The sequence below is a fragment of the Nevskia ramosa DSM 11499 genome, from assembly GCF_000420645.1.
Lineage (GTDB): Bacteria > Pseudomonadota > Gammaproteobacteria > Nevskiales > Nevskiaceae > Nevskia > Nevskia ramosa.
Window position 1 is genome coordinate 287,946 of sequence record NZ_ATVI01000005.1, and the last position, 114,908, is coordinate 402,853.

Sequence of the window (114,908 nt, forward strand, 5' to 3'; positions counted from 1 at the left end):
TCCGGCTGTGTGGCCATCGCCTACGAGACGGTCAGCGATGGCCGTGGCGGCCTGCCGCTGCTGGCGCCGATGAGCGAAGTGGCCGGTCGCATGTCGATCCAGGCCGGCGCTCACGCGATGGAAAAGGCGCAGGGCGGCAACGGCGTGCTGCTCGGTGGCGTGCCCGGTGTGGCGCCGGGCGATGTCGTGGTGATCGGCGGCGGCGTGGTCGGCTACAACGCGGCGCGCATTGCCGTCGGCATGGGTGCGAAGGTGACGATCCTCGATCGCTCGCTGCCGCGTCTTGCCTGGCTCGATACCGCGTTCGACGGCCGGCTGACCACGCTGTATTCGACCGTCGATGCGCTCGAAACTGCCGTCACCCAGGCGGACCTGGTGATCGGCGCCGTGCTGGTGCCAGGCGCGGCGGCACCTAAGCTGGTGACCCGGGCGATGCTGAAAGAAATGAAGCCGGGCACGGTGATCGTCGATGTCGCGATCGACCAGGGCGGCTGCTTCGAAACCTCGCGGGCGACCACGCACCAGAACCCGACCTATGTCGAGGAAGGCATCGTCCATTACTGCGTCGCGAACATGCCGGGCGGCGTGGCGCGCACCTCGACGTTCGCGCTGACCAACGCGACCCTGCCGTTCGTGCTGGCACTGGCCGACAAGGGCTACAAGCGCGCGCTGCTCGATGATCCGAATCTGCGTGAAGGCCTGAACGTGCATCTGGGTCAGGTCACCTACAAGGCGGTGGCCGAAGCGCTGGGCTGCGAGTACCAGTCGACCAAGGACGCGCTGAAGCCCTGGTGGGCGGCGAGCGATCACTGAAGTCGTAGCTGACCCGCGCGGGGCAGCTCGTAGGGTGGGCAGGTTTCATCTGCCCACGCATTACAGAGGTCGGCGAATCGGTGGGCAGGTACGGCTTGCCCACCCTACGAAGCGGCGGCCTTCACCGCCGGCAGCCCGTTGATCAGCACCTCGGCGATCGCGGCGAACATCGCCGTCGAACGCTGGGCGCGGGCCATCGTTCGCATGCCGCTCAGGCTGGCCATGACCGTCGCCGCATAAGTGACTGCGGCTTCACGGGTCTCGAAGCGATCGGCGACGCCATCGGCGATCGCTTCCACCCAACTCTGCACCGCGCCATTCACGGCGTCGGCAATGGTGCGATTGCCTGACGACAGCTCGCCGCCGAGATTCGAGGCGACGCAGCCGGCGGTGTAATCGCTGGCTTCCAGTTCCCGCGCCGTGGCTTCGAACAGCGCTCGGACGAACGCCGGCTCATCGCCGGGCGAGGTTGCAGCCGCACGGCGCTGGATGCGGCCGCGCAGTTCGCTGCCGAATACCTGCAGGGCTTCGAGCGCCAGCTGTTCCTTGCCGCCGGGAAAGTGGAAGTAGAACGAGCCTTTCGGCGCGCCACTTTCCTCCAGCAACTGAGTCAGCCCGGTCGCCGAATAGCCCTGCGTCCGGAACAGCCGCACAGCGGCTTCGACGGCGTCCTGCCGGGCGTTACTGGTCTTGGCCATTGCCTGCTCCTCCTGCTTCAGCTGACGAACGGCGTTTGCATCGTCGCTGACGATTATGTAGGGTGGTCACCATATTATGGTGATTGCCATAGTGTACTGGCAACTCGCCGAAACGCGAAACCAGTAAACAGCGGAACGGGGCCGGCGATCCGGCTGATGCGGTTGAAGGGATGGGGGTTGGACGATGAAAACCACGACGCGGATTTCGTTTGCGGCCTTGTTGCTGTCGGGTCTGGTGCTGATGCTGCTGGGCGCGCGAATCTGGTCGGCGCCTGATGTGTTCGCCTTGGAAATCGGCCAGTCGCGTTTGCCGGCGGAGGCCGTCTCGACCTTGGCGCTGAAGCATGGTGCGGTGCTGCTCGGTCTCGGCGCGTTCGCGCTGGTCTCGGCATTCCTGTCACCAGTGATCCGCTGGCTGGCGCTGGGCCTGCTGATCGCCTCGGGACTCGCGGCCTGGTTCGGCCTGTGGCAGTTCGCAGGCACCAGCAGCAATGCTTACGCAGCGGCGCTGAAGACCTTGCTGGTGGCCGATGGGCTAAGCCTGATGGCGATCACCGCGTGGCTGGATGCCGATCGTCCCGGCCCGCAGCCGACCGACGCGGCCTTACACTTCCACTGGGGCTGAGTTTCAGCCCGTTCAGCAACCCTTCTTGTTCGCCTCGATCTGCTGCTTGATCTGGACGATCAGGCCGTCGAAGCCATTGGCCTTGTAGATCTTGTCGTACTGACTGGAGCGCAGGGCCAGATCGCTGACGCCATCGGCGACGACATTGACGATGCGCCAGGCGCCGTTGCTCTCGCGCAGCACGTAGTCGAAGTTCACCGGCGCGCCACGGCCCGGCGTCAGCTTGGCGTTGACCAGGCGGGTGCCGTCAGCCAGTTCCTTGGTGGTCAGCGTCTCGAACTTCTCGCCGCCAAACTGAGCGAACTGGCTGGTGTAGGTGGCCAGCACCAGATCACGGAAAGTGGTGACGAAGGTGGCGCGCTGTTCCTCGCTGAGATCCTTCCACTGCCGGCGCAATACGCGCTGGGCGAGGAACGGCAGATCGAAACCGGCATCGACGGCCGCGCCGATCTTTTCGCTGCGGCCGCTGCATTTCAGCGTCGCACCGTTCTTCATGTTGTCGATCAGCACCGCGTGGAACGTGGTGATGGTATCGGCCGGCGTGCCGGCAGCGAACGCGGGTCGACCCAACAGCAGGGACGGCAGCAGGCACAGCATCAATACGAGACGTTTCGGCATCGGCGACAATGTTGAGCTCATGGGAAATGGGGCGGGGCGTTGGTGTCCAAGTGCCTGATATCGACCCGGCTCCCCTCGGCAAGTTCAGTTCGAAGTCTAAAGTCTGGCACAGGGGTTTTTGGCGGATGAGTCGTTTTCTTGCAGCGCTGGTCGACGCGTCCCAGCGTCGTGCCGTCCTGGTAGTGATCGTGGCGCTGCTGGCCGGCGCCGGCTTCGCCGCGTATACGGCCAAGCACCTGAGCATCGATACCAATCTTCAGAATCTGCTCGCGCCCGAGCTGCCGTGGCGGCAGGCCGAGATCGAGATGGATCGGCAGTTCCCGAAGCTCAGTCACACGCTCGTCGTGGTGATCGAGGGCGGGATTCCTGAAGTGATGGATGCCGCGCAGGCGCAGCTGATCGAGAAACTGCGGCCGCGCACCGACGTGTTCTCCGAAGTGTTCGCCACCGAAACCGAAGCCTACTTCCGTCGCAACGGGCTGATGTTCTTCGAGGCCGACAAGCTTCAGAAGCTAGCCGACGACATCACCGCCGCCCAGCCGTTTCTCGGTGCGCTCGATCAGGACCCGAGCCTGCGAGGCCTGTTCACCCTGCTGGGTCGCGCGCTGACCGCGCCGGTGGGCACTGACTTCGATCTGTCGCCAGCCTTCAACGGCATCGCGACCAGCGTCGCCGGCAGCACCCAGGGTGTCGATGCGCCCTTGAGCTGGCAGGCGCTGGTCGGTGGCGGCGGCAGCGAGCTCGCGGGATCGCGGCGGTTCATCGAACTGGGGGCGAAGCTCGACTTCAAGCGCCTGCTGCCCGCTGAACTACCGGTGCAGGCGGTGCGTGATGCGGTGCGCGATCTGGGGCTGGCCGACAAGGGCCTCAAGGTGCGACTCACCGGCACCGTCGCCATGGAGCACGAGGAAATCCAGACCGCGTTCTCCGGTGCCGGCATTGCGCTGTTCCTGGCGCTGGCGGTCTCCGCGGTGCTGCTTTGGTTTGCGTTGCGTTCGCTGCGGCTGATGCTGGCGACGATCCTGTCGCTGGCCTATGGCCTGCTGCTGACCACGGCGTTCGCGGCGATCGCGGTCGGCCATCTGAACCTGATCTCGGTTGCCTTCGGGGTGCTCTATATCGGCCTCGGCCTCGATTACGCGCTGTATCTGTGCATGCAGTACCGCGAGCGGCTGGGGCAGGGACTGGCGGTGAAGGGCGCCCTGGGCGTCGCGGCGTCTGATGTCGGCGGCTACATGACGGTCTGCGCGATGACCTGCTCGCTCGGCTTCTTCGCCTTCATTCCGACCGATTTCCTCGGTATCGCCGAACTCGGTGTGATCTCCGGCGCCGGCATGATCATCAGCCTGGCAGTCACCGTCACCCTGCTGCCGGCACTGATCCAGCTGCTGGCGCCGGATCCGAAGAAGCTGGCCTGGACGCCGGCGATCGGCAGCACGCTTTCTAAGTTGCTGGCCTGGCCGTTCGCCCATGCCAAGCCGATCTGGATCGTCTCCGCCGTGCTGGTGGCCGGCTCGCTGTATCTGGTGCCGGGCGCGCGTTTCGACAGCGATCCGTTGAAGCTGCGCGATCCCAAGACCGAAGCGATCATGACCTTCCGCGACCTGCTCAAGGACCCGGAAATCCCGACCCTGACCCTGTCCGCACTGGTTCCCGATCAGGACACGGCGACTCGGCTTGCCGAGGCGCTGGGCAAGCTGCCCGAGGTCAAGCGGGCGATGAGCCTGAACAGCTTCGTGCCGGCCGATCAGGAAGAGAAACTGGCGATCATCGAAGACCTGCGCTTCGCGCTCGGTCCGCAGCTGACCGATGCGCCGGCGCCGAGCGAACCTGCGGTGCGCGAGGACGATTACGCGCTGATCGAGCAGATGCGCGTCGGGCTTCCGGCTTATGTCGCGGCCCAGACCGGCAAGCAGGCTGAAGCCGCAAAAACGCTGCAGGATGCGCTCGACGGCTTTGCCGCCGAGTACGGCAAGCGCGATGCGGCCGGTCAGGCGGCCTTGCTCGCATCCTTGCGCGCCAATCTGCTCGGCAGCCTGCCGGCGCGGCTTGCCGGCTTGAAGGACGCGTTGAAAGCGAGCGCAGTCACCGCCGCGGACCTGCCGCCATCGCTGGTCGATCGCTGGAAGAGCGCGGACGGCCTGTATCGCGTCCAGGCGATGCCGAGCGCCGTGCTCGACAACCCCAAGGACGAAGCCGCGTTCATCGCCGCCGTGCAATCGGTCGCGCCGACCGCAACCGGTGGCCCGTCAACGCAGGCTGAAGCCGGCAAGTCGGTGGTCGAAGCGTTCCAGAAAGCGTTCGCCTATTCGGCCATCGTCATCACCGTGTTGTTGCTGGTGCTGCTGCGCTCGGTGATCGACACCTTGCTGGTGCTGATCCCGCTGGTCATGGCCGGGCTGCTGACCGTCGCCGCGTCGGTGCTCGCCGGCGTGCCGTTCAACTTCGCGAACGTGATCGCGCTGCCGCTGATTCTCGGCGTCGGTGTCGACTACGGTGTCTATCTCGTCCAGCGTGGCCGCGCGGCTGCCGACGGTTCGCTGCTGAAGACCGGCACCGCGCGCGCCGTGCTGTTCGGCGCGCTGATCACCATGGTCAACTTCGGCAATCTGGCCTTCGCCAAGCATCCGGGCATGGTCAGCATGGGCCTGCTGCTGACGCTTGGTCTCGGCATGACCCTGCTCTGCGCGCTGGTGCTGCTGCCGAGCCTGCTGGCGCTTCGCTGGCGCCATCTGGCCAAGTGAAATCGAACAGAAGGAACTCCGCATGAGCCTCGGCATCGCTGTCCTGACCGTTTCCGACACCCGCACGCTCGCCGACGACAAGTCCGGCAATCTGCTGGTCGAGCGCATCGCTGCCGATGGTCATCGCCTCGCGGCGCGGTTGATCAAGAGCGATGACCGTTACGGCATCCGCGCGCAGCTCTCGAACTGGCTGATCGACGACACCGTCGACGTGATCATCATCACCGGCGGCACCGGCCTGACCGGCCGCGATCTGGTCCCGGAAGCAGTGCGGCCGCTGCTCGACCGCATCACCGATGGCTTCGGCGAATTGTTCCGGATGTTGTCGTATGCCGATGTCGGCACCTCGGCGATCCAGTCCCGCGCGTTTGCCGGCTCGGCGAATAGCCGGCTGGTGTTCTGCCTGCCAGGTTCGCGTGGCGCCTGCGAACTGGCCTGGGACAAGATCATCGGCCTGCAGCTGAACACGTCGACGCAGCCCTGCAATCTGGTCGACATCATTCCGCGGATGAAGGAATCGCCGGATCAGCCCGCGCCGAAGCGGCCGTCGAATCGGGATTGAAGTAGGGCGGCCCGTGGCCGCCAGCCCCGCGCGCTGAACCTAACCGAAGCGGCGGGCGTGGCCCGCCCTAAGCCGGCAGGCTGAGCTTCTGCATCGCTTCGATCACCAGCGGATGCACCTGCTCCTCGCCCTTGGCGATGCAGGCGCGCAACTGCTTCTGCATGCGCGGCTCCCAGAACTTGTCGATGTGATTGGCGACGCCGCTCACGGCTTCGACGTGATTCGGTTCGGCGGCGAAGAAGGCGGCGATGTTGTTCGCCATCTCGCTCAGGTTCTGGGGATTCATGCAGAGACGGTTTCGATGGAGGTGGGCAGCGGCGCGGTGTCGCTGAGACGGGCGGGGCAGGCGTAGATCACATGGTTGCCGCCACGTGCGTAGCCGATCAGGCTCAGACCGGCTTCCTCGGCCATGCGCACGGCGAGTGCGGTCGGGGCCGAGATCGCCGCCAGCAGCGGCATGCAGACGGTCGCCGCCTTCAGCACCATTTCGTAGCTGGCGCGTGAGGTGATGACGGCGAAGCCGCGTGCGCTGTCGATGTGGGCGCTGCTCATCGCGCCGATCAGCTTGTCGAGCGCGTTGTGGCGGCCCACGTCTTCGCGTACCAGCAGCAGCTTGCCGGCAGCATCGGCCCAAGCTGCCGCATGGGTGGCGCCGGTGACGGCGTTGATCGGCTGACGCTCGCGCAGTTCGTGCAGCGCGCGATGCAGCGCCGCGCTGCTGATCGGCAATCCGGCTGGTACGTGAGGCGCCGGGCGCATCGCTTCGGCAATGGTTTCCGAGCCGCACAGCCCGCAGCCACTGCGGCCGACCAGATTGCGGCGACGATCGGCGAGCAGCGCCGCACGCTCGGCGGGAATGCGCAGGCCGATCTCGTAGCCGTTGTCGAGTGCGTTCACGGTCAGCGATTCCACTTCGCCGGCGCTAGTGACGATCGCTTCGCTCAAACAGAAGCCGAGCGCGAAGTCTTCGAGATCGCCCGGTGTTGCCATCATCACCACATGCGGCTGGCCGTTGACGATCAACGCGACTGGCACTTCTTCGGCGACGTAGTCCTGCGTATCGCTGGCCGCGCCATCGCGCTGGACGTGCACCGGCAGCAGTGCATAGCCCGTCGCCGGATCGGGCGACGAGCCGGCTTCTGGCAAAGACTTATTTGGCGATCGCGGCATGACCGGCATCGCTGGCCTGCTTCAGCAGTTGCTGCTGGTTGTCGCTGAACTCGCGATAGCGACGCTGCCATTCGCTGGGCTGGCTGACGCGCGTCACCTGCACGGCGGTGACCTTGAACTCGGGGCAGTTGGTGGCCCAGTCCGAGTTATCGGTGGTGATCACGTTGGCGCCGCTGAACGGATGGTGGAAGGTCGTGTAGACGACACCCGGCTGCACGCGATCGGTGACTCTTGCGCGCAGCACGGTGTTGCCGGAACGGCTTTCGATGCCGACCCAGTCGCCGTTCTTGACGCCCCGCTCGTCGGCATCGTGCGGGTGGATCTCGAACACGTCTTCGCTATGCCATTCGCTGTTCGAGGTCCGCCGCGTCTGCGCGCCGACGTTGTACTGGCTGAGGATGCGGCCGGTGGTCAGGATCAGCGGGAACTTGCCGTTCACCTTCTCGTGTGTCGGCACGTATTCGGTCAGCAGGAAGCGGCCCTTGCCGCGGACGAACCCGTCGATGTGCATGGTCGGCGTGCCCAACGGCGCTTCGTCGTTGCATGGCCACTGGACGCTGCCGATCTCGTCGAGCTTCTTGAACGAGACGCCGTGGAAAGTCGGCGTCAGGCGCGCGATCTCGTCCATGATCTCGGCCGAGCTCTGGTAGTTCATCGGATAGCCAAGCGCATTGGCCAGCATCTGCGTCGCCTGCCATTCGCCGACGCCGCTCTTCGGCCGCATCACCTGCCTGACCGGCGAGATGCGCCGCTCGGCATTGGTGAAGGTGCCGTCCTTCTCGAGGAACGACGAACCCGGCAGGAAGACGTGAGCGAACTTCGCCGTCTCGTTCAGGAACAGATCCTGAACCACAACGCACTCCATCGCGCTCAAGGCTGCGGTGACGTGCTGGGTATTCGGATCGCTCTGCGCGATGTCCTCGCCATGCACGTACAGGCCGAGGAATTCGCCATCGAGCGAAGCCTCGAACATGTTCGGAATGCGCAGGCCCGGTTCGTTGGACAGCGACACCTTCCAGTCCTGCTCGAACAGCGTGCGTGCCGCCGTATCCGAGACATGCCGGTAGCCCGGCAGCTCGTGCGGGAAGCTGCCCATGTCGCAGGAGCCCTGGACGTTGTTCTGGCCACGCAGCGGGTTGATACCGACGCCTTCGCGGCCGACGTTGCCGGTGGCCATCGCCAGATTGGCGATGCCGATCACCATCGTCGAACCCTGGCTGTGCTCGGTGACGCCGAGGCCGTAATAGATCGCGCCATTGCCGCCGGTTGCGTACAGCCGCGCCGCGCCGCGAACCATCGCCGCCGGCACGCCGGTGATCGCTTCCATCGCTTCGGGCGAGTTGCGGCCTTCGGCAACGAACACGCGCCATTTGTTGAACGATTCGGTATCGCAGCGCTCGGCGACGAAATCTTCCTTGACCAGGCCTTCGGTGACGATCACGTGCGCCAGCGAGTTGATCAGCGCGACATTGGTGCCCGGCATCAGCTTCAGGTGGTAGTCGGCTTCGATGTGCGGCGTGCGCACCAGATCGATGCCGCGCGGGTCGGCGACGATCAGCCGCGCGCCTTCACGCAGGCGACGCTTCATCTGCGACGCGAACACCGGATGGCCGTCGGTCGGGTTGGCGCCGATGACGACGATGACGTCGCTCTGCATCACCGAATCGAAAGTCTGGGTGCCAGCCGATTCGCCGATGGTCTGCTTCAGGCCATAGCCGGTGGGCGAATGGCAGACGCGAGCGCAGGTATCGACATTGTTGTTGCCGAACGCCGCGCGGACCATCTTCTGGACCACGTACACCTCTTCGTTGGTGCAGCGGCTCGAAGTGATCGCGCCGACCGAATCCTTGCCGTACTTCGCCTGGATGCGCTTGAACTCGGCAGCTGCGTGAGCGATGGCTTCCTCCCAGCTGACTTCCTGCCAGGGATCGGAAATCTTCGCGCGGATCATCGGTTTGGTGATCCGGTCCTGGTGCGTCGCATAGCCGATCGCGAAGCGGCCCTTGACGCAGGAATGACCGTGATTCGCGTGGCCATCCTTGTTCGGCACCATGCGGACGATGTCCTCGCCCTTCATCTCGGCACGGAACGAGCAGCCAACGCCGCAGTAGGCGCAGGTGGTGATCACGCTGTGCTCGGCCTGGCCCTTGGCGATCAGCGACTTCTCGCTGAGGGTCGCGGTCGGACAGGCGGCCACGCAGGCCCCGCAGGACACGCATTCCGATTCCATGAAGCTGTCGCTCTGGCTCGGAGACACCATCGACTCGAAGCCGCGGCCGGAGATGGTCAGCGCCAGGGTGCCCTGCTGCTCGTCGCAGGCACGCACGCAGCGCGAGCAGACGATGCACTTCGATGGATCGAAGGTGAAGTACGGATTGCTTTCGTCCTTCGGCATGAAACGATCGTTGACCTTGCGCTTGCCGTCGGCGTGGACGTGCCCATGAACATGATTGGCGCCGTCATAGCCGTAGCGCACTTCGCGCAGGCCCACCGCACCGGCCATGTCCTGCAGCTCGCAGTGGCCGTTGGCGGGGCAGGTCAGGCAGTCCAGCGGGTGATCGGAGATGTACAGCTCCATCACGCCGAGGCGCAGCTTGGCGAGCTTGTCGTTCTGGGTGACCACCTTCATGCCGTCGGCGACCAGGGTCGTGCACGACGCCGGATAGCCGCGCATGCCTTCGATCTGCACCAGACACAGACGGCAGGAGCCGAAGGCTTCCAGCGTGTCGGTGGCGCAGAGCTTGGGGATGTTGATGTCGGCGAGCGCGGCGGCGCGCATCACCGAAGTGCCTTCCGGCACCGTGACTTCGCGGCCGTCGATGTTGAGCGTGACCTGCTTCGCGGCCACTTCGGCAAGCGCGGTCTTCTGGCCGACATTGCGCGGCGCGCGCGGAGCGGGGGTGCCGAGATCCTTGTCGATGATCGAGAACATGGTTGCGTACCTCTATCAGGACGCGACGCGAACGCGCGGCGTCTGCTGCTGGGATGATTTCTGGAAATCTTCGGGAAAATGATTCAAGGCGCTGAGCACCGGGAACGGCGCCATGCCGCCCAGCGCGCACAGGCTTCCGGCGAGCATCGTGTCGCAGAGATCGCGGAGCAGCGCTTCTTGCTTCACCGGTTGATCGCCGGCGACCAGCCGGTCGATCACTTCCATGCCGCGTGTCGAGCCGATGCGGCAGGGCGTGCACTTGCCGCAGGATTCGGTGGCGCAGAACTCCATCGAGAAGCGCGCCTGCTCGGCCATGTCGACGGTGTCGTCGAACACCGTGATGCCGCCGTGGCCGACCATGTTGTTGAGCTTGGCGTAGGCCTCGTAGTCGAGCGGCAGATCGAACTGCGAATCCGGGATATAGGCGCCAAGCGGACCGCCGACCTGCACGGTGCGGATCGGCCGGCCACTGAGCGCGCCGCCGCCGAAGGTATAGAGCAGATCGCGCAAGGACACGCCGAAGGCTTTCTCGACCAGACCGCCGTGCTTGATGTTGCCGGCGAGCTGCACCGGAAGCGTGCCGCGCGAGCGGCCGACGCCGAAGTTCTTGTAATGCTCCGAACCTTTGTCGAGGATGATCGGCACCGAGGCCAGCGTGATCACGTTGTTGATCACCGTCGGGCAACCGAACAGGCCCTTGATCGCCGGCAGCGGTGGCTTGAAGCGGACCATGCCGCGCTTGCCTTCCAGCGATTCCAGCAGCGAGGTTTCCTCGCCGCAGATGTAGGCGCCGGCGCCCATCCGCACTTCCAGATCGAAGTGCTTACCGGAGCCCTGGATGTTGGCGCCCAGCCAGTTGGCGGCGTACGCCGCCTTGATCGCTTCGTTCAGCGCCCGCTCGCCGTACGGATATTCGCAGCGCAGATAGATGTAGCCGCGCGTGGCGCCGACGGCGACACCGGCGATGGTCATGCCTTCGATCAGCACGAAGGGATCGCCTTCGCAGACCATGCGATCGGCGAAGGTGCCGGAATCACCTTCGTCACCATTGCAGACGATGTACTTCTGCTCGCCTTCCGCACCTGAAACCGTCTTCCACTTGATACCGGCCGGAAATGCCGCACCGCCGCGGCCGCGCAAGCCCGAGTCGGTCACTGCGGCGATGATCGCGGCCGGCTCCATTGCCAGCGCATTGCTCAGGCCCTTGTAGCCGTCATGGGCGCGGTAGTCGGCGAGGTTGACCGGATCGGTGATGCCGGCGCGAGCGAAGGTCAGGCGCTCCTGGTTCTTGAGATAGGAAATCTCCTCGACGAGATGGAGGCTCAGCGGATGTTCGCCACCGTGCGTCAGCCCTGTCGCAAACAGTGAAGCAACATCTTCCGGCTGCACCGGGCCGTAGCCGATGCGGCCGGCGTCGGTGGCGACTTCGACCAGCGGCTCCAGCCAGAACATCCCGCGCGAGCTGTTGCGGATGAGCTCAACGTCGATGCCGATGCGTGCGGCTTCGGCGGTGATCGCGGCAGCCACTTCGTCGGCGCCGAGCGAGACCGCGGTGGAATCACGCGGCACGTAGATGGTCACGGCTTTCTTCGTGGCGTTCATGCCGTCACTCCGGTCAGGCGATCGAAGCGGTCCGCCGTCACGCGGCCCTTGAGCGCACCATCGATCATCAGGCTGGGGCCGACGGCGCAGTTGCCGAGGCAGTACGCCGGTTCCAGCGTGTAGCGACCATCGGCCGTGGTTTCGTGAAAATCGATGCCGAGTGAGGCTTTCACATGTGCTTCCAGCGCCCGGCCACCGACTGCCTGGCAGGCTTCGGCGCGGCACAGATGCAGCACGTGTTCGCCGGGTTTCTCGGTGCGATACCAGTGATAGAAGCTGATCACGCCATGGACTTCGGCACGCGACAGGTTCAGTGACTTGGCGATGACCGGCACCGCGTCCTTCGGCACGTGGCCGAGCGCTTCCTGCACGCCATGCAGGATCGGCAGCAAGGCACCGGGCAGGTTCTTCAGCCTGGCCAGCACGGCATTGATCGCGGCGCTATCGGCGGCCGACAGCGATGACAGCTCGGCGAGCTTGATCGGCGGACTGCGGCGCTCGAAGGTGGAGGTGGCCATGATTGTTGGTGTCGGTTACTTGAACAGGATCGCGGCCTTGGCGACGGTCTGCGACACGCCCCAGGCCAGTGGAATGCCGACGGCGAGCCAGGCGAGCAGCACCGTGACCTTGAAGCCGCCAACGGTTTGAGCGGTTTGAGCGGAACTGATCGGCGCGCCAGTAGGGGCAATCTCGTGCGCCAGCCTTTTGGCTTCGGCCAGCTCGGCCTCGTTCATCTGCCATTTCGGCTCGACGGGGCGGATCAGCAGATTGCAGGCGAAACCGGCGACCAGGAGCGCTGCGAGGATCAGCATCGTGGTGTCGTAGACCTGCGCTTTCGCAACGCCTTGGGCGAGCTGGTACTCGCGCAGGTAGTTGACGATCACCGGGCCGAAGATGCCGGCGATCGACCAGGCCGTCAGCAACCTGCCGTGGATGGCGCCGACGAACTGGGTGCCGAACATGTCGGCGAGATAGGCGGGCACAGTCGCGAAGCCGCCGCCGTACATCGACAGGATGATGCACAGCGCGCCGACGAACAGTGCCACGCTGCCAGCGTGTCCGGCGCTGGGCACGGAGGCGTACAGCGCGGTGCCGAGCAGGAAGAAGATCGCATAGGTGATCTTGCGGCCCAGCTTGTCGGACATCGATGCCCAGAAGAAGCGTCCGGCGATGTTGAACAGGCTGAGAAGGCCGGTGAAGCCGGCAGCGATCGCGGCGATCTGCGCGGCCTGGCCGGCATCGAGCGAACCGATCGCGGCCTCGATGCCAATGAGCTTTCCGCCGAACACTTCCTGCAGCATCGGCGAGGCCATGCCGATGACGCCGATGCCGGCGGTGACGTTCAGGCACAGCACCGCCCAGATCAGCCAGAACTGCGGCGTCCGGTGCGCGTTGCGCAGATGCACGTGCTTCGCGCTGATCATCGCGTTGGCGGTGTTCGCCGCCGGCGGTGTCCAGCCTGCGGGCTTCCATCCGGCGGCGGGAACTCGGTAGCCGATCGCGCCGGCAGTCATGAACACGGCGTAGATCAGCGCCATGGTCACGAAGGTTTCGGCGACGCCGATCGAGCTTGCCGTGGCGTACTTGGACATCAGCAGCTGGGCGAGCGGCGAGCCGATCATCGCGCCGCCGCCGAAGCCCATGATCGCCATGCCGGTGGCCATGCCGCGGCGATCCGGGAACCACTTGATCAGGGTCGATACCGGCGAGATGTAGCCAAGTCCAAGGCCGATGCCGCCGATCACGCCGGAGCCGAGCAGCATCAGCCAGAATTGATGCAGGTGGATGCCGAGCGCCGACAGCAGCATGCCGCCGCACCAGCAGGCCATCGACACCAGCCCGGCCTTGCGCGGGCCGGCGCGTTCCAGCCAGCCGCCCCAGATCGCGGCGCTGGAACCGAGAAAGACGAAGAACAGCGTGTACATCCAGCCGAGCGTGGAAATCTTCCAGTCGCAATTGCTGACGAACAGCTCGGCGAAGAAGCTGGTGCCGGCCGGGCAGGCGACAGCCGTGTCGATACCCACGGCTTTCGACAGCGGCAGCCAGAACACGCTGAAGCCGTAGGCCATGCCGATGCAGAGGTGAATCGCGAGCGCAGCCGGCGGCACCAGCCAGCGGTTGAATCCCGGGCCGGCGATCGTCCGTTCCTTGGCCAGAAAATCGAGCAGGCTCGATGTTCCTGCCGTTGGCGCGATGCTCGACATCCATCCTCCGTTGCAGCAGTTTTTGCCGGTATGCGGCAAGCTGCTGTTTATGTGCCTGGAAACATATCTGCAGCCTTGAAAATGCTGCAATCAGGACACGGTAGTCGTACCGGAGAGCGATGAAAATATGTATCGTAAAGCCTAAAGCGCATTCCTCATTCCGATCTCCTTTCCGATCCTCAAGGCACTCCGATGTTCAAAGTTTCGATCAAGCCGCATTGGCAGCTCGAACAGGCCGATGGCAAGCAGTCGCTGCCGCGTCTGGTCGAGCTACTGGCCCGGGTCCGGGAAACCGGCACCTTGGCCGAAGCCTGCATTCAGGCCGGGCTGTCCTACCGGTACGCCTGGGGCCTGCTGCAGGACGGCACGCGTACTTTCGGCGCGCCGCTGGTGGCGATGCAGCGCGGTCGCGGCGCGGTGCTGACGCCGCTGGCGGAGAAATTGGTCTGGGCCGACAAGCGCATCAATGCGCGTCTCGCGCCGCTGCTCGACAGCCTGGCTTCAGAGCTGGAAGTGGAACTGGAACGCGCGCTCAGCGATACCGGCGCCATCCTCCGCGTGCAGGCCAGCCATGGTTTCGCGGTGGAAACCCTGCGCGACTGGTTCGTGCGCAGCCGGATTCCGATCGATCTGAAATACCGCTCCAGCTTCGAAGCGCTCGGCGCGTTCAAGAGCGGCGCCTGCGATCTGGCCGGCTTCCACGTGCCGCTGGGCGAGTTCGAAGCACCGGCGCTGCAGCAGTACGCCGCCTGGCTGAAGCCGCAGACCCATCGGCTGATCATGCTGGCAACGCGGCGCCAGGGCCTGATCGTGTCGCCCGGCAATCCGAAGGGCATCCAGTCGCTGGCCGATTTGTCGCGCGCGGAAGTTCGCTTCGTCAATCGCCAGCCCGGTTCAGGCACCCGGATGCTGCTTGACCTGATGCTCGACAAGGCCGGGATCGACGGCGCCCGGATCACCGGTTACGAAAGCGGCGAATTCACTCATGCGGCAGTGGCGGCTTACGTCGCCAGCGGCATGGCCGATGCCGGCGTCGGTGTCGAAGCCGCGGCCAAGCGCTTCGATTTGGGCTTCGTGCCGCTGGCCGGCGAGCGCTATTTCTTCCTGTGCGCGAAAACCGCGCTGAAGACCCCGGCGCTGCAGAGCGTGATCGACACCTTGTGCAATCCGGACTTCCGCAATCTGGTCAACGCCCTGCCGGGCTACGACGCGCTGCGCTGCGGCGAAGTGATGGCGATCGAGGAAGCCTTCCCGGATTTCGGTCGTCTGCCGAAAGGCCGGGCAGCGAAAGCCGCCCGATCCTGACTACTGGCCGCCCGCGCGGTTGCGGGCTGCGACCAGCGTGTTTTCCATCAGCATCGCCACGGTCATCGGGCCAACGCCGCCTGGAACCGGCGTGATGAACGCGGCCCGCTCACGCGCCGTCGCGAATTCGACATCACCGCAGAGCTTGCCGCTGGGCAGGCGGTTGATGCCGACGTCGATGACGATCGCGCCCGGCCGCACCCAGTCACCCTTGACCATCTCCGGGATGCCGGTGCCGACCACCAGGATTTCGGCGCGGCCGACTTCCTCGGGCAGATCGCGGGTGCGGCTGTGGGCGATGGTCACCGTGCAGCCGAGCAGCAGCAGTTCCAGCGCCATCGGCCGGCCGACGATGTTCGACTGACCGATTACCAGCGCGCGCTTGCCGGCGAGCGGCACGCCTGTGGATTTCAGCAACTCGACGCAGCCGAACGGCGTGCACGGCCGCAGGGTCGGCGTTTTCTGCGCGAGACGGCCGAAGTTGTAGGGATGAAAGCCGTCGACATCCTTGTCCGGCCGAATGCGCTCGATGACCTTGTCGGCATTGATGTGCTTCGGCAGCGGCAACTGGACGAGGATGCCGTCGATGGCATCGTCGGCGTTGAGGCCGTCGATCACGGCGAGCAGGTCGGTCTCGCTGATGTCAGCGTCGAGATGGTTCGGCGCCGAGCGGATGCCGACCTTCTCGCAGGTCAGGCGCTTGTTGCGGACATAGATTTCCGAGGCCGGATCGGCACCGACCAGCACCGTGGCCAGCGCTGGTGCCCGGTGTCCCGCCGCAAGCCACTCCGCCACCGCCAGCCGCACGCGCTCATGAACCTGTGCCGCAACGGCTTTGCCGTCAATCAGGACGGCTGAGCCGTCGGTTAACTGTGCCGTCACGCCTGGATTCGCTCTCGCCGGGGAAGACGCGAATTGTCTCACGAGGGCAGTCAGCATCGGTGATGGGTCCTTCACGTAAACTTTCGCGACGACTTCCGTGTTCACTTCCCAGCCTCGCGTCAATGCCCAGCCTGCAGGTCCGACAGCTCGTCGTCACGCGCGGTGACCGCACCGTCATCGACGGGCTCAGCTTCAGTCTGGCGCCCGGCGAGGTGCTGCATCTGCTTGGCCGCAACGGCGCCGGCAAGACCTCGCTGCTCGAAGTGCTCAGCGGCCTGCGGCGTGCCGAGGCCGGCAGCATCGAAGCCGGCGTGGAGCAATCCCAGCGGCACTGGATCGGCCACAAGAACGCGCTCAATCCGGTGCTGTCGGCGCTCGAGAATCTCGACTTCTGGGCCGGGCTGAACGGCCTGAAGCTGGCGAATCCGAAAGCCGCGATGGAAGCGGTCGGGCTCAATGCTCGTCATGCCAACCGGCCCAGCGGCCAGTTGTCGACCGGCCAGAAGCGCCGCGCCGCATTAGCCCGTCTGGTCGCAGCACCCCGGCCGTGGTGGCTGCTCGACGAGCCGCTGGCCGGGCTCGACGTGCAAGGTCTTGCGCTGTTCGCCGGCCTGCTGAAAGCGCATGTCGACGGCGGCGGGGCCGCGATCGTCACCAGCCATCAACCGCTGCCGGGCGATCTGCCGAGCTTGCGCAGCTTGAGTCTCGACGCATGAGTGCGATTTCGGCCGTCTTCCGCCGCGAGCTGAGCATCGCGCTGCGCCGGCCTGCCGAGTGGGCGCAGCCACTGGTCTTCTACGGCATCGTCGCGCTGCTGTTTCCGCTGGGCATCGCACCCGACGATCCGGCGCTGAAAACCTTCGCACCGGCGATCGTCTGGGTCGGGGCGCTGCTGTCGGCACTGCTTGGCGTCGAGCGCCTGTTCCGCAGCGATCTCGATGACGGCAGCCTGGAGCAGATGCTGATCGTCGACACCCCGCTGGCGATGCTGCTGGCTGCCAAGCTCGCCGCGCAGTGGCTGCTGACGGCCGCGCCGCTGGTGGTCGCTTCGCCGCTGATCGGCTACGGCCTTGGCATGGATTCCGCAGCGGTTGGCGTGCTGGTGCTCAGCCTGCTGCTCGGCACGCCGACCCTGGTGTTCACCGGTGGTTTCGCGGCGGCGCTGACCGTCGGCGCGCCGCGCGCCGGCCTGCTGCTGCCGATCCTGGTGCTGCCGCTGATGACGCCGGCGGTGATTTTCGGCGGCGGTGCGGTGCGGGCTGCGGCAGCTGGACTGTCGCCGGAAGCGCCGCTCTATTTTCTTGGCGCGCTGCTGGCGCTGAGTCTCACTTTGCTGCCGGTGGCAGCGGCGGGTGCGGTCCGCAACGCGTTAGGGTAGGCCTTCGAAAGGAGAACGGCCGTGGCAGATCAGGCTTCGGGAAACAAGGGCCCGCGCACAGGCAAGGCCGCTTCATTGAGCACGCCGAGCCTCGATCGTCTGTGCCGCGATCCGGGCTATCCATCGTTGCTGGCGATCTCCCGCAACCGGCAGTTGGCGCGCCATCGCGTGGTCATCGAAGCCGGTGCGCGGCCCACCTGTCTGTATCTGCTGGTCAGCGGCCTGTGCGCGGTGCGCCACACCGGTTCGCAGGGTCAGGACCTGTTGCTGGCCTACTTCTGCCCAGGTGATTTCTTCGGTGAGATGGGCATGCTGCCCGGCGTTCAGGCGCGCAGTGCGCGCATCGATGTCGCGGCCGACGCCACCTTGCTGGAAATTCCCTACGACGAGTTCCTGACGTTGACCGAACGTCATCCGAGCTTCTGGCTGGAACTGGCCGGCCAGCTCGCCAGCCGGTTGCGGACCACCAATCGCCGCCTTGCGGAAATGCCGGCGCTGCATGCGGCGGAAAGAGTCTGGCAAGCGCTGTCCGCGGTGGTTGCCGATGGTGGCGGCAAGCGAGTGCCGGGCGGGCAGGCGCTGCGCATCACCCGTCAAGACCTCGGCAAGCTGGCCGGCTGCTCGCGCGAACTGGCCGGCACCATCATTCGTGATCTGGCGATTGCCGGCCGGCTGGAACTGCGTGGCCAGACCATTGTGCTGCTCGATCAGCCAGCGCCGTCGCAGGCCGAACTGGAGCCCTGAAACACCGCCAGGTGGCCCTGCTGTGACCGGGGTCGCAGCAGGGCTCCGCAGCTGAAGCCGGATTTTGCGAGCCGGCCCGCAAGTCGCCGTTGTTGCCGTGCAGCCATTCCGTTTTCCTAGTCGCACAGGGCAAAAGCCCATGCTGGCAACGTGAAAATCAGGGGAAATGGCATGAACAGAAAGTTCGGGATGATGGGTTACGCAGGCGTGCTGCTGCTGGCCGGCATCAGCGCAGGGACGGCCTGGTATCTGCCAGGCAGCACGACGGAAAACACCGACAACGCCTATCTGCGCGCCGACATCACCTCGGTCTCGGCGCGGGTTGGTGGCGCCGTGCGCGGTGTTCACGTCAGCGCCAACCAGACGGTGGCGGCCGGCGATCTGCTGCTGGAACTCGATCCGCTCGACTACCAGCTTCGCCTCGATACCGCCCACGCCAACGTCATTCAGGCCGAGGCGGCACTCGCCGTCAATGCCCGCCAACGCACGCTCGGCAGCGGTGATCGCCAGTTGCTCGATGCCGAGCGCCAGGGTTTGCTGGCCAAGCTCAGCGCGGCACTGGCGCAGGAAAATCTTGCTCGTCACGATCTCGATTCCACCCAGGTGCTGGCACCGCATGACGGCGTGGTCGGTGATCTGGTGGCGATGGCTGGCGCCCGCATCGCACCGGGGCAAAGGCTGTTATCGCTGGTTGCGGTCGATCAGCCCTGGGTCGAAGCGAATTTCAAGGAAACCCAGCTGCGGCATCTCGCAGTCGGACAACTGGCGACGGTGCGGCTCGATGCGCTGCCCGGTCAGCTGCTGCATGGCCGGGTCGAAAGCCTGGCGCCGGCCGCCGGCTCGGAATTCGCGCTGCTGCCGGCCGAGAACGCCAGCGGCAATTTCACTCGCGTGGTTCAGCGGGTCAGCGTGCGGATTGCGCTCAACGAGCTGGTGACGGCCGATGTCGTGCTGCGGCCTGGGCTGTCGGCGAAAGTCGGCATCGACACGGTTGCGCAGCCATGAGCGCGCTCGCGCTGCCATTGCCCGGTCGCAACGCACGCAGCTTCAGCATCAGCCCGGCGGCGCGCGCCTGGATCGGCTTCACGGCGATGCTGTTCGGCAACTTCATCGCCATTCTCGATGTGCAGATCGTCGCCAGTTCGGTCAACGAGATCCGCGCCGGCTTGTCGGCCAGCCTCGACGAGATCGGCTGGGTGCAGACCAGTTATCTGATCGCCGAAGTGATCGGCATTCCGCTGTCGGCCTTTTTGTCCCGGGCGTTCTCGACGCGGGTCTACTTCGCCGCCTGCGCACTCGGCTTCACGATCGCCAGCCTGGCCTGCGCGATGGCCTGGAATCTGCCGTCGATGATCGTCTTCCGCGCGATCCAAGGCTTTCTCGCCGGTGGCCTGATCCCGACGACGATGGCAGCACTGTTTCTGATGTTTCCGGAATCACGTCGCGCCACGCCTTACGTGCTGATCGGCATGGTGTCGCTGCTGGCGCCAGCGGTTGGTGCCGGCACCGGCGGCTATGTCACCTCGGTGCTGTCCTGGCACTGGCTTTTCCTGATCAACCTGCTGCCCGGCGTGCTGGTGGCCAGCATCGTCTGGCGCTGTGTCGATATCGATGAGCCGCAGCCGGCGCTGCTGCGGAGAGTCGATCTGCCGGGGCTGCTCGGCCTGGCGCTGGCGCTCGGCAGCCTGCAGTTCGTGCTCGAAGAAGGCATGCGTCGCGACTGGTTCGACGATGCGCTGATCACCGGCTTCACGATTGTCAGTGTCGCCGGAGCACTGCTGTTCGCGGCAAGAGCGCGCATCGCCGCCGAGCCGATCCTCGATCTGCGCTGCCTCGCCAATCGCAATTTCTCGGTCGGCTGCGCGATCTCCTTCGTGGTCGGCACCATGCTCTACGGCGTGGTGTTCCTGATCCCGACCTTCCTCGGCCACGTGCGCGGTTACGACAGCCTGCAGATCGGCCAGATCACCATGCTGTCCGGCATCACCATGTTCCTGTCCGCTCCGATTGCCGGTCGGCTGCAGCACAAGCTCGACCCGCGCTGGATGATGGCCTGGGGGCTGGCGATGGTCGCGCTCGGCAACTGGCTCGATGCTTCGCTGACCGCCGGTTCCGGCTTCGATGCCTTCCTGCTGCCGCAGCTGGTGCGCGGTCATGGCTTCACCTTCTGCCTGGTGCCGGCGACCCGGATCGCGCTCGGCACCTTGCCGGACGCGCTGCTGAAAAGCGGCAGTGGTTTGTTCAATCTGATGCGCAATCTCGGCGGCGCCTTCGGCATCGCCGGCATCCAGATCGCGCTGCGCCACTTCCGCAGCCTCAACGAGCAGGGCCTGCACGCCAGTCTCGATATTGCCCGCGTGCCGGTACAGGACACGTTGGCTGCCGCGGGCCGTATTGCGCCGGACGCGATGGGCGAAGTGATAAGTGGGCAGGGCGTCCGGATCGCTACGCGGCTCGCTGGTGCACTGGTCGAGCGCGAAGCCGCGGTGATCGCCTTCAACAACGTCTTCCTCTTGTTGTCCGGCGTGGTCATCGCCGCACTGTTCCTGTTGCTGCTGGCGAACAAGCCGCAGCTCGATCCCCTGGCGATGTCGCCGACCGGAGCTTCGAAATGAGCCTGATCTTCCGCCTGCTGTGGGTGTTCCTGAGCCAGACGCTCGGCCGTCGCAGCCGGGATGTCTTCACCGTGCAACGCGTTCACAGCCGCGCGCTGCCGAACGATCTGGACCTGAACCTGCACGTCAACAACGGGAGATTGATGACGTTCATCGACTTCGGCCGCATCGACTGGCTGTGGCAGATCGGTGCGCTGCAGCAGGCCTACCGGCAGCGCTTCATTCCGGTGATCGGCGATATCTCGGTGCGTTACCTGAAACCGCTGAAAGTATTCGAGCGCTTCACGATCGAATCGCGGGTGCTGGGCTGGGACGCCAAGTGGGGCTATTTCGAACATCGCTTGCTGAAGGACAACGGCGATCTCGTGCTGCTGCTGGTCAATCGCGGCCTATTCTGGAAGCGCGGTACCGGCGCCATGCCGATCGCTGAAGTGATCGCCAGTTGCGGCTTCGTCGGCATCGTGTCCCCAGCACTGCCGGCCTGGGTGCAGACCTGGTCGCGCAGTCTCGACGAGGCGCGGGCTGCCCAGAAGGCGGAGCTTGCGGCGACCTCAGAACCGGTAATTCAGCAGCAGGCCGGTGATCAGCGGATTGAGCACCAGGTTGGCGCGGCTCTGCGCGAGGATGCTGCCGTCGGCCGCCTTCAGGTCGATGCGGGAGTTGGTTGACAGCAGGCCGTAGGACACCGAGCCGGTCAGCGCCCAGTGCTTGCCAATGAGGTAGGACGCACCGCCGTTGAAGGCCAGCGCGACGCTCGATGAGGCATGGGCGCTGGCACTGGTCGGGCCGGGCTTCAGCGCCAGCGCGGCGAGTGGCGTGCCGAACTGGCTGTTGAGATCGGCCTCGGTGCCTTTGCCGAGCTTCACATTGGTGAAGAACGTGTAGCCGACGCCGAGACCGATGTAGGGCTGGATGCGACTGGCCGGCGACAGCGGCCGGTACTGCAACAGGGTGATCGGGCTCCACTGCCGGGCCGTGGCCAGCGGCTGATTGGCGGAATTGCCGAGATCGACGCTGAACAGCGCGCCGGCCGGGCCGGGCGCGGTGACGATGCCGCTGCCATTGAGCTTGAAGCGCGGCGGGATGCCGCCCTCGAACTTGACCAGGAAATGATCGCCGAAGGTCTGCACGAAAGTGGCGACCAGGGTCGTCGCGTCGCTGGGGCTGAACGAGGTGCCGGGCGAGTCGAAGCTGGTCAGCCCGAGGGCGGTGCCGAGCAGGTTCGGGTTCAGCTCGGTGCGCAGGATGGTGCTCTTGCTCTGCGGCATGATCCGGATCGCGCCGATCTCCACCCCATAACTGACGGCGAATGCCGGTGCTGCGGCCAGGGCCGTGCTGGCGATCACGACCCCGGCTAGGTTTCGGGCAGACGGGCAGCGGCGAGGGCTGCTCATGTGGTGGGAGGGCACGGTGGAAATCCGGAAGAGCAGTGGTTGAGCCCGGACGCTAGCAGCCCAGGCCGGCAAACCCAATCAGATCGGCGAGAAACCGGTGCGAATTGCGAGCCGGCCGACACGATTGCTCAGGCGGCATCAGGATTTATGGTGATGAAACGCCGACTTTCTTGAATAACGAAGGCCCTGAAGGAACGGGCATAATGCGCCGCCGGCCCGGCTCCAGCTGTGTCGGAATGATCCTGATTCGTCCGCGTTTTCTACCGCTTCTGGAGTACTGCGCGACCCCATGTGGACCTGGTTTCATCGACTGGCGTCGCCGCCGACGTTCTACCGTTTCGCCGATCGCCTTGCGCCCTGGCTGCTGATCGCGGGCGTGGCGCTGCTCGGCGTCGGCATCTGGCGGGGCCTGTTCATTGCGCCGGCCGATTACCTGCAGGGCGACTCGTTCCGGATCATCTACATCCACGTGCCGGCGGCGGCCCTGAGCCTGTCGATCTACACGGCGATGGCAGTGGCGGGCGCGATCGCGCTGATCTGGCGGATGAAGCTCGCCGAGGTCGCGGTGATCACTGCCGCCCCGATCGGCGCCAGCTTCACCGCGTTGGCCCTGGTCACCGGCATGCTCTGGGGCAAGCCGACCTGGGGCGCTTACTGGGTCTGGGACGCGCGCCTGACCGCTGAACTGGTGCTGCTGTTCCTGTACCTCGGCGTGCTGGGCTTGAACTCCGCCTATTCCGATCCCCGTACTGCGGCCCGGGCCTGCGCCTGGCTGGCGCTGGTCGGCGTGGTCAACGTGCCGATCGTGCATTTCTCGGTGGAGTGGTGGAATTCGCTGCACCAGGGCTCGTCGATTCTCAGCGTCAAGGGCATCGCCCAGCCGAAGATTGCCGGCGACATGCTGAAGCCGCTGCTGATGACCCTGTCCGGCAGCTATCTGTTTTTCGGTGCGGTCTGGCTGCGGCGGATGCAGAACGAAGTGCTGCGTCGAGAGCGTAAAGCCAGTTGGGTGAGAGCCTTCGCTGGGCAAGCACTGCTTGCCGAAGGCTCAAACGACCGGCCAGGGATGGCCGGGCCGGGGGCCGTCGATGCCGCGACGTCGCGCCAGGGACGGCAGGATGATGTTGCCGGACGAGGACGCGGCGCGTGAACGAAAAGCACGCCGTCTTCATCTGGTCCAGCTACGCCTTGAGCGCCGTGGTGCTGCTGTGGAATTGGCTGGCGCCGCGCTTCAAGCGCAACGAACTCCGCCGCCGGTTGTCCGAGGACACGGCAGAACAGGATCAATCGGAATGACCAAACGTAATCAGAGGCTGCTGGGCGTCGTCGCGCTGGTGATCGGCGTCGGTGTCGCGGCCGCCTTGGGCTTCACGGCGTTCCGCAAGAACATGATGTATTTCTACACGCCGAGCGATCTGCTCGCCGGCACCGTGCCGGTCGGCGCGTCGATGCAACTCGGCGGGCTGGTCGAGAAGGGCAGCCTGGTCCGCGCCGGTGGCCTGCGGGTGGAATTCCGCGTCGCCGACTGCGCCAAGAACATTCCGGTGCGCTACGACGGTGTGCTGCCCGATCTGTTCCGTGAAGGGCAGGGCGTGGTCGCTGATGGTCATCTCGATGCCGATCACGTGTTCGTGGCCACCCGCATCCTGGCCAAGCACGACGAGAACTACATGCCGCCGCAGGTCGCCGATGCCCTGAAGGGCGATCCGGACACTGGCAAGCATTCCTGCATGCCCTTCAAGGCTGTCGAGTCGGCTGCCAAATCGTGATTCCGGAAATCGGTCACTACGCGCTGATCCTCGCGCTCGGCATCGCCATCCTGCAGACCGTGGCGCCGATGATCGGCTGGCGCCGTCGCGATGCCCGCCTGCTGGCTTCGGCGGCTTCGGCGGCGCAGGCGCAGTTCTTCTGCATCGCCATCGCCTACTTGTGTCTGACGGTGTCGTTCATCAACACCGATTTTTCGGTGGCCTACGTCGCGAGCAACGCTCATACCGACCTGCCGCTGATCTATCGCATCTCGGCGGTCTGGGGCGCGCATGAAGGTTCGCTGCTGCTGTGGATGCTGATGCTGTCCGGCTGGACCTTCGCGGTGTCGGTGTTCAACCGGCGGATTCCTGCCGAACTCAGCGCGCTGGTGATCGCCGTGCTCGGCGTCATCAGCACCGGCCTGCTGCTGTTCATGCTGCTGACCTCGAATCCCTTCGAGCGTCTGTTCCCGGTGCCCTTGCAGGGCCGTGATCTCAATCCGCTGCTGCAGGATTTCGGCTTGGCGATCCATCCGCCGACCTTGTACATGGGCTACGTCGGCTTCAGCGTCGCCTTCGCATTTGCCGTCGCTGCACTGATCACCGGCAAGCTCGACGCCGCCTGGGCGCGCTGGACCCGGCCGTGGACGACCACAGCCTGGATGTTCCTGACCTTGGGCATCACCCTCGGTTCCTGGTGGGCCTACAACGAACTCGGCTGGGGCGGCTGGTGGTTCTGGGATCCAGTCGAGAACGCTTCGTTCATGCCGTGGCTGGCCGGCACTGCGCTGATCCATTCGCTGGCGGTGACCGAGAAGCGCGGTCTGCTGAAAAGCTGGACCGTGCTGCTGGCGATCCTGACCTTTTCGCTGTCGCTGCTCGGCACTTTCCTGGTCCGCTCCGGCGTGCTGGTGTCGGTGCACGCCTTCGCCAGCGATCCGGCGCGCGGCCTGTTCATCCTGATCTTCATGGCGGTGGTCACCGGCAGCGCGTTGACGCTCTACGCCTGGCGCGCACCGAAGCTGGCGAGTGTCGGCGAGCTGAACCTGTTTTCCCGCGAAGGCCTGCTGCTTCTGAACAACGTGTTCCTGGTCGTCGCCTGCGCGGCGATCCTGATCGGCACCTTGTATCCGCTGGTGCTCGATGCCCTGAACCTCGGCAAGATTTCGGTCGGCCCGCCGTACTTCAACGCAGTGTTCCTGCCGCTGATGGTGCCGCTGTTCGTGCTGGTCGGCTTCGGTGCCGTGGTGCCCTGGAAGAAGGGCCGGGCCGGTGAAACCTGGAATCGCCTGAAGCTGCCGGCGCTGTTCGCGGTGGCGTTCGCGATCGTCGTGCCGCTGGCGCTGCATGGCCGCGCGACCTTGCTGGCGGTGACCGGCGGTCTGCTCGGTTCGTGGACGATCGTCGCAGCCTCGCAGGATGTCTGGCGGCGCATCCGTTCCAAGCCTTCGTTCCTGACCGGACTCGCGTCAGTGCCGCGCGCGACCTGGGGCATGACCCTGGCGCACATGGGTCTCGGTGTCTGGGCGCTCGGCGTGGCCTTCGTGATCAGCTACGGCTTCGAGAAGGACGTGCGTCTGGCGCCGAAGGAAACCGTCGAGATCGGCGACTTCACCTTCGCTTTCATCGGTGCGCAGGAAGCGCGGGGCCCGAACTTCATCGCCCAGCAGGGCGAGGTGACGATCGAGCGGCCGGACCACCGCTCCGTGCAGCTTTATCCGCAGAAGCGCTTCTACCCCTCGCAGCGCAATGTCATGACCGAATCGGCAGTCGACGCGACCCTGATGCGCGATCTGTACGTGTCGCTCGGCGAAGGTTTCGAGGATGGTTCCTGGTCCTTGCGCATCTACGTCAAGCCGATGATCCGGCTGATCTGGCTCGGTGGCGTGCTGATGTTCCTCGGCGGCTGCCTGGCGGCGAGTGATCGCCGCTACCGCCTGGCAACGGTGGCTGACCGCAAGGCCGCCATCGACGGCGGAGTTCGAGCCGCCTGATGCGCTACATGATTCCGTTGCTGGTGCTCGGCGTGCTGCTGGCCTTCTTCGCGGTCGGCCTGCGCCACGATCCGCGCATCCTGCCGAGCCCGCTGATTGGCAAGGCCGCGCCGGCTTTCTCGCTGCCGGTGCTCGAATTTCCGCAGCCGGAAGCCACGGCCACGCCGCCGCTGAAGAGCAATGCCGATTTCCTCGGCAAGCCGCTGCTGGTCAATTTCTTCGCCAGCTGGTGTGCCGGCTGCCAGGTCGAGCATCCGTTCCTGATGAGCCTCGCCAAGGCCGGCGCGGTGACCATCGTCGGCGTCGACTACAAGGACGCCGATGCCGATGTCCGCCAGTGGCTCGGCGCCCGAGGCAATCCCTACGGCCCGGTGCTGGCCGATCTCGATGGCCGCACCGGCATCGACTGGGGCGTCTATGGCGTGCCGGAAACCTTCGTCATCAGCGCCAGCGGCCAGGTGCTGCACAAGCATGTCGGCGCGCTGACGCCGGAAGCCTGGGAGCGCGAGATCAAGCCGCTGCTGGCGGCCGCGCCATGAGCCTGCTGCGGAATATCTGCCTGCTGTTGCTGGCGGCCGCGCTTGGCACGGCGTTCAACGTGCGGGCCCAGGTCACGGTCGAGAAGCCGGCAATCGAGCTGACGGTCGAGCAGGAAGCGCGGCTCGCCGAGCTGCTGCCGGATCTGCGCTGCCTGGTCTGCCAGAACGAATCGCTGGCCGAGTCCCGCGCGCCGCTGGCGCTGGATCTGAAATACGAAGTGCGCAGCCTTGTGGCGCAGGGCAAGTCGGCGACCGAGATCAAGCATTACCTGACTGATCGCTACGGCGATTTCGTGCTGTTCCGGCCGCCGTTCGATCCGCGCACCTGGCTGCTCTGGATCGGCCCGTTCGCGCTGGTGCTGCTCGGGCTGCTGGTGCTGGTCCGGCAGATTCGCAGTACCCGCCGTGCGGCAGCTCGTGCCGCCACCACCGCGAAACCGGCTGATCCTGCAGCCCTGAAGAAGCTGCTCGACGAATGAATCCGACTGTGTGGTCCGGCCTCGCAATGGCCGCGTTGCTGCTGCTGGTGGTCCTGCTGGCCACCCGTCCCTGGTGGCGCCGCCAGGTGGGCGATCGCCAGAACCGGCGTGCCGCGAACGTCGTCGCCTACCGCCTGCGTCTGGCCGAGATCGACAACGAGACCGCGTCCGGTCTGATCCCGGCTGATGAAGCCGTGGCGCTGCGCAGCGAACTCGATGCCCGCGTGCTCGACGATGCCGATGCCAGCGAGCCTGAAGTGAGCATCCGGACCGCGCGCCGTCCATTGGCGATCGTGCTGGTCACAGTGCTGCTCGCAGTGTTCTCCGGCGGCTGGTACGTGCTCGGCGGCAGCTGGAAGGCGCAAGCGCAGATCGCTGCGGGCGCGGTACCGCCAGCGCCGGTCGATCCGCAGATCGCAGCGATGGTCGAGACTTTGGCGCAGCGCTTGAAAGCCACGCCCGATGATCCCGAAGGCTGGACGATGCTGGGCCGCTCCTACGCGGTGATGTCGCGCTATCCGGAAGCGGCATTGGCTTTCGGCGAAGCTAATCGCCGGGCGCCGAAGCCGACCGCTGAAGGACTGTCCGACGAAGGTGAAGCCCTGGCGTTCGCCAGCGGACAGGATGTCTCCGGCCATTCTGCGGAGCTGTTCGAGCAGGCGCTGCAACTCGATCCCGGCAACGGCAAGGCGCTGTGGTACGGCGGCCTGGCCTCGGCGCTGACCGGTGATTACCCGACGGCCCGCGCGCGCTGGCAACGGCTGCTCGACCAGCCCGGCCTCGCCGAGGAGATGCGCGCTGCGCTGGGCGACCGGATTGCCAGGCTCGATCAGGTGATCGCCGCCAATGCCGGAGCCGCGGGTGTGCCAGCTGCCGACAAGGGCGCAGCAGAGCCAGCAGCGGCGGCTACGGCGCCAGTCAGCCTGAAGGTGCAGGTATCGCTGGCGCCGGCGTTGGCCGGCAAGGTACCGGCGGGAGCGACCTTGTTCGTGTTCGCCAAGGCGGCGAGTGGCCCGCCAATGCCGCTGGCGGTGCAGAAACTCGGCGATGCCAAGCTGCCACTGGAAATCACCCTCGACGAGTCGATGGCGATGGCGCCGGGGCTGAGCCTGTCGAAATTCGATCAGTACGTGATCACCGCGCGCTACAGCGCCGCCGGCAGCGTGCAGGCGCAGCCGGGCGATCTCGAAGGAAGGATCGAGGCGACGCGGGCGCAGTCGGGTGGCGCGCCGCTCGCCGTGGTCATCGATCGCGTGCTGCCGTGAGCAGGTTTGCCAAGCGCACTGACTGCGTTTCGGCAGTGACGCAGCGGAGCATTTCTGACACGCAAATTGCATCGCAATCTGTGCAAAGCGACCAATTCCGATGCCAAGGCGCGTAAGATTCGCGCTTCGGCGGCATGGGCCGCCGAATCCGTGAGTCCGATGAGTACGACCTCAGCCCGCGTCTTTGATTTGCCGGCCCTGCCGCCGGTGCTTCCCGCGTTCGCCCGCGCCGCCTGGTCCGCCACCCGCTCGGTGCGCACGCCGGTGACCATGCCGGACTGGACAGTCCGCGTCGCCGGCCTCTCGTTCGATCGCTCGCAGGTCGCCGCCTACAACGCGCTGTGCGGCTTCGCGAATGCAGAGCAGGTCGCGATGACCTATCCGCAGGTGCTGGCGACACCGCTCTACCTGAACCTGATGACCCGGCCGGGCTTCCCGCTGCCGCTGATGGGGCTGGTTCATGTCCGCAACAGCATCGAATGCCGCCGCGAGCTGGCCATCGGTGAGCACTTCGATATCTCGGTCGGCCTAGGCGCGACGCGCGAAGTTCGCGCCGGGCTCGAACTGGACCTGGGCATCGCGCTGTCCGAAGTCGGCGGCGATGTGCTGTGGCAGGCGACGATGACCGTGCTCAAGCGCGGCGTCCGCTCGGACGACAGCACGCTGGCGCTGTCCGGCCCGAAGCCTACCCAGTTGGACGGTGCGATGGCTGAAGCCACCGTGGCCCAATACCTGAGAATCCAGGCGCCGGAGGACACCGGCCGCCGTTATGCCCGCATCTCTCAGGACTACAACCCGATCCATCTGCACGCGGCCACCGCCAAGCTGTTCGGCTTCAAGCGGGCGATCGCGCACGGTCTGTGGTCGAAGGCGCGGGTGCTGGCGGAACTGCAGCCGAAGCTGGCCTGCGCGCCGCGGCGCTTCGATGTCAGCTTCCGGCAACCACTGCTGCTGCCGGGCCGCGCGACCCTGCGCTATGTGCAGGAACGGAACGGTATCGAGTTCGCGCTGCTGGAAGCTTCTGGTGCCAAGGTCCATCTGTCCGGAACCCTGCGATAGATTTCTGGTCCTTTCCCATGTCCGTTCTTGCCCTTTCCGAGCCGGTGACTCTCGTCGCCGTCATCCATTTTTAGCCTGTTGATCTGAGGCCCCGCCATGCGCATCAGAAAAGCCGTATTCCCCGTCGCCGGTCTCGGCACCCGCTTTCTGCCAGCCACCAAGGCCAGCGCCAAGGAAATGCTGCCGGTGGTCGACAAACCGCTGATCCAGTACGCGGTGCAGGAAGCGATTTCCGCCGGTGCCGAAGAGCTGATCTTCATCACCGGCCGCTCGAAGAATTCGATCATGGATCACTTCGACAAGGCCTACGAGCTGGAGGCCGAACTGGCTTCGCGCGGCAAGGGCAAGCTGCTGGAAACGGTGCAGGAAATCCTGCCGCCGGGCATCACCTGCATCTTCATCCGCCAGGCCGAAGCGCTTGGCCTCGGCCACGCCGTGCTCTGCGCCTGGCCGGCGGTAGGCGATGAAGACTTCTCGGTGATCCTCGCCGACGATCTCATCGATGGCCGCCTGCGACCTTGCCTGGCGCAGATGCAGCGCGTCTATCAGGAGTACGGCACCAGCGTCATCGCCACCCAGCGGGTGCCGATGGATGAAGTCTCCAGCTACGGCGTGGTCGAGACTCAACCGGTTGGCCCGGGCCTTGGCGAGATCCGCCGCATCGTCGAAAAGCCGAAGCCGGAAGACGCCCCGTCGAACCTCGCGGTGGTCGGTCGCTACATCCTGACGCCGCGCATCTTCAAGCTGCTCGAGCGCACCCCACGCGGCGCCGGCGGCGAGATCCAGCTGACCGATGCGATCAGCATGATGATCCAGGAGCAGACGGTGCTGGCTTACGAGTTCGAAGGCACGCGCTATGACTGCGGCTCCAAGCTCGGCTATCTGAAGGCCAACGTCGAGTACGCGCTCAAGCATCCGGAACTGGCCGACGAGTTCCGTCAGTACCTGTCCGATTACACCGCCGACTGGCATACCGCCGGCAGCAACCCCGACGCCGCCCCCAAGACGGCCAGCAAGTAGTAAGTGCAGGCGCCGCGAGGCGCGAGGACCCCATGACTGGAAGCAAGTATCAAAGCCTGATCGAAAGTTCATCGATCCACGGCGCCAACGCCGCCTACATCGAAGACCTGTACGAGCAGTACCTCGACGATCCAGGCCAGGTCGACGCCGCATGGCGTGCCTATTTCCGTGGCGTGCAGGGGCCGGGCGGCGGTACCGAAACGGCGCATGGTCCGATCCGCGCACAGTTCGAGAAACTGGCTCGCGAGCCGAGAGTGGCGGTCGCCGCCGCATCGAACAACGGCGAGGTGATCGTTGCTGAAAAGCAGGCTGCAGTGCTGCGCCTGATCAACTATTACCGGGTGCGCGGCCATCAGGCGGCGAAGCTCGATCCGCTCGGCCTGACCGTGGTGCCGGCGATTCCGGATCTCGATCCGGCCTTCCACGGCCTGACGCCGGACGACATGGATACGGTGTTCAACACCGGCACCCTGGCCGCCGCCGATCGCCTGCCGCTGCGCGAGATCCTGCGCATCGTCAAGGCCGTGTACACCGACACCATCGGTTCGGAATACATGTACGTGACGGAAACGGCGCAGAAGCGCTGGATCCAGGCCCGTCTCGAATCGCGCGCCTTCCAGCCGCGGCTGAAGGCCGAGCGCCGCCGCGAAGTGCTGACCCAGCTGGTCGCCGCCGAAGGTATCGAACGTTATCTCCACAACAAGTACGTCGGCCAGAAGCGCTTCTCGGTTGAGGGCGGCGAATCGCTGATTCCGGCGCTCGATGAGGTGATGCGCACCGCTGCCGAAGCGGATGCCGAAGAGATCGTCATCGGCATGGCCCATCGCGGTCGCCTGAACGTGCTGATCAACGTCCTCGGCAAGTCGCCGAAGGATCTGTTCGCCGAGTTCGAAGGCAAGTACTCCGCCGAGTCGCTGTCCCGCGCTGGCGACGTCAAGTACCACATGGGCTTCTCGACGGACGTCGAAGTGGCCGGCAAGCGCCTGCATCTGGTGCTGGCCTTCAATCCCTCGCATCTGGAAATCGTCAACCCGGTGGTCGAGGGTTCGGTGAAGGCGCGGCAGACCCGCCGCAAGGACGAGCGTGGCGACCAGGTGCTCGCCGTGCTGATCCACGGCGATGCCGCGTTTGCCGGCCAGGGCGTGGTCATGGAAACCATGCAGCTGTCGCAGTCGAAAGGCTATGCGACCGGCGGCACCATGCACATCATCGTCAACAACCAGATCGGCTTCACCACACCGAACCCGATCGAGGCTCGCGAAGGTCACGAAAGCCGCACCAGCCGCTACTGCACCGATCTCGCCAAGATGTCGGAAGCGCCGGTGTTCCACGTCAACGGCGATGACCCGGATGCCGTGGTGTTCGTCACCCGTCTGGCGATGGATTTCCGCAACGCCTTCCACAAGGACGTGATCGTCGATATCTGCTGCTATCGCCGCCTCGGCCATAACGAGGCCGATGAGCCGTCGGTCACCAGCCCGGTGATGTACGAAGCGATCCGCAAGCTGCCGACCACCCTGGCGCTGTACTCGCAGCGCCTGGTGCAGGACGGCACCGTGCAGGCCGGCGAGCCGGAAGCGCTGGTCCGCGCCTATCGCGATGCGCTGGATCGCGGCGAGAACATCGCCCGGACCACGCTGGGTCTGGTCGGCAACAAGCACACGGTCAACTGGGCGAACTACTCGAAGGGCGACTGGGCAACCCCGTCGGAAACGGCGATGAGCCGCGACATGGTCCAGAGCCTGTCGGCGCGCATGCTGAAGCTGCCGGAAGGCTTCACGCCGCATGCTCGCGTCGCCAAGATCCTCGAAGATCGCGCCAAGATGGCATCGGGCGAACTGCCGATGGACTGGGGCTTCGCCGAGACGATGGCCTATGCCGGCCTGGTCACCGAAGGCTTCAATGTGCGCCTGTCCGGCCAGGACGTGCGCCGCGGCACCTTCTTCCATCGCCATGCAACCCTGCATGACGCGAAGACCGGCTACAGCTACACGCCGCTGCGTCACCTCGATGCCGACAAGGACAAATTCATCGTCAGCGATACCTTGCTGAGTGAAGAAGGCGTGCTCGGCTTCGAGTACGGCTACTCGACCACCGATCCGGATTGCATGGTGATCTGGGAAGCGCAGTTCGGCGATTTCGCCAACGGTGCCCAGGTCGTCGTCGATCAGTTCATCGCCTCCGGCTTCGTCAAGTGGGGCCGTCTCTGCGGCCTGACCATGTTCCTGCCGCATGGCTTCGAAGGCCAGGGTCCGGAGCATTCCTCGGCCCGTCTGGAGCGCTATCTGCAGCTGTGCGCGGCGAACAACATCCAGGTCTGCGTGCCGTCGACGCCGGCGCAGTTCTTCCACATGATCCGCCGCCAGATGAAGCGCTCGCTTCGCCTGCCGCTGATCGTGATGACGCCGAAATCGCTGCTGCGTCACAAGCTGTCGGTGTCCTCACTCGAAGACCTGACCACCGGCAGCTTCAAGTACGTGATCGATGACGCCGAGATCGACAAGGCCAAGGTCAAGCGCATCGTGATGTGCTCGGGCAAGGTCTATTACGACCTGTTCGACGCGCGCCAGAAAGCCGGCCGCGACGACGTGGCGCTGGTTCGTCTGGAGCAGCTCTATCCGTTCCCGCGCATCGACTACGAGGCGGTGATCGCTGCGTATCCGAATGCCAAGGATGTGGTCTGGTGTCAGGAAGAGCCGGAGAACCAGGGCGCCTGGTATCAGATCAAGCATCGCCTGCGTGCCTATCTGGCGGCGGACCATCAGCTGTATTACGCCACCCGCAAGGGCAGCGCGACGACGGCGTCCGGTTACCTGAAGGTGCACAACAAGGAACAGGAAGAACTGGTGCAGGCCGCGCTCAACGCCGGCCTGCCGCTGCAGGGCGGCGCCTGATCGGCCGTTCGCCGCAGGTCCTGACAAGCAATAAAACAAACAAGGAAAGAATGGAGCGCGCATGAGCATCGAGATCAAAGTCCCCAACCTGCCGGAATCGGTATCCGAAGCCACGGTTGCCACCTGGCATCTGAAAGCCGGCGATCGCGTTGCCCGCGAGCAGAACCTCGTCGATCTGGAAACCGACAAGGTGATGCTGGAAGTGCCGTCGACCGCCGATGGCGTGCTGACTGAAATCCGCGTGCAGGCTGGCCAGACGGTCAAGGCCGGTGACGTGATCGGCGTGGTCAGCGAAGGCGCAGCCGCTGCTGCCCCTGCGGCCGCACCTGCCGCTGCGCCCTCTGCTGCTGCGAAGAGCGAAGCGGCTGCTCCGGCAGCCACCAGCACCGACGACGATGGCCAGGGTCCGGCCGTGCGCAAGCTGCTCGCCGAACTCGGCTTGTCTGCTTCCGCGATCACCGGCACCGGTAAGGGCGGCCGTCTGACCAAGGAAGATGTGCTGGCCTACTCGGAGAAGCAGAAGGCTGCTCCGGCAGCAGCCCCGAAGGCGGCGCCTGCTGCTGCCCCGGCGGCTCCGGTCGCCAAGGTGGCGCTCGGTGCCCGCACCGAACAGCGCGTGCCGATGACCCGCATCCGTGCGCGTATCGCCGAGCGCCTGGTCGAAGCCCAGGCCACCGCGGCGATGCTGACCACCTTCAACGAAGTGGACCTGAAGGCGATCGGCGACATCCGCGCCAAGTACAAGGAACCGTTCGAGAAGGCCCATGGCGTCAAGCTCGGCTTCATGAGCTTCTTCGTTCGCGCCGCGATCGAAGCGCTGAAGAAGTATCCGGCCGTCAACGCCTCGATCGACGGCAGCGATGTCGTCTATCACGCGTACTACGACGTCGGCGTCGCCGTCTCCACCGAGCGCGGCCTGGTCGTGCCGGTGCTGCGTGACGCCGACTCTTTAAGCCTCGGCGACATCGAGAAGGCCATCGGCGCTTTGGGTGCGAAGGCCCGCGCCAACAAGCTGACCATGGAAGACCTCACCGGCGGCACCTTCAGCATCACCAACGGCGGCGTCTTCGGCTCGATGATGTCGACCCCGATCCTCAACCCGCCGCAGGCCGCGATTCTCGGCATGCACGGCATCTTCGATCGCCCGATCGCAGTCAATGGACAGGTCGTCATCCGCCCGATGATGTACCTCGCCCTGACCTACGATCACCGCCTGATCGACGGCCGCGAAGCCGTACTGTTCCTGAAGCACATCAAGGAGTGCCTGGAAGATCCGGCGCGGTTGCTGCTCTCGCTCTGAGGCTTCTGCAACAACGAAAAACCCGCAGCACCGGCCGGTGCTGCGGGTTTTTCGTTTTCCGAAGCCTTGGCTGCCAATAAGTGGCTGCCGGTAAATTGTCGACCTATTGGTGAATCGTCTGAATGCTCGAATAAACCACTTCGCCGTATCCGGATGCCGTCGAGGTGTTGTTTCCGAGATAGTTTCCAGCCTTGAAGTAAAACTCCTGAAAAAGCCAGGCAGGCCGAAGATCACGACGATCGATCACCTTGCCATTGATGGTGGTTGTGACGGTGCCGTCGACTACTCTAATTTCGTAGCTGAACTTCGTGCCGATTGCCATCGGCAGTTGAATGTCTGAGTTTTCGCCAACACCTGTGCGCTGCCGAAGGTTGTAGTTGCCATAAACGGTCGTTGTGCCATCCGGCGCCCTCTGAAAGACCAGTTTTACCGGGGGCGAGTTGTCGACGCTGTGCATCTGCGCGAAGAAGAGAAGCGTAGTGCGCCCTGAAGTCAATGGCGTCGGCATGCGAGTGATCGTCACGGTGCCGCGCTGAATATGGGTGCCGGTCAATCGCCAGTTGACGCGGTTGTTGCCGAGTTCAAGCTGCTCGCGCATTTCGGTACGTGGAAAATCTGAATCGCCCGTTCTGCCGTTGCCGTTGACCGGCGTCCAGAACACGGTTTCGCCGCCCGTGGCGCGGAATCCCGATTGGGCAAGCTGCCCGGATGAAGGATTGAACCAGTAGATCGAGGAGTAGTTCGCCAACTCGGATGCGGGGATTTCGTCGGCGCCGTCACTGCCATCTTCATCGACCGGCAAGGTCAGTTTTCCGTAGGACGACCATGGCAGAACGCTTGTCGGAGCTGGAGCTGGCGCGGGAGCTGGAGCTGGAGCTGGAGCTGGAGCAGGCGCGGGAGCAGGTGCCGGAGTAGGAGCAGGTGCGGGGGCTGGTGCAGGAGCTGGCGTAGGGGCTGGAGCTGGCGTTGGAGTCGGTGCAGGCGTGGACGTTACCGGCGGCGGAGCGGAAGCGTCGGTCGAGGATCCGCTCGGCGAGCAGCCAGATAGCAGAAACACGGGTACGAGCAAAGCGAGACAGGCGGACTTTTGCCGGAAGCGAATCGTGCCGCGCCAGCCTGCGATGGCCAATATTCCCGATCGACAGGCTTCCGCATTCTTTTCAAGCGGATGACGAACGCTGAAATGGCTGCCCGCAAGATTACCGCCGCGTGGCCGATTCGATGACAGCATCCGATATTCCCCTAGATTGATTCGCAGGCCACCACGTTTCCGGAACAGTCCCCTTGGAACGTGGTGGGCGAGGAATTATCAGCGCAAACATCCTGGGTCGTCGCTGGGTGAACAACATTGACGGTGTGCTACGGCCGCCAAGCGGTGTTGAGGAGGCTGGCCCAGCTGTCTGACACGGCGCCGGCTTCTTGATAGCGTGGCGACATCTCGATAAAACCTGGAACCTGCCATGGCTGCTCCACTCTACTTCTATACGAACCCCATGTCCCGCGGCCGCGTGGCGCGCTGGATGCTCGAAGAACTCGGCGTGCCTTACGAAACCACCGTGCTGACCTACAGCGCGACCATGAAGGCGCCGGAGTATCTCGCGATCAATCCGATGGGCAAGGTGCCGGCCATCGTTCACGGTGACGCGGTCATCACCGAATGCGCGGCGATCTGTGCCTACCTGGCCGAAGCTTTTCCCGAAGCCAAGCTGGGGCCGACGCCGGAAGCGCGGGCGGACTATTACCGCTGGCTGTTCTTTGCCGCCGGACCGCTCGAGCAGGCGATCGTCAACAAGTCGCTTGGCGTCGCCGTGTCTGCCGAGAAGCGCGGCATGGTCGGCTATGGTTGTTTCGAAGACGCAATGGCGGCGCTGGAAACCGCGGTGGGTGGCAAGACCTATGTCGCCGGCGACCGCTTCAGCGCCGCCGACGTCTACGTCGGCTCGCAGATCGGCTGGGGACTGATGTTCGGTTCGATCGAAAAGCGTCCGGCCTTCGAGGCCTACTGGAACGGTATCAAGGATCGCCCTGCCGCAGTACGGGCGAGGGCGATCGATGATGCCCTGCTGCCGCCGCCAAATACCTAGGCGACGGCCAGCGGCCGCGAGGCTTCCGTGCGCGGCGTTCCCATCGCCGGATCGCTGAACGACGGCTCGCCATTCTCGACTCTGCCAGCAAAGCGGCGCAGAAACGCTTGCTGGACGGCGCGTTCTCCCTCGATCCGGACGCTGTAGTCGTACCAGCGGCCACTGTCCTGCAGATCAATCCGCAGGCTCTTCGTGCGACCGGCTGCGACGGTGACGCGCCGGGGTCTCTTGTCGCGATAAGCCTGCGCCGTTATCACGAAGGTGACGGCGGCATGGCCGGCATTGACCAGCTTGACCATCAATCCGCCACCGGCCGGATCATGCCGCAGCTCCACCTCCGGATTGACCGCGGGATCGAGCAAGCCGAGGCGGCCGGCGTACTGCCGGTGAAAGCCGTTCGGACCCAGCAGCCACAGGTCATAGGCGCCGAGATCGCTTAGCAGTGGCGTCCACAGATCATCGAGCGCCTTGCCGGCTTCCACCGTGTAGCGGCGCGGCAGTTCGTGCAGGTGGCGCTGGTCGTAGACGTGGAACACCGCGCCGAGCGTGCCGGTGTTGACGAAATCCAGCCGCAGGCCGCGCGCGTTCACCGCGGCGTCGGCTGCCAGTTCATAGGGCAACGCGCGGGAGGGTTTCAGCCCCAGCGCCTGCTGCGGCAAATGGCCCTTGCGACCACGCGGGGCGGGAATCTGCGGCAACTGTTCCTGCGCCAGGCGCTGGGCATCGGCTTCGCTGCGGGTGAGTCGCGGCAGGCTCGGCAGCGCGCTGTCGTTGGGCGTCGCGAAGTTGAAGCAACGCGTCAGGTCGCCGCAGATGGCACGGCGGCGCGGACTGATGTTCGGCTCTTCCACGCCGAAGCGCGCTTCGAGGAAACGGATGATCGAGGTGTGATCGTAGGTTTCCGAGCAGACCCAGCCGCCGCGGCTCCACGGCGAGATCACCGTCATCGGCACTCTCGGCCCCGGGCCATAGGGCCAGTTGCGATCGACCAGGCTGCTGCCCTGGTGGCGATCGAGACGGTCATCGACGGTCGAGGCGCCGGCCGGCCGGCCATCGGCAGCGATCGAATGCGCGCTCGGCGGTGGCAGATGATCGAAGAAGCCGTCGTTCTCGTCGAACGTCAGCAGCAGCACGGTCTTGCTCCAGACCTCGGGATCGGCGGTCAGGGAGTCGAGCACGGCCTGCGCGTACCAGCCGCCCTGCACCGGGCACGATGGGTCCGGATGCTCCGAGTACGCCGCCGGGGCGACGATGTACGACACCTGAGGCAAGCGGCCCGCCAGCACATCGTCCCGCAGACCATCGAGCGTGTTGTTGCGCAGGGTGCTGCTCAGACCGCGGGTCACCAACGGCGAAGAAGGATCGCGCTCATTGGCGGCGCGGAACGTCGCGAAGCCTTCCAGCGAGTTGTCGGTGAAATTGTCGGCCATGTCCTGATAGACCTTCCAGGACACGCCGGCGGCTTCGAGTCGTTCGGGGTAAGTGGTCCAGCGGAAGCCCTCGGCGCTGGGGCCGAGATCGTCGTTGACGTTGTCGATGATCGGTCCGCCGCCGGTGCCGGACGGATCGTTCATGCCGGTGAACAGCATCAGCCGATTCGGATTAGTGCTGCTGTGAATGGCTGCGTGGTAGGCGTCGCAGACGGTGAAGGCATCGGCGAGCGCGAACTGGAACGGCAGCTCCGCCTCGGTGTAATAGCCCATCGATTGCGCGCGCTTGTAGACCGGCCAGTAGCCGTAGCGGCCATCGTTCCAGGCGTGATGGGCGTCATCCCAGTTGTGCGGCGTGCCGTCGACGCGCTGGGCATTGCCGATCGCCGCATCGAGGTGGAACGGCAGGATGTCGGTCTGGCTCAGGTCCTGCTGATGCCAGATCGGCTTGCCCGAAGCCTGCGGGATGGTGAAGCGATCGGCGAAGCCGCGCACGCCGGGCAAGGTGCCGAAGTAGTGATCGAAGCTGCGGTTTTCCTGCATCAGTATCACCACATGCTCGACGTCGCGGATCGTCCCCGTGCGGTTGTTGGCCGGAATTGCCAGCGCCTTGAGAATCGACGCCGGTATCAGCGCAGCACCGGCTGCGGCGCCGGTCATGCGCAGGAACCGGCGTCGGTCGAGCGGCGCGCCGCATGCGTTCGCCATAGTCTGCAAACCCCATCAATCTCGATGGGCTGCACGCTAGAGGCGGTTCGGGTCATTGCCGTGAAGGCTCGGTGACGATCTCGCGTCGCTGGGCAGTACCGTTTCACTTTTTCCAGAACAGCTGCGGTGCTTCCAGTGCGCCGAGCTGGACGCCGACAGCGCGGAAGTTCCAGTGGGTGAACTCGCGAACGATCTTGCGATTGCGGTAGCAATGGAAGGTGATGCCACGCGCGTAAGTGGTCTTGCCTTTCGCGCCCTTGAGGCCGAGGAAATCGTCGGCGTTGTGCTTGGCTTTCCAGATCCATTGCATCACCGCCCATTCGTCGTATTCGAGATCGACGCCGGCCAGCGTGTCCCGGCTCTGCTCGGCCCAGATGGAGGCTTCGTAGCCCTCGGGAACGCCTTTGCGGGCAACGCCCTTGCTGCCTTTCGCGGCACCGCCGTCGTAACGAACGATGTCGAACTGATGGACGCCGACCGGTGAATCCGGGCCGTTGTTGTTGAACGGCAGGAAGGCGCGGTACAGCTCGTCCTTGTTGCTGATGGTCTGGAACAGCGTGGCGTCCTCGAAGACGAAATCATCGGCGTAGTAATGGATGATTTCGCTGGCGCCGCCGTTGAAGAAGGTATCGATCCAGTCTTCACCGCTGGTCATGTTCATGCGGCCCTGGCCCTTGAATCCCTTGCCGGCCGTCTTGGCGGGTGCCTCCGCTGCAAATGCCAGGGACGGTGCCAGGCCGCCGACTAAAACAGTCGCACCGGCTGTCTTCAAGAAATTTCTGCGCTCGGCCGACAGGTCGGTTTCGAGCATTTGCTGCAGATACGCGAGATGCATTCGGGTTCCCCTTCGCCGTGTTGTTGTTATCGGCCGAATCCTAGCCCGACTGTAACGGCGTCGGCCATTGCTGCCTTACGTAACCGTCTCTCCCAGTGCCACCGGCTTGCCGACGGCAATCGTCAGCCGCGCCAGCCGCTCGATCTCGTCGAGCCCGTCGTCCAGGTAATCCATCAGCGATTCCACTTTCGGCAAGGTGCGGCGGCAGGCGAGCACGCCGAAGTCGAGGGCATCGGCGCGGCTGGACGCGGTGATGTTCAGTGCCATGCCATCGGCCAGTACCGAGACCGGATACATGCCTTCCACCGCGCAACCCTGCCAGTACAGCGGCGAACGCGGGCCGGGTACGTTGGAGATCACCAGGTTGAAGGCGAGCTTGCCGCGCTTCGGCGCGAACAGCATGTTGACCAGACCTGGCGCCAGCGCCGCCGCCGCGTAGCCGAGAATGGCCCCCGGCTTCATCGTCGCGAAGCGCGCCTTGCTGTGCTCGACCGAGGCACGGATCGTCCGCAGACGTTCGGCAGGATCGGCCAGATGGGTGCCGAGATTGGCGAGCAGGAAGCTGATCTGGTTGCCGACATCGCTCCGGTCCCGGCGTGTCGACATCGGCACGCCGGCAATCAGCGGCTCCTTCGGCAAGGCATGTTGATCGAGCAGGTACTGGCGCAGCGCGTGACTGCACATGGCCAGCATCACGTCATTGACGGTGCAACCCAGCGTCCGGGCCGCCGTCTTGATCTTCACCAGCGGATAGCTGCGGGCGAGGTAGCGGCGCGAGGCGCTGATCGGCTGATTCAGGATAGTCGCCGGCGCGCTGTTGCCGGAGATGGCGTCCGGATGGCCGTCGCGGCGTTCGCGCGTCGACTTGCGCAGCTCGTGGTAAATCGCCGGCACATGCTCGAAGGCGCCGCCGAAGCGATTGGCGAGCTTGACAACGCCATCGACCGGCGCGGCCAGCAGGCTGCTCGGGCGTTCGCGCCGACCCTGCGGCGGCGTGGCCCAGGGTGGTGGCAGGATGGCGGTCGGATCGGTGGACATCGAACGCAGGGTCAGGCGGGTGCCGGCGATGCCATCGGCCACCGCGTGATGCACCTTCGAGTAGGTGGCGATCAAGCCGCCTTCAATGCCCTCGATAATGTAAGTGCGCCACAGCGGATAGGCGCGATCGAGATGGCTAGCGTGCATGCGCGACACCATCGCCATCAACTCCTTCATGCCGCCGGGACGGGGCAGGGCGAGATGGATGACGTGCTGGTCGATGTCGAACTCCGGATCTTCGACCCAGAACGCTTTGCCGAGCCGGCTTTCCAGCCGCTGGTTGAACGGTGGCAGCGGCGAGGCATAGGAGCGCAGCCGCTCGACCAGGGTCTGCGCGAAGTCCGGCGGCGCATCGGCCGGCGGCCTCAGCAGGGTCAGGTAGGCAACGTGAAAAGGCTGGTTGCGACGCTCCAGATGAATGAAGCCCATGTCCAGCGTGCTGAGTCGTTTCATGGTGTCTCGCTCTCTGGATTGCCCTTCGAAGTTTCTGCGTGTGCTTCAGCTTGGCGGCCGGGGATGACGGCTCGGCGACAGAGTGTCGGCTTGACGCAGTTGCATCGCATCGGCCGACTACTGCGCTCTCATGCCGTCATCCAGGACCGACTTGCTGGCCCACATGAACTTCCGACCGCTGCATGGCGGATCCGTTCGCTTCTCCTGTTCGTGTCGCGCGACCATCTGGCTGATCTGTAGCGGCTCGTCAGTCTCACGGACGCCGACTGTCAACGGACCGCAGGCAGAACGCCGATTCTGTTCAGGAACTGCACTTCGATCCCGCGCGCTTCGTCGAATTTTCCGGGGCTGTCGACCCAGTCATGCCCAAGCCCTGGCTGATTGTGGAATTCGCAGATCTGTCCGTACATCTGGATTCGCGCGCAGAGGTTCAGATTGGCAGTCTCCGCGAAAACCGTATCCGCATCAGCATGGAAAACCAGAAACGGCGAGATCTGATCGTCGATGTCACGATCCGGACTGACGGCATCGACGAAGCGCCCGAAGCGAGCCAGCTGCGAGCGGCCAAGTGCAGCCTCTGGCAGTGTCGAACTGACCCCGGACCACATGACAACGGCGCCGGCCCGCATGCTTGGCGAGCTTCCGATAGCGGTAGTGGCCGGAGGCTCGAGCAGAGATGCCCAGACGGCATTTCCGCCTCCTGAACTTGAGCCCATGACGACGATGCGGGACGGATCGATGCCGAGCTGGCTGGCATTGTCTTGTGCCCACTTCAGCACCAGTCGCGCGTCTTCCGCATGCACGTAAGCGTAGGTTCCGAAGCGGTCGTTGACTCTCTGATCGGGCGCGATCGCGACCATGCCTTGCTCTTCGGCCCAGTAGCGAGGGCGCGTTGACGGTAGCCCGCCGCGTGCCCAGCCGCCGCCGCTCCAGTCGATATAGGCGGCTCGTCGATCCGAGCTGCGCCAGCCGGGAGGCTGAAACACGTAAGCGCGCAGAGGAATCACGCCGTCCGAACGAATGACGTAGCTTGCGTCGGTACCCGATGGCATCGGCGGTGTATTGGCGACTGCGTCGACCGTGGTGGTCAGCGTTAGGCTCGAGCTGACTTGGCCGATCTTCAGGGTCAGCGTCTGGTCGGATGAGAAAGTCGACGGCATGACGGTCCGAAGCGTGACCTGATCGCCTTCGTAAACGGTTCCGGACGTTGCTCGGTAAGGTCCATCATTGATTCGGTACTGCCCGCCGGTGACAGACACGACCTGCGCGCCATCGGCATTGGTCACGGTAACCGGCTCCGTTGTCTGCACGGATCCCGGCAAGACCAGACCACCCGAATAGATCGAGGCCGGCAGCAGCGTGAACCGGGCGGGACGGGTCGGCGTGCCTTGGGTACGAACCAGCCAGTTGGTGGTGGTGGAGCCGACCGTGACGTCTGCGGAGTAGCTGCGGGCGTAATCCGGCCCGGTGATCACCCGCAGTCTCAGCGCATCGCCCCAATGAACGATCCCCGGCGAAGAAGTGAAAGCGCCGCCGTTCAGGCTGTAGGAAAGGCCGGCGGTTACCGAGATCGGCACCGGGACATTGACGCCCTTGACGATCATCGGCGGTGTGATGACCTGACTGTTGATCGCTTCTGCCTTGGTCAGGGGAAGCTGCAGGGAATCAGGCGCGCGATCTTCGGGGGCCGATGTCGTCACACTGAACTTTGTCGAGAAGGCTCCCACCGAGATCGTGGCTTCCAGCCGGTCATCGATCGCCGGGGCTGCGGCAACCGCCACCCGCAGTCGATCCCCGTTGGTGCCGACACCGGCGACATCCGTGAACGGGCCTTCATTCAAGCTGTACTGGCCGCCTCTAATTCCGATCCGCGCCGGCGTGGCGAGCCCGGACAAGGTAACCGTGTCGCTGATGCCGAGCAGCAGCGGAAAGCTCTGCATTGATCCGAGCGCGAACGAACGCGGCGCTGCATTGCCATTGGCGGTGGTCACCGAGAAACGTGCCGACCTCAGTCCGATTCGCAGTTCCGCCACCGCTACGCCGTTTGCGCTTGCAGTTGCTGCAACCCGCACGCGTGCCCCTGAGGCAACGGTACCGGCGGTTGTCGTCCACGGCCCGCTACCGATCTGATAAGCCCCGCCGGTGACGGAAATCCGAGTGCCCGAATCGATGCCGGCAACGGTGATCGCTGCGCTGGTCGTGCTGCTGCCCGGCATGGCCGAGAACGCAGGCTCGAAGGAGAACGGCTCCGGCGTCGTATCGCGTAGTCGTGATTCCAGAACGAAGTCAGTCGACAAGGTGCCCACGGTCAGCCGTGCCGCCGCGGTTGCGCCGTAGGCATTCGACGCCGTTGCCCGAACTTCGACGATGTCGCCGTTGGCGACGGTACCGGTCGTCGCGGCATACGGCGAGCCATTGACGCTATAGGTGCCGCCAGTGATCGAAATCGGCGCCGAGGCGCCGAGGCCGAGAATCTGCACGGCCTCGCTGACCTGCACGCTGCCCGGTTCGACGTGGGAGAGCGGCGTGAAGACGACAGGATCGGGCGTGAGATCCTGGGTCGGCTGATCGTCATCGATGATCGTGCCGATGGCGCTGCCACGGGCGATCTTTCCGCGTCCGGTCGGCGCACTGAGCGCCAGCGACATGGTTTCGTCGTTCTCGTCGATGCGATCGCCGATCACCGAGACTTCCACGGCCTGTGTGGTGACGCCGGGGGCGAATGTCAGCTTGCCCGAGGAGGCAACATAGTCACTGCCGGATTTTGCAGTGCCGTTTGCCGAGGCGTAGTTGACCGTGACGGTCGCCTTCGGTGCCGGTTGCGCGGAAACGATGAAGCGCAGGCTTTTGCTTTCGCCGTTGCCTTCGGTGACCGAGGCATCGGCCACCGAGAGCGAGACGTCCGGCTCTGGCGTGTCGTCGTCGAGAATGGTGCCGATCCCGCGTCGCTTCCCGAGCGTGGCGCCGTCGGGATCGGATAGATTGACGAAAAATGTTTCGTCGGGCTCGCTGGCCGTGTCGCCATTGATCTTGACCGTCACGGTCTGGCGGATCTGGCCTCGCGTGAAACGAACGACACGGCTGATGGAATCGTAGTCGCTGCCCGCCGAAGCCGTGCCGTTCGACGTTGCCACTCGAACCGAGATTCGGCCGTCGGCCTTTTCCGACAGTGACACCGTGAAGTTCATCGAAACTTTCTTCAGTATCTTGTCGCCTTCGCGCACGCTCACATCATTGATGCTGACGCTGGGTGTGCTGGCGGCGAGTGCCTTTCCAGGCATCGACACAGCGGTCGCAATGAAGAGGGCCAAGCCGATCAGGCGAGCGGCCGCCGGCGCCGGCAGGGATTCCCGTCCCTGAACAATTGTCGTCCCCATGTGCACACCCTTTTAGTAATTTTGCGATGAAGCCCGCTGCGATCCGGATACTTTTCGAGGTTCCGCGTCGCGGAAGGCCATCGTCGCCAGATTTCTCACGCAAGGTTAGTGCAAGCTGCGCCCCGAAGTAGAACCGTCAATACAGACCATCGACAAATTCTCCACGTGAATATCGAAGACCCAAACTTCCAGGAACCCCGGCGCACGATCTCGTCGATCTGCGTCTTCTGCGGCTCGCGCCACGGCGGCAAGCCGGCGTACGCCGAGAACGCTCGCGAACTCGGCCGCTTGATGGCTGAGCGCGGCATCCGTCTGGTCTACGGCGGCGGGCGGGTCGGGCTGATGGGCGAGGTGGCCGATGCGGTGATGGCCGGCGGCGGCGAGGTGATCGGCGTGATTCCGAGCCTGCTGATCGAGAAGGAGGTGGAGCATCGCGGCCTGACCCAGTTGCACGAAGTCGGCTCGATGCACGAGCGCAAGGCGATGATGGAGCAGTTGTCCGATGCCTTCATCGTGCTGCCCGGCGGCTACGGCACGCTCGACGAGGCCTGCGAAATTCTCACCTGGGCGCAGCTGGGCCTGCATCGCAAGCCGATCGGCGTGGTCAACACTGCCGGCTATTTCGATCTGCTGAACGCGTTTCTCGATCACGCGCTGAACGAGGATTTCGTCTCCGAACGCAGCCGCCGCCTGCTGGCCATGGAAACCACTCCGGCGGCCTTGCTGGATGTGCTGCTGATGAGTTGATACTTGGTTGATGCTGGGGCGGTGCCAGTATGGGAAAATTTCCCGATCGGGAAGTTTTCCCATTGCCGGTCAGTCAGCGCTCGCATCAGGCTGCCGGTGCGTGAATTGGGTCCGAGCTGCGCCCTCAGAGCGCGGCCATGCAGACAAGAGAGAAAGGAGAACCTCGTGATTCGCAGAACTTTGTTGCTGTCGCTGCTTGCGACCGCATGGCCCGCTATTGCGCAGCAGCCCGCTGCGGCGCCGCAGGAAGAACCGGTGCAACTCGCTCCGGTGCGGGTGATCGGCGTGGCGCCGACCGACAACCAGGGCGTGCCGCTGGACCGCTATCCGGGCAACGCCCAGGCGGCGACGGCCGAGGACATCCAGAACGCGCAGTCGCAAAGCTTGAGCGATTTCATGTCGCGCAAGCTCGGCAGCGTGTTCGTCTCCGATGCCCAGAACAATCCTTACCAGCCAGATCTGTTCTATCGCGGCTATTCGATTTCGCCGCTGCTCGGCCTGCCGCAGGGCCTGGCGCTGTACATCGACGGCATGCGGGTCAACGAAACCTTCGGCGATGTCGTCAACTGGGATCTGATTCCGGACGCCGCGATCCAGTCGCTGCAGCTGGTGCCCGGCTCGAACCCGGTATTCGGCCAGAACACCTTGGCCGGCGCGCTGACCCTGCGCACCAAGAGCGGCTTCGATCTGAACGGCACCCGCATCGAACTTGGCGGCGGCTCGTTCGGCCGTTACGGCACGTCGGTGGAGCAGGGCTGGTCGCAAGGCCATTACGCGACCTACATCGCCGGCGAGTACGACCGCGAAGACGGCTGGCGTGATTTCTCGCCGAGCCGCATCGGCCGCCTGTTCGCGAAGGGCAGCTACCTCGATGAAAAAAGCTCGGCTGATCTGAGTGTGACGCTTGCCGATAACCGCCTGACCGGCAACGGTGCCGCCCCGGTTGCGCTGCTCGAACGCGAAGGTCGTGGCCGCATCTTCACCTACCCGGATCTCACCGAGCCGCGCCTGGGTGCGATCAACCTGCAGGCCAGCCATCGCTACTCGAAGCATCTCGATGTGTCCGGCGGCCTGAGCTTCCGGCGCAATTATTCGAAATCGCTGAACGGCGACGGCACCGAGTACGAGGCTTGTGCCGAGAACGGCCCGTTCCTGTGTGCCGAAGAGGCCGACGGCGAACAAGTGCTGACCACACCGAACGGCAACCCGATTGTCGCCAGCGCGGCCAACGATTCGGCGACCATCAACACCTCGTCGACCGACCAGCAGGTCTATGCCTTCCGCGGCCAGGTAACGCTCAGCGGCGACAACGTCCGCAACCGTCTGATCATCGGCAGCACCGCGGAACTGGGTCGTGCTCGTTTCGCCTCACAGACCGAACTCGGCGCCTTGACTGAAGACCGCGGTGCCGAAGGCAGCGGCGAACAAGTGCTCGATTCCTTCGTCCGCCTGCGCACCCGCAAGTACGTCTACAGCGGCTTCGTAGTCGCCAACTATTCGCCGATCGAGCCGCTAGACATCACCGCCGCCGCGAGCCTGAACCACACGCACATCGTCTTGCGTGATCTCGGCGAGGACGATGATCTCAACGGCAATCACCGCTACACCCGGCTCAATCCCTCGATCGGCGCGACCTGGAAGTTCACGCCGGGGCTGACCGGCTTCGCGAACTACGCCGAATCGGCGCGCGCGCCGACGCCGGTCGAGCTGACCTGCGCCGATCCGAACGATCCCTGTCGCTTGCCGAATGGCTTCGTCAGCGATCCGCCGTTGCATCAGGTGGTCACGCGCACCATCGAGACCGGCCTGCGCTGGAACTCGCCGAACTACAGCGGCTCGATCGCGCTGTTCAACAGCGCCAACAACAACGACATCCTGTTCATCACCGACGGCGATCTGACCACCGAAGGCTATTTCGACAACGTCGGCGAGACGCGCCGTCGCGGCATCGAGTTCGGCGGCAACTACCGGATCACCAACGCGCTCAGTTTCAACCTGCAATACACCTATCTCGACGCACAGTTCCTCGACGGCTTCCTGGTCAACTCGCCGAACCATCCGGTGCGCAATCCGGATGACCCGGAGGAATCGGCCGATTCGTCACGGGTCGTCAATTCCGGCAATCGCATTCCGCTGGTGCCGCGCCATCTCGGCAAGGCTGCGCTCGAATATCGCGTGCCGATCTTCGGCGTCGGCTTCGAGGCAACCGGCCGCAGCAGCTCCAACTATCGCGGCGATGAATCGAACACCGATCCGGACACCATCCCCGGCTTCGTGATCTTCGGCCTGTATGGCGACTACAAGCCGCTGCCCTGGCTGACTCTGTTCGGCCGCGTGTCGAACCTGTTCGATCGCAAGTTCGCAACCTTCGGCGTCTACGGCGAAGCCGAGGAAACGCTCGGTGAGGACTACGAAGGCGAGTACCGCTTCATCGGCCCCGGCGCCCCGCGCGCGTTCTTCGGTGGGGTGCGGCTGCAGTTCTGAAAGTTGGGGTAGGCCGCGGGCATCGCCCGACGCTTTGTGCAGCCGCGCCGTCGCCCACGGGGCGACCTACAAAGCTCGTGCAATTGCCGCGGCGTCGGGCTTCTGAAACAGTGAGGCCCGTTTCCCGATGCTTCCCGCCCCGTGCTCCCTGCCGTCCTGCTGCTGATCGCTGCACTGCGCATCACCCTGCTGCTGCGCCAGCGGGCTGTGCTGCGCACTCAGGATCAGGCCTATGCGATGGGCGTGGTGACGCAGCGAGTCGGCCAGCAGCTGTGGCAGCAGGGCTGGCCGCTGCTTCTGCTGGGCCTGATGCCATTGCTCAAGGGTAGCGAACCGCTGCTGCTGTTCGTGCTGGTGACCGCCGGCTGGTTCTGGGAACTGCCGCCGAAGGCGTACAAGCCGTTCGGCCTCGATGCGCGGCATGGCATGAACCGGATGAGCGTCGCAGCATTCCTGCGCGAACAGGCGATCAAGCTCGTGCTGTTTGCCGCGCTCGCTTTGCCGGCCGCCTGGTTGGCGCTGGTTCTGATCGAGCACACGGACAAGCGGGCCTGGCTCGCGATCTGGGCGATCGGCTGGGGTGCCTGGGCTGGCTTGCGCTGGTTGCAGCCGCGCTACGTCGCGCCGCTATTCGACAAAGTTGAATCGCTGCCGGCCGGCGAACTGCGCAGCCGGCTAGAAAGCCTGCTTACGCGAAGTGGTGTGCGTGATCAGCGCCTGTTTTTGCTGCGGGCTTCAGCTCGTTCCGCGCAGGCCAACGCGCAGGTCTCCGGCAGTGCACGGGCGCCGCGCATCGTCCTCGGCGATACCTTGATCGGCCTGCTGAAAGCCGACGAGATCGAGTCCGTAGTCGCCCATGAACTCGGCCATATCCAGCGCGGGCATCTGCGCTTCCAGTTGCTGATGATCGGCGCGGCCTCGTTCGCGACGGTGATGATCGCGGCGGCACTGACGGCGGGCATTGCCGAGCCGGTTGCCAAGCTGGCGATCGCCTGGGCGCTGCTGCCGTCGTTATGGTTCTTTGCCTTGCCGCTGGCGAACTACTGGTATCGCCGCTTCGAGTTCGAAGCCGATGCCTCGGCAGCGCGCCATGCCAGCGGCGCAGCACTGGCGCGTGCGCTGCGCACACTGACCCGCAACAACCGCAATGCGCCGATCGCCGACCGCTGGTACGAGCGCGTCTATCACACGCATCCGGCGACTTCAGAGCGGCTCGACCGTCTCGACAAAGTCGGCACATGAGCGCCGCGTTGCGCATCGCTTTGCTGACCTTGCTGGCGCTGAGCGCGTTCGCGGCGAACTCGATTCTTGCGCGCGTCGCCTTGCGCGACGGCGCGATGGATCCATTGGCGTTCACCGCGCTGCGTATCGCGTCCGGTGCGCTGATGCTGGCGATTCTGCTGAAGCTTCGTCGTCGGCCCTTCGCCGGCGACTGGCCGTCCGCCGTCGCGCTGGTCGCCTATGCCGCAGCGTTCTCGGTGGCTTATCTGTCGATCCCGGCCGGTGCAGGCGCCTTGCTGCTGTTTGGCGCGGTGCAGGTGACGATGATCGGCACCGGACTGACCCAGGGCGATCGGCCGCCATGGCAGGAATGGGGCGGGGTGCTGGTCTCGTTCAGCGGTTTGCTGCTGTTCCTGCTGCCGGGGCTTGGTCGCCCGCCGTTGGCTGGCAGCTTGTTGATGATCGCGGCTGGCATTGCCTGGGCGGTGTATAGCCTGCGCGGCAGACGAAAATCGGATCGGCCGAATGATCCGCTGGCAGCCACGGCCGGCAACTTCCTGCGCGGCCTGCCGCTGGCGGTGCTGCCCTGGCTGGTGTTCGGCGGCACGCAATGGAATCCGCTCGGCGTGGGCTGTGCGCTGGCGTCCGGCGCCCTGGCTTCCGGGCTCGGTTATGCCGTCTGGTACACGGTGCTGCCGAAGCTCACGGCGCTGCGCGCGAGCCTCGTGCAACTGGCAGTGCCGGTGCTGGTGGCGGCGATCGGCATCGTCTTTCTCGGCGAGCCAGCGAGCTTGCGTCTGCTGGCGGGAGCGGCGCTGATTCTTGGCGGGTTGGCGCTCGCGACCTTGTATCGCCCGGCCGCGCGCTGAGCCGAACTGCGTCACCTGCGTGACAGTCGCCGTTTTTCGCGATGCGCGTGCCACGCCAAGCTGTTGAATGGCTTGAACAACTGCGATGGCATCGAACTTGCCGTCGGCGACGCGTTCTTCCCACAACAGTGAGCTGTCGACACCATGAGAATCGTGATGCTGGGCGCGCCGGGTTCCGGCAAAGGTACGCAGGGCGAAAAGCTGGCGCTGCATCACGGCATCCCGAAGACTTCGACCGGCGATGCGCTGCGCGCCGCGGTCAAGGCCGGCACGCCGCTGGGCCTGAAAGCCAAGGTGGCGATGGATGCTGGTCAACTGGTCGCGGACGAGCTGGTGATCGGCATCGCCCGCGAACGCCTCGCGGCGCCCGATGCGGCGAAGGGTTTCATCCTCGATGGCTTCCCGCGCAATGCCGCACAGGCGAAAACACTCGATGCGCTGCTCGCCGAACTTGGTCAGCCGGGTGTGAGCAAGGTCATCCATCTGCTGGTCGATGACGAGGAGATCGTTCATCGCCTGGTCGCCCGCGGCGCGCTCGAAGGCCGCAGCGACGACAACGAAGCAACGGTGCGCAGTCGCATCGCGGTCTATCAGTCCGAGACCCGGCCGCTGCTCGATTACTACCAGGCGCGGGGTCTGCTGGTAACCATTCCCGGCGTCGGCGACATCGATGCGATCTTCTCGGTGATGTTGGCGGCGACCGAGCCCACAGTGCCTGAGGCAGCTGAAGCCTGAGGGCTTCGCCGAACGTCGTCGCAGCTCGAGCAGACCGGTAAAGTGCGCGTCCTGTCCGACCACGAGATGCCACGCCTTGAAACTCGATCTAAGCATGCGCACCGCACTGGTCACCGGTGGCACCGGCGCGATTGGCCGCGCCGTCAGTGCCGCACTGGCGGCCGCTGGCGCCAAGGTCATCGCCGTCTGCCTGCCGTCCGATCGGGCCTCGGCCGAAGCCTTGCTGCCGGCCTGGCACGGGCAGGGGCTGGCGATCAGCATCACGGCCTTCGATGTGTCGAATGCCGAGGACACGTCAGCGGCGCTGAGCGCGATGGCGGCGCAAGGCGCGGCGATCGATATCGTCGTCAACTGCGCCGGGATCACCCGCGATGCGCCGCTGCGCAAGATGAGCGCGCATAAATGGCAGCAGGTGCTGCGGGTCAATCTCGACAGCTTGTTCAACGTCACTCAGCCGCTGATCGACGCGATGTGCCAGCGCGGTTGGGGGCGAGTGGTGAACATCTCGTCGGTCAATGGCCAGAAGGGCCAGTTCGGGCAGACCAACTATTCGGCCTCGAAAGCCGGCGTGCACGGCTTCACGATGGCGCTGGCGCAGGAAGTGGCGCGCAAGGGCGTGACCGTCAACACGGTGGCGCCGGGCTACATCGACAGCCCGATGATCGATGCCGTGCCGGAAGCGATCCGCAGCGAAATCCTCAAGGGCATTCCGGCGGCGCGTTACGGCAGCCCGGCCGACATTGCGGCGGCGGTCACCTTCCTGTGCTCGGGCGCGGCCAGCTACATCACCGGCGCGCAGTTGCCGGTCAATGGCGGCCTGTACATGAGTGCCTGAGCATGCGACCGGGAACCATGTCTGCCGCTGCTTGTCAACCCTTCGAGGTGCGAGCGACAACCAACAATAGCGAGACGGACTCTGGAGAGAGAGCGATGAGCGAAACCCTTAACGAAGCCTTCAACGAAGTCATTCCCGAGGTTGGCGCGGCAGAGTTGAAGGCGATGATTGCTGATCACCGCATGCCGCTGCTGGTCGAATACATGGCGGATCACTGCGTCTGGTGCCAGCGCCTGGAACCGGTCCTGGCGGCGACGATGGACAAGTTCAACACCCGGGTGCAGCTGGTGAAGATCGATGTAGAACTGCATCCCGATGCCAAGCCGACCGACACGCCGCGCTCGATCCCGACCATTGCGCTGTATCGGGATGGCCGCCTGATCATGACCAAGAGCGGAATGATGCAGCGCCAGCAGCTGGAATCATTTCTGACTCATTGGCTGAATCCGGCCAACGAGGGTTTGAACTGATCCAAACGCGGGCAATCGTCGCGTAGCATGCAGGGCCGTCGTGGAAACTATGACGGTCGAGATCCGGTACACCGGACAGAAGAAGAACCTAGCGGAGGAGCGATGACTGTCAGACGTTTTGCAGCGCATGCACGAGCCGGCCTTGTTGCCGTTGCGCTGCTTCTGAGCCTGTCCTTCTCTGTCCGTGCTGCGGATGCCGAGATCAGTCCCGGCAACACCATCCGCATCGGCGTGCTGCAGTTCGGTGCCGTGGCCTGGACGCTCGACACGCTGACTGAGCGCGGCTTCGACAAGGCCGAGGAATTCCGCATCGAGATCGTGCCGATGGCGGCCAGCAATGCCGCGCAGATCGCCTTGCAGGGCGGGGCAGTCGACATGATCACGTCCGACTGGCTGTGGGTGAACCGCAACCGTGGCGATGGTCGCAAGCTGCAGTTCGCACCGAACTCGACGGCGCTCGGCGGTCTGTACGTTGCCAAGGATTCCGGCATCAAGACGGTGGCCGATCTCAAGGGCCGCGACATCGGTGTGGCCGGCACGCCGGTCGACAAGAGCTGGCTGTTCCTGCAGGCCTGGGCGAAGAAAACCGCGAAGCTCGATCTGAAGAAGGACGCCAAGCCGAGCTTCGCCGCGCCGCCTGCGCTCAACGAACTCATCCTGCGCAACAAGCTGCCGGCGGTACTGAACTTCTGGCCGTATGGCGCACGCCTGAAGGCGGCCGGCCTGACCGAACTGGTCGACATGAAGGACGTGCTCGCCGGGCTCGGTGTACCGAAGCCGGTGCCGATGGTCGGCTGGGTGTTCTCCGAGGAATGGGCGACCAAGAACCGCAGCCTGCTCGATCGCTTCCTGAAAGCGGTCGAACGCACCAATGCCGTGATGCGGGCCGACGATGCCTCCTGGGTACGACTGAAGCCGATCATGAAAGTCGACAGCGATGCTGATTTCGTGGCGCTGCGTGATGCGCATCGCGATGGCATCGATCTGCAGGAGCTGAAGGTCGATCTGCCGGTGATGCAGAACCTGTACGCGCTGCTCGCAGCCGAAGGCGGCGAGGAACTGGTCGGCAAGCGTCCGACTCTCGATCCCACCACGTTCTATTCGGCGCTCGGCAGCACGCCTTGAATCCTGCAGCGGTCAGTACCTTGCCGGCGGCAGCAGTGCGCGCCAGCGCGCTGCTGGTGCTGCTGGTGGTCTGGCAGATCGTGGCCTGGAAGGTCAGTGATCCGCTGCTGCCATCGCCAGCGGCTGTGTTCGCCAGCCTCGTTCACCATCTGACGCACGGCGAACTGCTGCATCACTTGGGCAAGACCCTGATGCGCGTCGCAGCCGCGTTCGTCATCGCGATGCTGGTCGGTGTCTCGGTCGGCGTCTGGATGGGCCGCAGCAAGCTGGTCAACAACCTGCTCGACAGCCTGCTGGTGCTGATGCTGAACCTGCCGGCGCTGGTCGCGGCGATCCTCTGCTTCATCTGGATCGGCCTCAATGAAACCGCTGCCGTGCTGGCGGTGGCGCTGAACAAGATTCCGACCGTGATCACCAACATCCGTGAAGGCGCGCGCGCGCTGGATACGCAGCTGCTGCAGGTCGGTGAGGTCTATCGCGTGCCACGCGGCACGGTGCTGCGCCGCATCGTGCTGCCGCAGCTCTACCCGTACATCATGGCGTCGGCGCGCTCGGGCCTGGCGCTGATCTGGAAGATCGTGCTGGTCATCGAATTGCTAGGCCGCTCGGATGGCATCGGCTTCCAGCTCGGCACCTTCTTCCAGTTCTTCGACCTGACCAGCATCCTCGCCTACACGGCCGCGTTCGCCGCCGTGGTGTTCGCCATCGAAGCCATGCTGCTGCGGCCGCTCGACCGGCGCCTGAACGGATGGCGAGCATGAAGCTGGTCGTCGACATCCGCCGCAAGCGCCATCCGGGCAAGGCCAAGGACACGATCGGTCGGCTGGCATTCACCGCCGAGAGCGGCGAGTTCGTCGCCATCGTCGGCCCCAGCGGAGCCGGCAAGACGACGATGCTGAAGATCATCGCCGGGCTCGACAAGGACTACGAAGGCGGGCTTGATGGTGCGGGCGACGATGCCCGGCTCGGCTTCGTGTTTCAGGAACCCCGCCTATTGCCGTGGCTGAACGTTGCCGACAATCTGCGCCTGGTGAGCCCTGCCTTGAGCGATGCCGAGATCGACGCGGGCCTGGCCAAGGTCGGGCTCGCGAATACGGCCGCCGAGTTTCCACTGCATCTCTCCGGCGGCATGCAGCGAAGAGTCGCCTTGCTGCGCGCCTTCCTGGTTCGGCCGGAACTGCTGCTGCTCGATGAGCCGTTCATCTCGCTCGATGCGCCCACTGCCGAAAGCCTGTATCAGGTGCTGGCCGAACTGCGCCGCGATCTGCTGCCCACCACCTTGCTGGTGACTCACGATCTGCGCGAGGCGCTGGCACTGGCTGACCGAGTACTGTTCGTCAGCCACAGCCCGGCGCAGCTGATCCTCGACTATCCGATCAGGCTGTCGCAGCCGCGTCGCCGTGATGACGATGCGGTGTCGGAGATGCATCACGCGCTGATTGCGCAGTACCCCGAATTGCTGGGCGGTCTCGGTACCGCCCGCCCTAACCCGGAGGCCGCCTGATGGCGCAGCCCGCGACAAATAGCGTGACTCCCAGCGTGACTCTCGATGTGCGTGACGCCGTGAAATCCTACGGCGACGTCAAGGCCCTGGCCGGTGTTTCGATGCGTATCGAAGCTGGCCAGTTCATGGCGCTGCTCGGCCCGAATGGCGCCGGCAAATCGACTCTGTTCCAGCTGCTGTCCGGCCTGTTCGTGCCGGATGCCGGTGCGATCAGCATCTGCGGTGAGGACTTCCTGAAAAAGCCGACGCTCGGGCTCGCCAAGCTCGGCGTGGTGTTCCAGCAGCCGACGCTGGATCTCGATCTGAGCGTCACCGGCAATCTGCGCTTTCATTCGTCCCTGCATGGCCTCGGTGCGGAAGGCCGCGCGCGCATTCCGCAACTGCTCGTCGATGTCGGACTCGCTGGTTCCGAGGAAAAGACCTGCCGCAGCCTGTCCGGCGGCAACCGCCGCAAGGTCGAACTGGCGCGGGCGCTGCTGCACAAGCCGCACTTGCTGCTGATGGATGAAGCGACGGTCGGCCTCGATCCGGCATCGCGGACCACGCTGATGGCGCTGGTCAAGCAGCGTTGCCGGGACGAAGGTCTGGCCGTGCTGTGGGCCACGCATCTGGTCAATGAAGCCGAGCAGGCCGATCGCGTCTACGTGCTGCACAAGGGAAAAAAACTGGCTGAAGGCACGCCAGCCGAGATCGTTGCCGCGTCCGCCTGCAGCACCCTTGAAGAAGCCTTCCTGAAAATGACTGGTCCGGCCTCTGGCGCCGGCAAGCCCGAGGAGAAAGCCGCATGAAGAACACGCTCATTAGCCTTGCATTGCTCGCCGCGCTGTCCGCCGCACCGTCCGTCGCTAGTGCCGGCAAGCTCTATGTCAGCAGCGAGAAGGACAACGTGGTCACCGTGTTCGACAGCGCCAGCCTGAAGGTGCTGAGCAAGATCAAGACCGGCGACAAGCCGCGCGAGCTGGTGTTCTCGCCGGACAGCAAGAAGCTCTACGTGGCCTGCGGCGAAGGCAGCCGCATCGACATCATCGACACCGCCACCGACAAGCTGATCGGCAAGCTCAACGTCGGCGACGATCCGGAGCGCTTCGTGTTCAGCCCGGACGGCAAGACCGTCTGGGCGACGCTCGAAGAAGACGGTCTGGTCTCGGCCACCGATGTCGCCAGCGGCAAGCGGCTGGCCGAAGTGCCGGTTGGCGAAGAGCCGGAAGGCATCCTGATGACGCCGGATGGCAAGACCGTCTATGCGACGTCCGAAGTCGCCAACACCGTGCACGTCATCGACGTGGCGACCAAGGCGATCAAGGCCAACGTTTCGGTTGGCAACCGGCCGCGCCGTTTCGCGCTGACCGCCGATGGTGCGCAGCTCTGGGTATCCAACGAACTGAGCGGCACCCTCTCGATCATTGATACCAAGACCAATGCGGTGATCGGCGAGATCAAGTTCGAGCCGAAAGGCTTTCGCGCCGAAGACATCACGCCGGTCGGCATCCTGATGACCAAGGATGGTTCGACGGCTTACGTGACGATGGGCAGCGCCAATCACATCGCCAAGGTCGACGTGAAATCGCGCGCGGTGAAGGGCTATCTGCTGACCGGCGGCCGTCCCTGGGGCATCGCGCTCAGCAAGGATGAAAAGACGCTCTACGTGACCAATGGCCAGTCCGATGACATGGCAGTGATCGATACGGACAGTTTCAAAGTCACCAAGGCCGTGCCCGCCGGGCGCGTGCCTTACACCGTCGGCATTCTCGAATGAGCAAGGCAATGCTTCGTACGCTGGCCGTGTCTGTGCTGGCGCTGCTGTCAGCGCTGCCGCTGGCGCGTGCTGCCGATACGCCGTTCAAGATCGGCTATCTCGAATGGTCGGACGATCCGCGCTACCGCACCGAGCGGACCAAGGCGCAGTTCCCGTTGCAGCCCTGGGGCCGGCCGGTTTCGGGCGCGGAGCAGGCGATCAAGGAAACCTCGTTTGCTGGTGCGCAGCTGAAGCTCAAGTTCGAGCTGGACAAGCGTGAAGGTGCTGATGCTGCAGCGCTTGCCGAAGCGGTCAAGGCGATGGTTGCGGCGGGTACCCATTACGTGATCGTCGATGCCGATGGTCCTGTGTTCGCCGACCTCGCCAAGCGCACCGCGAGCCTGGCCGTCACCTTGCTGAACATCTCGGCGCAGGACGATGTGCTGCGCGGCGCCAGTTGCAGCAGCAAGGTTCTGCATGTGATTCCGAACCAGGCCATGCTGACCGACGCCTTGGCACAGTACCTGGTGCTGCGGCGCTGGGTGAACGTGCTGGTGCTGAAAGGTCCGAACCCGGCCGACGATGCTTTTGCCGCTGCCTGGACTCGCTCTGCGAAGCGCTTCGGCCTGAAGATCGTCGATACCAGGCCGTTCAAGCTCGGCCTCGATCCGCGCGAGCGCGAGCTGAACAATCTGCAATTGCTGACCGGCTCGAAGGACTACGACGCAGTGTTCATCGCCGATACCGATGGCGAGTTCGCCCGCAACGTGCCGTATCAGACGGCGAAGCCGAGAGTCGTCGTTGGCGCGGCTGGCCTCGTTGCCGATGCCTGGCACTGGTCCTGGGAGCGCGATGGCGCGCGGCAGTTGAACAATCGCCTGATCAAGGCCGCGGGCCGTCAGGTCACGTCCTATGACTGGGCGGCTTGGATGGCGGTCAAGAGCGTGGTCGAAGCGGTGGTTCGGGCCGGCACGCCGGACTACACCAAGAGCTATGCCTATCTGCGCGGGCCAGACATCGTGCTCGACGGCTTCAAAGGCTTCCGCATGGGTTATCGCCCCTGGGATGGCCAGCTGCGCCAGCCGATGCTGCTGAACACCGGCAACTGGGCGATTGCGATCGCGCCGATCGAGGGCTTCCTCGATCCGGTCAACAACCTCGATACGCTTGGCTTCGATGCCAGGGAAACGGCCTGCCCGAAAACGCAGGCCTTTGGAGCAAGTAAATGAGAGCAGGACACGCGCTGGAAGCGCTGGGCGCGATCAGCTTTCGCGAGCTGCGCAAGTTCATGCAGCAGCGTTCGCGGCTGCTGTCGGCGCTGGTCCGGCCGTTACTCTGGCTGGTGGTGTTCGCGGCCGGCTTCCGCAATGTCTTCGGCGTGGCGGTGATCGAGCCGTACTCGAGCTTCATCGAGTATCAGGTCTATGTGGCCCCGGGCCTGCTCGGGATGATCTGCCTGTTCAACGGCATCCAGTCCAGTCTGGCGATGGTCTACGACCGCGAGATGGGCATGATGCGGCTGCTGCTGACCGCCCCGCTGGCACGCGCCTATCTGCTCGGTTGCAAGCTGGTCGCCGGCACGCTGTTGTCGCTGGTGCAGTGCTATGCCTTCCTGATCGTCTGCGCCCTGTTCGGCGTCGATCTGCCGTGGAGCGGCTGGCTGTATGCGTTCCCGGCGCTGTTGCTCGGCGGCCTGATGCTCGGCGCGCTGGGCTTGCTGCTCAGCGTCTACATCAAGCAGATCGAGAACTTCGCGAGCACGATGAATTTCGTGATCTTCCCGATGTTCTTCATGTCCTCAGCGCTGTATCCGCTGTGGAAGCTGAAGGAGTCCGGTGCCGAATGGCTGTACTGGGTATCGAGCGTCAACCCGTTCACCCATTCGGTGGAGCTGACTCGCTTCGCGATGTACGGCCAGCTGAACCTCACCGCACTCGCGGTGACCGGCGGCTCGGCACTGGTGTTCTTCGTCTGGGCCGCGTACGGCTATGACCCGCAGCGGGGCATGGTCAAGAAGCGCGCTCAAGCCTGATTTCGAGTGGCAGAAACAAGAAAGCCGCCGGGGTGAGCGGCGGCTTTCGAGGTGCAGCTGCTAGCTAGACAATCAGACGCCACCGATTTCCAGCAGTTCTTTCGACGATTCGACGATTTCGCCGCTGCTTGCATCGACTTCGACGCGGTAATCGCCGTCAGCCGTCTTGATGTCGAATTCGTAGGACGCCTTGCCATCCGGTTCCAGTTCGTACTCGACGCGCTCGACGGTGCCCGGCTTCGATTCCAGCGCCTTCGCCTTGGCGGCGGCTTCATCGATCTTGGCAAGCGCAGCGAATGCCGGATCGGCCGCTGTGGCGACGCGCACTTCCGTTTCGACGATGGTGCCGGCGGTGTCGGAACATTCGATGTCGAACAGCTTGCCATCGGCCTGCTTGATCTCGAATTCCCAGACCCGGCCCTCGGTCTCCTGCTTCAGCGTGGCCTGCAGCAGGTCGCCCGGCGCCTGAGCGAGGACGGCCTTGGCACAGCTTTCGATACCCGCGTTGCTGCTGGCAACGGCGGCAGCCGAGGAGCCTGCGGTGATTTCCAGCGGCGCAGCAGCCGGCGCTTCGCTCTTGTTGCAGGCTGTGAGCACGAGTACCGCCGCGGCTGCGGCGATCAGTTTCAGATTCGACATTCAGCAATCCCCAATTCATTGACGGCGACGAGAACCGTCGCGCTGAGCAATTCTAGTGCCTGAATCCGTCTCTCGAATCGGGAAAACTTCCCGATCATCATGAATCGGGAAATTCCCTGATTGACTCGGATGAATTCTCCGATATCTGACGCCGAATCCGTCGTGCTCGGCCGGGCTTATCCAAGGCTCGATCAAGACTCAGTGATCGTGCCTGTCGCGGCCATGTCCGTTACCGAGACCACGGCCGTGATCGTCATGACCGTGATCGTGGTCATGGCCGCGGTCGTGGTCACCGCCACGACGGCCCTCGCGTTCGCGGTAGCGCGGCACATAGACATCGTTGTACCAGCGGCTGTCGACGAAATAGACCGACCGGCCGCAGGCGTCATAGCGACCGCAGTACCGCCTCCAGTCCTTGCGATAGTTCGGCGGCACGCGGACATAGACCGGCTGTTCGACGACCCGGTGACGTTCGATGATCACTGGCTGCGCGTAGATCACTCGCGGACGCGGGTAGTCGTTGACGTCGAGACGGCCATAGAAATCCGGCTGACCGATGTTGATCGATACGCCGACATTGGCGGCCATCGCCGGCACTGCAGCGGTGAGCAGCACGACAGCAGCCAGCACTGATTTCAGGTTCATCGGATGTCTCCTTGGTAGGGGTCAGGGTTCTCGATCAGCTGCTTCATGAGCAGATGATCGAGTCCCGATGTGAGGAGACTAGAGTGCGGGCCTGAACTGGCCCTGAACCTCTTTCAGGCCTGAGTCAAAGCAGGCGCGAGAACAGCGTGGCGATGCTGAGGAACGAGAAGAAGCCGACGACATCGGTGACCGTGGTCAGGATGATCGACGAGGATTGCGCCGGGTCCTGACCGAAGCGGCGCAAGGTGATCGGCACCAGTGCGCCGGCGAAACCGGCGGCGATCATCGAGATCACCATCGCCGTGACGATCACCAGCACCAGCCCGAACGAGCGGCTCCAGACATAGACCCCGATCGCCGTGGTGGCGGCGATGCCGAGGCCGTTGAGCAGGCCGACGCTGACTTCCTTCATGACCACTCTCGGCCAATGGCGGATGCTGATCTCGCGCAGCATCAAACCGCGCATGGTCACTGCCAGCGCTTGCGCGCCAGCATTTCCGCTCTGGCCGGCAACCACCGGCAGCAGCACCGCGAGCGCGGTGAACTTGGCGATGATGTCTTCGAACATCCCGACCACCGAGGCCGCCAGGAACGCGGTCAGCAGGTTGATCTGCAACCACGGCAGACGCTTGGCGACGGCGAACAGCGGCGATGAAAGCGCGCGCTCGTCCTTGCTCGCACCGACCATGGTCTGGATGTCGAGACTGGTTTCTTCCTGAATGGCGCTGACCAGCTCGGCCTGATGGATGACGCCGATCAGCCGGCCGCTGAAATCGATCACCGGCAGTTCGGTGAGGTTGTCGTGCTGCTCCAGCAGTTCGACGACTTCCTCGCGCGGCACGCTGTCATCCACCGCGGCGATGATCGGCTGGCGCAGATCGGCCAGCCGCTGATCGAGATCGGCGAGCGCGAGATCCTGGATTTCGACCCGGCCTTCGAGTTGCCCGTCCTCGTTGACCAGATAGATTTCGCGGACGCTGCGGCGCCCGGTGCGGCGCAGGCGGGCCAAGGTTTCGGCCACCGGCAGCGCAGCCTCGAAAGCGAGGAAGCGAGGGTCCATCAGGGCGCCGGCGGAGTCCGGCTGGCGCGCCATGCTGGTTCGCAGCTCGTCGGCGATTTCCGGGTTCAGCAGCGAGAGATAGGTATCGCGCGTGCCGACATCGAAACGGCTCAGCAGGGCAACGGCTTCGGTGGGCTCCAGTTCGCTGAGGATGTGGCGCGCCAGCTTTGCCGGCAGCGCCGCCAGCACCGTGCGTTCGATATCGCCGGTCAGGCCGCGCCAGACCGGGATCAGCGCGTGGATCGGCTGTTCGCCGAGGACGGTGGCGATGTCATGCGGTGGCAGACGCTCCAGTCGCCGCGCGGCTTCGCGCGGATAGTCGAGCAGGAAGCGCAGGGTCAGCGCGGCGGTGGCGGTGTCGGCACTCATCGGGGCTCGGGGCGCTCGTCGGGTGCCACGGCGCGCGTGGTGGTCGGCAGCCAGGACACCAGCACTTCGATCAGCCCCGCCACGGCGTTCCAGTAACCGCCGGCAACCAGTGACAGCGCATCGCCGGGTGTCGCCGGCTGATCCTCGGGATCGCGCTCCGGGCCGCTGGCGGTGGCCAGCGCGGTCTGCCAGAGCACGCCGGCGAAACGCTCGCCGCGTTCGACCACCGGCAGCGCGCGGGCGCCCGCCCAGCCCGGATGATCGTGCAGGGCGCTGACCAGCGACTGCGCCGGCACGGTGACCGGCGGCGGCTGCATCAGGCGGCGCAGCGGCGTATCGGCTGCGGCGCGCAGCAGATCGACCATCGGCACCACGCCGATCAGGCGTTGCTCGCCATCGACGATGTACAGCGCATCCTGCTCGTTGCCGGAGCTGCGCAGATGATCGATCGCCTGTGCGCAGCGGATGTCTTCGGTCAATGCCAGCGCATGCGGATCGGCCCAGGCGCCGACGGTGTTTTCGGGATAACCGAGCAGCAGCCGGAAGGCGACCGCGAGCGGCGCCGGCAACTGGCTGATCAGCACATCGGCGCGCGTTCGCGGTATCTGTCGCAGTACGGCGACGCCGGTCTGTGGCCCGACGGCGCGCAGCAGGCCAGCCGCGCGGTCGTCACCGAGACGATCCAGCGCCCGCGCCGCGAACAGCGGCAGCATCTGGCGCATCACCGGTGCTGCCAGCCGCAGCGGCACACTGGCCAGCAGATCGGCGGCGGCAGTCGGCGTCAGCCGTTCGAGCACCCGCGCGGCATCGCGCGGATGCGCTTCCAGATAGGCCAGTGACAGGCTGCCAATGGGGTTGAGACTGGGGCTAGCCATTGCGCGCCTCGGGATCGAGGCTGCCTTCCGGGCGTTCGATCAGCAGCACGATCGGCGCTTCGTTGAACAAGCGCGCGGGCAGGCTGACCCGGCCGTCAGTGGTTTCCAGCACCAGGCTGGTGTTCGACATCTCGAGAATCTTGCCCTCGTAGCCATCGACCCGAACCTGTTGGCCGATCGAGTAGGTCTGGCGCAGGTAGTGGCTGCCGATCAGGTTGGCGACATAGCTGCGCGAGCCAAGGCTGACCGACAGCGCAGCGGCGCCGACCAGGGCGATGATCACTACCGTGGCCATCACCACGATGAAGGTGACGCGGATGCCGATCTGATCGGCACCGACCAGGACCGCGGTGATCAGGATCGCCGCCTGCACCATGCGGCCGAGCATCACCCGCTGCGCCGGGTCGTCGGCGATCGGCGCGGCTTCCACCAGTTGCCTCGCCATGCGGCTGACCAGCACGCCGACGACGATGATCAGCGCGCCGGCCGCCATCGTCGGCACATAGGCGACGAGTTGGCCCAGCCATGCGGTGAACAGCGCAAGGCCGAGTACCTCGGTGGCCGCAGTCACGAAGAACAGCATCACCAGCCAGAACAGGATGCTGCCCAGCACCCGCGCCGAGACCATCGGCAGGCGCACGCTGGAGCCGTTGCGGGCAATCGAGGATTGCGACAGCACTCTTTCTGCCGTCGCCACCAGCCGCGTGCCGATGGTGCGCAGCACGCGCGCCACCAGCCAGCCGACCAGCAGCAGCACCAAAGCGCCGACCAGCTTGGGCAGGAAGTGCGAGGCCTTGCCGAGGAACGTCGACAGCACGTCCTGCAGCGCGGTGCTCCATTCGGCGAACAGGGTCAAGACGGGAAACTCCTCCGGGAGGGCACGGAGTGGACAGCGCCTGAGGAGAAACCGTCAGGAATCCAGCCAGCAATCTGGCGGAGCTGTCACGACGCCGCGCGACGATCGAAGGTCGAACTTAGCACAGGCCATGCGACGGCCGGCCTACTTGATGCCCGCCAGTTCGCTGAGCTTCACCGTGTGCCGATCCGAGTTCTTCGGATTGCGGAAGATGATCGGCTTTTCGATCGTCGTGGTTCGTGCCGACGAGATCGCTTCGTCGACCAGATGCCGAAGCGGCGACTTATCGCAGACCGGATCGGTCGCTGCCGCATCGCCGGTGAACTGGAAGGCCTGACAGCGGCAACCGCCGAAGTCCTTCTCCTTTTCCGGGCAGGACGCGCAGGGTTCCTTCATCCACGTGTTGCCGCGGAAGCGGTTGAAGGCATCCGAGGTCTGCCAGATGTCCTTGATCGAGGACGACTGTACGTTCGGAAACTCGAAGCCGGGCAACTGCCGCGCGGCGTGGCAGGGCAGGGCAGTGCCGTCCGGCGTCACCAGCAGGAACACCGAACCCCAGCCGTTCATGCAGGGCTTCGGGCGCTTCTCGTAGTAATCCGGCACCACGAAGTAGATGTCCATCTTGCCCTTGAGCCGGGCCTGATATTCGTTGGCGACGATTTCCGCTTCGCGCACCTGTTCGAGCGTCGGTAGCAGGCGATCGCGATTGAGCAGCGCCCAGCCGTAGTACTGCGTGGTTGCCAGTTCGACGTAGTCGGCTTCAAGTTCGATCGCCAGATCGAGCATCTCGCGCAGGCGGTGCAGGTTGTCCCGATGCAGCACGAAGCACAGCACCATCGGAAAGCCGGCGGCCTTCACGGCACGGGCCATGTCGACCTTGTGCGCATAGGCGCGCATGCCGGCAATCTCGTCGTTCTGGTTCGCTTCCGAGCTCTGGAAGCTGACCTGGATGTGATCGAGGCCGGCGGCCTTCAGCGAGCGCGCCCGAGCGGCATCCATGCCGATGCCGGAAGTGATCAGGTTCGAGTAGTAGCCGAGCTTGGTCGCTTCGGTGACCAGCACTTCGAGGTCCTGCCGCACCAGCGGTTCACCGCCGGAAAGGCCGAGCTGCAAGGCCCCCATCTGTCGCGCGTCACGCAGCACGCGCAGCCAGGTTTCGGTATCCATGGTCTTGCCATGACCGGCGTAATCGACCGGATTCGAGCAATAGGCGCACTGCAGTGGGCAGGCGTAGGTCAGCTCCGCGAGCAGCCACAGCGGCGGCTTGATCAGCGGTATCGCCGACGTTGAACTAGGCAATCCACCCTCGTGCATGAGCGACCTCCAGGAAACCGCGTACATCGGCCGTCAGGTCCCCGTCTTCCGGGAACATCCGGTTCAGTTCCGCCGCGATATCGATCACGGTCCGTTTGCCATCGACCTGCTTGAGAATCATCGCCGCCGATTCGCTCAGCTGTACCACGCCTTCCGGGTACAGCAATACGTCGCAGCCTTGCACCTGCTCGTATTGGATGCGGTGGCCGCGGGCCAGTTTCAGCGATCCATCGTGCAGCGGCTTGTAGTCGGTCGCGTATTCGACCTTGCCTTCAGACATGGTCTGCTCCCTGAATGTCCCGCGCCGTCATCCCTTGCTGAAAGCCTGGCACGCAGTGATAAGGCGGTTCGTTCTTCACGTAGGCCATGCTCATCGCGTCGAGCATGGTCCACAGGATGTCGAGCTTGAACTTCAGCAGCTCCAGCGCGCGCTCCTGCTCGGCCCGCGTCACGAACAGATCCAAGGTCAGGCCAAGGCCGTGCTGCACGTCGCGATGCGCTTCCTGGACCCGGCCCTTGAAGTAATCGAGGCCGCTGCTGTCGATCCATGGATAGTGCTTCGGCCATTCGCTGATCCGTTCCTTGTGAATGCTCGGCGCGAACAGTTCGGTCAGCGATGAGGCAACACCTTCCTGCCAGGACGCGCGGCGCACGAAGTTCACGTAGGCATCCACCGCGAAGCGCACGCCGGGCAACACGTAGCGATGCGAGACGATATCGGCGCGCTGCAGGCCCACCGCTTCACCTAGACGCACCCAGCGCTCGATGCCGCCTTCGACCTGATCGTTGCCATCGTGATCGATGATCCGCTGGATCCAGCGGCGGCGGACTTCGCGGTCCGGACAGTTCGCGAGTAGTGCGGCGTCCTTGTTCGGAATCGCGGTCTGGTAGTAGAAACGGTTCAGCACCCAGCCCTGTACGGCTTCCTTGCTCAAGCCGCCGCTGTTCATCGCCACCTGAAACGGATGGTGGATGTGGTAGTACGGCTCGAAAGCCTTGAGCTTGGCCTCGAACTCTTCGCGGGTCCACGGCAGGGCGCTGGTATCGACGGAGGCGTTCATAGGCTAGAGCTCGAATACCAGGCCGTCCTGCGCGACTTCGACGCCGGCAGCGCGTACTTCGGCGCGCTCGGCACCGTCCTCGATCAGGATCGGATTGGTGTTGTTGATGTGGATCAGCACGCGACGGGCGTTCGGATAGGCGCTCAGCACTTCGAGCATGCCGCCCGCGCCACTCTGGTACAGATGGCCCATCTCGCGTGCCAGTTTCTTGCCGACGCCGCGGCGGCTCATCTCGTCATCGGTCCAGGTGGTGCCGTCGACGAGAATCAGATCGGCCTCGCGCATCGCCTTTTCCACCGGCGGCTCGATCACGCCAAGGCCCGGCGCATACAGCGCGCACTTGCCGGTGACGACGTTGCGGATCACCAGGCCCAGGTTGTCACCGGGTGCTGGTGCCGCGCGATGCGGGGAGTACGGCGGCGCCTTGCTGGTCAGCGCGAACGGCTCGAACTGGATGCCGTCGATTCCCGGCACGGTGAACGGTGTGCCGTCCGGTTTCACCTCAAACCAATCGACGCCGCAGTAGTGCTCGAGGATGTTGAAGATCGGAAAGCCGCTGGTGAGATCGGACTTGACCCGCGCCGAGCAGTAGATCGGCAGCCGCACTTTCGACTCGCGCAGCATCAGCAGGCCGGTGACGTGGTCGATCTGCGCATCCATCAAGAACACGGCCTTGATGCCGGTATCGCGCAGATGCCGGTTTGGCTGCAGTTCCGGGTTGGCGAGAATCTGCGAGCGGATATCCGGCGAGGCGTTGATCAGCACCCAGTCCAGACCGTTGCTGCTTACCGCGATCGAAGACTGCGAGCGGGGAATCGCGTTCAGGCGTCCGCTGCGGCAGCCGTCGCAGGTTTCGCAATTGCAGTTCCACTGCGGGAAGCCTCCCCCCGCTGCGGAACCCAGAATTCTTATTTTCATGTTCAGGGGTTCTGCAATGACTCAGCGCTTTTTGTTGCGCTGCGTTCGAAAAATCACTCCTCAAAACAAAGCCCCCAGTTTTATCCGGGGGCTCCGTTACTTTTGCACCGCTATCTGGCTTTGCCGATTCGAGTCGCCTCGTATCGATCTCAGCCGGAAAGATTTAGCGGTTGAGGATGTACATCGTCACTTCCATGCCAAAACGCATTTCGGTGAAGCTCGGTTTCGTCCAACGCATGATCAACCCTCCATTCTGTTCGCAGTGATTTTGCCAACGTGCCCTTAAGGACAAGGAGGCAGTGCAGAGACTATGCCACGTCGGGACAGGTTCCCAATCGTCTGATTCAATGCTGCGTATAGGTTTTCGCAAACCTTTGTCAACGAAGGAATTTAGTTGGTTTCAACGGCCGGCATCAAGCTGGCAACCAGCTAAAGCAGCGAGCGTCTGTCACATCTGCTCCGGCGCTGGAAATTCCCCCTGTGTCACATCCGGGACAGATCGTCTCGCCGTGCCTCACTCAAGGGAATGGCGTGGCGCTTGAGCTTGCGGTACAGCGTGTTGCGGCTCATGCCGAGATCGCGGGCGGTCATCGTCATGTTCCATTGATTGTTTTCGACAGCGCGCAGGATCGCTCCGCGCTCGGCAGCTTCCAGCGCGTGGGCACCGCTGACGATCTGCATCGGGGCAGGCGCCGCCGCTTCGAGCAGCGCAGCGGGCAGGGCTGCCGGCAACACCTTGATCGTTGGCGACTGCAGGGAACGCGGCAGATCGCCAATCCGAACAACGCCGCCGTCGCAGATCACCAGCGCGGTGCGGATGACATTGCGCAATTCGCGGATGTTGCCCGGCCAGGAGTAGGCGAGCAGGCATTCGAAGGCGTCGGCCTCGATCGAGATCGACTGACCATTGCGGGCTTCGAGCGCGATGAAGCGGCGGATCAGCGCTTCGGCATCGACCCGATCCTTCAGCGCCGGCAGATCCAGGGTCATGCCGTTGAGGCGGTAGTACAGATCCTCGCGGAAGCTGCCGTTGGCGATCATTTCGCGCAGATCGCGATGCGAAGCACTGATCACGCTCAGCTCGACCTTGATCGCCTGCTCGCAGCCGAGCGGCACCACTTCCTGTTCTTCGAGCACGCGCAGCAGGCGGGTCTGCAGGTTCAGCGGCATGTCGCCGATTTCATCGAGGAACAGCGTGCCGCCGCTCGATTGCTGGATGCGGCCGCGCATGCCTTCCTTGCGCGCGCCCGTGAAGGCACCGGACTTGTAGCCGAACAGTTCCGATTCGATCAGCGTTTCCGGAATCGCTGCGCAGTTGACCGCGACGAAAGCTTGCGCCGCACGAGGGCTGGCCAGATGAACGGCCTTCGCGAACACTTCCTTGCCGGAGCCGGTGGGGCCCTGGATCAGGATCGGCACCCGCGAATCGGCCAGCCGGCGCGCGGCCCGGATGTTCGCCAGCATCTGCGGGTCCTGGCCGGCCAGATCTTCCAGCGACAGTGCATGCAGCGACGGCGCCGGTGCGATCTGCACCCGCTCGGCGACAGCACGGCGTGGCCGATCGAAACTGTCCATCCGCGCCAGCAGCTGCGGCGGCGCCAGGGTGACGAAGAAGCGGCGGCCATAGCGCTGGTCACGCACCGGCATCAGGGCCTGACGGGTGGTGACCAGTTGGGCGAGTTCAGGATTGCCGATGTCGAACAGTTCGCTGACCGAGCGGCCGATCAGGCTGGCCCGGCTCGGGGCCGACAGCAGCGCCACGGCCATGTCATCTGCGGCAACGACGTGGCCATCCTCGGATAGCGCGAGCGCGGCGTCGTGCAGCAGGTTGACGAATTCCGGACGGCTGTGGAAACGCAGGATCCGGTACGGCTGGCAGCGCCGCAGGAACAGGCACTTCTCGATCAGCCGCGCCGAGGTGTTGACCAGCGCCATCGTGTGCATCTGGCTGCCGCGAGTGTCGTGCGACCCGACCGAGGATGCGTCGAGCACTGCGACCAGATCGCCATTCATGTCGCGGATCGGCACGCCGGAGCAGGACAGGCCGATGTGGCGGGCGCGGAAGTGATCGTTGCGATGGATGGTGATTGCCCGGCCTTCGGCGATGCAGGTGCCGATGCCGTTGGTGCCTTCGCTCTTCTCGCTCCACTCGGCACCGACCAGCAGGCCGGCGCTGCTGAACATGCGGGTCAGGGTCGGATCGACCTTCTGGGTCAGGATGATGCCCTTGGCATCGGTCAGCAGCAGCGCGTAGCCGGAGCCGCTGATCTGGTCGTACAAGGTGTCGATCTCGGCCCGGGCGATCTCGACGAGTTCGTCGTGACGGTCCTGCAGATCCTTGAGATTGTTCGAGTCGATGACGCTCGGCGCATGCAGCCGGGCGGGGTCAAGCTGGAATTCGTTGAGACAGCGTTGCCAGGACACCCGGATGGTGTCGTCGAAGCCAGGTTTGGCAATGCTCTCGCCATTGACCAGCCGCAACACGCCATTGGCGTGCTGCACCGCTGCGTTGTCACCCATCTCCTCGCACCTCATCTCGACCGCCCCGCGCTGCTTTGTCGCCGGGCATGGTGTTTTCTTTCTCGCCGGCGCGCCCACTAACCGGTGTACGGCGCCCTAGCAACAGTGATGCCACTCGACGGTAGTCGTCAACTCGCCACTGAATCAACGGAAGAACCGTCTTTCAACAAACTGGGGGCGACATCAGGGAAAGCCACTGTGTCATTCGTGAAACAGGGTTCGCACGGGTCGCGCCGGGCCTGAGACATGGATATTCTTGACCCACTGTCCCGCTGGTGAGAATTCCAGTTCAAACAGTGATTTGGATGATGATTTGAGGCTGGCTTGCTTCTTGCCATCCCGGCTCGCGTCGCGATGGTCGGGCTGACGTGTCGCAGTCCGAATTTGTATCGCAGACACACACCTGAAACCCGAATAAAGCGTTAGTTGAGGAGATAGAAAATGGATGGATCAAAAGGTCTGGAAGCACTGGGCGCGGAAGCCCGCAAGTTCATCAGCACCCCGAAGAAGATTCTGATCGACGGCGCCTGGGTCACATCGTCGTCGGGTGAAACCTTCGAAATCTACAACCCGGCCACCGGCCAGGTCGTGGCACATGCCCAGAGCGGCAGCAAGGAAGACGTCAATGCCGCCGTCGCAGCGGCCCGTCGCGCATTCGACGATCACAGCGAGTGGCGCAAGATGTCGCCGGCCAACCGCGGCAAGCTGCTGCACAAGATCGGTGACCTGATCCTGGCCAATGCCGACGAGCTGGCGCAGCTGGAATCGCTGGACAACGGCAAGCCGGTCGTCGTCGCCCGTGTCGCCGACGTCGTGCTTGCGGCCGACATCTTCCATTACATGGCTGGCTGGACCACCAAGATCGACGGCGGTGTACTGGACCTGTCGGTGCCGTTCACCCCGGGCACCGAGTACCACGCGTACACCCGTCGCGAGCCGATCGGCGTTGTCGGCCAGATCATTCCCTGGAACTTCCCGATCCTGATGGCGGCCTGGAAGCTGGCGCCGGCACTGGCCTGCGGCTGCACCGTGGTGCTGAAGCCGGCTGAAGAAACCCCGTTGACCGCGCTGCGTCTCGGCGAGCTGATCATGGAAGCCGGCCTGCCGAAGGGCGTGCTGAACATCATCACCGGCTTCGGTGAAACCACCGGCGCGCCGCTGGCTGGTCATCCGGGTGTCGACAAGGTCGCCTTCACCGGTTCAACGGAAGTCGGCAAGCTGATCGTCAAGGCGGCTGCCAACGACCTCAAGAAGCTGACCCTGGAACTCGGCGGCAAGTCGCCGAACATCATCCTCAATGACGCCGATCTGTCCAAGGCGATCCCGGGTGCTGCCAGCGCGATATTCTTCAACCAGGGCCAGACCTGCTGCGCCGGCTCGCGCCTGTTCATCCAGGACAAGGTCTACGACGAAGTCGTTGCCGGTATCGCTGCCTATGCCAAGGGCCTGAAGATGGGTCCGGGCCTCGATCCGTCGACCCAGCTCGGCCCGCTGGTCTCGCAGGTGCAGTTCGACCGCGTGTCCGGCTACATGGCCGCCGGCAAGACCGAGGGCGCGTCGCTCGCCACCGGTGGCAACCGCTGGGGCAACGAAGGCTACTTCGTCGAGCCGACGCTGATCATCAACGCCCCCGACAGCGCCAAGGTCGTGCAGGAAGAGATCTTCGGGCCGGTACTGGTCGCGTCGCGCTTCAAGGAGATGGATGACGATCTGGTTCGCCGCGCCAACGATTCGGTGTACGGCCTCGCGGCCGGCATCTGGTCGCAGGACGTGTCGAAGATCCACAAGCTGGTGCCGCGTCTGCGTGCCGGTACCGTCTGGGTCAACTGCTACAACGTCTTCGATGCGTCGATGCCGTTCGGTGGTTACAAGCAGTCGGGCTGGGGCCGCGAGATGGGCCATCAGGTGCTGAACAACTATCTGGAAACGAAGTCGGTCTGCATCGGCTATTGATCCAGCCGTAATCTGCGGATCGGCTTCTGAAAGCCGGTTGTTGTCAGCATCACGAGGCCCGGGCAATGATCGCCCGGGCCTTTTCATTTGCCCGTTGGATGAATAACGAAGACGCCATGCCGAGCGTCCCTGCTTGGAGGAGAACAACATGATTCGAATTCTGCTGGTTGATGACCACGCCGTCGTCCGGGCTGGCTATCGCCAATTGCTGGAATGCGCACCCGAATACACCGTGGTTGCCGAAGCGGCGTCCGCTGCCGCCGGCTATCGCCGGTTTCTCGAATGCGCGCCGGACGTCGTGATCACCGATCTGTCGCTGCCGGGTGTCGGCGGTATCGAACTGCTGCGCCGCCTGCGCGCGCGCCAGCCGGACTTGCGGGCGCTGGCGTTCAGCGTTCACGAGGAATCGATGTTCGTCGAACGTGCGCTGGCGGCCGGCGCGCTGGGCTACGTCAGCAAACGCTCGGCGGCCGATACTTTGGTGGCGGCTGTCGATGCGGTGTCCCACGGCCGGGAATTCCTGTCTCCGGATCTGGCCAGGACTGGACCTTCCCGACGGCAGACCAATGACGTGCTGCACAAGCTTTCGCAGCGCGAGTTCGAAATCTTCCGGCAGGTTGCCGAAGGGCATTCGGTGCGGGAAATCGCCACCGGCCTGTGCATCAGCGGCAAGACCGTCTCCAACCATTATTCGCAGATCCGCGTGAAGCTCGGCCTGCGCTCGGCAGCCGAGATGGCGCGCCTGGCGATCGTGGCCGGCGTCGTGCGTGTCTGAGCTTGCGCTGGCAGTCAAACCCACGGCGCTGAGCCGTGCCCGCTGGTTGATTCGCGAACTGCTCCGTGCCTGGCGCACGCGGGTGGATCTCAAGACCCGGCTCAGCCTGTTCATCGGTCTGCTGCTGGGCGTGGTGCTGGTGCTCGCGGTGTTTGCCGTGCTCGGCAATTCGAAGCGCGCGGTGCGCGGCGAGATCGACGCGGTGATGCGGCTGGCCACCAATCTTCTCAACGATCAGGCCTTGCCCGCCGCGCAGGCTCAGCGCCAGGTGCTGCCGGTGCTGCTCAGCGTCTTCGATCACACCCGCCATCTCTGCGTCGAGCGGCCTGGTGGCGAATTGCGCAGCGATGGCCGCTCCTGCCCGGCGGCGATCGACGACAGCGTGCCGGACTGGTTCATCGCCCATGTCACTACTGCTCCGCGCGAACTGCCGCATCAATGGCTGCAGCCGGATGGAACGGCAGTGCCGGTGATCATCCATTCCGATCCCGCCGACGAAATTCTCGAAGCCTGGAACGAAGCACGGCCGCTGTTGCTGCTGATCGTCGCGATCGGTTTTCTGACCAATGCCATCGTGGTGTTTTCGGTCTGGCGCGCGCTGAAGCCGATCGACGTGATCCGTGATGCGCTCGATCGCATTGGCCGCGGTGAACTGCATCCGACCCTGCCATCGGTCACCACCCCGGAATTGCGCACCATCGTCGACGGTGTGATCGCGCTCGGCGGCCATCTGGAACAGGCGCGCTCGGACAATCAACGCCTGCTGCGCCACAGCCTTGAAGTGCAGGAACGCGAGCGTCGTTCGATCGCCCGCGAGCTGCATGACGAGATGGGCCAGAGTCTGGCGGCGATCGATGCCGAGGCCGCCGTGCTGCAGCAGCGCTTCGGCGGTGCCGCCCCAGAACTGATGGCCCGTGCCGGCGGCATCCGAGCTGGTATCGCCCAGCTTTACGACGGTCTGCACAGCCTGCTGGCGCGACTGCGGCCGGCGGGGCTGGACGAGTTCGGTCTGGGCCCGACTCTGGAAAATCTGGTGGCCGACTGGTCCGGCCGCTGCCCGCAGATCCGTTTCGAGGTACGCATCGACGTTGAACGCGTGCCCGGCGAAGCGCTGGCGCAGGTCTATCTGTACCGCATCGCCCAGGAAGCACTGATCAATGCCAGCCGCCATGCTCGTGCGCGACGCATCAGCGTGATGCTGTTTGGTGATGTCGACGGCAGCCTGCACTTGCGCATTGCCGACGACGGCATCGGCCTGCCGACCGATCTGCCATTGCAGGCTAGCGCCGAGGAGCGTCAACGCGCACGCCCTGATGGACGTCGCGCCGGCTTCGGGCTGCTCGGCATGGCCGAACGGGCCGAAGCACTCGGTGCCCGGCTGACGATCGACAGCCAGCCGAACCAGGGCACCAGCATCTCGCTGCGCCTGCCTGCCAACGGCCGTCCTCTGGAACTGCGTCTGTCCCCGCACGCTGTACCGGATGTGACTCGAAAGCCGTCCCCTGAGTGAAACAGCAAGGGCCTTTCGTCAGGTTTTTGTTGCGCCGCAAAAATCAATAAAAACAAGGCGTAAGGAAATATTCTTGCTTTGGCATGTCGCTTGCTCTGAGGCTCGCGCTGACACACCTGTGCGGGCACCGTGAAGTTACCCACCGAGTAGTCATAAAAGGTGGCGGCGACACGGAGGCTGAAGAGGAAGTGGGTTGGCAGGGAGTAGCGGTCTGGTCGGCAGGACAGATGGCTGCGCCATCACCTCTCAACAATATTGGGGAATCACAAATGACTGAAACGAACCAGCGCAAGCTGATCGCGGCTGCTGTGGCCATGCTGTCGTCGACGGGCGCCAGTGCGCTCGAACTCAATGCCGGTGACTACAAGTTCACCGTCAACGGCAACATCAACGTCCACTACGTTTATTCCGACTGCGACAGCAGTTCGCCGGCGGCCGTCACTGGCGGTCTGGCCTGCACCGGCGGCGGCGGTACCGCGAAAAGCGCTTCGGCCGTTACCAACGGCCTGCTGCCAGCCGCCCTGTCGTTCGGCGTGCTGACCACGCAGAACGGCATCGACATCGGCGCCCACTTCGGCTTTTATCCCGGCGTCAGCACCAACGACGGCGGCAGCCCGAATCTGCAGGGCGGCGCGGGCAATGTCGGCCTCGGCACCACCGGCCTCGACGTTCGTCAGGTTTACCTGACCTTCGGCACCAAGGACCTCGGCACGGTGACCATGGGCCGCAACTTCGGCCTGTTCGGTTTCGACGCAATCATCAACGACATCACCATTCCGGGTGTCGGCGTTGCGGGGGCCGCGGCTTCCGGCTCTCCGGCCAACACGACGCTGGGTTCGATCGGCCTCGGCTACGTCTATACCGACACGCTGGCGCAGATCAACTACACCACGCCGACCATTGCCGGCCTTGCTGCCACGCTCGGCATCTACGACCCGCTGAACTCGGCCACCGGTGCCGTTGGCCGCAAGACCCAGCCGGGCTTTCACGGCAAGTTGACCTACAACGCCGCCCTCAGCGGCGCCAAGATCTACTTGTCCAGCTCGTTCATCACCCAGCAGCAGCGTGATGATTTTTCCGAGAGCTCGGATGACTACCGCAGCTACGGTGCGGACCTGGGCGGCAAGATCAACATTGCCGATCTCGAACTGTCCGGCTGGTATTACTACGGCAAGGGTCTGGGCACCACGGGGCTGTTCTTCTTCAGCTCGGATGGCAACGGCAATCGCCGCGGCTCGAACGGCTATCTCGCCCAGGCGAGCTACAAGTTCGATGCGCTGAAGCTTGGCGTCAACTACGGCACCAGCCGTCTGGGTCTGGCGGAAGGCGAGGCGCAGTCGGACATTGTCCGCAGCAATTCGAAGATCACTGGCGGCGTTTACTACTCGCTTACCAAGAACCTGACGCTGGTCGGCGAAGTCTCGTCGGTCACCGCCAAGAGCCAGAACGGCGGCAAGAACGAAGCGATGAACTTCAACGTCGGCAGCTTCCTGTCGTTCTGATCCAGAACCGCTCCTAGCGCCAAATTGACCGGGCCTCGCGCCCGGTTTTTTTACGCCCGCCGATCCTGAAAAGAGGGTAGGTGGGGACTTGCCGGTGCGCCTGATGTTTCATCGTTGCGCCACAGTCTGCAATTGCGCCTCGCTTTGCTGCGGTTGTGTCATTGCTGGGCCAGCCGCCAACTCGTCCCGGTGCCGATACAGACGAGCGGCGGCTGTACCCCGCCAGTGACAGTGACGATCGGGTGCCGCGAGAGCCGTAATCAGGTGCTTGGGAACGGTTCTCGACAAGCTCCACGTCAGCCTGACGATGAGAGGGAAATAGTCAATCGGATCAGTAAGCTGGACATCGTCTCTCGAACGTTTTCAAAGGTCGACGAAGGCCGAAAGAATTGCTGCACTGCGGCGAAAAGACTGGCACTGATCGTGCTTCGGGGCGCGCCGGTGGCACCGGTAGGAATGTCACACCTGTATACAACTATAGCTATGAGGAGAAATCACAATGGTCCGTAATTCAGCAGGAACCAGCGCTTTTCAGGTCGGCTGTCGCGCCCTGATCAGTTTGCTGCTGGCCAGCAGCGCTACAGCAGCGGTTGCTGCGTCGGTCACCGACGCCATGATCGCCAACGACCAGAACACGCCGAACGACGTGCTCACCGTCGGCATGGGTTACAGCGGTCAGCGCTTCAGCAACTCGACCAAGATCAACAGCGACAACATCGACGATCTGGTGCCGGCCTGGTCGTTCTCGATGGGTGGCGAGAAGCAGCGCGGTCAGGAAACGCAGGCCCTGGTCAATGACGGCAAGATCTTCATCACCGGTTCTTACTCGCGCATCTGGGCGCTGGACCAGAAGACCGGCCAGAAGATCTGGGTGTACGAGCACCGCCTGCCGGAAGGCATCGTGCCTTGCTGCGACGTCGTCAACCGCGGCGCCGCGCTGTACGACAACCTGGTGATCTTCGGCACGCTGGACGCGAAGCTGGTGGCACTGAATGCCGACACCGGCAAGGTTGTCTGGACCGAAACCATCGACGATTTCAAGGGTGGCTACTCGTACACCGCAGCGCCGCTGATCGTGAAGGGCAAGCTGATCACCGGCGTCTCCGGCGGCGAGTTCGGCGTGGTTGGCCGTATCGAAGCGCGTGATGCGAAGACCGGCAAGCTGGTCTGGATGCGTCCGACCGTCGAAGGCCACATGGGCTACCTGAACGGCAAGGAAAACGGTATCTCGGGCAAGGTCAACGCCACCTGGCCGGGCGATCTCTGGAAGACCGGCGGCGCCGCCACCTGGCTGGGCTGCACCTACGGCGCGGACACCAACGAGATCTATTGCGGTACCGGCAACCCGGCGCCATGGAACTCGTACAGCCGCCCTGGCGACAACCTGTACTCGACATCCACCCTGGCGATCAACGCCGATACCGGCAAGATCGACTGGAGCTACCAGAGCACGCCGAATGACAGCTGGGATTTCGACGGCGTCAACGAGTTCATCAGCTTCGACATGAAGAAGGATGGCAAGACCGTGAAGGCCGGCGCCAAGGCCGATCGCAACGGCTTCTTCTACGTGCTGAACCGCGAGAACGGCAAGCTGCTCAGCGCCAGCCCGTTCGTCACCAAGCAGACCTGGGCCTCGGGTGTCGACCTGAAGACCGGCCGTCCGATCGAGTCGAACAACCGTCCGGGCGATCCGGGCAAGGGCGAGAAGGGCAGTTCCGTGTTCGCCGCGCCGGCTTTCCTTGGCGCCAAGAACTGGATGCCGATGTCGTACTCGGGCCAGACCGGCCTGTTCTACGTGCCGGCCAACGAGTGGGGCATGGACATCTGGAACGAGCCGATCACCTACAAGAAGGGTGCGGCATTCCTCGGTGCCGGCTTCACGATCAAGCCCCTGTATGACGACTACATCGGCGCCCTGCGCGCCATTGATCCGGCCACCGGCAAGATCGTCTGGGAATACAAGAACCCGGCGCCGCTCTGGGGTGGTGTGATGACCACCGCTGGCAACCTGGTGTTCACCGGCACGCCGGAAGGCTTCCTGAAGGCGTTTGACGCCAAGACGGGCAAGGAACTGTGGAAGTTCCAGACCGGTTCGGGCGTGGTCGGCCAGCCGACGACCTGGGAAATGGACGGCGAGCAGTACATCGGCGTCGCGTCGGGCTGGGGCGGTGCGGTTCCGCTCTGGGGCGGCGAAGTGGCGAAGAAGGTCAAGGACATCAGCCAGGGTGGCTCGTTCTGGGTCTTCAAGCTGCACAAGTCGGGCAAGGCGGCTGTTGCTCAAGTCAGCCCGTAAGGACACAGCGGTCTAGAACATAAGCGGAACGAAGAAGGAGCCCGGTTCTCAGGGCTCCTTCTCTGATTCTCGCGGTCTCACGCTCATCCCAATCTCAAATCCATTCAAATCGAATTCGCTCAGCCGATTTCCTTTCCACCTGCCAGTCCCTGGAATCCATGATGAATCGCACTCGCTTCAATCTCGCTGTCGTTGCCTCGATCGCCGGCTTCGTCGGCGTTGTTTCCCTGTCCTTCGTTTCCAGCGAAGCTCGCGCTCACGGTGATGTCATCCCGCAGGCGGTCGATGTTTCCAAGCTGCCGCCGCTGAAGGAATCGACCAACAAGAACCCCTACGCCGGCAATGCCGACGCCATCAAGCTCGGTGCCTCGGCCTACGGCCAGAACTGCGCTCGCTGCCACGGCCTCGGTGCCGTGTCCGGTGGTATCGCACCCGATCTGCGCCTGCTGCCGACCGACGCCGCCACCGACGAATACTTCAAGGGCAAGGTCATGAGCGGCGCGATCCGCAACGGCGTGACCTACATGCCGTCGTTCAAGGACGTGTTCAAGGAAGAAGCGATCTGGGCGATCCGCAGCTACATCGTCAGCGTGCACAGCGAAGATTGATGATGAGCCGCATCACCGGGCTGGTCGCAGCACTGGCAATCCTGGCGTCGTCGGTGATCGGCGCCGTTCGCGCCGATGATGACGCACCGGACCGTCTGGATATCGCCAGGCAGAAAGGCTCTCTGGAGTTCATCGTCTATCGCGATTACCCGCCGTATTCCTATGAGAAGAACGGTGCCTTCGCTGGTGTCGATGTCGACATGGGAAAGGCGTTGGCGGCAGCGGTGGGTGTCAATGCCACGTTCCGCACCTTCATTCCCGGTGATGATCTCGACGATGATCTGCGCAACAACCTGTGGCGCGGCACCATCGTCGGCGGCAGCGTCGGTGATGTGATGCTGCACGTCGGTGCCGACCCGCAGTACGTCGCGCGCCAGAGTCAGGTGTCGATCTTCGGCGTCTACTACCGTGAAGCTGTGTCGCTGTCGTTCGATACGAAAAAATTCAAGTCGTATTCGACGATCGGCGATCTCAAGGGCAAGCGGATCGGTGTCGAAATCGGTTCGATCTCGGATCAGTACCTGACCAACTTCGAGTCCGGGGTTCTGAGTACATCGGTGACCCGCTACACGACGCTCGATGCCTGCGTGCAGGCCTACACCGAAGGCAAGCTCGACGCAGTGATGGCGCCGAAAGGCGAGCTGCAGGGTTTGATGTTCGCTCACGGCGCCAAGGCGAATCTGGCGACGCCGCAGCCGATCCAGTTCCAGGGCATTTTCCGCAGCGCCTGGGAAATCGGCATCGCGGTCAAGAAGGACAGCCCGAAACTGAGTGCCGCGCTTGCCGGTGCCATGTCGAAACTGATTGAAAATGGCGAGCTGAAAGCGATCTATGCTCGCAACGGCATCGATTACGTGACGCCCGGGCTGCGCTAGACGAACGGACTGACAGATGACAGCCATGCGCAGCCTCCGGATCGCTGTCTTCGTGCTGGGCCAGGCGGGCGTGGTATTGGCCGCGCTGGCGCTCGAGCCACCGTCTGATCCACTGAAGTCACCCGCTTGGGGCACCATCTATGGCCGATACTTCAAGGATCAGAAAGTGGTGTTCGATGACAGGATCAAGGTCATCGCGCCAGCCAATGCCGAGAACCCGCTCGATGTGCCGGTGCAGGTCAGCGCCGAGGGTCTGGATGGCGTCGAGGAAATCGTCGTCGTCGCCGATCTGAATCCGATCCAGAAGATCATCAGCTACGAACCACTGCACGCGTCGCCCGATCTCGCATTTCGCTTCAAGGTCGAACAATCGACGCCGATCCGCGCTGCGGCGCGCACCCGGGACGGTGTCTGGCACATCGGCGGCGTCTGGCTCAGTGCTGCCGGAGGCGGTTGCACCACGCCGAGCTATGGCAGCGGCGATCCAGTCTGGCAGACGCGTCTCAACGAAGTCAGCGGCCGGTTGTGGCCGAACGCCGAGACCAAGACCCAGCGTCTGCGCCTGCGGCTGATTCACCCGATGGACACCGGTCTCGCCAATGGCATCCCGGCGTTCTACATCGATCGCATCCTGTTGAGCGACGCGAAAGGCGAGGCGCTGGCGCGCGTGCACAGCTACGAGCCGATTTCGGAGAACCCGGTATTCAGCTTCGATCTGAAAGGCAGCGGCCCGGTACGCGTTACCGGCGGCGACATCCAGGGCAACAAGTTCTCGGCCGAGATCAAGCCTTGAAGCGCCGCCGCTTGCCCACCGCGCTGCTTGCGGTACTCGCTCTGCCGGCTTTCGCTGCACAGGCCTACGACTACCAGCTCAAGCCGCAGGCCGTTGCCGACGGCGTGCAAGTGTTCGTCGGCAAGACCGAGAACTTCAGCCGAGAGAACGGCGGCAACATCGCCAACACCGGTTTCATCATCGGCCGCGATGGCGTCATCGTCATCGATACCGGCCCATCGAAAGCCTATGGCGAGCAGCAGCGCACGGCGATTGCCAGGCTCAGCAAGCTGCCAATCTCGCAGATCTATCTGACCCATGCGCATCCTGATCATGTGCTTGGCAGTCAGGCTTATGCCGGGGTGCCGATCGCAGCGCTGCCGGGCACCACGCAAGGCTTGACCCGCGACGGCGACAGCCTGCTGTCGAATCTGTACCGGCTGGTCGGTGATGCGATGCGCGATACCGAACTGCGGCTGCCGACGATGGAAGCGAAGAGCGGGGAAGTGACCGTCGCCGGCCGCCGTTTGCGGCTGATTCCCGGGCTTGGCCATACCGATGCCGATCTGATGGTCTTCGACGAGACCACCAAGACGCTGTTCACTGGTGATCTGGTGTTCTTCCAGCGCACCCTGACCACGCCGAATGCCGACATCCCACGTTGGTTGAAGACGCTCGATGCGATCGACGCGATCGACTTCAAGATCATGGTTCCGGGTCACGGCCCGGTGCTGCGTGATCACGCCGGCATCGCCCAGACCCGCGACTACCTGCAATGGTTGAGGGACAGCCTGCAAGGGGCTGCCCGCCGTGGTCTCGACATGCCGGAAGTGTTGCAATTGACGATCCCCGAGCGCTTCCAGCGGCTGGCGGTGTTGAGCACCGAATACGAGCGCTCGGTATCGCATCTGTATCCCGCCTACGAACTCGAGACCTTGCCGACCGTTCCGAAATCGAGGCCGTAATGAGCAAGCGCATTCTGGTTCGTTGGCTGGCCGCTATCGCGCTTGGCATCGTCGCCTGCGGCAGCCTGCTGGCCGCCGATGCTCGTACCGTCGAATGGCCGGTCTACGGGCTCGATAGCGCCAATCATCGTCTCGCGCCGATCACCGCGATCAACCCGAAGACGGTCGGCAAGCTGGTGCCGAAGTGGATCTACCAGAGCGGTGTCGTGGGTACTTTCCAGGCAACGCCCTTGGTCATTGACGGCCGCATGTACGTGTCGCTGCCGAACTCGCACGTCGTCGCGCTCGATGCGAAGACCGGCCAGGAATTGTGGCGCTACGAGCACAAGAAGCGCGTCGAACGCATCTGTTGCGGCCCGGCCAATCGCGGCGTCGCGTTTTCCAAGGGCAAGGTCTTCGTCGGCACCGTCGACGCCCGCCTGATCGCGCTCGATGCCGCCAACGGCAAGCTGCTCTGGGATGTCGAGGTCGCGCATCCGGAAGCCGCCGAGGAAAGCCGCAACAGTCTCGGTGCCACGGATCGACTCAAGGACGCCAAGGTGAGCGGCGCTTCCGGCGTCGGCATCGCCAGCGCGCCGCTGGTGTTCGAGGATCGCGTGATCGTCGGCGTCACCGGCCTGGGTTACGGCCTGCATCTGGACAGCCCGCGCGCCGGCGCACCGCTCGGCGCCGTCGTCGGCTTGCCGGGTCAGTTCGGCGGCATCGGCTTTCTGGCGGCGTTCGACGTCAACACCGGCACGCTGCAGTGGAAGTTCGACACCATCCGCCACCCGGAAGACGGTGGCTGGGAAGGTGCTTTCAGCGACAACACGCCGGATGGCGTGCCGCTTAACCGCAATACCGTGGCTGAAAAGGCAGGAGTCGAGACGCACCGCAACGCCTGGCAGTTCGGTGGCGGCTCGATCTATTCGACGCCGGCACTGGACGTTAAGACCGGCTGGCTGTACTTCGGCGTCGGCAATCCCAGCCCGCAGATGAATGGCGACGGCCGGCCTGGCGACAACCTCTACACCTCGAGTCTGGTCGCCATCGACGGCCGCACCGGTACGCCGAAGTGGTACTGGCAGCAGGTGCCGCACGATCTATGGGGTTATGACGTGACCTCGCCGCCGGTGCTGTTTGACGCGACGGTCAAGGGCGCCAGGATCGAAGCGGTGGCGCAGGCCTCGAAGACCGGCTGGATGTTCGTCCATGAGCGCAGCAGCGGTCGGCTGCTGTACAAGTCCGAAGCCTTCGTGCCGCAGAGCAATCTGTTCGCGCAGCCGACGCCGGAAGGCATCACCATCGCGCCCGGCATCGGCGGTGGCGTCAACTGGTCACCGGCGGCGCTCGATGTTTCGCGCCAACTGGCCTTCGTCGCGGCCATGCATTGGCCGACGCAATATTCGGTCAAGGAGATTCCCGCCGAGGGCGACAAGCCGGCCGTGCCTTACTACGCCGCCGAGCCCTCGCAGGGCGAACGCTGGGGCGTGCTGGCGGCGATCGATCTGAAGCGTGATGGCAAGCTGGCCTGGACGACGAAGACGCCGCAGCCGCTGATCGGCGGCGTGCTGGCGCTACAGGGCGGGGTGGTGTTCACCGGCGAAGGCGACGGCAACCTGTCCGCCTTCGATTCGGCGACTGGCAAGCGTCTCTGGCAGTTCAACTGCGGCGCTGGAGTCAATGCGCCACCGATCGCCTATGTGATCGACGGCAAGCCCTACGTGACCGTCGCTGCCGGCGGCAGCGCGATCTGGGGTTATCGCCAGGGCGATGCGGTGGTCACCTTCGGCCTGCCGGACTGAAGCCGCGTTTGCCCGCGGGCAAACCCCTATAGACGTTGAATCGGCAATCGCCGACAACAAAATGCATAAGGCCACGTATTTTCGTAACGCTGTTTCGCCAAGCTATCGGCCTGTCGCATCAACACCCACAAGAACGAGGAGAAAGTACCCATGAAGCTGATCAATTCCTTCGGCCCGAATCCGCGCATCGTGCGCATGTTCCTGGCCGAAAAAGGCCTGAGCATCCCGTCTACCGACATCGACATGCTCGGTGGCGAAAACCGCAAGCCGCCATACACCGACAAGAATCCGGGCGGCCAGACGCCATCGCTGGAACTCGATGACGGATCGGTGCTCGGCGAGACCGTGGTGATCTGCGAATACCTCGAAGAAAAGCACCCGACGCCGGCGCTGATCGGCAGCAATGCCCAGGAGCGCGCCGAAGCCCGCCAGTGGCAGCGCCGGGTCGAGCTGAACATCACCGAGTACATCTACAACGCGTTCCGCTACTCCGAAGGCCTCGGCCTGTTCAAGGACCGGGTGCATTGCATTCCGGCAGCGGCGCCGGACATGAAGGTGTCGGCGCAGAGCTGGCTGAAGAAGCTCGACGGCCTGATCGCCGGCCGTGATTTCATCGCCGGCAAGCAGCTGCGTCTGGTCGACATCGTCCTGTACTGCTGCCTCGATTTCGCCAAGGACGTGGGCCAGCCGCTCGATCCGTCGAACGCCAACATCGCTGCCTGGTTCAAGCGCGTGGATTCACGCCCCAGCGCCACCGCCAGCCTCAGCTCGAACTGGGCGGACATGAAGATGCGCGGCTGATCCTGGCCCTGAAAAGCCCGGCATCGTGATTCGATGCCGGGCTTTTTTGTGGACGACGGATCAAGCCGGCACCGTTGCATTGCCGGAGGTACGGTGGTGAAATTGCTGCAGTCCTGCCGGGTGTGCGGGCTGCAGCAAACAAGTCACCAGTGATGGCAGCTTGGCTTGGAGGCAGAAGATGAAATCACCGACGCTGATCAAGACCGGGATTGCGCTTTGCGCTGTCGTCGCAACGGGTCTGCTGCTTTACCCGGTTGCCACCGTAACGGCCGCCACGCCTTCGACGGATGCCGCGACCAAGCCGGCAGCACAGCCGAAAGCCAGGAAGAGAAAAGCGTCGAAGCAGAAAGCAAAGCCGTCGACGCTCGATCTGAGCGTTCGTACGCAGCCTGCGGAGCCTGTGATCAGCCCCGAGAATCCGGACTACGCCTCGACCGTGCTGCGCCAGAGAGCGGTCGATCCCGCCGTGACTGCCAGCGCCGAAGAGACCAGCTACAAGACCGAGCCGCTGTTCCAGTCGGAGCAGAAGCTGCAGCTGCTAGATGCCGAAGTGCCGGTCACTGTGAAGCTGGGACGCTGGAAAGCTGCCGAGTCGAAGGCACTGGGCCTGTCGGCGACGGTGCCATTGCCGCATCCCGCGAAGTAGCCTGCGGCGGAAGGGATCTATTCGGCCCTGAACAGGAAGCGCTGACCGTCGCGATCCAGGCAGGGATTCAGCCGAGACAGCACCTCGAAGCCGACCATGCCGTCGATGCCCCACGCAGGGTCCATGCCCTGAGGCATCACGGTCAGCGGCACGAGTTGGAATGCTGCGTCCGGGCTGATCGCGACGACCTTGGCCTCGCCATTGAGCAATTCGAAATCCTGTCCGCTGCCATCGCTGCCGGAATGGGCGACAAGATCTGGATAACGCTTGCGGAAATCGTGCCTGGTCGCGAAATCCGGATAGACGACCACCGCGCCGTTGTTGCCGGAATCGACGATCAACCGGGCCTTGGCCCCATCGATGTCGACGACGATCGTCGGCAGCCCGTGATTGAGCGCCATCGGTACCGACGTCATGCCGCGGCCATCGAAGTCCCGTCGAGCCCAGCGCTGCATCCGCTGATGTTCGTAGTCGATGCACAGCACCGCGTTCTCCAAGAGCGGTGCGCCGATGAAACCGGCGAGTGGGGTCTTGCCCGGCCGCCGGGTGACCTGCTCGGGAATGGCGACGATTGCGAAGATCTGCTTGCTCAAGCTGGCGCCGCCGATGCGGGCACTCGGCACGGTGGTCAGCGTGGCCGCGTTGTGATCGCCGCTGGCATCGTTGACGCCCTGCTTCGTACTTGCCTTCAAGCCGAGCGCCTTGGCGATTTCGGGGGTCACGAGGTTGCCGTTCGAAAGTCCGCTGTCGAAGACGAAGGGCAGCCTGTGGCCAGGTGCCAGTTCGACGTCGACGACGATGTTGGCGTCTTCGAGCAGAAACGGAATGACCGCGGGCTTGGCATCAGGCTGCAACAGCGGCTGAGCGGCAACGGATGTCAGCAGCAGGAAGCCGGCAGCGAATGCGAAACATCGTCTCGTTTTCATGGCGGCACCGTAGCAGTCCTTCCGCCAGCGGCGGCGACCGGCGATCAGTCGTGGTAGTCGAGCAACTCCATCGTCACTTCGCCGCCGACGATCTGGGTGGTTTCCAGCGGCTCCTCGCGCTTCAGCTTGATCAGCCCGACACCGGGCGCGTACCACTCGGTGTGATGAATCACGACTTCTGAAGCGCCAAGGCGGGGATCGGCGAGCACGTTGATCGGTGCATCGCCTTCGACCTTGAGACAGTTCTTGAAGGTGCCGGCAGCAACCGTCACTTCTTCGCTGACCGAGGTCACCGTCATGACCAAGGTGAAGCGCACCGAATCGTGATGCAGGAAGCGCTCGCGGAACGGCACGGCGCGTTCCAGGATGAATGGCTGACTGGGGCTTTCCCAGCTGTCGCCCATCTTTGGCGCGATCGGCATCACGGTGCGCGGCACGGCGTCGTCGCGCGGCTCGAACTCGACGGTGGTGCGCAGGCCGGTGCGGACGATGTTCTTGTCATCCAGCTTCAGCCAATACTCGCTGCCGAGACTGTTGCGGCGCAGATAGAAGGTTTCGCCATTGCGCTCGCGACGGCCGCCGTTGCTCATCTCGAAGCGCTCGGTCTTGGTGCCCAGCGGATTCGCTTCGATCAGTTCGTAGGTCCAGCTGCGGCCCTTGTCGAGCGGGAAGTAGAGCGGTGAGGGGCCTTTGCTGCAGCTGGCCAGCAAGGCTGCCGCTGCAAACGCCAGCGTGATTCGGCAAGCGAAGTTCATCGCAGGCCTCACTTTTCCGGCAGCGCCGGATCGGGCAGATCGCCGAGCGTGAAGCTGGGCAAGGCGCCGGCGCTGCGCTTGGCATCCGACACCACGTTCGACTGATTGCGAGCGCCGCCCTTGCGGCCGATCTGCGGCAGGCCCTGCTGTCGGCTCCGCTCGCGGGCATCCTGAATCTGCTTCTGGTCTTCCGCGGTGTACGGCAGCACATAGGCGCGCGGCTCGGCGGCCGGCCCGTCCGGGGTCAGCTCGGTGGCCCAGATGTGGATCAGGCCCGGATCGCCGGTCGCCGCATTCGGTTCGCGGACGCTGGCCGCGTGATACAGGAAGCGGTCCGGCAGCGGCGCTGCGGTCGGCCAGCCGGCCATCTGCTTCCAGCCGCGCTGGCTCAACATCGCCATGCCGATGAAGGCGACGATCAGCGTCGTCTTCAGGCGCGGTGACAGCCCGGTACGGATCAGCAGGGTCAGCGCCAGCAGGGCGACCAGGAAGTACAGCATCGACAGCAGCACGAGTCCGTTGGACATGAGTTGGTATTTTTCGAGTGGATGTCAGTCGCGCGACTTGACCAGCGATTTCTGCAGCGTGTTGACGTTGACGACATTGCCGTCCGGCGTCACGGTGAACCGCACGGCGGTCTTTTCCTCGCCCTGGCGGGTCAGCATGATGGTGTCGTAGTAGATGACCCGCAGCACCGGATTGACCTTGACGACGTTGACCTGCACCGGCACCGGGCCTTTCGAGATCGACTTGTAGTTGTTGATGTTGACCGTGTACTCGCCCGGCGTCTTGCCGCGCAGGGTCACCACTTCCTGGTTCAGCGGATTGATGATCTTCTGGCCGTTGACAGTGATGGTGTCGTTGGAAATGCCGCGATCGTCGCGATCCAGATGCATCAGGCCGGCGTCCGGATGGCGGAACCAGACGACCTCGCCATCACCGCCTTCGACCCAGGTATCGATGTCGTCCTCCGAGCCATCCGGCCAGGTGGTGGTGACGATGAACTCCGCCTTGGTATCGATCACGCCGGTCTTCTTAGAGGGCGGATTGAGGTTGATCAGCATCATGAACAGCAGCATCGTGAAGCCCATCAGCACGTTGAACAGCAGATCCGTGAACGGATCCACCTCGTAATGCTGGCGGTTGCTGGAACGGCGGGAGGCCATCGATTTGCCTGGTCCTGATCAGCGTGCGGGTGCTGCGTCCGGCAAGGTGATGATCAGCGCGAACAGGCGATCAGCCGAGCGGTCGACGGCCAGCATCTGGATGCCGATCATCATCGAGCCGATCAGGCCGGCGATCGTGTGATACAGCGACACCCGCATGCCGACACCCATGCCGCGGATCAGCGAATCCAGGCCCTGCGCCTGCAGATCGCCGGCACTGCCGAGCGAGCCAAGCATGATCACGAAGCCGATCACCGTGCCGAGCAGGCCGAGCTTGATGTGCAGGCCGGCTGAGAACCAGCCCAGCTCGGTGCGGCCCTTGATCCGCTCGTGCAGCAGATCGCCGAGCGCGGTGACTTCGGTGCTGCTCAGGCCGCGTCGTTCGGCGACGAAATCGGTGGTCCAGGAATGTTCCGGCGTCGGCCGGCCGGCAACGTGGTCGAGCAGGATGTCGTACTGCCGCGACAGCTCCCAGGCCTGAATGCCGACATAGGTCGTGGCGATCAGATAGAGCACGCCGACGGCCAGGGTCAGCTTGGTCGGATCGCCGAACAGCAGCAGCGGGATGTAGCCGGTATCGAAGCCGAGATAGATGCCGTACGCCGAGGCACCGAAGATCAGCAGCCACCGATGCCAGCCGATGCCGGCCGGATCATTGCTGCGCAGCGCTTCGACGCGATTACGCGGATTTGCCGAAGCTGTCAGTCGAAATGCTTTCATACCAGTCACGGGCTTGAGCTGCTTCGCGCCGGCGCAGACCGTCCGGGGCCGTCAGCGGACTGACCCCTTCCGAGACGATCGCGATACGGCCGCTGGCGGCGGAATAGAAACCGGAAACCGAGATCGCTGCGTCCTCGGCGACCAGGCTGTAACAGGTGTTGATCATGCGGGCATCAGGTGCGGGACGACCATCGAGGGCGGCCGCTATCGCTGCTGCGCAGAGCTTGGCCTGGCTGTTCGCGGCGAACGCCGATTTCGGCATCGGCGCAGCAATCGCGGCATCGCCGAGCACGTGGATGCCGGCGTGCAGGGTCGATTCGAAGCTTTGCGGATTGACCGGGCACCAACCCGAGTCGTCGGCCAGCGCGGCACGTCCGGCGATCGCCGCGGCCTGCTGCGGCGGGATGATCGAGGCTAGATTCGTGGCGATCGGCGTGCCGGCGTCGCGCAGCCAGACTTCGCCGGTGTCGGGATCGACCCGAACCACTTCACCGCCCTTGGCGCGCGGTATCCATTCGATCATTGCGCCGTAGCGCTCGTCCCATTCGGCAAGAAACAAGGGCCGCTTGGTGAAGTCGTCCTTGGCGTCGGCAATCAGGATCTTGGTGCGCGGTCGTCCGGTTCTCAGCAGATGTTCGGCGATCAGGCTGGCACGTTCGTAAGGGCCGGGCGGGCAGCGATAGGGATTGGGCGGTGCGCCAATCAGGATGGTGCCGCCGTCCGGCACGGCGTCGACGCGCTCGCGCAGCGACTGCACCTGCGCATCGCCTAACCAGGCATGCGGCATTGCCCCGCTGAGTTCGGCGGTCAGACCTTCGATCACGCCCCAGCGCATTGCGATGCCCGGTGACAGCACGATGCGATCGGCGACCAGCCGCTTGCCGCCCGCTGTGGTCACCGTACGGCTTACGGGGTCGATGCCGGTCACTTCATCGATCAGCGTTCGCACGCCGTGGGCGCGGCCGATGTCGGCGGTGTGGCGGGTGATGCTGGCGACGCTGCGCAGGCCGGTCAGCGCTAGGTTGGTGAACGGGCCCGTGCACCAGGAGGCGCGCACGTCGATCAGCAGCACGTCGCTGGTCGGCGCGAGCCGTCGCAGCATTTTCGCGCAGGTGGCGCCGCCGAAGCCGGCACCGATGACGATGATTCTTGCCTTGCGTCGGGCTGCGGACGCCGGCAACAGCGTCGCGGCGAACGCTGCCTGCAGCAGATGCCGGCGCGACAGGCTCAAGGCCGTGCCCCGACTTTTGCCGGAGCCTTCGCAGGCTTGCCCAGTTCGGTGGCCAGGGAATCGATCTCGGCATCGCTCAGGTGCAATGCGAAGCGAGCCATGATCGAACCCGGTTCGGGCTGATCGCGGGCGGCTCGCAGGCTGGCGGAAATCCTTGCGGCCGAGTAGCCGCCAAGCGCTGGCATCGTCGCGGCATTGACGGCTGGCTGATGACAACCTTGGCAGGACGAGGCGAGCGGCGACAGCGCCGCGCGCGCAGGCAGGGCAGCCGTCGCAAGCAGCGACAGCAGGATGACGAAGGAGTGGTTGCGCATCAGCAGCATGGGCGGCCCCGGGAGCAGAAACCGTGCCGAGACTAGCAGCCCCGCGCAGGCCGGCAAATGGACGCTGGCCCGGACTTCTGTGGCGGTGACGACCGTTTCCGGATCGCCCGATGTGCCATTTCCGTGACGCTGTCGACGCGCTGTTCCGTTTACGGGTCGCCAGCGGTTCCTCGATGGGCAACGCGGCAACAAAAAGCCGCCCGGTCGTCTGGCGACCGGGCGGCTCGTTTTACCGCGAACCGCTTAGTGAACGACGGCGTTCAACTCGCCCTTCACGTAACGCGTGGCCATCGCATCCATGCCGATGACCTTGATCTTCGAAGCCTTGCCCGAGCTTTCGAAGGCATCGAAGCGCAACTTGACGATGTCCTTCGCGGCCGCCGTGGCCAGCTTCAGGAAGTAGCGCGGATCGAACTCTTCCGGCTTCTGGCCGAGAGCGCGACGAATCGCGCCGGTCATCGCCAGACGGATGTCGGTGTCGATGTTGATCTTGCGCACGCCGTGCTTGATGCCCTCGCGGATTTCCTCGACCGGCACGCCATAGGTTTCCTTGATGTTGCCGCCGTACTGGCGAATGATTTCCAGCCATTCCTGCGGCACGCTCGACGAGCCGTGCATCACCAGATGGGTGTTCGGGATGCGGGCGTGGATCGCCTTGACCTGGCTGATCGCCAGCACGTCGCCGGTCGGCGGACGGGTGAACTTGTAGGCACCGTGGCTGGTGCCGATGGCGATCGCCAGCGCGTCGACCTGGGTCGAGGCGACGAAGCGGGCGGCCTCATCCGGATCGGTCAGCAGCTGCGAGTGATCGAGCACGCCTTCGGCACCGACGCCGTCTTCTTCACCGGCCATGCCGGATTCCAGCGAGCCGAGGCAGCCGAGTTCGCCTTCCACCGACACGCCGACGGCATGCGCCATTTCGACGACGCGGGCGGTGACGCGGACGTTGTAGTCGTAGTCGGCCGGGGTCTTCTGATCTTCCTTCAGCGAGCCGTCCATCATCACGCTCGAGAAGCCGGAGCGGATCGAAGCCTGGCAGGAGGCCGGGCTGGCGCCGTGGTCCTGGTGCATGCAGATCGGGATGTGCGGGTACGACTCGATCGCCGCTTCGATCAGATGACGCAGGAACGGTTCGCCGGCGTACTTGCGGGCGCCGGCGGAGGCCTGGAGGATCACCGGGCTGTCGCAGGCTTCGGCGGCTTGCATGATCGCCTGCACCTGCTCCATGTTGTTGACGTTGAACGCGGGCAGGCCGTAGCTGTGCTCGGCGGCGTGGTCCAGCAATTGGCGCAGTGAAATCAGTGCCATGAACGCTCTCTTATGGTTTGTGGGGGACGGATGGAAATCCGTTTGCAAGATTAACCGAGACCGCCCCGATGCCGGAACAGGCATGGGCAACCTCGGTCAGGGTATCGATGACGCGGTCGGCGCCGGCTTCGGACGCCGGATGCCCGCCGTTGTAGCCGTAAGGCACCATCCAGACGGCGATGCCGGCATTGCGGGCGCAGGCGACGTCGATCGACGAATCGCCGACCAGCAGGGTGCGTTCGCGGCTGCTGCCGAAGGCAGCCATCGCGTGCAGCGCGGGGGCGGCGTCCGGCTTCTTCTGCGCCAGCGTATCGCCGCAGACCACCAGATCGATCAGCGCCGGCAGCGGCCCATCGGCGAGCAACTGCTCGACGAAACGCGTCTCCTTGTTCGACACGATCGCGCATTTGACGCCGGCAGCACGGAGGCTGACCAGCGTCGAAACCGTATCGGCGAACGGCTGGCTCAACGGGGCAAGCCGGCCGTAGTGGTGCTCGAAGCGGATCAGCGCGGCGTCGATATCGGCCTCGCGCTTCTCGGCCGTGGTGCCCGCCGCAGCCACCGTGTCATAGGCCTTGGCGATCGTCTGGCGAACGCCGTGGCCGATGAAGAAGCGCACGGCATCGGTATCGGCCGGCGGCAGGCCCTGATCGACGATAGCCAGATTCACCGCCGCCGCGATTTCCGGTGCTGTTTCGAGCAGGGTGCCGTCGAGATCGAACAGCACCGCGTCGAAGGGACGATTCGCTGACATCAGTTGGTCGACAGTTCGACGGCCGGCGTCGCGACGTTGGCTTCGACCACCCGCTGCGCCGCTTTGGTGACCGCTGCGGAGGTGATGCCGAAGTAGTCGTAGAGCGCCGGTGCCGGTGCCGATTCGCCGAAGCTGTTCATGCCGACGAAAGCGCCATCGAGGCCGATGTACTTCCACCAGCTGTCCGAGGTCGCGGCTTCAACGGCCACGCGCGGGATGTTTCGCGGCAGCACGCTGGCCCGGTAGGCGGCCGGCTGACGATCGAAGACATCGGTCGACGGCATCGACACCACGCGGGCACCGATGCCAAGCGCAGCGAGCTGGGTCTGCGCAGCCATCGCCAGCGACACTTCAGAGCCGGTGGCGAGCAGCAGCACGTCGAGATTCAGCTCTGGCTCGCTGAGTACATAGCCGCCGCGGGCGATCAGGTCTGCGCCGTCCTCGCCATGCTTTTGCTGGGCCAGATTCTGGCGCGACAGCAGCAGCGCCGACGGGCCGTTGTGACGCTCGAGCGACGCCTTCCAGGACACCGCCGTCTCCAGCGCATCGCAGGGACGCCAGACATCGAGATTCGGGATCGCGCGCAGCGCCGCAGCGTGTTCGACCGGCTGATGGGTCGGGCCGTCTTCGCCGAGGCCGATCGAATCGTGGGTCAGCACATAGATCACCCGCTGCTTCATCAGCGCGCTCATGCGCATGCCGTTGCGCATGTAGTCCGAGAACACGGCGAAGGTGCCGCCGTACGGAATGAAGCCGCCGTGCAGGACGATGCCGTTCATGAGCGCGGCCATGCCGAATTCACGGACGCCGTAGCTGACGTAGTTGCCGATCGCGCCGACGGTGTGGAACGAGGCGCTGGCCTTCGCCGCGGTCAGGTTCGAACCGGTGAGATCGGCCGAGCCGCCAAGCAGTTCGGGAATCTTCGGCACCAGGGTTTCGAGCGCGACCTGCGAGGACTTGCGGGTGGCGACCGGCGCCGTCACCGCGCGCGCAGCGGCGAGCAGTTCCTGCGAGGTCTTCAGCCAGTCCTTCGGCAGATAGCCACGCTGGGCGCGGGTGAACTCTTCGGCCTCGGTTGGAAACGCGGCGGCGTACTTCGCGAACGCGGCATTCCAGGCCGCTTCCCTGGCGGCACCGGCGGCACGGGCATCCCAGGCGGCGCGGATATCTTCGGGAATCTCGAACGGGCCGTATTCCCAGCCGAGCGCGGCACGGGTGGCGGCGACTTCGGCCGCGCCGAGCGCGGCACCATGCACTTCCTCGGTGCCGACCTTGTTCGGCGAGCCCCAGCCGATCTTGGTGCGGCAGATGATCATCGTCGGCTTCGTGGTCTGCGCCTGCGCTTCACGGTTGGCGGCATCGATGGCGACTACATCGTGGCCATCGATCGGGCCGACCACGTGCCAGCCGTAGGCGCGGAAGCGGGCGGCGGTGTCGTCGCGGAACCAGCCTTCGACGTGGCCGTCGATGGAGATGCCGTTGTCGTCGTAATAGGCCACCAGCTTGTTCAGGCCGAACACGCCGGCCAGCGAGCAGGCTTCATGACTGATGCCTTCCATCAGGCAGCCGTCGCCGAGGAGGACGTAGGTGTGATGGTCGACGATGGTGTGGCCATCGCGGTTGAAACGGGCGGCGAGCATCTTTTCCGCGAGCGCCATGCCGACGGCATTGGCAATGCCCTGGCCGAGCGGGCCGGTGGTGGTTTCGACGCCCGGCGTGATGCCGTATTCCGGGTGGCCGGCGGTCTTCGAATGCAGCTGGCGGAAGGCCTTCAGCTCGGCGATCGGCAGGTCGTAGCCGGACAGGTGGAGTGCGGCGTAATGCAGCATCGAACCATGGCCGTTGGAGATCACGAAGCGATCGCGATCCGGCCACTTCGGGTTGTTCGGGCTGTGCTTGAGGTAATCCCGCCACAGCACTTCGGTGAGATCGGCCATGCCCATCGGCATGCCGGGATGGCCGGACTTGGCGGCTTCGACGCCATCGATGGCGAGGAAGCGGATGGCGTTGGCAAGCCGGCGACGGTCGGCTGCGGTCAGGGTCTGGGTCATGGCGATTTCGGAAGTGTTGTGGGTCGCGTCAGGGTCAGGCGCGGCGCTTCTTGTCCATCAGACGCAGGATCATCGGCGTGAAGATCATCTGCATCGCGAGGCTCATTTTGCCACCCGGGCAGACGATGTTGTTCGGCCGCGTCATCATCGAGCCGTGGAGCATCGACAGCAGGTACTGGAAATCGATGCCTTTCGGGTCGGCGAAGCGGATCACCAGCATGCTTTCGTCGGCGGTGGGGATGTCCCGCGCGATGAACGGATTGCTGGTGTCCACGGTCGGCACGCGCTGGAAATTGACGTGGGTGCGCGAGAACTGCGGGCAGAGGTGGTTCACGTAGTCCGGCATCCGTCGCAGGATGGTTTCCACCACCGCTTCCTGCGAGTAGCCGCGCATGTTCTGGTCGCGATGCAGCTTCTGGATCCACTCCAGGTTGATGATCGGCACCACGCCGATCAGCAGGTCGGCGTGCTTGGCGACGTTGTGTTCGTCATCCTTGTAGCCGCCGTGCAGGCCTTCGTAGAACAGCAGGTCGGAACCCGGTTCCATGTCGGTCCAGGGCGTGAAGGTGCCCGGATCCTGCTTGTGGGGCGCAGCTTCATCGGCGTCGTGCAGGTACTTGCGGACCTTGCCGGTGCCGGTCGAGCCGTAGGTCTTGAACAGCGTTTCGAGTTCGGCGATCAGGTTGGCATCCGGCCCGAAGTGGCTGAAATGGGTGTTGCCCTTGGCCTCTTCGTCCTTCAGCTGCGCGCGCATGCCCTTGCGGTCATAGCGATGGAAGGAATCGCCCTCGACCACGCCCGGCTTGATCTTCTCGCGACGGAAGATGTGCTGGAACGCCTTCATTACCGTCGTGGTGCCAGCTCCCGAGGAGCCGGTCACCGCGATCACCGGATGTTTCACAGACATGGTGTGTCTCCCCTCTGGAGGACGCAGGGCACTCGGTGGTGCCCATAGGTTTTGTAGTGTTTCTTGGCAATCAGACTTCGGAGCGATACAGCGAGCGATCCTTGAACAGCGGCGAGGCGTAGGGGCGGTCGGCGCCGCTGTCATGTTCAGCGTGATAGCGCTCGATGCGCTCGACTTCGTTCTTCGAGCCGAGGATCACCGCGATGCGCTGATGCGCGGAATCCGCCGCATGATCGAGGATCGCGCCGCGGCCGTAGCTCGCCGCGCCGCCGGCCTGCTCGACGATGAAACCGATCGGATTGGCTTCGTACAACAGGCGCAGACGGCCGACCTTGGCCGGGTCCTTGGTGTCGCGCGGGTACATGAACACGCCGCCGCGCATCAGGATGCGATGCACGTCCGCCACCATCGACGCGATCCAGCGCATGTTGAAATCGCGGCCTCTGACGCCGGTCTTGCCTGCCTTGCATTCCTCGACGTAGCGCGAGATCGGCGGCTCCCAGAAACGCTCATTCGAGGTGTTGATCGCGAACTCGCTGGTGTCCGGCGGAATCCGCAGGTTCTCGTGGGTGAGGATGAAGTTGCCGATCTCGCGATCGAGCGTGAACGCGTGCGTGCCCTTGCCGACGGTGATCACCAGCATCGTCGCCGGCCCGTAGATCGCGTAACCCGCGGCGACCTGGCGGCGGCCTTCCTGGAGGAAATCCTCGACCGTCGGCGGCGTGTCCTTGTCATGCACCAGCACCGAAAAGATGGTGCCGACTGAAACGTTGACGTCGATGTTCGACGAGCCATCCAGCGGATCGAAATTCAGCAGATAGCGGCCACGCTTGAACTCGGCGGGAATCTGGATCGGCTCTTCCATCTCCTCCGAGACCATGCCGGCAAGCATGCCGCCCCATTCGCAGGCGTCGATCAAGGCGTCGTTCGACAGCACGTCGAGCTTCTTCTGGATCTCGCCCTGAACGTTGGTGTTGTCGATGACGCCGTGGAAGCCGCCGAGCGCACCCTTGGCGGTCATCGCCGCGATCGACTTCACCGCCGCTGCCACGTCGACCAGCAGGCCGGCGAGCTGACCGTTGTCGTCCAGCTCGTGCAGCTGCTCGATCAGAAACTTCGACAGCGTGGTTCTTCCGAGATACATGGCGCGTCCCTCTAAGGTGGTGCGGCGGTGTCGGCGTCGAACACGCGGGACGCGAGGATATCGGACGCAACCAGCGTGCTGAGATCTTGCGCGGTGACATTCAGCTCGCCATCGCCGACGCCGGCGAACAGACGGTTGGCCTGGCGCAGCCGGGCGCGGTCCAGCGCATTGCGCACCGAGCGGGCATTGGCGAAGTTCGGCTGCTTGAGGCGCCGCTCGATGTAGTCACCCATGGCCACTTCAGCGTCGCCGTCGAAACGATAGTTCATCGCGCCAACCATCTTGCTGGCAATCGACAACAGTTCCGGCTGCGAGTAATCGGGGAAGTCGATGTGATGGGCGATCCGTGACGACATGCCGGGGTTTGAACTGAAGAAGGTATCCATCCGGTTCTTGTAGCCGGCCAGGATCACCACCAGGTCATCCCGGTTGTTCTCCATCACCTGCAACAGGATCTCGATCGATTCCTGACCGTAGTCGCGCTCGTTTTCCGGCCGGTACAGGTAATAGGCCTCGTCGATGAACAGCACTCCGCCCATCGCCCTTTTGAGCACTTCCTTGGTCTTCGGCGCGGTATGGCCGATGTACTGGCCGACCAGGTCATCGCGAGTCACCGACACGACATGGCCTTTGCGAACATAGCCGAGGCGATGCAGGATTTCTGCCATCCGCAGCGCCACCGTGGTCTTGCCGGTGCCGGGGTTGCCGGTGAAGCACATGTGCAGGCTCGGCGGGCTTGCTTCCAGCCCCAGCGCCTTGCGGGCGCGGGTCACGGCGAGATAGGCGGCGATCTCGCGGATGCGCCGCTTCACCGGTGCCAGGCCGACCAGTTCACGGTCGAGTTGATCAAGAACCTCGGAGACGTTCGATTCACGAACGATCGCCTGGAGGTCAACGGTCTGGGTGTCGTCCACGGTTGCCTCCGTCAGGAATGCTGTCTGTCATCGGGATCGCCCCAGCCGGTTGGGCCGAGGTGATCCCGTGCTTCATGGCTTCAATACCGCTCGCCTTCGCCCTTGTCGGTGGCGTAGGAGTGAATCGTGTAGCGCACCGAGCGGCCATCGACTTCCTGACGAATCAGGCCGAAACCCGGCTCCTTCGCAGGACGGTTGACGATGTACGACATGGTCGGGGACTCGACGCCGCGCGTGGCATCGAAAGCGGTGACGCGGATGTAGTGGTTCGGGAACGTCTTGCGTGCGCTGTTGATTTCCATCAGGGCGCCGGCGGAGTCCTTCAGATCAAACATGGGGTTGCCGAACATTTCCCAGTAGGTGTTGCGCGGATGCGGGTCGTCGGTGTACTCGATACCGATCGACCAGCTTTTGTTCAAGGCGTATTCGATCTGCGAAGTGATCTGGGCATCGGTCAGATCCGGCAGGAAAGAGAACTGCCCCTGGGTCACGCGCTGATTGATATTGGTCATCATGGCTTGTGTGCTCCTGTACTCAGACGCTGGCGGTGGGGGTCGGCGCGTAATCCGCCGTATCGGTCGACTCGTAGTTGAAGGTGACGTCGCCCCAGACATCGAGCGCCTGCTTCAGCGGCGTGCACCACTTGCCTGCGTCGCGAAGAATCTGCGGGCCTTCGTTCCAGATATCGCGGCCTTCGTTGCGGGCCATGACCATCGCTTCCAGCGCCACACGGTTGGCCGTTGCACCGGCCTGGATGCCTTGCGGATGGCCGATGGTGCCGCCGCCGAATTGCAGCACGACGTCATCACCGAGGTAGGTCAACAGCTGATGCATCTGGCCGGCATGGATGCCGCCCGAAGCCACCGGCATGACCTTGTTCAGCGACGCCCAGTCCTGCTCGAAGAACAGGCCGGTTTCCAGGCTTTGCGGCGTATGCGTTTCGCGCAGCGTGTCGTAGAAGCCCTTGATCATCAGCGGATCGCCTTCCAGCTTGCCGACCACCGTTCCGGCGTGGATGTGATCGACGCCGGCCATGCGCATCCACTTGCAGATCACGCGGAAGTTCATGCCATGGTTCTTCTGGCGTGAATAGGTCGAGTTACCGGCACGGTGCAAATGCAGGATCATGTCGTTCTTGCGCGCCCACTTGGCCATCGACTGGATCGCGGTGTAGCCGATCACGAGGTCGATCATGATGATGACCGAGCCGAGCTGCTTGGCGAACTCGGCACGCTCGTACATCTCTTCCATCGTGCCGGCGGTGACATTGAGGTAGTGACCCTTCACTTCACCGGTAGCGGCGGAAGCCTTATTCACGGCTTCCATGCAATACAGGAAGCGATCACGCCAGTGCATGAACGGCTGCGAGTTGATGTTCTCGTCGTCCTTCATGAAGTCCAGACCGCCCTTCAGGCCTTCATAGACGACGCGGCCATAGTTGCGGCCCGAGAGGCCGAGCTTGGGCTTGGTCGTCGCACCGAGCAGCGGACGGCCGAATTTGTCGAGGCGCTCGCGCTCCACGACGATGCCGGTGGCCGGACCCTGGAAAGTCTTCAGGTAAGCGACCGGGATGCGCATGTCTTCCAGACGCAGCGCCTTCACGGCCTTGAAGCCGAAGACGTTGCCGATGATCGAGGCCGTCAGGTTGGCGATCGAACCGCCCTCGAACAGATCGAGGTCGTAAGCGATGTAGGCGAAGTACTGGGCTTCGGTTTTGGTGCCGGCACCGGTGTTCGGCACCGGGTCGACGCGAAAGGCCTTGGCGCGATACAGCTCGCAGGCGGTCAGGCGGTCGGTCCATACCACGGTCCAGGTCGCGGTCGAGGATTCACCGGCAACGGCGGCGGCGCATTCGTCGGCCGGCACACCTTCCTGCGGCGTGATGCGGAACAGCGCGATCACGTCGGTATCTTTCGGCACGTAGTCGGGCTGCCAGTAGCCCATCTGCTTGTACTTCAGCACGCCCGAGGCGTAGCGCTTCTTGCCGTCGGTGATCTGCTTGTCATCGCTGGTCATTGCATCGTTCATCGCGTCTTCCTCTTGGCGGTGGCTGCTTCGATGGCGAGGAAGGTACGGCGCAGGAGAGTTAAGGTAAATTCACGATATCTGCATCGTCGAATAAGGTTTTCTGATGTTGAATCTCAGCCTGCGTCAGCTCCGTACTTTCGTCGCCGCCGCTCGCCATCTGAGCTTTGCCCGCGCGGCCGAAGAATTGCATCTGACCGCGCCGGCGGTGTCGATGCAGATCCGCGATATGGAAACCGCGATCGGCCTGCCGGTGTTCGAGCGCAGCGGCCGTTCGATGAGCCTGACCACCACCGGCGAATACCTGCTGGTCTATGCCCGCCGGGTGATCGCCACGCTCAAGGAAGCCGAGGACACCATCGCCCGCCTGCGCGGCGTGCAGGCCGGGCGGATCACCGTCGGCATGGTCGGCACCGCCCAGTATTTCGTGCCGAGGCTGCTGGCGCAGTTCCGCAAGGACTATCCGGGCGTGGAAGTGCGGCTGACGGTGGGCAATCGCGATCAGCTCGATCGCCAGCTGCATGATCGCGAGATCGATCTGGCGATCATGGGCCGGCCGCCGCGCGAGCTGGACGTGCGCGCCGAAGCCTTTGCCGTGAACCTGCTCGGTGTCGTCGCCGCGGCCGACCATCCGCTGGCGACCGAGCGGGCGATCTCACCGGCCCGGCTCGACCGCGAACTGTTCATCGTCCGCGAGATCGGTTCGGGTACCCGCGGTGCGATGGAAGTGTTCTTCCGCGAGCAGCACATCGCCCCCGTCGCGATCATGGAAATGAGCAGCAACGAAACGATCAAGCAGGCCGTGATCGCCAACATGGGCCTGACCATCCTGTCGCAGCACACGCTGGTGCTGGAACTGCAGGCCGGACAACTGAAGCTGCTCGATGTCGTCGGCATGCCGCTGAAGCGCGCCTGGCATGTGGTCAGCCTGGGGGCGATGAGCCTGTCGCCGGCCGCCGAAGCCTTTCGCTACTTCGTGCTGGAGCGCGGCGAAGCGATGCTGGCGGAGTTGTTCGGCGGTGAAGCTTCGTAGGTCGGGCCATGCCCGACGGCACTCGCGCCGCCCTTCACCTGAACTCCGCGTCCTCCAGCTGGCGGTACAGGTACTGCACGTTCTGCGGGTGGAGCACGTCGTACTGCTGCCAGCCCGCGAACTCCGGCAGGCGCACGCGGGCCGAGGCTTCGAGCAGGCTGGCACCGTGCTGGTACTCGCTGCGCACGGCAGCGTCGATCTGCCGCAGATAGCGCTGCATCGCATCGATCTGACGCAGGTCACCGACCGGCCCGAAGCCCGGCACGATGCGCTTCAGCGGCAGCTTGCGCAGCGCTTCGAGTGCAGCGATCCAGCTAGTGACGCGGGCGTCGCGCAAGCTCGGAACGCGCTGGCTGGCGATGAGGCCGCCCGCGAACAAGGTGCCGGATTGTCGATCGAACACGGCGAGCGTGCCCGGTGTGGTCGCCAGGCTGCCGTCGATCAACACGGCCTGGCGCCCGCCGAGATCGATCGGCGCAAGAACGTCGATGTCCCGATCCGGCGTGACCAGCACCGTACCCTTCATCAAGCCGCCGGGCAGCAGTTCGCGCAGATGGGTCAGGCAGTTTTCGCAGCGCTTGCGCATCAGCTTGGCGGCATCCGGCGAGGCCAGCACCGGCACGCCGTGGGCGCGGAAGGCGCCGGCACCGAACAGGAATTCCTGGATCGGCTGGGTCAGCAGCAACGCTTCGATCGGTTTGTCGCTGCGCGCTGTCCAGGCCGCATGCAGCCGCTCGCCGTGGACCTTCGATACGCCGCTGTCGATCGCCAGCGCGCCACGCTTGCCGACGATCAGCCCGCTGTTGGCGATCTCGCCGCGGTTGGCCGGGCCGATCGCGTCATAGCTGCCGAGGTCGGCGAACACGCCGTCGGCCAGCTTCGCTGTTTCTGCGGCAGCGATTCCTGGCAGCAGGGCAGTTATGACAATGGCCGCCAGCAGAATTCGGACTTGGCGGCTCATGCTCGGCACGCCTGTCGCCGCCGCAGTCGTTCTGCGACGACGATGCAAAGGCTCAACCACGCGGCTGCCGATGCGAAGCCGGCGATCACGTCGCTGAAGTAATGCACCTGCAGCAGCACCCGGCTGAAGCCGATCAGCAGGATCAGGGTCGTCGTGCCGATCAGCAGCGGCAGCCGCGCCGATGCCGGCAGCCGGTGCAGCAGCAGCCAGGTGAGCATGCCGTAGACCGCCAGCGAGCCGGAGGCATGGCCGCTCGGAAAGCTGTAGCTCGGTTCGATCACCAGGCCATGGTCGTAGAGCGGACGAGCTCGTTCGAACGACAGTTTCAGCGCGCGATTCAGCAGGCCATTGCCGGCGGTCGTCACCAGCCATAGAGCCAGTTCCAGCCAGCGTCGACGCAGCAGCAGCGCCAGCGCCACGCCGATCACGACGGCCAGCAGGGTCATGAAATTGCCGAACTGGGTAATCATGAAAATGGCCTGCAGCATCGGCCGCGAAATGCTTCTGCGCAGTTCGTTGGCCAGTAGGGCATCGAAGACGCTGATGTGGCTCAGCAGGCTGGCCACGGTCAGAAACAGCAACAGCGCCAGCAGCGCGATGCTCAGGCCGACGGCCGTCAATGATTGAGCGTTTGCCGAGGCTCGATAAAACGCCGCCCGCCGCCACAGCAGTCGCGTGAGCAAGCCGCTCACCACGATCAGACCGGCCAGCAAGGGCAGGGCGTTGACGGCGATGAACTGCGCGAGGGCGGGCATCGCGGGCTGGTACTGAACGATCGGCTGATCAGTGCAGCGGTCGGCGATCGAGCGCGAGATCGGTGATCGAGCCGGGCGCAAAGCGCTGTTGATCGGCATCGTAATCCCAGCGTTCGACAGCGCATTTCGCAGTGCCCGGCTGATGGCGAATCAGATTGACCGAGTTCGGCGCGCCGGCCCGGGTGCGCCGCGAAACCGCCGTGCCGGCCTGCACGGCAAAGATCTCGCGTGGCAGCTGATGGACTTCCTGCAGCGCTTGCGTGAATGGCAGATGGATGTGGCCGCCGAGGATCAGATCGGCTCCGGCCGCGGACCAGACCTGCATCGCCGCACGGCGGCCGTGCAGCAGGTTGTGCTCGTCCTCGACATGCTGCACATGCACCGGCTGATGAGTGACCACCAGCTTCAGCCGCGAGGCCGGGCAGCGCAGCAGGCGGCGGCGAACCCGCTCGATCTGCCGCGACGAGACGCGGCCGTCGACATGCCGGAAGCGGCTGGTGGTGTTGACGCCGATGATCAGCACCGAGTCGTCCTCGTAATCCGGTTCCAGTTCGCGGCCGAAGGCGCGACGAAGATTGCGATACGGCGCGAACAGCCGCCGCCAGACCTCGAACAGCGGAATGTCGTGATTGCCCGGCAGGATCAACTTCGATCGTGCCGCCAGCGCGTCGATGAACTTGCGCGCGGCGGCGAATTCCGGCGTGCGGCTGCGCTGGGTGATGTCGCCGGACAGGATCGCCACATCCGGCTGCTGCTCGCGTGCGAGTTGCAGCAGCGCTTCGACGACTTCGGCGCGCTCGGTGCCGAAGTGGGTATCGGACAGATGCAGCACCAGGCTCATGCTGCGGAATCTTCGGTGGCTGGCGTCAGCGGCACCATCAGCAGCAGCGGCGTCGGCGACACGGAGAACACGACCGGCACCGACAGCCGTGTCACTTCACCGTCCATCGCCACCTTGTAGCTCTTCCTCCGGCTGCGACGGTGCGGACGCACGGTGAGCTTGCGCAGCGGAACGCTGATCACATGCTCGGCGTCGCCAAGACGGCCGAAGGCACCGCGCAGCATCAGGCCAATCATCGCCAAGGTGCGGACCGGCTTCGGTGCGATGGCCACCAGATGGTCGTGAGCGAGTGCTGCACCTTCGGCGATACCGATCTGCTTGAGCTGCAGCGCGTTGTTGCCGACGAACAGGGTTGGCGTACGGATCTTCCGGGTCTGGCCCTCGGCTTCGATCTCGAGGTTCAGCTGCCGGCGATTGCGAAGCACGCTGACCAGGCCGGCCACCCCTGCGATCAGCCGGCTGCGGCCGAAGCGCTGCTTGAAGGCTTCGCGATCTTCGAGCAGTTGCGGATACAGGCCGAGGCTGGCGTTGACCAGGAACAGACGATCGTTGACCAGGCCCACCTGCACCGACTGCGGCGTGGCCGTCAGCAGCGCTTCGGTAGCGATCCGTGTGTCCTGCGAGATGCCGTGCTCGCGGCCGAAGTAGTTGAACGTGCCCTGCGGCAGCACCGCGAACGGCTGACCGCAGCCGAGTGCGGCCTGGGCGACGGCGTTGATGGTGCCATCGCCACCCGCGGCGACCACGATGCCGTCCTGAGCCTTGGCCAGTTCGACAGCGCGCAGGGCCAGTCCAGGAATGTCGCTGCCTTTCTCAGCGAGCAGCAGTTCGTGACGGCGGCCGGCACGATCGAACACCTCGCGGATCGTGGTCTGTGTTTCGTTGGTATCGCTATGTCCGGAACCTGCGTTCATGACGATGAAGCAGGGCTGCTGCTTAGCTTGATTCACGAGCGGTCAGAGATTTTCAAAGCGATTCATGTCCAGGATTCCCGCTTCCAGCGGCTCGGTTTCGCGCTGGTACTGGGAGAAGTCGTTGAAGACGGCCCAGAAGTCCGGATGGGTACGGCGCAGGCCCCACTGATCGACGACCTTTTCCAGGCTTGCCTTGTCGGTGGCTGCCGACAGGGCTGCGACGAAGCTGTCGAGCTCGGCCATCGGCACATCGAAGGCGAAGTTCGGATAGTTGCCGAACACGCCGGGCATCACGCTGACCGTGTCGCGTTCCGGCTGCAGGCGGCCATCCTCGCCCATGATGAAGGCGACATTGCTGTGCGCGCGGTTGTGGATCAGCGAATAGACCAGCCGCTGCTTGTCGCCGCGGATGCGCAGCAGCACCACTTCCGGCAGCAGGGTCAGCACCGGCAAAGTCTTGCCGGTGGCTTGCGCCAGCGGCCGCAGCGCGCGGTTGGCAGCCTGGGTCATCGCCGAGCTGTCGGGCAGTTTGCAGTCGCCGCGCGCGCAGCGGTTGATGACGTCGTCCGGTCCCTTGACCTTGCGCAGCGCCTTCAGCAGTTGGTCCACATACGCCGCTTTCGCCGCGTCCACGTCGATGCCCGGCTTGAATTTGAGCTGGGTCGGCCGCTTGTCGTCGATGTCGGGATAGGTGGTGAACAGCTTCACGCGACCGCCGTCCTGATACCACTGGTGCAGCAGCGGATTGCGCAGCTTCGGCGGTAGGAAACGCAGGAAATCGGTCTCGCCGTCATTGCGGATCAGGTCGAAGTACAGACGCGTCTGCAGCTGGTGCGAGACATTGCCGAAGACATCGAAATTGACCACCAGCTCGTAGAAGGTGCGCTCGAACAGCGGGTAATCCATCACCCACAGGGTTTCCGGCATTGCGCCGATCAGGCCGTTCTTGACGAAGGCGTTGTCGTGGTGACGGAAGATGGTCAGCAGCGCATCGCGGTTGGTACCGTCACCGTCCCAGATATCGCTGATCGACGCGCCCTTCGGCATCTTCTTGGCGTAGGCCTCCTGGCGCAGCCGCACGTAATCGTTGCGCTGATTGCGGTAGCTGGCCCATTCGGTGCCGGCCTTGATCAGACTCGAATCCTGGCCGGCGACATCGAGCAGCGGCGACACCTTGTTGCGATAGGCGGCGTCGTTGACATACAGCTCGCGCGACGGGTCTTCGAAGCTGACCCAGAACTGGTCGCGAATCACATCGGTAGCCGACTGGCCAGCGCAGACCGGGCCGCGGATGAAGGTGCGGACGAAGAACTGCGCCTCGTCGAGCATGAACTGGTAGCGTGCCTTCGCCGGGATCGGATCGAAGGTCAGGAACGGATTGGCGCGGGCTTCCTTGTCATGCTTCTCGTGCTCCGGCTTCGGCGGCACGGTCCAGGCGTCCTTCAGGAACAGGTCCTGGAAGTGCGCCATGCGGCGTGCGTCGAGCCCGTAGGTGATGTGATTCTTCTGGACGATGCTTTCGGTCAGGATCCGCAGCCGGTAATGGAACGGACCATCCGGTGCCTGGTTCGGCAAGCGGGTGGCGACCGGCACGATCGGCTCGCCCGATGGCGTGCGCGAGCGCAGCAGCTCGTAGAAGTGCGGTGTCTTCTCGCTGGTGAAATGCAGGTGGGCGGTAAACAGGTGCTCGTACAGGTAACGGGCCACCAGCTGCTCGCGATCACCTTCGCGGTTCAGCCAGTTCTCCCATTGGGTGATCTGCTCGGCTTCGGCGGCGCTCGGCTGCACCTCGTTCGGCTCGACGACCGCACCCTGGGATATCCAGGTGCTGAGCGTCTGGTACTCGGGCGCGGTCAGGCCAGTAACGGCCAGCGGCATGCCTTCGCGCGGATGCTTCTTGGCGAAGCTGTCGTATTCGTCGAGGGTGGGGCACTGGTTGACTCGTGCGAAGCCGAGCTGCAGATCCTCCGGCAGCCGCTGGTTCGGCGGCCAACTGTTTTCGCGGCCCATTGCCAGCGCACGCTGCAACAGGGACGACGCCACTTGGTTCTTGCCTTCGGTCTGCAGCACCGGCTGCACCGAGTAGAAGCCCTTCTGGCGCCATTCGCCGACGTTCAGGGCGTCGATACCGAGACGGGTGGTGGGGATTCTTTCCAGTCGCGTACCGTCATAGACGGCCAGCTTGCTGGCGCCACGCTCGACGCCGTCGGCACTGGTCAGCTTCAGCTGGCAGGGCGCGTCGAAGCAGCCGTGGCAGGCGGCGCATTTGGTGTCGAAGATCGGCTGGATGTCTTTCGCGTAGTGGTAGGTCTGGACGACCGCGACGGGCGCAGGCAACGGCTGTTCGCGAGGCGTGATGCCTGAGCAGGCCAGCAGGACGAAGGTTGCGGCACAGCAGATCGCGCCGACGCCATACCAGCGGCGGCGAGTGGTGGAAATGGGTGACAAGGGACGATTCCGGGGCAAGTTAGCGTGATCGTATCAGGCCGATCACGACGATTTGCAGGGGTTCGCCTGGCCGCCCGGCGATTACCGGGTGGTGCTGGCGACGCTACCTAGCTTGACGGCGACCTCGCTGCTGAAGCTCAGGTCCTTGGTGTCGACCACGTCGGCGTGCAGGGCGCCATCGCCGCTGGGCAGGAAATAGAAGCGGAAGTTCGGGTTTTCGCTGATCGAGAAATCGATGTCGGCGGTCAGGATCGGCTTGTCGCCGTAGCGGACGCTGAGCTTGCGCACGTAGTACGCCGGTTCATACAGGCGGCTGACCTGATCGAGCACCAGCCCCGATGCGTTCGGATGGCTGATGGCGAGCTGCACGGCGGCCGGCTTGCCGGCTTCGAGCGGACCATCGACCCTGAACTTTATCCGCCCGGCATTGCGCAGCGCTTCCTTCGGATCCTTGCCGGCCGGCGCCGAACAGCCGCCGGATGCCTTGACGTAGTGGCTGGCCATGTACAGCGAGCCATCATTCAGTTCGGCGATCGCCCGCACGTCGGTGTACTGCTCGATGCGGATGCGCGTCTCGATGTCGGCTCGGCCGCTATCCGGCGTCAGCTCGAACACGGCAGCGATCGGCGAAGGGTTGTTGTCGACCAGCAGATAGAGCTTCTGCACGTAACGGGTCGGTGATTGCACGATCTTCGTGCGGATCGCGATCGGCACCGTCGACGCATCCTCGGCGCGGTTCGGTGCCTCGAGCACGATGATCTCGCCGGCGTTCTCGTCGATCGCCCGGCTGCCGAACAGACCGTTGCGAACCTTCGGCCAGATCGGCGCGGCCGAGGCTTGCGGAGCGGGGTCCGCCGGCGCTGCGAAGACTTGCGGTACGAAGGCGGCTAGCAGGCCGACCAGGGCGACGCGCTGCCAGTGCTGGAACAGGAACATGTTCAGTCCTCCCACTCGAGTTCGGTGTAGACCGCCGTCACGTTGCGGCGGTGATAGTCGTCAAACAGCAGCCACGTTTTCTGCGGCGGCTCACGCCCGAGGGTTTCGACAGTCTGCGCCAGTGTGGTCCCGGCTTTCAGCGCTGCGCGAACGCTGTTTATAAGCTGATCCAGATATTTCTGCTGCGGTTTGAACGCGGCGCCCGCGTCGTGCTGGACCGGGCCATGACCGGGAACCAGATGGGCCGGCTTCAAAGCTCGCAGCGCAGCCATCGCCTTCAACCAGCCAAGGGCGCGCCCGTCGACCACCGGGATGCGATCGACGAACAGCAGATCGCCGGTCCACAGGGTTTGGGTCCGCTCGTCGAAGACGGTCAGATCATTGTTGGTATGGGCCGTCGGCCAGGCTTGCAGGCTGAGGCGCCGGTTGCCGAGATCCAGCGTTTCGCGATCGCTGACCAGCAAGGTCGGCGCCGCACTGCCGCTGCCTTCTGCAGCAGCGCCGAGCGTGCTGCGCAGCTTGGCGACAAAGCCGTCGCGTCTTGCCGCCAGCGCTGCCGGGTACTCGGCATGGGCTACGAAGACCGTGGCCGGGTCCTCGAACGCGGCGTCGCCGAAGCTGTGATCCGGATGAACGTGAGTGTGGATGAGGTAGCAGATCGGCTTCGCGGTGGCGCGCCGGATGGCCTCCCGCAGCGCAGTGCCGATGGCCAGGCTGCCACCGCTGTCGATCACCGCGACACAGCGATCACCGGCGATGTAGCCGATGTTGGCGATGTCGCCGCCATTGGCCGCCGTGATGTCCTGCTGCTGGCCGCGATGGACGTAGATTCCTTCTGCGACTTTTTCGAGGCTGAAGTCAGGTGCTGCTGTGGCCGGTGTCGGCAGCGTGCCGGCCAGCAGAACGATCGACGCCAGCATCGATCGCCATGCGGCCGGCAGCCGACTCATCTCAGCTGACGAAGCAGGACTTGCGCGCCTTGCCGAGCAGTTCGCGGAACTGGTCGGCCAGTCCCTTGGCGACGCGCTCGTTGCGGATCACCTGACCGCGCTCGCCGGCGATCGTCGAGGCATAGAACGCCGTCGACGCTTCGACGTAATCCTCGTACGGAAGATCGACCGCCAGCTTGTCGATCACGCAGGAGCACTTGTAGACCATTTCCTGCGGTGGCTTGTCAGCGTTCTCGCGCTGGCACATGTGCACGAACTCGACGCGGTCGACGGTCGGGTAATCGTTGACGGCGGCAGTGGCCGCAGACGGTGCGGCGATCGCCAAGGTCAGCAGTGCGGCAGACAGCGTGCTGCTCAGCTTGTAGGTGGTCATGGGGCAGTCTCGATAAGGATTCAGGCAACAGCCGCCCGTAAAGGGCGGGAAACGCAGGTTCAGTTTGCAGCCGCTGCCGCAGGTGGCGCCGGAGGCAGCATCGGCACGCCATAGTCGTTCAGGATCGCGTCGATCTTGCTCTGATTGCGGGTGATCAGATCGTCTAGCGTCTGCTTCAAAGCCTTGTCGGGAATGCGGACTGCCATCGCGATCTCGAAATCGAAGCGGACGTTGTGCTCGGACTGCATCGGCAGCACCAGCAGATCGGCTTCCGGATAGCGCTTCGCGTAGTAGCCGGCGATTGGCCCCCAGACGATCACGGCATCGAGCTTGCCGGCAATCAGATCGGCTTCGATGATGCCGCCGGAACTCTGATCCGGATCGGCCACCAGCACGCGATACGGCACACCGATGTCGAGCAGGCCACGCTTGGCCATCCAGTCCGACGCTGGGGACTTGTCGATGACGCCGATCTTCAGCTTCGCCAGTTTCTCCTGAGGCAAGGCCAGGAACTGCTCGACGGACGTGATCCCGGCCAGCGCCTTGCCACGCGGAAACGCCATCGCGTAGGTCGAGCGGTAGTAGGGTTTGGTCGATGCCGTGCCCTGGCTGAAGCCGGCGGGCACGTCCATGACGATGTCGCAGGGATAATCGTCGCCAGGCAGCTTGAAGCGCAGCGTGTTGCGGATGAAGTTGAAGCGGGCGGGGTAGTCGAAGGCTTGAACCTTGATGCCCAGATCCGCCGCGAACAGCTCGGCGATCTTGTCTTCGAAGCCCTCACCCTTGGCATTCTGGAACGGCAGATTGTTCGGGTCGCGGCAGATGCGGAACGCTTTGCGCTCGGCATCCTGAGCCTGTGCTGGCAGCAGGCTGGCCACTCCAGCCAGCAGCAGCGTTGCAGCAACTGCCGCAGGCCGGATGTTCCGGACTGCCACGATCAACGCGCCGATCCGGGAACCGCCGACCTGCGGCAGCGGCATCATTCGATGCCCGTCACTTTGGCAGCCGTGATCTTGCCGTCGGAACGGCCTTTCAGATACGCGTAAAGCGCATCCATGTTGGTCATCACGCCTGGGTTGGATGACCAGCTGGGCATGCCTTTCTCGAGACGGCCATCGGCGAGGGTTTTGACGAAATCGGCCTTGCTCAGCACTTTCAGACTTTCGATCAGCGATGGGCCAACCATGCCTTCCTGGTTCGGGCCGTGGCAGCGGTCGCAGGCTGCGGCGCGCCAGGTCTTGAAGCCCTTGAGCGTATTGGCATCGACCTTGGTGCCGTCGACGACGGTATACAGCGGTGCATCGGCGGCCGATGCCGTGGTGATCATGCCGCCGGTCAGGGCGGCTGCAGCGATCAGTGAAAACAGTACGCGGTGCTGCATGTTGAATTCCTCCAGATTAGTAATGACTCGCAGGACTGGTATGCGTGGCTGGCGCTGAACCAATCCTTAATTCCCGTTATTTCCCTTGGGGGGTGGCACCGGTGCCGATGAGCGGCGTTCGGCACGGTGCCAATGGTTTTTTTTTTGTTGCTTGTGCGGCTGTTACGACAGGCCCAGTTGATTGGCGTGATGCGCCAGGTGATCGGCGATGAAGCTTTGAATGAACCAGTACGAGTGGTCGTGATCGGCGTGCAGCCGCAGGCTCAAACGCTGTCCGGAAGCACGTGCCGCTGCGTCCAGATTTTCCGGCTTCAGCTCCCGATTCAGGAAATTGTCCGCCAGTCCCTGATCAACGAGAAGCAGACCGGGGTAGGGATTCTTCCTGATCAACAGACTGGCGTCGTACTGCTCCCAAGTAGACGCATCCGAGCCCAGATAGTTTCCAAATGCTTTCTGGCCCCAGGGCACGGCGACCGGGTTGGAAATCGGTGCGAACGCCGATACCGATTGCCAGCGCGTCGGATTGCGGAGCGCCGTCACCAGCGCCCCGTGGCCGCCCATCGAATGGCCGAAGATGCCGCGCTTGCTCGGGATGACCGGGAAGTTGGCTTCGATCAGCGCCGGCAGTTCTTCGTTGATGTACGAGCCCATCCGGTAATTCTTCTTCCAGGGCTCGTTGGTGGCATCGAGATAGAAGCCGGCGGCCAGGCCGAAGTCCCAGCTATCCGCTTCGCCCGGCAGATTCAGACCGCGTGGGCTGGTATCGCAGGCAACCAGCGCCAAGCCCAATTCGGCGGCAATGCGCTGCGCGCCAGCCTTGATCAGGAAGGTCTCTTCGGTGCAGGTCAGGCCGGCGAGGTAGTACAGCGCCGGCACCTTGCGATGCGCGGCCTGCGGCGGCAGATAGACGCCGAATTTCATCGGCGTACCGGTCTCTGTGGACGCATGGGTGTAGAAGCCGATGCGCCCGCCGAAACAGGCCTGATCGCTGCGCTTTTCGATCGCTGCCGTCATCAGTAGAGCACCACGCCGCGGATCGATTCACCGCGGGTCATCAGATCGAAGCCTTCGTTGATCTTTTCCAACGGCATCGTGTGGGTGATCAGATCGTCGATGTTGAGCTTGCCGTCCATGTACCAGTCGACAATCTTCGGCACATCGGTACGGCCCTTGGCACCGCCGAACGCCGATCCGATCCAGCGCCGGCCGGTGACCAGCTGGAACGGACGGGTGGAGATCTCGGCACCGGCCGGTGCCACGCCGATGATCGTCGACATGCCCCAGCCCTTGTGGCAGCACTCCAGCGCCTGGCGCATCAGCTTGACGTTGCCGGTGCACTCGAAGGTGTGATCGGCGCCGCCCTTGGTCAGTTCGACGAGGTGAGCAACGAGATCGCCCTGGACTTCCTTCGGATTGACGAAGTGGGTCATGCCGAACTTGCGAGCCATCGCTTCGCGGCCCGGGTTGATGTCGATGCCGATGATCATGTTGGCGCCGACCATCTTCAGGCCCTGGATCACGTTCAGGCCGATGCCGCCGAGGCCGAAGACGATGCAGTTGGTGCCGTACTCGACCTTGGCGGTGAACAGCACAGCGCCGATGCCGGTGGTCACGCCGCAGCCGATGTAGCAGATCTTGTCGAACGGGGCGTCTTCACGAACCTTGGCAACGGCGATTTCCGGCAGCACCGTGTAGTTCGCGAACGTCGAGCAGCCCATGTAGTGCAGCACCGGCTTGCCCTGGAAGCTGAAGCGGCTGTGGCCGTCCGGCATCAGGCCCTTGCCTTGGGTGGCGCGGATCTTCTGGCAGAGGTTGGTCTTGCCGGACAGGCAGTACTCGCACTCACGGCATTCCGGCGTGTACAGCGGAATGACGTGATCGCCCTTCTTGACCGAAGTGACGCCGGGGCCGACGTCGACGACGATGCCCGCACCCTCGTGACCGAGGATCACCGGGAACATGCCTTCCGGGTCATCGCCGGACAGGGTGAATTTATCGGTATGGCAAAGGCCGGTGGCCTTGATCTCGACCAGCACCTCGCCAGCGCGCGGGCCATCGAGTTGTACGGTTTCGATCGACAGCGGCTTGCCGGCTTCGAAAGCAACAGCGGCGCGGACATCCATGATTCAACTCCTTTTCTTTTTTGGGTTGGGGTAGGGCCTTGGGCCCGATGAAGCGAGTCAGTGATCTGCTCGATGGCGCAGACTTGCCGGCCATCGAGTGGATCGGTACAGCGAGGCAATCTCAGGCGTGCAGCACGCCCGAAGCCTTGGCCACGTGGGTGGCGATGGCATCCATCAGCGGCGGTGACAGCGCGTCGTAGGTCGGCAGGCCCAGTTCCGCGAAACGGGCGCGCACGGCGCCCATGTCGGCCGGATTGGTGCCGCCTTCGATTGTCGACGACACGAAAGCTGCGAACTGTGGCTCCTGCCAGCCGGATTCGGGCGACAGCTCGACGTGTATGAAGTCCAGTCCGTAGAACGGATGCTTCTGGTTTTCGATGCGGCCGAACAGATGCACGCCACAGCCGCTGCAGGCATTGCGCTGGATCGCTGCAGTGGCATCGACGACCTTCAGCTTGTCGCCGTTGGCGGTGACGCTGAGCTTGTCGCGGCCGACGACGGCGACTACCGAGAATTTGGCACCAGCGGGCTTCCAGCACTTGGTGCAGCCGCAAGCATGGTTATGGGCAACCTGGGAAGCGACCGACACCTTGACCGGATCGCTCGTGCACTTGCAGCTCAGCGTGCCACCGGCAAACGAAGCACTGCCGGGTTTGATGCCGCTGTCGATGGAAGGATGCAGAGAGATCGCCATGGTGTTTACTCCTCTGAGGTCGCTCAGTTGTTGAACGACGTTGGGGTGTGCGGACGAGTCGACGCATTGCCGTCAGCCGTACCGGCTTGGGGTGTTGCTTCGCGCAGTTCGCGGCGCGTGATGCCGTGCCGGAACATTTTCCGGTACAGCGTCTTGCGACTGACGTGCAGCTGCACAGCTGCGGCGCTGACGTTCCAGCGGCAGCTTTCCAGCACGCGGCGCAGGGCATCGCGCTCGGCGTCGCCGAGCACGTCGTCGCCATCGAGATCGGAAAGATCCGCCGGGCTCTGTGCCGTGAGCGCGTGCGAGACGCTGGCGCCCAGCCATTCCTCGTTGAAGTCGGCCATGGTCAGGCAATCGCCTTCGCACATTGCGATCATCGTGCGCAGCACATTGCGCAGTTGCCGGATGTTGCCCGGCCACGGCGACTGCAACAGCCGTCGCATCACGGCGTCATCGATATCGATCGGCGTACGGTCGCGGGATTCTTCGCGGATCAGGCTCAGCACCAGTTCGCGGCTGTCCTGACGATCGCGCAGCGCAGGCATGCGCAGCGCCAGGCCATTCAAACGGTAATAAAGATCTTCGCGGAAGCGGCGATCACGCACCTGCTGCATCAGATCGCAGTGCGTGGCGCTGATGATGCGGATGTCGACCGGAATCGCTTTCGAACCACCTAGCGGCATCACTTCACGATCCTCGATCACCGACAGCAGGCGCACCTGAAGCGGCAGCGGCATATCGCCGATTTCGTCTAGGAAGAGCGTGCCGCCATTAGCCTGCACGACACGGCCCGGATGGCCTTCGCGCGTCGCGCCGGTAAATGCGCCGGCCTTGTAGCCGAACAGTTCGGACTCGATCAGCGTTTCCGGAATGGCTGCGCAGTTGACCGTCACGAAGGCCTTGTCGGCACGGCGGCTGGCGGCGTGAATCGCTTTCGCGAAGCAGCCCTTGCCGGTACCGGTTTCGCCGAGCAACAGCACCGGGATGTCGCGATCGAGCACCCGGCGAACGATGCGGATGTTGTTCGCCATCCGCAGGTCGCCTTGTTCCAGCGTCGCCAGCGGACCGCAAGGCAAGGGCGCCGGAGCCTCGATCGGTTCGCGGCGTGCTTCGCTGCGGGCATCGCGTTCCGGTGGCTGGATGGCGCTCCAGAGCTTGGTCTGCGAGCTGCGGGCCACCAGCGGTGCCGCGCGGAAGGCGCGGCGCGCGGCGAGCTGCATCTGGGTCGACATGGTGGTGTCGAAGATCGCTTCCAGCGCCTGGCCACACAGGGCGCGGTGATGCGAGAGACCCAGCAGTTCGAGCGCGCTGCGATTGGCGCCGACGATCATGCCGTTGTCATCGAAGGCGACGATGCCTTCGCCTGGCGTCGAGATGAATTCTGCCTGGCGGTGGAAGCGCAGCATGTAGTGGCGCTTGCAGGATTCCAGCAGCGCCCGGTTCTCGATGTTCTGTGCGGCAATCTCGACCAGCGCCAGCGTGTGCGTCTGCGAGCGGCTGAAGCTGCCGGAGATATCCAGCGCAGCGACGACTCGGCCCTGCATGTCGAAGATCGGTGCTGCCGAGCAGGTCAGCTCGGTGTTCTGGGCGAGGAAGTGCTCGTTCTGATGAATGATCACCGAGCGCTGCTCGACGATGCAGGTGCCCATGCCGTTGGTGCCCAGCTCGCGCTCGCTCCACACCGCCCCTTCGCGCAAGCCGCTGCGCTTGGCGGTGTTGGCAAAGCCTGGATCGCCGACGTAATGGAGGATCACACCGTCCTGATCGGTCAGCATGATTCCGAAATCATTCTGCTGAAGCCGGTTGCGCAGGCCCAGCAATTCGATTCTGGCGATCGACAGCAACAGGCCGTGCTGCTCGCGTCGCGCCTGCAGCTCGGGGCGATCGACGACGGTAGCTTTCTTGGGAGTCAGGGGATCGAGTGCGTAATTCTCGATGCACCGTGTCCATGAATGACGAACCAGATGATCGATTTCGGACGCCGGGGCGATGCCCTGAACGGCCAACTCGACCAAGCTGGCGTGACGCGCCGCTTTTTGCGTGGTCAGCATGTGTTCCTCCTTGCGCGCCGTCGGATCCGTAGATCCGCAGTCTTTATCGTCTTGGTGCTCGTGCACCTTGCGAAACGCGTCAGAGGAAAAATCATCCGGGACAGCGGGTAGCGAGACACCGAGCGACGGAAGACTACCCCCGTCAGGTGCCCGGTACAACAATAGGTTTCCGGGTGCCGGAACGATTGAAGAATCAGGCTTGAAGGGCTCTGGCGGAAGGTCCTGACGACGCCCCGGAGTTGCCATCCAGTAATCCGGAGCAAGCTGGCGCGCGGGGTCCTGATCGACGCGCAGCTCCGCGACACTGCGCTTGCGGGTCGGCTCTGCAGCCGGTGGATCAACGCGGGGCTGCTCGATCGGATTCTTGCGACTGCCGCGCTTTTTCACGAGGGCCGCACTCCACTCGATCGCGCACTCAACGGCCATCCCTCCACTGCGTCGATTCGCAGTGGAGATATCAACCGGCAGATGCGATGAGCGTCGAGCAACATTGGCGGGATGCGAGTATCGAGCGTACTGGGGCGTTCTTCTGAATCGCCCTTCGATGCCTCGCATTGCAGATCGCGTGCCATCATGGCGATCATGTTGCAGTGCTAAATAGTCAATGAAAACAACACTGAAAACGACGCTTGATCAAGCTTTTCAGGATGTTCCACGACGCCTGTTTCGATATTGACCCAGTGCTGTGCGCGGCGTGCGCGGAGGCTGCAGGATGTCAGCCGAATGACAGCGTCAGGATTTGCCGTCGCTGATCCTGATCATCGTGGTGATGGCAGGTGATGGCGCACCGCCGGCAGCCGCGGGCGTGCTGGTGCGAATCTCGTAAACACCACCCGGTACGGAATTGGAGAGCGTGAAGACATAGACCTTGCCGGCAAACTGACCGAAGCGCTCCTTCAACGAGTCGTTGGCGTAAGGCTCGATGGTGACTTCGTTGCCATCGATGGCCTTGCCCTTGTAGCTCAGCTTGACCGGCTTGACCGTGGCGGCATCAGCCAGCGCCAGACGGATGCGCTTGCGGAAGTAGGCCTGCTGGCCGCCGAGGCGATCGTGCATGTTGCGAATGTCGTACTCGAGGAAATACAGGATCACCGGGTTGCCGGAGCCGCCTTCGACGCTGGGCAGTTCGATCTTGTGCGCGCCAGTCAGGAACTCCACGGCCAGCGTGCGCTTGTCTGCGGCGCCTTCGCCAACTTTCAGCCGCACCAGATCTTCGAAGCTGTCTGCCGGTGCGCCGGTCTGCGCGTAGTGATAGTCGATCGTCGTGGCTTTGGGGACATTGGCCATGTGCTGATCAACGAACACTCGATGTTCGGCAGCCGAGTATTCATCGGCGGCGAATACGACCGGTGCTGCGGTGAATGCCAATGCGACGGCAAGGCTTGCCAACAGCTTGTTCATGTTTGCTCCTGAGAGAAATCTGGAATTGGGGAAAAGTGGAGTTCTGTTTTCAGTGCAAGCGGAAATTCAGGGCGGAGGCGAAGCCGGTACGGTCGCTTGGCCTCGGGCCTTCAGTTCAGCAGCGAGGATAGGATCCAATGGCTCCAGTTGTCGGGTGATGCGCTCAATTTCTTTCTGCTCGCCACGCCCGATCTGCAACTGGCCGAGCAGGAACCAGGCTTGAGCCAGACGTGGATCAAGCTTCACTGCGCGTTCGTAGGCAGCGATGGCTTCAGCGAGATGATCCAGATGAGTCAAGGCCTGGCCACGCATGAACGAGGCTTCGGCATTGGCGGGTTCGGCCTCGGCCCATTCGCTGGTGAGGCTGACCAGCTCATCCCACAGCATGCGCGCTTGCAGGGTCGAAGCCCGCATGAAGAAGGGCAGGCGATCTGCGGGTTGCGCCCAGAACGGCGGAGTACGGTCGAGCTTGCCCACCGGTTCGAACGGATCGCTGCGGGCAAGTTCAGATTCGATCCAGTCCACCGGTATCGAGAAGTAGTAAGCCTCCGCGCCCTTGAGCCGGAACGTCAGGATGCCGACCAGTTTTCCGTCCATCTGGAACAGGCCGCCGCCGCTGGCGCCGGAGTTGAAGTAGGTGGCGCTCTGGATCACCGTGCCGTCGGCAAGCGGGTGTAGTGCCTGTACCGTGCCGACCTGGGTCGCCAAGCCTGCGCCGAAGGTATAGCCGATTGCGGCCACTTCGGCCCCGACGCGCAGGTCGCTGACTTTGCCGCGAGGCACGGGCACCACGTCATCGAGCCCACGAACCTG

107 protein-coding genes (2 of these 107 cut by a window edge) are annotated in these 114,908 nt (G+C 64.2%); 50 read left to right on the plus strand and 57 right to left on the minus strand.

Annotated elements, in window-relative coordinates; genetic code table 11:
• Positions 1-813, plus strand: partial view of an alanine dehydrogenase gene (gene ald / locus G513_RS0102030; protein WP_022975163.1) — the 3' portion only. The gene continues 327 nt to the left of window position 1, outside the view; only the last 813 of its 1,140 coding nucleotides appear in the window; its start codon lies off the left edge, out of view; it ends in the stop codon at positions 811-813.
• 104 nt (positions 814-917) lie between these two features.
• Here the strand turns inward: ald and G513_RS0102035 are convergent, their stop codons facing one another.
• Complete coding sequence (locus G513_RS0102035) at positions 918-1,511, minus strand: TetR/AcrR family transcriptional regulator (RefSeq protein WP_022975164.1); 594 nt, start codon at positions 1,509-1,511, stop codon at positions 918-920.
• 184 nt (positions 1,512-1,695) lie between these two features.
• Between G513_RS0102035 and G513_RS0102040 the strand changes: the two genes are divergently transcribed.
• Positions 1,696-2,136, plus strand: coding sequence for a hypothetical protein (locus tag G513_RS0102040; RefSeq protein ID WP_022975165.1), 441 nt, complete (start codon positions 1,696-1,698; stop codon positions 2,134-2,136).
• Positions 2,137-2,148: 12 nt separating this feature from the next.
• On the opposite strand, the gene G513_RS0102045 is transcribed toward G513_RS0102040, so the two are convergent.
• Positions 2,149-2,775: an ABC transporter substrate-binding protein gene (locus G513_RS0102045; protein ID WP_084711373.1), complete on the minus strand. Its 627-nt coding sequence runs from the start codon at positions 2,773-2,775 to the stop codon at positions 2,149-2,151.
• Between the two features lie 104 nt (positions 2,776-2,879).
• Here G513_RS0102045 and G513_RS20920 point away from each other — a divergent pair, with 104 nt between their 5' ends.
• The gene (locus G513_RS20920) at positions 2,880-5,498 is read left to right on the plus strand and encodes an MMPL family transporter (RefSeq protein WP_022975167.1); all 2,619 of its coding nucleotides are present in this window, start codon (positions 2,880-2,882) and stop codon (positions 5,496-5,498) included.
• 22 nt (positions 5,499-5,520) lie between these two features.
• Positions 5,521-6,060: a molybdenum cofactor biosynthesis protein B gene (gene moaB / locus G513_RS20925; protein ID WP_022975168.1), complete on the plus strand. Its 540-nt coding sequence runs from the start codon at positions 5,521-5,523 to the stop codon at positions 6,058-6,060.
• 67 nt (positions 6,061-6,127) lie between these two features.
• Here the strand turns inward: moaB and G513_RS0102060 are convergent, their stop codons facing one another.
• The 6 genes from G513_RS0102060 to G513_RS0102085 are packed head-to-tail and all read right to left on the minus strand — an operon-like array spanning position 6,128 to position 13,968.
• Positions 6,128-6,346: a formate dehydrogenase subunit delta gene (locus G513_RS0102060; protein WP_022975169.1), complete on the minus strand. Its 219-nt coding sequence runs from the start codon at positions 6,344-6,346 to the stop codon at positions 6,128-6,130.
• On the minus strand, positions 6,343-7,230 hold the full coding sequence (fdhD, locus tag G513_RS0102065) for a formate dehydrogenase accessory sulfurtransferase FdhD (RefSeq protein WP_084711374.1): 888 nt from the start codon (positions 7,228-7,230) through the stop codon (positions 6,343-6,345). The genes G513_RS0102060 and fdhD overlap by 4 nt, the downstream gene beginning before the upstream one ends.
• Positions 7,211-10,162 (minus strand): formate dehydrogenase subunit alpha, encoded by a 2,952-nt coding sequence (fdhF, locus tag G513_RS0102070; protein WP_022975171.1) that lies wholly within the window; start codon positions 10,160-10,162, stop codon positions 7,211-7,213. Before fdhF ends, fdhD begins: the two co-directional genes overlap by 20 nt.
• A gap of 15 nt (positions 10,163-10,177) precedes the next feature.
• Positions 10,178-11,764: a formate dehydrogenase beta subunit gene (locus G513_RS0102075; RefSeq protein WP_022975172.1), complete on the minus strand. Its 1,587-nt coding sequence runs from the start codon at positions 11,762-11,764 to the stop codon at positions 10,178-10,180.
• A complete protein-coding gene (locus tag G513_RS0102080; RefSeq protein WP_022975173.1) occupies positions 11,761-12,282 on the minus strand; it encodes a formate dehydrogenase subunit gamma in 522 nt (173 codons plus the stop codon). Before G513_RS0102080 ends, G513_RS0102075 begins: the two co-directional genes overlap by 4 nt.
• A 15-nt stretch (positions 12,283-12,297) precedes the next feature.
• A complete protein-coding gene (locus G513_RS0102085) occupies positions 12,298-13,968 on the minus strand; it encodes an OFA family MFS transporter (RefSeq protein ID WP_022975174.1) in 1,671 nt (556 codons plus the stop codon).
• A gap of 192 nt (positions 13,969-14,160) precedes the next feature.
• On the opposite strand from G513_RS0102085, the gene G513_RS0102090 reads away from it, so the two are divergent.
• Entirely contained in the window at positions 14,161-15,273 is a 1,113-nt protein-coding gene (locus G513_RS0102090) for a substrate-binding domain-containing protein (protein ID WP_022975175.1), read from the plus strand.
• Here G513_RS0102090 and folD read toward each other — a convergent pair whose 3' ends face one another.
• Positions 15,274-16,155 carry a bifunctional methylenetetrahydrofolate dehydrogenase/methenyltetrahydrofolate cyclohydrolase FolD gene (gene folD / locus G513_RS0102095; RefSeq protein ID WP_022975176.1) on the minus strand — a complete coding sequence of 294 codons (882 nt, stop codon included), beginning with the start codon at positions 16,153-16,155 and terminating at the stop codon, positions 15,274-15,276.
• Between the two features lie 122 nt (positions 16,156-16,277).
• Here folD and ccmA point away from each other — a divergent pair, with 122 nt between their 5' ends.
• From ccmA to G513_RS25290, 6 genes are all read left to right on the plus strand, one after another.
• A complete protein-coding gene (gene ccmA, locus G513_RS0102100; protein WP_022975177.1) occupies positions 16,278-16,871 on the plus strand; it encodes a heme ABC exporter ATP-binding protein CcmA in 594 nt (197 codons plus the stop codon).
• A complete protein-coding gene (gene ccmB, locus G513_RS0102105) occupies positions 16,868-17,533 on the plus strand; it encodes a heme exporter protein CcmB (protein WP_022975178.1) in 666 nt (221 codons plus the stop codon). The genes ccmA and ccmB overlap by 4 nt, the downstream gene beginning before the upstream one ends.
• A gap of 21 nt (positions 17,534-17,554) precedes the next feature.
• Positions 17,555-18,277 (plus strand): cyclic nucleotide-binding domain-containing protein, encoded by a 723-nt coding sequence (locus G513_RS0102110; protein ID WP_084711298.1) that lies wholly within the window; start codon positions 17,555-17,557, stop codon positions 18,275-18,277.
• 171 nt (positions 18,278-18,448) lie between these two features.
• The gene (locus G513_RS20930) at positions 18,449-19,282 is read left to right on the plus strand and encodes an HlyD family secretion protein (RefSeq protein ID WP_084711299.1); all 834 of its coding nucleotides are present in this window, start codon (positions 18,449-18,451) and stop codon (positions 19,280-19,282) included.
• The gene (locus G513_RS20935) at positions 19,279-20,892 is read left to right on the plus strand and encodes a DHA2 family efflux MFS transporter permease subunit (RefSeq protein ID WP_022975181.1); all 1,614 of its coding nucleotides are present in this window, start codon (positions 19,279-19,281) and stop codon (positions 20,890-20,892) included. The genes G513_RS20930 and G513_RS20935 overlap by 4 nt, the downstream gene beginning before the upstream one ends.
• Positions 20,889-21,560, plus strand: coding sequence for a thioesterase family protein (locus G513_RS25290; protein ID WP_022975182.1), 672 nt, complete (start codon positions 20,889-20,891; stop codon positions 21,558-21,560). The genes G513_RS20935 and G513_RS25290 overlap by 4 nt, the downstream gene beginning before the upstream one ends.
• Here G513_RS25290 and G513_RS0102130 read toward each other — a convergent pair.
• Positions 21,444-22,238, minus strand: coding sequence for an OmpW/AlkL family protein (locus tag G513_RS0102130; protein ID WP_022975183.1), 795 nt, complete (start codon positions 22,236-22,238; stop codon positions 21,444-21,446). The genes G513_RS25290 and G513_RS0102130 overlap by 117 nt on opposite strands.
• 337 nt (positions 22,239-22,575) lie before the next feature.
• On the opposite strand from G513_RS0102130, the gene G513_RS20945 reads away from it, so the two are divergent.
• The 11 genes from G513_RS20945 to odhB all read left to right on the plus strand — a co-directional run bounded on the left by G513_RS20945 (position 22,576) and on the right by odhB (position 34,584).
• Positions 22,576-23,436, plus strand: a complete 861-nt coding sequence (locus G513_RS20945; RefSeq protein WP_022975184.1) for a heme ABC transporter permease — start codon at positions 22,576-22,578, stop codon at positions 23,434-23,436.
• Positions 23,433-23,582, plus strand: coding sequence for a heme exporter protein CcmD (gene ccmD / locus G513_RS25295; RefSeq protein ID WP_022975185.1), 150 nt, complete (start codon positions 23,433-23,435; stop codon positions 23,580-23,582). Before G513_RS20945 ends, ccmD begins: the two co-directional genes overlap by 4 nt.
• A complete protein-coding gene (ccmE, locus tag G513_RS0102145; RefSeq protein WP_022975186.1) occupies positions 23,579-24,055 on the plus strand; it encodes a cytochrome c maturation protein CcmE in 477 nt (158 codons plus the stop codon). Before ccmD ends, ccmE begins: the two co-directional genes overlap by 4 nt.
• Positions 24,052-26,028, plus strand: coding sequence for a heme lyase CcmF/NrfE family subunit (locus tag G513_RS0102150; protein WP_022975187.1), 1,977 nt, complete (start codon positions 24,052-24,054; stop codon positions 26,026-26,028). The genes ccmE and G513_RS0102150 overlap by 4 nt, the downstream gene beginning before the upstream one ends.
• Positions 26,028-26,567: a DsbE family thiol:disulfide interchange protein gene (locus G513_RS0102155; protein WP_022975188.1), complete on the plus strand. Its 540-nt coding sequence runs from the start codon at positions 26,028-26,030 to the stop codon at positions 26,565-26,567. Before G513_RS0102150 ends, G513_RS0102155 begins: the two co-directional genes overlap by 1 nt.
• Positions 26,564-27,046 (plus strand): cytochrome c-type biogenesis protein, encoded by a 483-nt coding sequence (locus G513_RS20950; protein ID WP_022975189.1) that lies wholly within the window; start codon positions 26,564-26,566, stop codon positions 27,044-27,046. The genes G513_RS0102155 and G513_RS20950 overlap by 4 nt, the downstream gene beginning before the upstream one ends.
• A complete protein-coding gene (gene ccmI, locus G513_RS24615; protein WP_022975190.1) occupies positions 27,043-28,311 on the plus strand; it encodes a c-type cytochrome biogenesis protein CcmI in 1,269 nt (422 codons plus the stop codon). The genes G513_RS20950 and ccmI overlap by 4 nt, the downstream gene beginning before the upstream one ends.
• A gap of 159 nt (positions 28,312-28,470) precedes the next feature.
• Positions 28,471-29,370, plus strand: coding sequence for a MaoC family dehydratase (locus G513_RS0102170; RefSeq protein WP_156891344.1), 900 nt, complete (start codon positions 28,471-28,473; stop codon positions 29,368-29,370).
• A gap of 96 nt (positions 29,371-29,466) precedes the next feature.
• The gene (galU, locus tag G513_RS20960; protein ID WP_022975192.1) at positions 29,467-30,390 is read left to right on the plus strand and encodes a UTP--glucose-1-phosphate uridylyltransferase GalU; all 924 of its coding nucleotides are present in this window, start codon (positions 29,467-29,469) and stop codon (positions 30,388-30,390) included.
• Positions 30,391-30,422: 32 nt separating this feature from the next.
• Positions 30,423-33,284, plus strand: a complete 2,862-nt coding sequence (locus tag G513_RS0102180; protein WP_022975193.1) for a 2-oxoglutarate dehydrogenase E1 component — start codon at positions 30,423-30,425, stop codon at positions 33,282-33,284.
• 61 nt (positions 33,285-33,345) lie between these two features.
• On the plus strand, positions 33,346-34,584 hold the full coding sequence (gene odhB, locus G513_RS0102185; protein ID WP_022975194.1) for a 2-oxoglutarate dehydrogenase complex dihydrolipoyllysine-residue succinyltransferase: 1,239 nt from the start codon (positions 33,346-33,348) through the stop codon (positions 34,582-34,584).
• Between the two features lie 103 nt (positions 34,585-34,687).
• On the opposite strand, the gene G513_RS26035 is transcribed toward odhB, so the two are convergent.
• A complete protein-coding gene (locus tag G513_RS26035; RefSeq protein WP_022975195.1) occupies positions 34,688-35,386 on the minus strand; it encodes a polysaccharide lyase family 7 protein in 699 nt (232 codons plus the stop codon).
• Between the two features lie 658 nt (positions 35,387-36,044).
• On the opposite strand from G513_RS26035, the gene G513_RS0102200 reads away from it, so the two are divergent.
• Positions 36,045-36,668: a glutathione S-transferase family protein gene (locus tag G513_RS0102200; RefSeq protein ID WP_022975197.1), complete on the plus strand. Its 624-nt coding sequence runs from the start codon at positions 36,045-36,047 to the stop codon at positions 36,666-36,668.
• On the opposite strand, the gene G513_RS20965 is transcribed toward G513_RS0102200, so the two are convergent.
• The 4 genes from G513_RS20965 to G513_RS0102225 form a co-directional block, all read right to left on the minus strand.
• Positions 36,665-38,806, minus strand: a complete 2,142-nt coding sequence (locus tag G513_RS20965) for a phosphocholine-specific phospholipase C (RefSeq protein WP_022975198.1) — start codon at positions 38,804-38,806, stop codon at positions 36,665-36,667. The genes G513_RS0102200 and G513_RS20965 overlap by 4 nt on opposite strands.
• A gap of 103 nt (positions 38,807-38,909) precedes the next feature.
• Positions 38,910-39,641, minus strand: coding sequence for a twin-arginine translocation signal domain-containing protein (locus G513_RS0102210; RefSeq protein WP_022975199.1), 732 nt, complete (start codon positions 39,639-39,641; stop codon positions 38,910-38,912).
• A 75-nt stretch (positions 39,642-39,716) separates the two neighbouring features.
• Positions 39,717-41,132: a WS/DGAT/MGAT family O-acyltransferase gene (locus G513_RS20970; protein WP_022975200.1), complete on the minus strand. Its 1,416-nt coding sequence runs from the start codon at positions 41,130-41,132 to the stop codon at positions 39,717-39,719.
• 269 nt (positions 41,133-41,401) lie between these two features.
• Entirely contained in the window at positions 41,402-44,413 is a 3,012-nt protein-coding gene (locus tag G513_RS0102225) for a Calx-beta domain-containing protein (RefSeq protein WP_169560481.1), read from the minus strand.
• Positions 44,414-44,674: 261 nt separating this feature from the next.
• Here G513_RS0102225 and G513_RS0102230 point away from each other — a divergent pair, with 261 nt between their 5' ends.
• The 14 genes from G513_RS0102230 to G513_RS0102295 all read left to right on the plus strand — a co-directional run bounded on the left by G513_RS0102230 (position 44,675) and on the right by G513_RS0102295 (position 58,266).
• On the plus strand, positions 44,675-45,256 hold the full coding sequence (locus G513_RS0102230; RefSeq protein WP_022975203.1) for an LOG family protein: 582 nt from the start codon (positions 44,675-44,677) through the stop codon (positions 45,254-45,256).
• 165 nt (positions 45,257-45,421) lie between these two features.
• A complete protein-coding gene (locus G513_RS0102235; protein ID WP_169560482.1) occupies positions 45,422-47,740 on the plus strand; it encodes a TonB-dependent receptor in 2,319 nt (772 codons plus the stop codon).
• A 141-nt stretch (positions 47,741-47,881) separates the two neighbouring features.
• On the plus strand, positions 47,882-48,982 hold the full coding sequence (locus G513_RS0102240; protein ID WP_022975205.1) for a M48 family metalloprotease: 1,101 nt from the start codon (positions 47,882-47,884) through the stop codon (positions 48,980-48,982).
• The gene (locus G513_RS0102245; protein ID WP_022975206.1) at positions 48,979-49,830 is read left to right on the plus strand and encodes a DMT family transporter; all 852 of its coding nucleotides are present in this window, start codon (positions 48,979-48,981) and stop codon (positions 49,828-49,830) included. The genes G513_RS0102240 and G513_RS0102245 overlap by 4 nt, the downstream gene beginning before the upstream one ends.
• 144 nt (positions 49,831-49,974) lie before the next feature.
• Positions 49,975-50,565, plus strand: a complete 591-nt coding sequence (locus tag G513_RS0102250) for an adenylate kinase (protein ID WP_022975207.1) — start codon at positions 49,975-49,977, stop codon at positions 50,563-50,565.
• Between the two features lie 94 nt (positions 50,566-50,659).
• Positions 50,660-51,400 carry an acetoacetyl-CoA reductase gene (phbB, locus tag G513_RS0102255; protein ID WP_022975208.1) on the plus strand — a complete coding sequence of 247 codons (741 nt, stop codon included), beginning with the start codon at positions 50,660-50,662 and terminating at the stop codon, positions 51,398-51,400.
• Between the two features lie 95 nt (positions 51,401-51,495).
• The gene (locus tag G513_RS0102260; protein ID WP_022975209.1) at positions 51,496-51,870 is read left to right on the plus strand and encodes a thioredoxin family protein; all 375 of its coding nucleotides are present in this window, start codon (positions 51,496-51,498) and stop codon (positions 51,868-51,870) included.
• Positions 51,871-51,972: 102 nt separating this feature from the next.
• Positions 51,973-52,995, plus strand: a complete 1,023-nt coding sequence (locus G513_RS0102265) for an ABC transporter substrate-binding protein (RefSeq protein WP_022975210.1) — start codon at positions 51,973-51,975, stop codon at positions 52,993-52,995.
• Positions 52,992-53,756, plus strand: coding sequence for an ABC transporter permease (locus tag G513_RS0102270; RefSeq protein ID WP_211219591.1), 765 nt, complete (start codon positions 52,992-52,994; stop codon positions 53,754-53,756). The genes G513_RS0102265 and G513_RS0102270 overlap by 4 nt, the downstream gene beginning before the upstream one ends.
• Positions 53,753-54,499 carry an ABC transporter ATP-binding protein gene (locus G513_RS0102275; RefSeq protein ID WP_051144338.1) on the plus strand — a complete coding sequence of 249 codons (747 nt, stop codon included), beginning with the start codon at positions 53,753-53,755 and terminating at the stop codon, positions 54,497-54,499. The genes G513_RS0102270 and G513_RS0102275 overlap by 4 nt, the downstream gene beginning before the upstream one ends.
• A complete protein-coding gene (locus tag G513_RS20975) occupies positions 54,499-55,287 on the plus strand; it encodes an ATP-binding cassette domain-containing protein (protein WP_084711306.1) in 789 nt (262 codons plus the stop codon). Before G513_RS0102275 ends, G513_RS20975 begins: the two co-directional genes overlap by 1 nt.
• Positions 55,284-56,255, plus strand: a complete 972-nt coding sequence (locus G513_RS0102285) for a PQQ-dependent catabolism-associated beta-propeller protein (protein ID WP_022975214.1) — start codon at positions 55,284-55,286, stop codon at positions 56,253-56,255. The genes G513_RS20975 and G513_RS0102285 overlap by 4 nt, the downstream gene beginning before the upstream one ends.
• An 8-nt stretch (positions 56,256-56,263) precedes the next feature.
• Positions 56,264-57,463 carry an ABC transporter substrate-binding protein gene (locus G513_RS0102290; protein WP_028475039.1) on the plus strand — a complete coding sequence of 400 codons (1,200 nt, stop codon included), beginning with the start codon at positions 56,264-56,266 and terminating at the stop codon, positions 57,461-57,463.
• Positions 57,460-58,266, plus strand: coding sequence for an ABC transporter permease (locus G513_RS0102295; RefSeq protein ID WP_022975216.1), 807 nt, complete (start codon positions 57,460-57,462; stop codon positions 58,264-58,266). The genes G513_RS0102290 and G513_RS0102295 overlap by 4 nt, the downstream gene beginning before the upstream one ends.
• 72 nt (positions 58,267-58,338) lie before the next feature.
• Here G513_RS0102295 and G513_RS0102300 read toward each other — a convergent pair whose 3' ends face one another.
• The 11 genes from G513_RS0102300 to G513_RS0102350 form a co-directional block, all read right to left on the minus strand.
• Entirely contained in the window at positions 58,339-58,905 is a 567-nt protein-coding gene (locus G513_RS0102300; protein WP_022975217.1) for a PepSY domain-containing protein, read from the minus strand.
• A 198-nt stretch (positions 58,906-59,103) separates the two neighbouring features.
• The gene (locus G513_RS0102305; RefSeq protein ID WP_022975218.1) at positions 59,104-59,550 is read right to left on the minus strand and encodes a hypothetical protein; all 447 of its coding nucleotides are present in this window, start codon (positions 59,548-59,550) and stop codon (positions 59,104-59,106) included.
• A 124-nt stretch (positions 59,551-59,674) separates the two neighbouring features.
• The gene (locus tag G513_RS0102310) at positions 59,675-60,979 is read right to left on the minus strand and encodes a magnesium transporter (RefSeq protein ID WP_022975219.1); all 1,305 of its coding nucleotides are present in this window, start codon (positions 60,977-60,979) and stop codon (positions 59,675-59,677) included.
• The gene (locus tag G513_RS20980; RefSeq protein ID WP_022975220.1) at positions 60,976-61,854 is read right to left on the minus strand and encodes a magnesium transporter MgtE N-terminal domain-containing protein; all 879 of its coding nucleotides are present in this window, start codon (positions 61,852-61,854) and stop codon (positions 60,976-60,978) included. Before G513_RS20980 ends, G513_RS0102310 begins: the two co-directional genes overlap by 4 nt.
• The gene (locus G513_RS0102320) at positions 61,847-62,710 is read right to left on the minus strand and encodes a mechanosensitive ion channel family protein (protein ID WP_022975221.1); all 864 of its coding nucleotides are present in this window, start codon (positions 62,708-62,710) and stop codon (positions 61,847-61,849) included. The genes G513_RS20980 and G513_RS0102320 overlap by 8 nt, the downstream gene beginning before the upstream one ends.
• 144 nt (positions 62,711-62,854) lie before the next feature.
• Positions 62,855-64,024, minus strand: coding sequence for a pyrroloquinoline quinone biosynthesis protein PqqE (pqqE, locus tag G513_RS0102325; protein WP_051144311.1), 1,170 nt, complete (start codon positions 64,022-64,024; stop codon positions 62,855-62,857).
• Positions 64,002-64,304, minus strand: a complete 303-nt coding sequence (gene pqqD / locus G513_RS0102330; protein WP_022975223.1) for a pyrroloquinoline quinone biosynthesis peptide chaperone PqqD — start codon at positions 64,302-64,304, stop codon at positions 64,002-64,004. Before pqqD ends, pqqE begins: the two co-directional genes overlap by 23 nt.
• Positions 64,297-65,085 carry a pyrroloquinoline-quinone synthase PqqC gene (gene pqqC / locus G513_RS0102335; RefSeq protein WP_022975224.1) on the minus strand — a complete coding sequence of 263 codons (789 nt, stop codon included), beginning with the start codon at positions 65,083-65,085 and terminating at the stop codon, positions 64,297-64,299. The genes pqqD and pqqC overlap by 8 nt, the downstream gene beginning before the upstream one ends.
• Before the next feature lie 3 nt (positions 65,086-65,088).
• Positions 65,089-66,003, minus strand: coding sequence for a pyrroloquinoline quinone biosynthesis protein PqqB (pqqB, locus tag G513_RS0102340; RefSeq protein WP_022975225.1), 915 nt, complete (start codon positions 66,001-66,003; stop codon positions 65,089-65,091).
• A gap of 163 nt (positions 66,004-66,166) precedes the next feature.
• Complete coding sequence (gene pqqA / locus G513_RS26425; RefSeq protein WP_156891444.1) at positions 66,167-66,241, minus strand: pyrroloquinoline quinone precursor peptide PqqA; 75 nt, start codon at positions 66,239-66,241, stop codon at positions 66,167-66,169.
• A 245-nt stretch (positions 66,242-66,486) separates the two neighbouring features.
• On the minus strand, positions 66,487-68,523 hold the full coding sequence (locus G513_RS0102350) for a sigma-54-dependent Fis family transcriptional regulator (protein ID WP_022975227.1): 2,037 nt from the start codon (positions 68,521-68,523) through the stop codon (positions 66,487-66,489).
• 441 nt (positions 68,524-68,964) lie between these two features.
• Between G513_RS0102350 and G513_RS0102355 the strand changes: the two genes are divergently transcribed.
• The 12 genes from G513_RS0102355 (at position 68,965) to G513_RS0102410 (ending at position 83,007) form a co-directional block, all read left to right on the plus strand.
• A complete protein-coding gene (locus tag G513_RS0102355; protein WP_022975228.1) occupies positions 68,965-70,476 on the plus strand; it encodes an aldehyde dehydrogenase family protein in 1,512 nt (503 codons plus the stop codon).
• A 148-nt stretch (positions 70,477-70,624) separates the two neighbouring features.
• Positions 70,625-71,251: a response regulator gene (locus G513_RS0102360; protein WP_028475043.1), complete on the plus strand. Its 627-nt coding sequence runs from the start codon at positions 70,625-70,627 to the stop codon at positions 71,249-71,251.
• The gene (locus G513_RS0102365) at positions 71,244-72,761 is read left to right on the plus strand and encodes a sensor histidine kinase (protein WP_022975230.1); all 1,518 of its coding nucleotides are present in this window, start codon (positions 71,244-71,246) and stop codon (positions 72,759-72,761) included. Before G513_RS0102360 ends, G513_RS0102365 begins: the two co-directional genes overlap by 8 nt.
• Before the next feature lie 269 nt (positions 72,762-73,030).
• Positions 73,031-74,263, plus strand: coding sequence for a porin (locus G513_RS0102370; RefSeq protein ID WP_022975231.1), 1,233 nt, complete (start codon positions 73,031-73,033; stop codon positions 74,261-74,263).
• A gap of 499 nt (positions 74,264-74,762) precedes the next feature.
• On the plus strand, positions 74,763-76,556 hold the full coding sequence (locus tag G513_RS0102375; protein ID WP_022975232.1) for a PQQ-dependent methanol/ethanol family dehydrogenase: 1,794 nt from the start codon (positions 74,763-74,765) through the stop codon (positions 76,554-76,556).
• Between the two features lie 158 nt (positions 76,557-76,714).
• Positions 76,715-77,164, plus strand: a complete 450-nt coding sequence (gene pedF, locus G513_RS0102380) for a cytochrome c-550 PedF (RefSeq protein ID WP_022975233.1) — start codon at positions 76,715-76,717, stop codon at positions 77,162-77,164.
• Positions 77,165-77,166: 2 nt separating this feature from the next.
• The gene (locus G513_RS0102385) at positions 77,167-78,039 is read left to right on the plus strand and encodes a substrate-binding periplasmic protein (RefSeq protein WP_051144312.1); all 873 of its coding nucleotides are present in this window, start codon (positions 77,167-77,169) and stop codon (positions 78,037-78,039) included.
• A gap of 25 nt (positions 78,040-78,064) precedes the next feature.
• A complete protein-coding gene (locus tag G513_RS0102390; RefSeq protein ID WP_022975235.1) occupies positions 78,065-78,832 on the plus strand; it encodes a quinoprotein dehydrogenase-associated SoxYZ-like carrier in 768 nt (255 codons plus the stop codon).
• A complete protein-coding gene (locus G513_RS0102395; protein WP_022975236.1) occupies positions 78,829-79,776 on the plus strand; it encodes a quinoprotein relay system zinc metallohydrolase 1 in 948 nt (315 codons plus the stop codon). Before G513_RS0102390 ends, G513_RS0102395 begins: the two co-directional genes overlap by 4 nt.
• The gene (locus tag G513_RS0102400; protein ID WP_022975237.1) at positions 79,776-81,560 is read left to right on the plus strand and encodes a pyrroloquinoline quinone-dependent dehydrogenase; all 1,785 of its coding nucleotides are present in this window, start codon (positions 79,776-79,778) and stop codon (positions 81,558-81,560) included. The genes G513_RS0102395 and G513_RS0102400 overlap by 1 nt, the downstream gene beginning before the upstream one ends.
• Before the next feature lie 150 nt (positions 81,561-81,710).
• Positions 81,711-82,361 carry a glutathione S-transferase family protein gene (locus tag G513_RS20990; protein WP_022975238.1) on the plus strand — a complete coding sequence of 217 codons (651 nt, stop codon included), beginning with the start codon at positions 81,711-81,713 and terminating at the stop codon, positions 82,359-82,361.
• A gap of 178 nt (positions 82,362-82,539) precedes the next feature.
• Positions 82,540-83,007, plus strand: coding sequence for a hypothetical protein (locus G513_RS0102410; protein ID WP_022975239.1), 468 nt, complete (start codon positions 82,540-82,542; stop codon positions 83,005-83,007).
• Positions 83,008-83,024: 17 nt separating this feature from the next.
• Here G513_RS0102410 and G513_RS0102415 read toward each other — a convergent pair whose 3' ends face one another.
• From G513_RS0102415 to G513_RS0102485, 15 genes are all read right to left on the minus strand, one after another.
• Entirely contained in the window at positions 83,025-83,933 is a 909-nt protein-coding gene (locus tag G513_RS0102415) for an aspartyl protease family protein (RefSeq protein WP_022975240.1), read from the minus strand.
• A gap of 44 nt (positions 83,934-83,977) precedes the next feature.
• Entirely contained in the window at positions 83,978-84,688 is a 711-nt protein-coding gene (locus tag G513_RS0102420) for a hypothetical protein (protein ID WP_022975241.1), read from the minus strand.
• Positions 84,689-84,696: 8 nt separating this feature from the next.
• On the minus strand, positions 84,697-85,215 hold the full coding sequence (locus tag G513_RS0102425) for a hypothetical protein (protein ID WP_022975242.1): 519 nt from the start codon (positions 85,213-85,215) through the stop codon (positions 84,697-84,699).
• A gap of 24 nt (positions 85,216-85,239) precedes the next feature.
• Positions 85,240-85,854, minus strand: a complete 615-nt coding sequence (locus G513_RS0102430; RefSeq protein ID WP_022975243.1) for a hypothetical protein — start codon at positions 85,852-85,854, stop codon at positions 85,240-85,242.
• Positions 85,855-85,872: 18 nt separating this feature from the next.
• A complete protein-coding gene (locus G513_RS0102435) occupies positions 85,873-86,574 on the minus strand; it encodes a MotA/TolQ/ExbB proton channel family protein (RefSeq protein WP_022975244.1) in 702 nt (233 codons plus the stop codon).
• Positions 86,534-87,805 carry an NAD(P)/FAD-dependent oxidoreductase gene (locus G513_RS0102440; RefSeq protein ID WP_022975245.1) on the minus strand — a complete coding sequence of 424 codons (1,272 nt, stop codon included), beginning with the start codon at positions 87,803-87,805 and terminating at the stop codon, positions 86,534-86,536. The genes G513_RS0102435 and G513_RS0102440 overlap by 41 nt, the downstream gene beginning before the upstream one ends.
• Entirely contained in the window at positions 87,802-88,128 is a 327-nt protein-coding gene (locus G513_RS25925; protein WP_022975246.1) for a c-type cytochrome, read from the minus strand. Before G513_RS25925 ends, G513_RS0102440 begins: the two co-directional genes overlap by 4 nt.
• Positions 88,129-88,371: 243 nt before the next feature.
• Positions 88,372-89,436, minus strand: coding sequence for a class II fructose-bisphosphate aldolase (fba, locus tag G513_RS0102450; protein ID WP_022975247.1), 1,065 nt, complete (start codon positions 89,434-89,436; stop codon positions 88,372-88,374).
• A gap of 10 nt (positions 89,437-89,446) precedes the next feature.
• Positions 89,447-90,190, minus strand: a complete 744-nt coding sequence (locus G513_RS0102455) for an HAD-IA family hydrolase (RefSeq protein ID WP_022975248.1) — start codon at positions 90,188-90,190, stop codon at positions 89,447-89,449.
• Positions 90,190-92,241: a transketolase gene (gene tkt / locus G513_RS20995; protein ID WP_022975249.1), complete on the minus strand. Its 2,052-nt coding sequence runs from the start codon at positions 92,239-92,241 to the stop codon at positions 90,190-90,192. Before tkt ends, G513_RS0102455 begins: the two co-directional genes overlap by 1 nt.
• 34 nt (positions 92,242-92,275) lie before the next feature.
• Positions 92,276-93,148 (minus strand): phosphoribulokinase, encoded by an 873-nt coding sequence (locus G513_RS0102465; protein WP_022975250.1) that lies wholly within the window; start codon positions 93,146-93,148, stop codon positions 92,276-92,278.
• A gap of 70 nt (positions 93,149-93,218) precedes the next feature.
• Entirely contained in the window at positions 93,219-94,292 is a 1,074-nt protein-coding gene (locus G513_RS0102470) for a class 1 fructose-bisphosphatase (protein ID WP_022975251.1), read from the minus strand.
• Positions 94,293-94,303: 11 nt separating this feature from the next.
• Positions 94,304-95,206 (minus strand): CbbX protein, encoded by a 903-nt coding sequence (cbbX, locus tag G513_RS0102475; protein WP_022975252.1) that lies wholly within the window; start codon positions 95,204-95,206, stop codon positions 94,304-94,306.
• Between the two features lie 80 nt (positions 95,207-95,286).
• Positions 95,287-95,721: a ribulose bisphosphate carboxylase small subunit gene (locus tag G513_RS0102480; RefSeq protein WP_022975253.1), complete on the minus strand. Its 435-nt coding sequence runs from the start codon at positions 95,719-95,721 to the stop codon at positions 95,287-95,289.
• A 19-nt stretch (positions 95,722-95,740) separates the two neighbouring features.
• The gene (locus tag G513_RS0102485; RefSeq protein WP_033417235.1) at positions 95,741-97,222 is read right to left on the minus strand and encodes a ribulose-bisphosphate carboxylase large subunit; all 1,482 of its coding nucleotides are present in this window, start codon (positions 97,220-97,222) and stop codon (positions 95,741-95,743) included.
• A gap of 115 nt (positions 97,223-97,337) precedes the next feature.
• On the opposite strand from G513_RS0102485, the gene G513_RS0102490 reads away from it, so the two are divergent.
• Positions 97,338-98,264 (plus strand): LysR family transcriptional regulator, encoded by a 927-nt coding sequence (locus G513_RS0102490; protein WP_022975255.1) that lies wholly within the window; start codon positions 97,338-97,340, stop codon positions 98,262-98,264.
• Positions 98,265-98,298: 34 nt separating this feature from the next.
• Here G513_RS0102490 and G513_RS21000 read toward each other — a convergent pair whose 3' ends face one another.
• From G513_RS21000 to G513_RS21025, 16 genes are all read right to left on the minus strand, one after another.
• Entirely contained in the window at positions 98,299-99,225 is a 927-nt protein-coding gene (locus tag G513_RS21000) for an MBL fold metallo-hydrolase (protein WP_033417236.1), read from the minus strand.
• Positions 99,222-99,980, minus strand: coding sequence for a phosphatase PAP2 family protein (locus tag G513_RS0102500; RefSeq protein WP_028475049.1), 759 nt, complete (start codon positions 99,978-99,980; stop codon positions 99,222-99,224). The genes G513_RS21000 and G513_RS0102500 overlap by 4 nt, the downstream gene beginning before the upstream one ends.
• 28 nt (positions 99,981-100,008) lie before the next feature.
• The gene (locus G513_RS21005) at positions 100,009-100,821 is read right to left on the minus strand and encodes a metallophosphoesterase family protein (protein ID WP_022975258.1); all 813 of its coding nucleotides are present in this window, start codon (positions 100,819-100,821) and stop codon (positions 100,009-100,011) included.
• Positions 100,818-101,735, minus strand: a complete 918-nt coding sequence (locus G513_RS0102510; protein ID WP_051144313.1) for a diacylglycerol/lipid kinase family protein — start codon at positions 101,733-101,735, stop codon at positions 100,818-100,820. Before G513_RS0102510 ends, G513_RS21005 begins: the two co-directional genes overlap by 4 nt.
• Before the next feature lie 42 nt (positions 101,736-101,777).
• On the minus strand, positions 101,778-104,183 hold the full coding sequence (locus tag G513_RS0102515; RefSeq protein WP_022975260.1) for a fatty acid cis/trans isomerase: 2,406 nt from the start codon (positions 104,181-104,183) through the stop codon (positions 101,778-101,780).
• Positions 104,184-104,264: 81 nt separating this feature from the next.
• Positions 104,265-105,119: a quinoprotein dehydrogenase-associated SoxYZ-like carrier gene (locus G513_RS21010; protein WP_022975261.1), complete on the minus strand. Its 855-nt coding sequence runs from the start codon at positions 105,117-105,119 to the stop codon at positions 104,265-104,267.
• A 2-nt stretch (positions 105,120-105,121) separates the two neighbouring features.
• On the minus strand, positions 105,122-106,039 hold the full coding sequence (locus G513_RS0102525; RefSeq protein WP_211219593.1) for a quinoprotein relay system zinc metallohydrolase 2: 918 nt from the start codon (positions 106,037-106,039) through the stop codon (positions 105,122-105,124).
• A gap of 31 nt (positions 106,040-106,070) precedes the next feature.
• The gene (locus G513_RS0102530; protein WP_022975263.1) at positions 106,071-106,442 is read right to left on the minus strand and encodes a hypothetical protein; all 372 of its coding nucleotides are present in this window, start codon (positions 106,440-106,442) and stop codon (positions 106,071-106,073) included.
• 59 nt (positions 106,443-106,501) lie between these two features.
• A complete protein-coding gene (locus tag G513_RS0102535; protein WP_084711376.1) occupies positions 106,502-107,422 on the minus strand; it encodes a quinoprotein dehydrogenase-associated putative ABC transporter substrate-binding protein in 921 nt (306 codons plus the stop codon).
• Positions 107,422-107,823: a c-type cytochrome gene (locus tag G513_RS0102540; RefSeq protein WP_022975265.1), complete on the minus strand. Its 402-nt coding sequence runs from the start codon at positions 107,821-107,823 to the stop codon at positions 107,422-107,424. Before G513_RS0102540 ends, G513_RS0102535 begins: the two co-directional genes overlap by 1 nt.
• Before the next feature lie 162 nt (positions 107,824-107,985).
• Positions 107,986-108,837 carry an S-formylglutathione hydrolase gene (fghA, locus tag G513_RS0102545; protein ID WP_022975266.1) on the minus strand — a complete coding sequence of 284 codons (852 nt, stop codon included), beginning with the start codon at positions 108,835-108,837 and terminating at the stop codon, positions 107,986-107,988.
• Entirely contained in the window at positions 108,837-109,946 is a 1,110-nt protein-coding gene (locus G513_RS0102550) for an S-(hydroxymethyl)glutathione dehydrogenase/class III alcohol dehydrogenase (RefSeq protein ID WP_022975267.1), read from the minus strand. The genes fghA and G513_RS0102550 overlap by 1 nt, the downstream gene beginning before the upstream one ends.
• Before the next feature lie 121 nt (positions 109,947-110,067).
• Positions 110,068-110,640 carry an S-(hydroxymethyl)glutathione synthase gene (gene gfa / locus G513_RS0102555; RefSeq protein WP_022975268.1) on the minus strand — a complete coding sequence of 191 codons (573 nt, stop codon included), beginning with the start codon at positions 110,638-110,640 and terminating at the stop codon, positions 110,068-110,070.
• A 23-nt stretch (positions 110,641-110,663) separates the two neighbouring features.
• Positions 110,664-112,694, minus strand: coding sequence for a sigma-54-dependent Fis family transcriptional regulator (locus tag G513_RS21015; protein ID WP_022975269.1), 2,031 nt, complete (start codon positions 112,692-112,694; stop codon positions 110,664-110,666).
• A 732-nt stretch (positions 112,695-113,426) separates the two neighbouring features.
• Positions 113,427-114,095: a hypothetical protein gene (locus tag G513_RS21020; protein WP_022975270.1), complete on the minus strand. Its 669-nt coding sequence runs from the start codon at positions 114,093-114,095 to the stop codon at positions 113,427-113,429.
• A gap of 66 nt (positions 114,096-114,161) precedes the next feature.
• A protein-coding gene (locus G513_RS21025; protein WP_169560483.1) for a tetratricopeptide repeat-containing S1 family peptidase crosses the window boundary here: on the minus strand, positions 114,162-114,908 show its 3' portion. It continues 246 nt past the right edge of the window; 747 of the gene's 993 nt are visible here — the last part of the coding sequence; its start codon lies beyond the right edge, outside the window; it ends in the stop codon at positions 114,162-114,164.

Coding starts and splice junctions, on each gene's coding strand:
- ccmE (WP_022975186.1), top strand. CDS start 23,579: ATGACCAAACGTAATCAGAGGCTGCTGGGCGTCGTCGCGCTGGTGATC.
- G513_RS0102355 (WP_022975228.1), top strand. CDS start 68,965: ATGGATGGATCAAAAGGTCTGGAAGCACTGGGCGCGGAAGCCCGCAAG.
- G513_RS0102470 (WP_022975251.1), bottom strand. CDS start 94,292: ATGTATCTCGGAAGAACCACGCTGTCGAAGTTTCTGATCGAGCAGCTG.
- G513_RS0102290 (WP_028475039.1), top strand. CDS start 56,264: ATGCTTCGTACGCTGGCCGTGTCTGTGCTGGCGCTGCTGTCAGCGCTG.
- G513_RS0102035 (WP_022975164.1), bottom strand. CDS start 1,511: ATGGCCAAGACCAGTAACGCCCGGCAGGACGCCGTCGAAGCCGCTGTG.
- G513_RS0102490 (WP_022975255.1), top strand. CDS start 97,338: ATGTTGAATCTCAGCCTGCGTCAGCTCCGTACTTTCGTCGCCGCCGCT.
- G513_RS20965 (WP_022975198.1), bottom strand. CDS start 38,806: ATGGCGAACGCATGCGGCGCGCCGCTCGACCGACGCCGGTTCCTGCGC.
- G513_RS0102350 (WP_022975227.1), bottom strand. CDS start 68,523: ATGGGTGACAACGCAGCGGTGCAGCACGCCAATGGCGTGTTGCGGCTG.
- ccmI (WP_022975190.1), top strand. CDS start 27,043: ATGAATCCGACTGTGTGGTCCGGCCTCGCAATGGCCGCGTTGCTGCTG.
- G513_RS0102310 (WP_022975219.1), bottom strand. CDS start 60,979: ATGAGTGCCGACACCGCCACCGCCGCGCTGACCCTGCGCTTCCTGCTC.
- G513_RS21000 (WP_033417236.1), bottom strand. CDS start 99,225: ATGAGCCGCCAAGTCCGAATTCTGCTGGCGGCCATTGTCATAACTGCC.
- G513_RS25290 (WP_022975182.1), top strand. CDS start 20,889: ATGAGCCTGATCTTCCGCCTGCTGTGGGTGTTCCTGAGCCAGACGCTC.
- G513_RS0102045 (WP_084711373.1), bottom strand. CDS start 2,775: ATGAGCTCAACATTGTCGCCGATGCCGAAACGTCTCGTATTGATGCTG.
- galU (WP_022975192.1), top strand. CDS start 29,467: ATGCGCATCAGAAAAGCCGTATTCCCCGTCGCCGGTCTCGGCACCCGC.
- G513_RS0102400 (WP_022975237.1), top strand. CDS start 79,776: ATGAGCAAGCGCATTCTGGTTCGTTGGCTGGCCGCTATCGCGCTTGGC.
- G513_RS0102455 (WP_022975248.1), bottom strand. CDS start 90,190: ATGTCAGCGAATCGTCCCTTCGACGCGGTGCTGTTCGATCTCGACGGC.
- G513_RS21005 (WP_022975258.1), bottom strand. CDS start 100,821: ATGAGCCTGGTGCTGCATCTGTCCGATACCCACTTCGGCACCGAGCGC.
- G513_RS21015 (WP_022975269.1), bottom strand. CDS start 112,694: ATGCTGACCACGCAAAAAGCGGCGCGTCACGCCAGCTTGGTCGAGTTG.
- fdhD (WP_084711374.1), bottom strand. CDS start 7,230: ATGCCGCGATCGCCAAATAAGTCTTTGCCAGAAGCCGGCTCGTCGCCC.
- G513_RS0102410 (WP_022975239.1), top strand. CDS start 82,540: ATGAAATCACCGACGCTGATCAAGACCGGGATTGCGCTTTGCGCTGTC.
- tkt (WP_022975249.1), bottom strand. CDS start 92,241: ATGACCCAGACCCTGACCGCAGCCGACCGTCGCCGGCTTGCCAACGCC.
- G513_RS0102480 (WP_022975253.1), bottom strand. CDS start 95,721: ATGATGACCAATATCAATCAGCGCGTGACCCAGGGGCAGTTCTCTTTC.
- G513_RS0102180 (WP_022975193.1), top strand. CDS start 30,423: ATGACTGGAAGCAAGTATCAAAGCCTGATCGAAAGTTCATCGATCCAC.
- G513_RS0102295 (WP_022975216.1), top strand. CDS start 57,460: ATGAGAGCAGGACACGCGCTGGAAGCGCTGGGCGCGATCAGCTTTCGC.
- G513_RS0102485 (WP_033417235.1), bottom strand. CDS start 97,222: ATGACCAGCGATGACAAGCAGATCACCGACGGCAAGAAGCGCTACGCC.
- ccmA (WP_022975177.1), top strand. CDS start 16,278: ATGCCCAGCCTGCAGGTCCGACAGCTCGTCGTCACGCGCGGTGACCGC.
- G513_RS0102385 (WP_051144312.1), top strand. CDS start 77,167: ATGAGCCGCATCACCGGGCTGGTCGCAGCACTGGCAATCCTGGCGTCG.
- G513_RS20970 (WP_022975200.1), bottom strand. CDS start 41,132: ATGAAACGACTCAGCACGCTGGACATGGGCTTCATTCATCTGGAGCGT.
- G513_RS0102390 (WP_022975235.1), top strand. CDS start 78,065: ATGCGCAGCCTCCGGATCGCTGTCTTCGTGCTGGGCCAGGCGGGCGTG.
- G513_RS0102550 (WP_022975267.1), bottom strand. CDS start 109,946: ATGGATGTCCGCGCCGCTGTTGCTTTCGAAGCCGGCAAGCCGCTGTCG.
- G513_RS0102360 (WP_028475043.1), top strand. CDS start 70,625: ATGATTCGAATTCTGCTGGTTGATGACCACGCCGTCGTCCGGGCTGGC.
- G513_RS0102525 (WP_211219593.1), bottom strand. CDS start 106,039: ATGCTGGCGTCGATCGTTCTGCTGGCCGGCACGCTGCCGACACCGGCC.
- G513_RS20930 (WP_084711299.1), top strand. CDS start 18,449: ATGAACAGAAAGTTCGGGATGATGGGTTACGCAGGCGTGCTGCTGCTG.
- G513_RS0102090 (WP_022975175.1), top strand. CDS start 14,161: ATGTTCAAAGTTTCGATCAAGCCGCATTGGCAGCTCGAACAGGCCGAT.
- G513_RS0102075 (WP_022975172.1), bottom strand. CDS start 11,764: ATGAACGCCACGAAGAAAGCCGTGACCATCTACGTGCCGCGTGATTCC.
- G513_RS0102435 (WP_022975244.1), bottom strand. CDS start 86,574: ATGAAAGCATTTCGACTGACAGCTTCGGCAAATCCGCGTAATCGCGTC.
- G513_RS0102370 (WP_022975231.1), top strand. CDS start 73,031: ATGACTGAAACGAACCAGCGCAAGCTGATCGCGGCTGCTGTGGCCATG.
- G513_RS20975 (WP_084711306.1), top strand. CDS start 54,499: ATGGCGCAGCCCGCGACAAATAGCGTGACTCCCAGCGTGACTCTCGAT.
- G513_RS20945 (WP_022975184.1), top strand. CDS start 22,576: ATGTGGACCTGGTTTCATCGACTGGCGTCGCCGCCGACGTTCTACCGT.
- pedF (WP_022975233.1), top strand. CDS start 76,715: ATGATGAATCGCACTCGCTTCAATCTCGCTGTCGTTGCCTCGATCGCC.
- fghA (WP_022975266.1), bottom strand. CDS start 108,837: ATGACGGCAGCGATCGAAAAGCGCAGCGATCAGGCCTGTTTCGGCGGG.
- G513_RS25925 (WP_022975246.1), bottom strand. CDS start 88,128: ATGCTGCTGATGCGCAACCACTCCTTCGTCATCCTGCTGTCGCTGCTT.
- pqqD (WP_022975223.1), bottom strand. CDS start 64,304: ATGTCTGAAGGCAAGGTCGAATACGCGACCGACTACAAGCCGCTGCAC.
- gfa (WP_022975268.1), bottom strand. CDS start 110,640: ATGGCGATCTCTCTGCATCCTTCCATCGACAGCGGCATCAAACCCGGC.
- G513_RS20935 (WP_022975181.1), top strand. CDS start 19,279: ATGAGCGCGCTCGCGCTGCCATTGCCCGGTCGCAACGCACGCAGCTTC.
- pqqB (WP_022975225.1), bottom strand. CDS start 66,003: ATGAAAATAAGAATTCTGGGTTCCGCAGCGGGGGGAGGCTTCCCGCAG.
- G513_RS0102250 (WP_022975207.1), top strand. CDS start 49,975: ATGAGAATCGTGATGCTGGGCGCGCCGGGTTCCGGCAAAGGTACGCAG.
- ccmB (WP_022975178.1), top strand. CDS start 16,868: ATGAGTGCGATTTCGGCCGTCTTCCGCCGCGAGCTGAGCATCGCGCTG.
- G513_RS0102260 (WP_022975209.1), top strand. CDS start 51,496: ATGAGCGAAACCCTTAACGAAGCCTTCAACGAAGTCATTCCCGAGGTT.
- G513_RS20920 (WP_022975167.1), top strand. CDS start 2,880: ATGAGTCGTTTTCTTGCAGCGCTGGTCGACGCGTCCCAGCGTCGTGCC.
- G513_RS0102305 (WP_022975218.1), bottom strand. CDS start 59,550: ATGAACCTGAAATCAGTGCTGGCTGCTGTCGTGCTGCTCACCGCTGCA.
- G513_RS0102465 (WP_022975250.1), bottom strand. CDS start 93,148: ATGTCTGTGAAACATCCGGTGATCGCGGTGACCGGCTCCTCGGGAGCT.
- G513_RS0102425 (WP_022975242.1), bottom strand. CDS start 85,215: ATGTCCAACGGACTCGTGCTGCTGTCGATGCTGTACTTCCTGGTCGCC.
- G513_RS21010 (WP_022975261.1), bottom strand. CDS start 105,119: ATGTTCCTGTTCCAGCACTGGCAGCGCGTCGCCCTGGTCGGCCTGCTA.
- phbB (WP_022975208.1), top strand. CDS start 50,660: ATGCGCACCGCACTGGTCACCGGTGGCACCGGCGCGATTGGCCGCGCC.
- G513_RS0102500 (WP_028475049.1), bottom strand. CDS start 99,980: ATGCCCGCCCTCGCGCAGTTCATCGCCGTCAACGCCCTGCCCTTGCTG.
- G513_RS21020 (WP_022975270.1), bottom strand. CDS start 114,095: ATGAACAAGCTGTTGGCAAGCCTTGCCGTCGCATTGGCATTCACCGCA.
- G513_RS0102225 (WP_169560481.1), bottom strand. CDS start 44,413: ATGCCTGGAAAGGCACTCGCCGCCAGCACACCCAGCGTCAGCATCAAT.
- fba (WP_022975247.1), bottom strand. CDS start 89,436: ATGGCACTGATTTCACTGCGCCAATTGCTGGACCACGCCGCCGAGCAC.
- fdhF (WP_022975171.1), bottom strand. CDS start 10,162: ATGTTCTCGATCATCGACAAGGATCTCGGCACCCCCGCTCCGCGCGCG.
- G513_RS0102375 (WP_022975232.1), top strand. CDS start 74,763: ATGGTCCGTAATTCAGCAGGAACCAGCGCTTTTCAGGTCGGCTGTCGC.
- G513_RS20950 (WP_022975189.1), top strand. CDS start 26,564: ATGAGCCTGCTGCGGAATATCTGCCTGCTGTTGCTGGCGGCCGCGCTT.
- moaB (WP_022975168.1), top strand. CDS start 5,521: ATGAGCCTCGGCATCGCTGTCCTGACCGTTTCCGACACCCGCACGCTC.
- G513_RS0102155 (WP_022975188.1), top strand. CDS start 26,028: ATGCGCTACATGATTCCGTTGCTGGTGCTCGGCGTGCTGCTGGCCTTC.
- G513_RS0102245 (WP_022975206.1), top strand. CDS start 48,979: ATGAGCGCCGCGTTGCGCATCGCTTTGCTGACCTTGCTGGCGCTGAGC.
- G513_RS0102040 (WP_022975165.1), top strand. CDS start 1,696: ATGAAAACCACGACGCGGATTTCGTTTGCGGCCTTGTTGCTGTCGGGT.
- G513_RS0102420 (WP_022975241.1), bottom strand. CDS start 84,688: ATGAACTTCGCTTGCCGAATCACGCTGGCGTTTGCAGCGGCAGCCTTG.
- pqqC (WP_022975224.1), bottom strand. CDS start 65,085: ATGAACGCCTCCGTCGATACCAGCGCCCTGCCGTGGACCCGCGAAGAG.
- G513_RS0102535 (WP_084711376.1), bottom strand. CDS start 107,422: ATGCCGCTGCCGCAGGTCGGCGGTTCCCGGATCGGCGCGTTGATCGTG.
- G513_RS0102085 (WP_022975174.1), bottom strand. CDS start 13,968: ATGTCGAGCATCGCGCCAACGGCAGGAACATCGAGCCTGCTCGATTTT.
- G513_RS0102510 (WP_051144313.1), bottom strand. CDS start 101,735: ATGAACGCAGGTTCCGGACATAGCGATACCAACGAAACACAGACCACG.
- pqqE (WP_051144311.1), bottom strand. CDS start 64,024: ATGCACGAGGGTGGATTGCCTAGTTCAACGTCGGCGATACCGCTGATC.
- G513_RS0102060 (WP_022975169.1), bottom strand. CDS start 6,346: ATGAATCCCCAGAACCTGAGCGAGATGGCGAACAACATCGCCGCCTTC.
- G513_RS20980 (WP_022975220.1), bottom strand. CDS start 61,854: ATGGCTAGCCCCAGTCTCAACCCCATTGGCAGCCTGTCACTGGCCTAT.
- G513_RS0102200 (WP_022975197.1), top strand. CDS start 36,045: ATGGCTGCTCCACTCTACTTCTATACGAACCCCATGTCCCGCGGCCGC.
- G513_RS0102530 (WP_022975263.1), bottom strand. CDS start 106,442: ATGACCACCTACAAGCTGAGCAGCACGCTGTCTGCCGCACTGCTGACC.
- G513_RS0102430 (WP_022975243.1), bottom strand. CDS start 85,854: ATGGCCTCCCGCCGTTCCAGCAACCGCCAGCATTACGAGGTGGATCCG.
- odhB (WP_022975194.1), top strand. CDS start 33,346: ATGAGCATCGAGATCAAAGTCCCCAACCTGCCGGAATCGGTATCCGAA.
- G513_RS0102170 (WP_156891344.1), top strand. CDS start 28,471: ATGAGTACGACCTCAGCCCGCGTCTTTGATTTGCCGGCCCTGCCGCCG.
- G513_RS0102300 (WP_022975217.1), bottom strand. CDS start 58,905: ATGTCGAATCTGAAACTGATCGCCGCAGCCGCGGCGGTACTCGTGCTC.
- G513_RS0102540 (WP_022975265.1), bottom strand. CDS start 107,823: ATGCAGCACCGCGTACTGTTTTCACTGATCGCTGCAGCCGCCCTGACC.
- G513_RS0102275 (WP_051144338.1), top strand. CDS start 53,753: ATGAAGCTGGTCGTCGACATCCGCCGCAAGCGCCATCCGGGCAAGGCC.
- G513_RS0102080 (WP_022975173.1), bottom strand. CDS start 12,282: ATGGCCACCTCCACCTTCGAGCGCCGCAGTCCGCCGATCAAGCTCGCC.
- G513_RS0102285 (WP_022975214.1), top strand. CDS start 55,284: ATGAAGAACACGCTCATTAGCCTTGCATTGCTCGCCGCGCTGTCCGCC.
- G513_RS0102210 (WP_022975199.1), bottom strand. CDS start 39,641: ATGCATCTCGCGTATCTGCAGCAAATGCTCGAAACCGACCTGTCGGCC.
- G513_RS0102265 (WP_022975210.1), top strand. CDS start 51,973: ATGACTGTCAGACGTTTTGCAGCGCATGCACGAGCCGGCCTTGTTGCC.
- G513_RS0102415 (WP_022975240.1), bottom strand. CDS start 83,933: ATGAAAACGAGACGATGTTTCGCATTCGCTGCCGGCTTCCTGCTGCTG.
- G513_RS20990 (WP_022975238.1), top strand. CDS start 81,711: ATGAAGCTGATCAATTCCTTCGGCCCGAATCCGCGCATCGTGCGCATG.